This window comes from Roseovarius albus, assembly GCF_900172335.1.
Lineage (GTDB): Bacteria > Pseudomonadota > Alphaproteobacteria > Rhodobacterales > Rhodobacteraceae > Roseovarius > Roseovarius albus.
The window spans coordinates 1-115,343 of sequence record NZ_FWFX01000013.1 but is presented as its reverse complement, the minus strand read 5'-3'; the positions used below and the strand labels follow the sequence as shown (position 1 = coordinate 115,343).

At 54.9% G+C, this 115,343-nt stretch carries 99 protein-coding genes, 2 tRNA genes, 2 pseudogenes and 1 riboswitch (1 of these 104 running past the window's edge); of the genes and pseudogenes, 41 read left to right on the top strand and 62 right to left on the bottom strand.

What is annotated here, in order from left to right:
* Window positions 1-139, top strand: the 3' end of a protein-coding gene (locus tag ROA7450_RS17235; protein WP_085807190.1) for an NAD(P)/FAD-dependent oxidoreductase. Its footprint begins 1,175 nt before the window's first position; the window shows 139 of its 1,314 coding nt (coding positions 1,176-1,314); its start codon lies beyond the left edge, outside the window; its stop codon occupies window positions 137-139.
* Between the two features lie 146 nt (window positions 140-285).
* Here ROA7450_RS17235 and leuB read toward each other — a convergent pair whose 3' ends face one another.
* The 10 genes from leuB to pncB form a co-directional block, all read right to left on the bottom strand.
* Window positions 286-1,392 (bottom strand): 3-isopropylmalate dehydrogenase, encoded by a 1,107-nt coding sequence (gene leuB / locus ROA7450_RS17230; RefSeq protein ID WP_085807189.1) that lies wholly within the window; start codon window positions 1,390-1,392, stop codon window positions 286-288.
* An 82-nt stretch (window positions 1,393-1,474) separates the two neighbouring features.
* Complete coding sequence (locus ROA7450_RS17225) at window positions 1,475-2,497, bottom strand: endonuclease/exonuclease/phosphatase family protein (RefSeq protein ID WP_306372436.1); 1,023 nt, start codon at window positions 2,495-2,497, stop codon at window positions 1,475-1,477.
* A gap of 32 nt (window positions 2,498-2,529) precedes the next feature.
* Window positions 2,530-3,354, bottom strand: a complete 825-nt coding sequence (locus tag ROA7450_RS17220) for a hypothetical protein (protein WP_234999576.1) — start codon at window positions 3,352-3,354, stop codon at window positions 2,530-2,532.
* A 406-nt stretch (window positions 3,355-3,760) separates the two neighbouring features.
* Complete coding sequence (gene leuD, locus ROA7450_RS17215) at window positions 3,761-4,366, bottom strand: 3-isopropylmalate dehydratase small subunit (protein WP_085807187.1); 606 nt, start codon at window positions 4,364-4,366, stop codon at window positions 3,761-3,763.
* 346 nt (window positions 4,367-4,712) lie between these two features.
* On the bottom strand, window positions 4,713-6,116 hold the full coding sequence (gene leuC, locus ROA7450_RS17210; RefSeq protein WP_085807186.1) for a 3-isopropylmalate dehydratase large subunit: 1,404 nt from the start codon (window positions 6,114-6,116) through the stop codon (window positions 4,713-4,715).
* Window positions 6,117-6,369: 253 nt separating this feature from the next.
* Window positions 6,370-7,374 carry a FecCD family ABC transporter permease gene (locus ROA7450_RS17205; RefSeq protein WP_234999575.1) on the bottom strand — a complete coding sequence of 335 codons (1,005 nt, stop codon included), beginning with the start codon at window positions 7,372-7,374 and terminating at the stop codon, window positions 6,370-6,372.
* A 26-nt stretch (window positions 7,375-7,400) separates the two neighbouring features.
* Window positions 7,401-8,336 (bottom strand): ABC transporter substrate-binding protein, encoded by a 936-nt coding sequence (locus tag ROA7450_RS17200; protein WP_085807184.1) that lies wholly within the window; start codon window positions 8,334-8,336, stop codon window positions 7,401-7,403.
* Complete coding sequence (locus tag ROA7450_RS17195; RefSeq protein WP_085807183.1) at window positions 8,333-9,142, bottom strand: ABC transporter ATP-binding protein; 810 nt, start codon at window positions 9,140-9,142, stop codon at window positions 8,333-8,335. The genes ROA7450_RS17200 and ROA7450_RS17195 overlap by 4 nt, the downstream gene beginning before the upstream one ends.
* Window positions 9,139-9,546 (bottom strand): DUF1636 family protein, encoded by a 408-nt coding sequence (locus ROA7450_RS17190; RefSeq protein WP_085807182.1) that lies wholly within the window; start codon window positions 9,544-9,546, stop codon window positions 9,139-9,141. Before ROA7450_RS17190 ends, ROA7450_RS17195 begins: the two co-directional genes overlap by 4 nt.
* A gap of 102 nt (window positions 9,547-9,648) precedes the next feature.
* Window positions 9,649-9,861, bottom strand: a riboswitch (cobalamin riboswitch).
* Between the two features lie 73 nt (window positions 9,862-9,934).
* On the bottom strand, window positions 9,935-11,227 hold the full coding sequence (gene pncB, locus ROA7450_RS17185) for a nicotinate phosphoribosyltransferase (RefSeq protein ID WP_085807181.1): 1,293 nt from the start codon (window positions 11,225-11,227) through the stop codon (window positions 9,935-9,937).
* A 174-nt stretch (window positions 11,228-11,401) separates the two neighbouring features.
* Here pncB and ROA7450_RS21060 point away from each other — a divergent pair, with 174 nt between their 5' ends.
* The 3 genes from ROA7450_RS21060 to ROA7450_RS17175 are packed head-to-tail and all read left to right on the top strand — an operon-like array spanning window position 11,402 to window position 13,236.
* The gene (locus ROA7450_RS21060) at window positions 11,402-11,560 is read left to right on the top strand and encodes a hypothetical protein (RefSeq protein ID WP_159454093.1); all 159 of its coding nucleotides are present in this window, start codon (window positions 11,402-11,404) and stop codon (window positions 11,558-11,560) included.
* A gap of 54 nt (window positions 11,561-11,614) precedes the next feature.
* Window positions 11,615-12,298 (top strand): response regulator transcription factor, encoded by a 684-nt coding sequence (locus ROA7450_RS17180; RefSeq protein WP_085807180.1) that lies wholly within the window; start codon window positions 11,615-11,617, stop codon window positions 12,296-12,298.
* Window positions 12,283-13,236 carry a sensor histidine kinase gene (locus tag ROA7450_RS17175; RefSeq protein WP_085807179.1) on the top strand — a complete coding sequence of 318 codons (954 nt, stop codon included), beginning with the start codon at window positions 12,283-12,285 and terminating at the stop codon, window positions 13,234-13,236. The genes ROA7450_RS17180 and ROA7450_RS17175 overlap by 16 nt, the downstream gene beginning before the upstream one ends.
* A 27-nt stretch (window positions 13,237-13,263) precedes the next feature.
* Here ROA7450_RS17175 and ROA7450_RS17170 read toward each other — a convergent pair whose 3' ends face one another.
* The 4 genes from ROA7450_RS17170 to ROA7450_RS17155 all read right to left on the bottom strand — a co-directional run bounded on the left by ROA7450_RS17170 (window position 13,264) and on the right by ROA7450_RS17155 (window position 15,821).
* Complete coding sequence (locus tag ROA7450_RS17170; RefSeq protein WP_085807178.1) at window positions 13,264-13,512, bottom strand: DUF6525 family protein; 249 nt, start codon at window positions 13,510-13,512, stop codon at window positions 13,264-13,266.
* Window positions 13,509-14,585 (bottom strand): CobW family GTP-binding protein, encoded by a 1,077-nt coding sequence (locus ROA7450_RS17165; protein ID WP_085807177.1) that lies wholly within the window; start codon window positions 14,583-14,585, stop codon window positions 13,509-13,511. The genes ROA7450_RS17170 and ROA7450_RS17165 overlap by 4 nt, the downstream gene beginning before the upstream one ends.
* Before the next feature lie 91 nt (window positions 14,586-14,676).
* Window positions 14,677-15,408: a 2-dehydro-3-deoxygalactonokinase gene (locus tag ROA7450_RS17160; protein WP_085807176.1), complete on the bottom strand. Its 732-nt coding sequence runs from the start codon at window positions 15,406-15,408 to the stop codon at window positions 14,677-14,679.
* Window positions 15,408-15,821, bottom strand: a complete 414-nt coding sequence (locus ROA7450_RS17155; protein WP_085807175.1) for a protein tyrosine phosphatase family protein — start codon at window positions 15,819-15,821, stop codon at window positions 15,408-15,410. Before ROA7450_RS17155 ends, ROA7450_RS17160 begins: the two co-directional genes overlap by 1 nt.
* A 147-nt stretch (window positions 15,822-15,968) precedes the next feature.
* Between ROA7450_RS17155 and ROA7450_RS17150 the strand changes: the two genes are divergently transcribed.
* Window positions 15,969-19,544 carry a hydantoinase B/oxoprolinase family protein gene (locus ROA7450_RS17150; protein WP_085807208.1) on the top strand — a complete coding sequence of 1,192 codons (3,576 nt, stop codon included), beginning with the start codon at window positions 15,969-15,971 and terminating at the stop codon, window positions 19,542-19,544.
* Window positions 19,545-19,656: 112 nt separating this feature from the next.
* The gene (locus ROA7450_RS17145; RefSeq protein ID WP_085807174.1) at window positions 19,657-20,091 is read left to right on the top strand and encodes a universal stress protein; all 435 of its coding nucleotides are present in this window, start codon (window positions 19,657-19,659) and stop codon (window positions 20,089-20,091) included.
* A gap of 135 nt (window positions 20,092-20,226) precedes the next feature.
* On the opposite strand, the gene ROA7450_RS17140 is transcribed toward ROA7450_RS17145, so the two are convergent.
* The 7 genes from ROA7450_RS17140 to ROA7450_RS17115 form a co-directional block, all read right to left on the bottom strand.
* On the bottom strand, window positions 20,227-21,321 hold the full coding sequence (locus ROA7450_RS17140; protein ID WP_143534509.1) for a GlxA family transcriptional regulator: 1,095 nt from the start codon (window positions 21,319-21,321) through the stop codon (window positions 20,227-20,229).
* 183 nt (window positions 21,322-21,504) lie between these two features.
* Window positions 21,505-21,648 (bottom strand): hypothetical protein, encoded by a 144-nt coding sequence (locus tag ROA7450_RS21055; protein WP_159454092.1) that lies wholly within the window; start codon window positions 21,646-21,648, stop codon window positions 21,505-21,507.
* 489 nt (window positions 21,649-22,137) lie between these two features.
* Window positions 22,138-22,752 (bottom strand): hypothetical protein, encoded by a 615-nt coding sequence (locus ROA7450_RS17135; protein WP_085807172.1) that lies wholly within the window; start codon window positions 22,750-22,752, stop codon window positions 22,138-22,140.
* 31 nt (window positions 22,753-22,783) lie between these two features.
* Window positions 22,784-22,918: an aa3-type cytochrome c oxidase subunit IV gene (locus ROA7450_RS17130; protein WP_085807171.1), complete on the bottom strand. Its 135-nt coding sequence runs from the start codon at window positions 22,916-22,918 to the stop codon at window positions 22,784-22,786.
* 92 nt (window positions 22,919-23,010) lie between these two features.
* Window positions 23,011-23,460 carry a DUF6173 family protein gene (locus ROA7450_RS17125; RefSeq protein ID WP_085807170.1) on the bottom strand — a complete coding sequence of 150 codons (450 nt, stop codon included), beginning with the start codon at window positions 23,458-23,460 and terminating at the stop codon, window positions 23,011-23,013.
* Between the two features lie 2 nt (window positions 23,461-23,462).
* A complete protein-coding gene (locus ROA7450_RS17120; protein WP_085807169.1) occupies window positions 23,463-24,494 on the bottom strand; it encodes an MBL fold metallo-hydrolase in 1,032 nt (343 codons plus the stop codon).
* A 9-nt stretch (window positions 24,495-24,503) separates the two neighbouring features.
* Window positions 24,504-26,222 (bottom strand): acyl-CoA dehydrogenase family protein, encoded by a 1,719-nt coding sequence (locus ROA7450_RS17115; protein ID WP_085807168.1) that lies wholly within the window; start codon window positions 26,220-26,222, stop codon window positions 24,504-24,506.
* A gap of 133 nt (window positions 26,223-26,355) precedes the next feature.
* On the opposite strand from ROA7450_RS17115, the gene ROA7450_RS17110 reads away from it, so the two are divergent.
* Window positions 26,356-27,303, top strand: coding sequence for an L-threonylcarbamoyladenylate synthase (locus tag ROA7450_RS17110; protein ID WP_085807167.1), 948 nt, complete (start codon window positions 26,356-26,358; stop codon window positions 27,301-27,303).
* Window positions 27,304-27,335: 32 nt separating this feature from the next.
* Here ROA7450_RS17110 and ROA7450_RS17105 read toward each other — a convergent pair whose 3' ends face one another.
* Window positions 27,336-28,124 carry a hormone-sensitive lipase gene (locus ROA7450_RS17105; RefSeq protein WP_085807166.1) on the bottom strand — a complete coding sequence of 263 codons (789 nt, stop codon included), beginning with the start codon at window positions 28,122-28,124 and terminating at the stop codon, window positions 27,336-27,338.
* A gap of 91 nt (window positions 28,125-28,215) precedes the next feature.
* Between ROA7450_RS17105 and ROA7450_RS17100 the strand changes: the two genes are divergently transcribed.
* Window positions 28,216-29,688 carry an NAD-dependent succinate-semialdehyde dehydrogenase gene (locus ROA7450_RS17100; protein ID WP_085807165.1) on the top strand — a complete coding sequence of 491 codons (1,473 nt, stop codon included), beginning with the start codon at window positions 28,216-28,218 and terminating at the stop codon, window positions 29,686-29,688.
* Window positions 29,689-29,746: 58 nt separating this feature from the next.
* On the opposite strand, the gene ROA7450_RS17095 is transcribed toward ROA7450_RS17100, so the two are convergent.
* From ROA7450_RS17095 to ROA7450_RS17085, 3 genes are all read right to left on the bottom strand, one after another.
* Window positions 29,747-31,174 carry a cryptochrome/photolyase family protein gene (locus ROA7450_RS17095; protein ID WP_085807207.1) on the bottom strand — a complete coding sequence of 476 codons (1,428 nt, stop codon included), beginning with the start codon at window positions 31,172-31,174 and terminating at the stop codon, window positions 29,747-29,749.
* A gap of 124 nt (window positions 31,175-31,298) precedes the next feature.
* Window positions 31,299-32,063: a class II aldolase/adducin family protein gene (locus ROA7450_RS17090; RefSeq protein WP_085807164.1), complete on the bottom strand. Its 765-nt coding sequence runs from the start codon at window positions 32,061-32,063 to the stop codon at window positions 31,299-31,301.
* Window positions 32,060-33,250, bottom strand: coding sequence for a clavaminate synthase family protein (locus ROA7450_RS17085; RefSeq protein ID WP_085807163.1), 1,191 nt, complete (start codon window positions 33,248-33,250; stop codon window positions 32,060-32,062). The genes ROA7450_RS17090 and ROA7450_RS17085 overlap by 4 nt, the downstream gene beginning before the upstream one ends.
* A gap of 139 nt (window positions 33,251-33,389) precedes the next feature.
* Here ROA7450_RS17085 and ROA7450_RS17080 point away from each other — a divergent pair, with 139 nt between their 5' ends.
* Entirely contained in the window at window positions 33,390-34,247 is an 858-nt protein-coding gene (locus ROA7450_RS17080; protein ID WP_159454091.1) for a GlxA family transcriptional regulator, read from the top strand.
* Here the strand turns inward: ROA7450_RS17080 and ROA7450_RS17075 are convergent, their stop codons facing one another.
* Window positions 34,248-35,168: an alpha/beta hydrolase gene (locus tag ROA7450_RS17075; protein ID WP_085807161.1), complete on the bottom strand. Its 921-nt coding sequence runs from the start codon at window positions 35,166-35,168 to the stop codon at window positions 34,248-34,250.
* Between the two features lie 5 nt (window positions 35,169-35,173).
* Window positions 35,174-35,962, bottom strand: coding sequence for a helix-turn-helix domain-containing protein (locus ROA7450_RS17070; protein WP_085807160.1), 789 nt, complete (start codon window positions 35,960-35,962; stop codon window positions 35,174-35,176).
* 148 nt (window positions 35,963-36,110) lie between these two features.
* On the opposite strand from ROA7450_RS17070, the gene ROA7450_RS17065 reads away from it, so the two are divergent.
* From ROA7450_RS17065 to ROA7450_RS17045, 5 genes are all read left to right on the top strand, one after another.
* Entirely contained in the window at window positions 36,111-37,703 is a 1,593-nt protein-coding gene (locus ROA7450_RS17065) for an ABC transporter substrate-binding protein (RefSeq protein WP_085807159.1), read from the top strand.
* Between the two features lie 81 nt (window positions 37,704-37,784).
* Window positions 37,785-39,464: an amidohydrolase gene (locus tag ROA7450_RS17060; protein ID WP_085807158.1), complete on the top strand. Its 1,680-nt coding sequence runs from the start codon at window positions 37,785-37,787 to the stop codon at window positions 39,462-39,464.
* Between the two features lie 46 nt (window positions 39,465-39,510).
* Window positions 39,511-40,128, top strand: a complete 618-nt coding sequence (locus tag ROA7450_RS17055) for a glutathione S-transferase family protein (RefSeq protein WP_085807157.1) — start codon at window positions 39,511-39,513, stop codon at window positions 40,126-40,128.
* 390 nt (window positions 40,129-40,518) lie between these two features.
* Window positions 40,519-54,684 carry a beta strand repeat-containing protein gene (locus tag ROA7450_RS17050; RefSeq protein WP_143534508.1) on the top strand — a complete coding sequence of 4,722 codons (14,166 nt, stop codon included), beginning with the start codon at window positions 40,519-40,521 and terminating at the stop codon, window positions 54,682-54,684.
* 12 nt (window positions 54,685-54,696) lie between these two features.
* The gene (locus ROA7450_RS17045) at window positions 54,697-55,182 is read left to right on the top strand and encodes an invasion associated locus B family protein (RefSeq protein WP_085807155.1); all 486 of its coding nucleotides are present in this window, start codon (window positions 54,697-54,699) and stop codon (window positions 55,180-55,182) included.
* A 51-nt stretch (window positions 55,183-55,233) separates the two neighbouring features.
* Here ROA7450_RS17045 and ROA7450_RS17040 read toward each other — a convergent pair whose 3' ends face one another.
* From ROA7450_RS17040 to ROA7450_RS17020, 5 genes are all read right to left on the bottom strand, one after another.
* Window positions 55,234-56,649: an RtcB family protein gene (locus ROA7450_RS17040; protein ID WP_085807154.1), complete on the bottom strand. Its 1,416-nt coding sequence runs from the start codon at window positions 56,647-56,649 to the stop codon at window positions 55,234-55,236.
* Window positions 56,650-56,966: 317 nt separating this feature from the next.
* A tRNA-Asn gene (locus tag ROA7450_RS17035) sits at window positions 56,967-57,042 on the bottom strand.
* Between the two features lie 184 nt (window positions 57,043-57,226).
* The gene (locus tag ROA7450_RS17030; protein ID WP_085807153.1) at window positions 57,227-57,556 is read right to left on the bottom strand and encodes an RNA 2'-phosphotransferase; all 330 of its coding nucleotides are present in this window, start codon (window positions 57,554-57,556) and stop codon (window positions 57,227-57,229) included.
* 33 nt (window positions 57,557-57,589) lie between these two features.
* Window positions 57,590-57,664: transfer RNA gene (locus ROA7450_RS17025), tRNA-Lys, on the bottom strand.
* 436 nt (window positions 57,665-58,100) lie between these two features.
* Window positions 58,101-59,657, bottom strand: a complete 1,557-nt coding sequence (locus ROA7450_RS17020) for a vWA domain-containing protein (RefSeq protein ID WP_085807152.1) — start codon at window positions 59,655-59,657, stop codon at window positions 58,101-58,103.
* 175 nt (window positions 59,658-59,832) lie between these two features.
* Between ROA7450_RS17020 and rtcR the strand changes: the two genes are divergently transcribed.
* A complete protein-coding gene (gene rtcR / locus ROA7450_RS17015; protein ID WP_085807151.1) occupies window positions 59,833-61,422 on the top strand; it encodes an RNA repair transcriptional activator RtcR in 1,590 nt (529 codons plus the stop codon).
* Between the two features lie 79 nt (window positions 61,423-61,501).
* Here the strand turns inward: rtcR and speB are convergent, their stop codons facing one another.
* The 4 genes from speB to ROA7450_RS16995 form a co-directional block, all read right to left on the bottom strand.
* Entirely contained in the window at window positions 61,502-62,464 is a 963-nt protein-coding gene (gene speB / locus ROA7450_RS17010) for an agmatinase (protein WP_085807150.1), read from the bottom strand.
* Between the two features lie 22 nt (window positions 62,465-62,486).
* Window positions 62,487-63,767, bottom strand: coding sequence for a TRAP transporter large permease (locus ROA7450_RS17005; RefSeq protein ID WP_085807149.1), 1,281 nt, complete (start codon window positions 63,765-63,767; stop codon window positions 62,487-62,489).
* Window positions 63,764-64,375 carry a TRAP transporter small permease gene (locus ROA7450_RS17000; protein WP_085807148.1) on the bottom strand — a complete coding sequence of 204 codons (612 nt, stop codon included), beginning with the start codon at window positions 64,373-64,375 and terminating at the stop codon, window positions 63,764-63,766. The genes ROA7450_RS17005 and ROA7450_RS17000 overlap by 4 nt, the downstream gene beginning before the upstream one ends.
* Before the next feature lie 67 nt (window positions 64,376-64,442).
* Window positions 64,443-65,459: a TRAP transporter substrate-binding protein gene (locus ROA7450_RS16995; RefSeq protein ID WP_143534506.1), complete on the bottom strand. Its 1,017-nt coding sequence runs from the start codon at window positions 65,457-65,459 to the stop codon at window positions 64,443-64,445.
* A gap of 141 nt (window positions 65,460-65,600) precedes the next feature.
* Here ROA7450_RS16995 and ROA7450_RS16990 point away from each other — a divergent pair, with 141 nt between their 5' ends.
* Complete coding sequence (locus ROA7450_RS16990) at window positions 65,601-66,485, top strand: LysR family transcriptional regulator (protein ID WP_085807147.1); 885 nt, start codon at window positions 65,601-65,603, stop codon at window positions 66,483-66,485.
* Here ROA7450_RS16990 and ROA7450_RS16985 read toward each other — a convergent pair.
* The 6 genes from ROA7450_RS16985 to ROA7450_RS16965 all read right to left on the bottom strand — a co-directional run bounded on the left by ROA7450_RS16985 (window position 66,472) and on the right by ROA7450_RS16965 (window position 71,932).
* Window positions 66,472-66,987 (bottom strand): hypothetical protein, encoded by a 516-nt coding sequence (locus tag ROA7450_RS16985; protein ID WP_085807146.1) that lies wholly within the window; start codon window positions 66,985-66,987, stop codon window positions 66,472-66,474. The two genes, ROA7450_RS16990 and ROA7450_RS16985, sit on opposite strands and share 14 nt — an antisense overlap.
* A gap of 98 nt (window positions 66,988-67,085) precedes the next feature.
* Entirely contained in the window at window positions 67,086-68,018 is a 933-nt protein-coding gene (locus ROA7450_RS16980; protein WP_159454089.1) for a sulfatase-like hydrolase/transferase, read from the bottom strand.
* A 47-nt stretch (window positions 68,019-68,065) separates the two neighbouring features.
* A complete protein-coding gene (locus ROA7450_RS21050) occupies window positions 68,066-68,410 on the bottom strand; it encodes a hypothetical protein (protein WP_159454088.1) in 345 nt (114 codons plus the stop codon).
* A 444-nt stretch (window positions 68,411-68,854) separates the two neighbouring features.
* Entirely contained in the window at window positions 68,855-70,021 is a 1,167-nt protein-coding gene (locus ROA7450_RS16975; RefSeq protein ID WP_159454087.1) for an NAD(P)/FAD-dependent oxidoreductase, read from the bottom strand.
* A gap of 18 nt (window positions 70,022-70,039) precedes the next feature.
* Window positions 70,040-71,272 (bottom strand): NAD(P)-binding domain-containing protein, encoded by a 1,233-nt coding sequence (locus ROA7450_RS16970; protein WP_085807143.1) that lies wholly within the window; start codon window positions 71,270-71,272, stop codon window positions 70,040-70,042.
* Window positions 71,273-71,365: 93 nt separating this feature from the next.
* Window positions 71,366-71,932 carry an OsmC family protein gene (locus ROA7450_RS16965; RefSeq protein ID WP_200812979.1) on the bottom strand — a complete coding sequence of 189 codons (567 nt, stop codon included), beginning with the start codon at window positions 71,930-71,932 and terminating at the stop codon, window positions 71,366-71,368.
* Between the two features lie 706 nt (window positions 71,933-72,638).
* On the opposite strand from ROA7450_RS16965, the gene ROA7450_RS16960 reads away from it, so the two are divergent.
* Complete coding sequence (locus tag ROA7450_RS16960; protein ID WP_085807142.1) at window positions 72,639-72,914, top strand: integrase core domain-containing protein; 276 nt, start codon at window positions 72,639-72,641, stop codon at window positions 72,912-72,914.
* Between the two features lie 523 nt (window positions 72,915-73,437).
* Here ROA7450_RS16960 and ROA7450_RS16955 read toward each other — a convergent pair.
* Entirely contained in the window at window positions 73,438-74,118 is a 681-nt protein-coding gene (locus tag ROA7450_RS16955; protein ID WP_159454086.1) for a substrate-binding domain-containing protein, read from the bottom strand.
* Between the two features lie 42 nt (window positions 74,119-74,160).
* On the opposite strand from ROA7450_RS16955, the gene ROA7450_RS16950 reads away from it, so the two are divergent.
* The 4 genes and pseudogenes from ROA7450_RS16950 (at window position 74,161) to ROA7450_RS21045 (ending at window position 77,902) form a co-directional block, all read left to right on the top strand.
* On the top strand, window positions 74,161-75,297 hold the full coding sequence (locus ROA7450_RS16950) for a hypothetical protein (RefSeq protein WP_143534505.1): 1,137 nt from the start codon (window positions 74,161-74,163) through the stop codon (window positions 75,295-75,297).
* A 221-nt stretch (window positions 75,298-75,518) separates the two neighbouring features.
* Window positions 75,519-76,670 (top strand): aminotransferase class V-fold PLP-dependent enzyme, encoded by a 1,152-nt coding sequence (locus ROA7450_RS16945; protein ID WP_085807139.1) that lies wholly within the window; start codon window positions 75,519-75,521, stop codon window positions 76,668-76,670.
* A gap of 40 nt (window positions 76,671-76,710) precedes the next feature.
* Window positions 76,711-77,708, top strand: a pseudogene (locus ROA7450_RS16940) (proline racemase family protein).
* 50 nt (window positions 77,709-77,758) lie between these two features.
* Window positions 77,759-77,902, top strand: coding sequence for a hypothetical protein (locus ROA7450_RS21045; protein ID WP_159454084.1), 144 nt, complete (start codon window positions 77,759-77,761; stop codon window positions 77,900-77,902).
* Between the two features lie 118 nt (window positions 77,903-78,020).
* Here the strand turns inward: ROA7450_RS21045 and ROA7450_RS16930 are convergent, their stop codons facing one another.
* From ROA7450_RS16930 to ROA7450_RS16910, 5 genes are all read right to left on the bottom strand, one after another.
* Window positions 78,021-79,529, bottom strand: a complete 1,509-nt coding sequence (locus ROA7450_RS16930) for an AMP-binding protein (protein ID WP_085807136.1) — start codon at window positions 79,527-79,529, stop codon at window positions 78,021-78,023.
* Window positions 79,526-80,929, bottom strand: a complete 1,404-nt coding sequence (gene sauS / locus ROA7450_RS16925; RefSeq protein ID WP_085807135.1) for an acylating sulfoacetaldehyde dehydrogenase — start codon at window positions 80,927-80,929, stop codon at window positions 79,526-79,528. The genes ROA7450_RS16930 and sauS overlap by 4 nt, the downstream gene beginning before the upstream one ends.
* Window positions 80,930-80,992: 63 nt before the next feature.
* The gene (locus tag ROA7450_RS16920) at window positions 80,993-81,955 is read right to left on the bottom strand and encodes a Bug family tripartite tricarboxylate transporter substrate binding protein (RefSeq protein WP_085807134.1); all 963 of its coding nucleotides are present in this window, start codon (window positions 81,953-81,955) and stop codon (window positions 80,993-80,995) included.
* Window positions 81,956-82,002: 47 nt separating this feature from the next.
* Entirely contained in the window at window positions 82,003-82,473 is a 471-nt protein-coding gene (locus tag ROA7450_RS16915) for a tripartite tricarboxylate transporter TctB family protein (RefSeq protein WP_085807133.1), read from the bottom strand.
* The gene (locus ROA7450_RS16910) at window positions 82,470-83,981 is read right to left on the bottom strand and encodes a tripartite tricarboxylate transporter permease (RefSeq protein ID WP_085807132.1); all 1,512 of its coding nucleotides are present in this window, start codon (window positions 83,979-83,981) and stop codon (window positions 82,470-82,472) included. Before ROA7450_RS16910 ends, ROA7450_RS16915 begins: the two co-directional genes overlap by 4 nt.
* A gap of 98 nt (window positions 83,982-84,079) precedes the next feature.
* On the opposite strand from ROA7450_RS16910, the gene ROA7450_RS16905 reads away from it, so the two are divergent.
* The 3 genes from ROA7450_RS16905 to ROA7450_RS16895 all read left to right on the top strand — a co-directional run bounded on the left by ROA7450_RS16905 (window position 84,080) and on the right by ROA7450_RS16895 (window position 87,464).
* Complete coding sequence (locus ROA7450_RS16905; protein WP_085807131.1) at window positions 84,080-85,126, top strand: LacI family DNA-binding transcriptional regulator; 1,047 nt, start codon at window positions 84,080-84,082, stop codon at window positions 85,124-85,126.
* 292 nt (window positions 85,127-85,418) lie between these two features.
* Window positions 85,419-86,567, top strand: coding sequence for a copper-containing nitrite reductase (gene nirK, locus ROA7450_RS16900; RefSeq protein ID WP_085807130.1), 1,149 nt, complete (start codon window positions 85,419-85,421; stop codon window positions 86,565-86,567).
* Between the two features lie 78 nt (window positions 86,568-86,645).
* Window positions 86,646-87,464 (top strand): SUMF1/EgtB/PvdO family nonheme iron enzyme, encoded by an 819-nt coding sequence (locus ROA7450_RS16895; RefSeq protein ID WP_085807129.1) that lies wholly within the window; start codon window positions 86,646-86,648, stop codon window positions 87,462-87,464.
* Here ROA7450_RS16895 and ROA7450_RS16890 read toward each other — a convergent pair.
* Both ROA7450_RS16890 and ROA7450_RS16885 read right to left on the bottom strand, forming a co-directional pair.
* Complete coding sequence (locus ROA7450_RS16890) at window positions 87,461-88,624, bottom strand: NnrS family protein (protein WP_085807128.1); 1,164 nt, start codon at window positions 88,622-88,624, stop codon at window positions 87,461-87,463. The two genes, ROA7450_RS16895 and ROA7450_RS16890, sit on opposite strands and share 4 nt — an antisense overlap.
* Window positions 88,625-88,695: 71 nt before the next feature.
* Entirely contained in the window at window positions 88,696-89,124 is a 429-nt protein-coding gene (locus ROA7450_RS16885; RefSeq protein WP_085807127.1) for a pseudoazurin, read from the bottom strand.
* Window positions 89,125-89,223: 99 nt separating this feature from the next.
* Here ROA7450_RS16885 and ROA7450_RS16880 point away from each other — a divergent pair, with 99 nt between their 5' ends.
* Window positions 89,224-89,910 (top strand): Crp/Fnr family transcriptional regulator, encoded by a 687-nt coding sequence (locus ROA7450_RS16880; RefSeq protein WP_085807126.1) that lies wholly within the window; start codon window positions 89,224-89,226, stop codon window positions 89,908-89,910.
* Here the strand turns inward: ROA7450_RS16880 and ROA7450_RS16875 are convergent.
* A complete protein-coding gene (locus ROA7450_RS16875) occupies window positions 89,907-90,089 on the bottom strand; it encodes a DUF1858 domain-containing protein (RefSeq protein ID WP_085807204.1) in 183 nt (60 codons plus the stop codon). The genes ROA7450_RS16880 and ROA7450_RS16875 overlap by 4 nt on opposite strands.
* A 158-nt stretch (window positions 90,090-90,247) precedes the next feature.
* Between ROA7450_RS16875 and ROA7450_RS16870 the strand changes: the two genes are divergently transcribed.
* From ROA7450_RS16870 to ROA7450_RS16810, 14 genes are all read left to right on the top strand, one after another.
* Window positions 90,248-90,700 (top strand): c-type cytochrome, encoded by a 453-nt coding sequence (locus ROA7450_RS16870; RefSeq protein ID WP_085807125.1) that lies wholly within the window; start codon window positions 90,248-90,250, stop codon window positions 90,698-90,700.
* A 12-nt stretch (window positions 90,701-90,712) separates the two neighbouring features.
* On the top strand, window positions 90,713-92,062 hold the full coding sequence (locus ROA7450_RS16865) for a cbb3-type cytochrome c oxidase subunit I (RefSeq protein WP_085807124.1): 1,350 nt from the start codon (window positions 90,713-90,715) through the stop codon (window positions 92,060-92,062).
* The gene (locus ROA7450_RS16860; RefSeq protein WP_200812978.1) at window positions 92,059-92,862 is read left to right on the top strand and encodes a CbbQ/NirQ/NorQ/GpvN family protein; all 804 of its coding nucleotides are present in this window, start codon (window positions 92,059-92,061) and stop codon (window positions 92,860-92,862) included. Before ROA7450_RS16865 ends, ROA7450_RS16860 begins: the two co-directional genes overlap by 4 nt.
* Window positions 92,863-92,866: 4 nt before the next feature.
* Window positions 92,867-94,756: a nitric oxide reductase activation protein NorD gene (locus ROA7450_RS16855; RefSeq protein ID WP_085807122.1), complete on the top strand. Its 1,890-nt coding sequence runs from the start codon at window positions 92,867-92,869 to the stop codon at window positions 94,754-94,756.
* A 2-nt stretch (window positions 94,757-94,758) separates the two neighbouring features.
* Window positions 94,759-94,935, top strand: a complete 177-nt coding sequence (locus ROA7450_RS21205) for a hypothetical protein (RefSeq protein WP_200812977.1) — start codon at window positions 94,759-94,761, stop codon at window positions 94,933-94,935.
* A complete protein-coding gene (locus ROA7450_RS16850) occupies window positions 94,932-95,165 on the top strand; it encodes an NnrT protein (protein WP_085807121.1) in 234 nt (77 codons plus the stop codon). Before ROA7450_RS21205 ends, ROA7450_RS16850 begins: the two co-directional genes overlap by 4 nt.
* An 804-nt stretch (window positions 95,166-95,969) precedes the next feature.
* Entirely contained in the window at window positions 95,970-96,995 is a 1,026-nt protein-coding gene (locus ROA7450_RS16845; RefSeq protein WP_085807120.1) for a GlxA family transcriptional regulator, read from the top strand.
* Between the two features lie 93 nt (window positions 96,996-97,088).
* Entirely contained in the window at window positions 97,089-98,228 is a 1,140-nt protein-coding gene (locus tag ROA7450_RS16840) for an aromatic ring-hydroxylating oxygenase subunit alpha (protein WP_085807119.1), read from the top strand.
* Entirely contained in the window at window positions 98,225-99,766 is a 1,542-nt protein-coding gene (betC, locus tag ROA7450_RS16835) for a choline-sulfatase (RefSeq protein ID WP_085807118.1), read from the top strand. The genes ROA7450_RS16840 and betC overlap by 4 nt, the downstream gene beginning before the upstream one ends.
* The gene (locus tag ROA7450_RS16830; RefSeq protein WP_085807117.1) at window positions 99,750-100,550 is read left to right on the top strand and encodes an SDR family NAD(P)-dependent oxidoreductase; all 801 of its coding nucleotides are present in this window, start codon (window positions 99,750-99,752) and stop codon (window positions 100,548-100,550) included. Before betC ends, ROA7450_RS16830 begins: the two co-directional genes overlap by 17 nt.
* 10 nt (window positions 100,551-100,560) lie before the next feature.
* On the top strand, window positions 100,561-101,496 hold the full coding sequence (kce, locus tag ROA7450_RS16825) for a 3,5-dioxohexanoate:acetyl-CoA acetone transferase (RefSeq protein WP_085807116.1): 936 nt from the start codon (window positions 100,561-100,563) through the stop codon (window positions 101,494-101,496).
* An 11-nt stretch (window positions 101,497-101,507) separates the two neighbouring features.
* Window positions 101,508-102,926: an aminobutyraldehyde dehydrogenase gene (locus ROA7450_RS16820; protein ID WP_085807115.1), complete on the top strand. Its 1,419-nt coding sequence runs from the start codon at window positions 101,508-101,510 to the stop codon at window positions 102,924-102,926.
* Complete coding sequence (locus ROA7450_RS16815) at window positions 102,926-103,666, top strand: SDR family NAD(P)-dependent oxidoreductase (RefSeq protein ID WP_085807114.1); 741 nt, start codon at window positions 102,926-102,928, stop codon at window positions 103,664-103,666. Before ROA7450_RS16820 ends, ROA7450_RS16815 begins: the two co-directional genes overlap by 1 nt.
* A complete protein-coding gene (locus ROA7450_RS16810) occupies window positions 103,666-104,601 on the top strand; it encodes a 3-hydroxyacyl-CoA dehydrogenase NAD-binding domain-containing protein (protein ID WP_085807113.1) in 936 nt (311 codons plus the stop codon). The genes ROA7450_RS16815 and ROA7450_RS16810 overlap by 1 nt, the downstream gene beginning before the upstream one ends.
* A 260-nt stretch (window positions 104,602-104,861) precedes the next feature.
* On the opposite strand, the pseudogene ROA7450_RS16805 reads toward ROA7450_RS16810, so the two are convergent.
* The 8 genes and pseudogenes from ROA7450_RS16805 to dctP form a co-directional block, all read right to left on the bottom strand.
* Window positions 104,862-105,020: pseudogene (locus tag ROA7450_RS16805) on the bottom strand (IS481 family transposase); the annotation flags it as partial.
* 173 nt (window positions 105,021-105,193) lie between these two features.
* Window positions 105,194-105,811 (bottom strand): exonuclease domain-containing protein, encoded by a 618-nt coding sequence (locus ROA7450_RS16800; protein WP_085807112.1) that lies wholly within the window; start codon window positions 105,809-105,811, stop codon window positions 105,194-105,196.
* Window positions 105,812-106,229: 418 nt separating this feature from the next.
* Window positions 106,230-106,637, bottom strand: a complete 408-nt coding sequence (locus ROA7450_RS16795) for a universal stress protein (protein ID WP_085807111.1) — start codon at window positions 106,635-106,637, stop codon at window positions 106,230-106,232.
* A gap of 106 nt (window positions 106,638-106,743) precedes the next feature.
* Window positions 106,744-108,261, bottom strand: coding sequence for a malonate--CoA ligase (locus tag ROA7450_RS16790; RefSeq protein ID WP_085807110.1), 1,518 nt, complete (start codon window positions 108,259-108,261; stop codon window positions 106,744-106,746).
* A gap of 10 nt (window positions 108,262-108,271) precedes the next feature.
* Window positions 108,272-109,510, bottom strand: coding sequence for a malonyl-CoA decarboxylase (locus ROA7450_RS16785; protein WP_085807109.1), 1,239 nt, complete (start codon window positions 109,508-109,510; stop codon window positions 108,272-108,274).
* A complete protein-coding gene (locus ROA7450_RS16780; RefSeq protein ID WP_085807108.1) occupies window positions 109,507-110,823 on the bottom strand; it encodes a TRAP transporter large permease in 1,317 nt (438 codons plus the stop codon). Before ROA7450_RS16780 ends, ROA7450_RS16785 begins: the two co-directional genes overlap by 4 nt.
* The gene (locus ROA7450_RS16775; RefSeq protein ID WP_085807107.1) at window positions 110,823-111,371 is read right to left on the bottom strand and encodes a TRAP transporter small permease; all 549 of its coding nucleotides are present in this window, start codon (window positions 111,369-111,371) and stop codon (window positions 110,823-110,825) included. The genes ROA7450_RS16780 and ROA7450_RS16775 overlap by 1 nt, the downstream gene beginning before the upstream one ends.
* A gap of 75 nt (window positions 111,372-111,446) precedes the next feature.
* Complete coding sequence (dctP, locus tag ROA7450_RS16770) at window positions 111,447-112,436, bottom strand: TRAP transporter substrate-binding protein DctP (RefSeq protein ID WP_085807106.1); 990 nt, start codon at window positions 112,434-112,436, stop codon at window positions 111,447-111,449.
* Between the two features lie 138 nt (window positions 112,437-112,574).
* On the opposite strand from dctP, the gene ROA7450_RS16765 reads away from it, so the two are divergent.
* Entirely contained in the window at window positions 112,575-113,222 is a 648-nt protein-coding gene (locus tag ROA7450_RS16765; RefSeq protein ID WP_085807105.1) for a GntR family transcriptional regulator, read from the top strand.
* A 47-nt stretch (window positions 113,223-113,269) separates the two neighbouring features.
* Here ROA7450_RS16765 and ROA7450_RS21535 read toward each other — a convergent pair whose 3' ends face one another.
* The 3 genes from ROA7450_RS21535 to ROA7450_RS16750 are packed head-to-tail and all read right to left on the bottom strand — an operon-like array spanning window position 113,270 to window position 114,523.
* Complete coding sequence (locus tag ROA7450_RS21535) at window positions 113,270-113,479, bottom strand: type II toxin-antitoxin system Phd/YefM family antitoxin (protein WP_159454083.1); 210 nt, start codon at window positions 113,477-113,479, stop codon at window positions 113,270-113,272.
* A 19-nt stretch (window positions 113,480-113,498) separates the two neighbouring features.
* Window positions 113,499-114,068, bottom strand: a complete 570-nt coding sequence (locus tag ROA7450_RS16755; protein WP_085807103.1) for a metallophosphoesterase — start codon at window positions 114,066-114,068, stop codon at window positions 113,499-113,501.
* 20 nt (window positions 114,069-114,088) lie between these two features.
* Window positions 114,089-114,523, bottom strand: a complete 435-nt coding sequence (locus ROA7450_RS16750) for a hypothetical protein (protein WP_085807102.1) — start codon at window positions 114,521-114,523, stop codon at window positions 114,089-114,091.
* 183 nt (window positions 114,524-114,706) lie between these two features.
* On the opposite strand from ROA7450_RS16750, the gene ROA7450_RS16745 reads away from it, so the two are divergent.
* Window positions 114,707-114,964 (top strand): helix-turn-helix domain-containing protein, encoded by a 258-nt coding sequence (locus tag ROA7450_RS16745; protein ID WP_085807101.1) that lies wholly within the window; start codon window positions 114,707-114,709, stop codon window positions 114,962-114,964.
* The last annotated feature ends 379 nt before the right edge of the window (window positions 114,965-115,343 follow it).

Below are 115,343 nucleotides of genomic sequence, written 5' to 3'. Positions count from 1 at the left end.
GGGAGCGGCAATCCGAAAACTGGCTGAGGCGGATGCCGAAGTTCACCGCTTAAGTGTAAATGTTACTCACTTGTTGGAATCTCCGAGTGTGCTGCTACGAGAAGACATCGTTGAACGCGCCCAAAAACTCGTCAACTAGGAAGGTTCCTTAGGAGAGCAGACGTTTGTAGGGCATGCAGCATTGAACAATTTGGGCTCGGAGCAGATTTTCGTTGAATTTCATCACGTAATGAAGAAGGCGGCCCGATGATAGGGCCGCCTATACCAGCTGCTGTGCTTAGCGCCTTACTCCAAGCTCTCTTGAAGGGCGGTGACGATGGCGTCGCCCATTTCTGAGGTGGAAATGGGGGTGCCGCCTTCGGCGCCGAGCAGGTCACCAGTGCGCAGGCCTTTGGCCAGAACTGCTTCGATGGCTTGTTCAAGGCGGGTCGCCTCGTCGCCCTGGTCAAAGCTGTAGCGCAGGGCCATGGCGAAGCTGAGAACACAGGCGATTGGGTTGGCTTTGCCTTGGCCAGTGATGTCTGGGGCGGAGCCGTGGACGGGCTCATACAGCGCCTTGGGGCGGCCGTTGGCCATTGGCGCACCGAGAGAGGCCGAGGGCAGCATGCCGAGCGAGCCGGTCAGCATTGCGGCGCAGTCGGACAGGATGTCGCCAAACAGGTTGTCGGTGAAGATCACGTCGAACTGTTTGGGCGCGCGCACTAGCTGCATTGCACCGTTGTCGGCGTACATATGGCTGAGCTCCACCTCAGGGTAATCCTTGGCCACGCGGGTTGTGACCTCGCGCCACAGAATACCGGATTCCATGACGTTGGCCTTTTCCATCGAGCAGACTTTTTTACCGCGACGCATTGCCAGCTCGAACGCGGAGCGGGCGGCGCGCTCGATCTCGGATTCGGTATAGCGTTGGGTGTTGATGCCGACGCGCTCGTTGCCTTCCTCGAAAATACCACGAGGCTCGCCAAAGTAGACGCCCGAGGTCAGCTCGCGCAGGATCATGATGTCGAGGCCGGCGACGATGTCTTTTTTCAGGCTGCTGAAGTCGGCCAGCGCGTCAAAGCATTGCGCAGGGCGCAGGTTGGAATAAAGATCCATTTCCTTGCGCAGGCGCAGCAGGCCGCGTTCGGGTTTGACCGAGAAATCCAGATCGTCATATTTCGGGCCGCCAACGGCACCAAGCAGAACCGCGTCAACTTCTTGCGCGCGGGCCATGGTGTCGTCGTGCAAAGGCACGCCGTGGGCGTCATAAGCGGCACCACCAACCAGATCTTCGCTGACGTCAAACTTTAGTCCACGGTTTTCACCGAACCAGTTGATGACCTTGCGAACCTCGGCCATGACCTCGGGGCCGATGCCGTCACCGGGAAGAATGAGAAGGGTATTGGTGCTCATGGGGAATCCTTGTCGTCGCAATGGTTTTGCAGGGCCTAGCGCGAAGCCTTGGAAGGGTCAAGGAATGTGGGGTTTTATGCGGTCAATCGAGCGCAATATCGACCCAAACCAGCCGGTGACGGCTGGCGGTGAGGGCGGTTTGACCTTCAGGGGTGGTTTCATCGGGCCAGTAGACGCCTGATGCAGTGACGCGCAGATCGACAGAGGGCAGGATGTAGTCAACGCGCATGGTGTCCAGTTGAGGCCAATGAACCGTGTCCAGCATTGGGTCACCGTATTGTCCGGGTTGCGTAGAAATCGGGAAGCTGCGCTGCGGCGCCGGGTCTTGCAAACGAGGATCTTTCAGCAGGGATTGAATGGCGCGTTTGCGCCCCTCGCTGTCAACCGGGTCAAGATTTGCGTCGCCGATGATGATGAAGCTGCCTTTGGACACAGCGCCGAATGCGCCATCAAGGTAGTGCTGCCAGAACCGAATTTCGTCATGGTTGCGCCTGCCATTACGATCTTCGGGGCCATCGAACACAGGAGGACTGGCATGAAAAGCCATCAGGTTCAGAGTTTGCTTGCCAACAGTTATCGGGACTATCCAGTGCGAGACGTAGGACAGGCGTTGGTGGTTTCGAACCTTCGTTGGCATATCGGGCAGCAAAGCATCAGGAGTGTCTTTCCAGAGCATGGCCGAGAAATCCTGAATCGGCTCTCTCTGGATGGGAAAGCGTGACAGAATAGCCATACCGCTTTGACCGGAGAATTCCCCATAGCTTTGCGCATCTTTGGGTCCGCCGGTGTGCCCGTCCAAATTCATGTTAAAGGTGGTGTGCATCCCAGTATTGGGCTGGGAAGCAAAGATATGCGGATAGTGCACGCCTGCTGCCGTCAGGGTGGCGTTGAAGGCTTTGAGGGCGCACAGCTCAAGATCGTAGTCGACCGCTTGCAACAGCAGGATGTCTGGCTGGTTTCTTGTGATGACCGTTGCGACGGCGGCGACTTGCGGGTCGTTCCCCCGTAGAATATCACGCAGCAAAAGCCCGGGACCGTTACGGGAGAGGTCGGTGTTGTAGGTTGCTATGCGGACCGAGTCTGCCGATGCTGAAGTGCAGCACAACAGAAGTGTAAGGATTGTAAGGCAAAAGCCGATCAGGCGCTTTGCAAGGCCTTGGCTTCGGTTTGTTGGGCGTAGGCGCGGCGACGTTTTTCCTCGATCAGCTCGGCGATGCGGCTGATGGCGATGCCGCGCATCAGAAGGCTGGCGGGAAGGAAGGCCCATGCTGTCATTGTCCAAATCAGCGTCTGTGGATGGTTCAATGAAAGCGGATCGATCGTGCTTGAGGCTGCCTTCACCGCGACCGGAATCAAGAATGGCAGCAAAAACCCTAACACAAGGTTAAGGGTTGCATCGCGTTTCAGGCGTTCCAGCACATCGCCACGGGTCGGGTCGAACAGCGGCAGGTTGATCCAGACGTTGAAGGCTCCTCGGCGAACCGGCCAGTCAAACAAGCGGACCATCGACAAGAAGACGAACATCATAGTGAAAGACACCATGTAAGAGATGCCTGCAGCCGTACGGACCAGAGCAATTGTGTGGGCATCTGTGTCGCTAGGAAGCATTAAAACGACGAGGCGTACTGGCGAATAAGGGAAATCCATTGCCCGACCAAGGCCGTCACCAACTGTGGTGATCATAGTGGTCCAACCCGTCGGGTTGGTTTGCCCCCGCAGAATCAGCGAAAGCAAAATGACCGTGATAAACAGCGCGCTGAACTTCAGCCGGTTGACGGGAGCGGCAAAACGAAAGTCTATAAAGCTGGGGAAGCGCCCGTAATATTCGATGAATGTGAGCACAGATGCGAGGATGGCGAGAACCACGACAACCTGTGCTGTGTCAGTACGGGTATTCACTAAAAGCAGTGAGGGCGTTGCAATCAACAAGGCCACCAGCATGGAACGCAACAATGCACTCATTAAACGTGGAATCACTGCCCGTTTCCCTTCGAACTGGCTTGCCGCATAGCACGTTTGTGCCACTGTCCCATTTTGTGCGTGCCACAATTGGCGGCTACTATGTTTCTCGGTCAAGTTTGCTTACTTTCGCTTTTCGGCTCAAGACTTTGATAATAAAGACTTCAGGTTTTGGGCGAATCGATGAACAGCCTGGTGCGAGAATGCATCAATTTAGGTACAGAAATGGGGCAATCTTGTGTTGGCCTACCTCATGTGGTGGTTGAGTGTCATTGGAGCCCTAATATTGATGGTGGATTAGGGTGCTGGAGCGCAACATACTGTTTCCGAGAGAATGCCGTCAACAAAACACCGCCTGCGGGCGAGCAGGCGGCGATTTTTCGCGTATCGTGAAATTCAACCTAAGGAATCAGACCCAGGGGCGATGCGTGCCGTGGTGGTCTTCGAACGCATCAATGTGCGTTTCTTTTTCCATAGTCAAACCGATGTCATCCAACCCGTGCAGCAAGCAATGCTTTTTGAATGCATCAACTTCGAAGGCGATAACTTCGCCATCCGAGGTGGTGATTTCCTGAGTTTCCAGATGCACGGTAATCCGCGCGTTTTCACCTTTTCCTGCATCTTCCATGATTAAATCGACATGATGCTGTTCTAGGACGATAGGCAAAATGCCGTTCTTGAAGCAGTTATTGTAAAAGATGTCTGCAAATGAGGTCGAGATCACACATTTGATACCGAAATCCGCAATGGCCCAAGGAGCGTGTTCGCGCGATGAGCCACACCCGAAGTTGTCACCAGCAACCAGAATTTGCGTATTCCGGTACTGAGGTTTGTTCAAAACAAAGTCAGGCAATTCGTTGCCTTCGCGATCATAGCGCATTTCGTCGAACAGGTTCACGCCCAGACCTGAGCGTTTGATGGTTTTCAGGAATACCTTTGGGATGATCATATCCGTGTCGATGTTGACCAAAGGCATGGGCGCGGCGATGCCGTGCAGCTTTTCGAATTTGTCCATTCTATCGTCCTTTCCAGAGCGATGATTAAACAGAAACACCTGCTGGTCGGTCAGACCAGCAGATGTTCTGATGAGATTGGGTTTGAGAGCCTAAGGCGTTTATGCAATCACGTTTGCGGTTACGGCCCAAAGGCTCATCAGGCTTACGAAAGCAACGATTGTCGGCAGTAATACACGTACCATGGTTAGTCTCCTTTCCGGCGCTCCAAACAGGTTGAAGTGCGGTGCGTGCCGCAGCAGAATGCCGCGGCTGAGACTGACATGGTGACGCCAACAGCCCTGCAAAAGAGGGCTGTGCTACACGTGTCATCACTGTGGGATCAGCTTTCGTGAACATGACGTTGCGTTAGATCAGATCGCGAATATCGGTCAGATGCCCGGTCAAAGCAGCAGCGGCTGCCATGGCGGGGCTGACCAAATGGGTGCGGCCTTTGTAACCCTGACGTCCCTCGAAATTGCGGTTCGAAGTTGAGGCGCAGCGCTCGCCCTCGGACAGCTGATCAGGGTTCATCGCCAGACACATGGAGCAGCCGGCCAAACGCCATTCAAAGCCCGCGTCGCGGAAGACATCGGCAAGGCCTTCTTCCTCGGCTTGAGCACGAACTAGGCCCGAGCCGGGTACGACCATGGCACGCATGCCGTCTTTGACCTTTTTGCCTTTCAGCACTTCGGCGGCGGCACGCAGATCTTCGATCCGGCCGTTGGTGCAAGAGCCGATAAAGACAGTGTCGATCTCGATGTCAGTCAGTTTCTGACCGGGAGTCAGCCCCATGTATTCGATCGAGCGGCGGGCCGCGTCGATCTTGCCGCCTTCGAAATCTTCGGGGCTAGGGACCGATGCAGTGATCGGCAGGACGTCCTCGGGCGAGGTGCCCCAGGTCACAACCGGCTGGATGTCTTCGCCTTTGATGGTGACGACCTTGTCGAAGTGAGCACCATCTTCAGTGAAAAGGGTTTTCCACCAGTTCAGGGCCGCTTCCCATTGTGCACCCTTGGGGGCATGTGCCCGGCCTTTGACATAGTCATAGGTGGTTTGGTCTGGCGCGATCAAGCCAGCGCGTGCGCCGCCCTCAATCGCCATGTTGCAGACGGTCATCCGACCTTCCATGCTCAGCGCCTGAATGGCCTCACCACAGTATTCGATCACATAGCCAGTGCCACCAGCCGTGCCGGTTTCACCGATGACGGCAAGAGTGATGTCTTTGGCGGTCACACCGGGGTTCAGTTGCCCGGTGATTTCGACCTTCATGTTTTTCGATTTCTTCTGGATCAGCGTCTGCGTGGCCAGAACGTGTTCCACCTCGGACGTACCGATGCCGTGGGCCAGCGCACCAAAGGCACCGTGGGTTGCGGTGTGGCTGTCGCCGCAAACAACGGTCATGCCGGGCAGGGTCCAGCCTTGCTCGGGGCCGACGATGTGCACGATGCCCTGACGGACGTCAGACACCGGGTAGTAGTGAATGCCAAAATCCTTGGCGTTCTTGTCCAGCGCTTCGACCTGAATGCGGCTTTCTTCGTTGTCGATGCCTTTTTCACGGTCCAGCGTGGTGGGCACGTTGTGATCTGGCACGGCGATGGTTTTTTCCGGCGCGCGGACCGGGCGGCCTGCCATACGCAGCCCTTCAAAGGCCTGCGGGCTGGTGACTTCGTGAACCAGGTGCCGGTCAATATACAAAAGACAGGTGCCGTCATCAGCCTCGTGAACGACGTGGGCATCCCAGATTTTATCATAGAGTGTTTTGGGGGACATGGGTCCTCTCCGATTTATTCAGTGGAATTCAGGTGTGACAAAGATGGCCAGATTTTACTCTGAGCCTTATAGGCAAGCCAGAATGGTCAGAGTCGCGCCAAAAAAGCGCCAAGGCAGGCGCGCGCGGTCATCCATGTCAATAATCCGTGTCATAAAGATCAGATACAGATGGCAAGTGAGTCTATCAAGGGCTCAGATGCCAGTTTTTCTTGGTTTTGCTCCGTGCGGCATTGTCGAGCGAAGGGACTATCGTCTACTTGCAGCGTAGCAAAACGATAAAGAACAGCCCGCCGATCAGCCCTGTGACAATTCCGATGGGCATGTCTTCGGGGGCGATGACAGTGCGGGCGGCGATATCGGCCCAGAGCAGGAAGATCCCGCCAATCAGAGCAGAGACAGGCAGAACGCGGGTGTTACCGCCCCCCACCAGCAAGCGGACGATGTGCGGGACCATCAGGCCGACAAAGCCGATGAGACCAGAAAAGGCGACCATCACACCGGTGATCAACGCCCCGAACACAAAGACGGCAAGGCGAAAGCGGGCCACGGGGATGCCGAGCGTGGAGGCGGTTTCATCACCAACGGTCATGGCGTTGAGTTTGGGGGCTTGCAGCCAGAGCCAAGCGCCGCACAGCATCAGGATCACCAGCGGGTAGATCAGATGCGACCATTGCGCGAGGCCCAACCCTCCAAGCATCCAGAACACCACCGTATGGGTCGCCCGCGGATCGCCGAGAAAGATCAGGATATTCGCACCGGCCATGATGATGAACGACACGGCCACACCGGTGAGCACCAGTCGATCCGCGGTGGTGGACGCTGTGAAATGGGAAACGGTCAAAACCAAGATTGTTGCCGCAAGCGCGCCGAAAAAGGCCAGCAAGGGCACGGTTAAAAGGCCCAGAAACAGCCCGGTATGCAAGAGCGCCAGAATGGCACCAAACGCCCCACCTGATGAGATGCCTAGAAGGTGCGGATCGGCAAGTGGATTGCGGGTGACAGCCTGCAGCGAGGCCCCGACAATGGCCAGCCCGGCCCCGACCATCACTGCCAGTAGGGCTCGGGGGAACCGGATTTCCCAGACGATGGCAGCGCGGCCCTTGGACCACGTTGGTTCGCCCACATCAAAACCGATCTTATGGAAGAACACATCCCAGACGGTGGCAATGGGCACGGCAACCGCACCCACTGAAATGGCAAAGGAGAGGGACAACCCCAAGGCAATGAGACACCCAAAGGTGACCAACCACAAGGGCATAGGTTGGTGAGATTGTCCCCTTGGCATTATTCGCCCCAGAACCCTTGGGCGAGCTTCTGAACTGCCTTGATGTTGCGCGGGCCGGGGGTGGCCTCGACATATTCCAGAACGACGAAGCGGTCATTCTTTACTGCGTCGATATCAGCGAAAGCGGGGTTGTTCATCATGAAGGCGCGTTTTTCTTCGGCGGTGACATTGCCGTAGTTTACGATCACCACAACCTCGGGGTTGCGTTCGACCACCTCTTCCCATGTGGCGGTCGCCCAGCTCTTTTCAAAATCATCCATGATGTTCTTGCCGCCTGCCGTTTCGATCAGGGCGGTGGGCATGGCATAGCGCCCGGCAGTAAAAGGTGTGTCTTCGCCGCTGTCATAGACAAAAACCCGAAGAGGGTCGGCGCCGGTGTTCAGGGAGGCGGTGAAGTCTGCCAGTTCGGCCTTATAGCCATCGATCAGTTCGGCGGCCTTGTCTTCGACAGCAAAGATTTTGCCGAGATTCATCAGGTCGTTGTACATATCATCCATGCTGACCTTGGCTTTTTCGCCGATGTGGATGCAGCTTTCGGTCAGCTCATAGACCTTGATATCAAACGGGGCGAGGGTTTCGGGCGTAACTTCGCCCCCGACTTTCATGCCATAGTTCCAGCCGGCGAAGAAGAAGTCGGCATCGGCCCCGACCAGAACCTCTTTGGACGGGTATTTGGCGGACAGCTCTGGCAGGGCGTCGATGCCATGGCGCATTTCTTTGTCCAGCGTTTTCCAGCCTGAAATGCCGGTGTAGCCCACCATGTGGTCGGCAAGGTCCAGAACCAGCATCATTTCGGTCAGGTTCACATCGTTGGAAATGGCGGCCTTGGGTGGCGTGTCAAAACTGACCTCGCGGTCACAGCTTTGAACGGTGGTTTCAGCCAGAGCCGATCCGGCGATGATGAACAGGCCGAGCGCGAGTGCGGAAGTTTTCATTGGAGTTCCTCTAATGGAGAAGTTGTAGGTGGGAGTTGATAAGACAGGTAGGGTTTGCGGCTGATGCTCAGTTCTTCGCGTCGGGCGTGGACCTGAAAGGTGTCCGCGACGATGGCATCCTGAAGCACGTCATCAGGATGGCCAAAGCCCTGTGGGTGCCCGTTTTTGAGCACGAGGATCCGGTCGCAGATGTCGCTGGCAAGGTTCAGATCGTGCAGCGACGTGATGATGGTCAAGTCCAATTCGCTGATGAGCTGCAGCACCTCGAGCTGGTGGCGGATATCGAGGTGGTTGGTCGGTTCATCCAGCACCAGAATTTGCGGCTCTTGCGCCAGTGCACGCGCCACCATGACGCGTTGGCGTTCACCGCCTGAGAGGGTGGAGAGGCTACGCCCGGCCAGATTGTGCAGCCCCAAGCGATCTAGCGCTTTGTCGATCATTTGCGCATCATGTTGCCCGGGACGGGCAAAGCCGTGGCGATGGGGCACCCGTCCCAAGGCGACGATTTCGCGCACGGTCAGGGCAAAATCAGTGGGCTGTTCTTGCAGAACTGCAGCGACCTTGCGCGCCACTTGTCGGGGCGGCAAAGTGTTGAGTGCGTCACCGTCAATCAGGATCTGTCCGTTTAAGGGCCGATGGAAGCCGTAGATCAGGCGCAGCAGAGTGGTTTTGCCCGCGCCATTGGGGCCGACCACGCCCATGACCTGCCCGGCTTTCAGATCAAAACTGGTTTCATCCAGCAAGAGCGGGCCGCGTCGGTTGGGGCCGAAGGTGACTTGATCGACCCTGAGTGATGCGGCGGTCATGAGACTTTCTCCAAGCTGTCTTGCAACGCCTGAAAGGCCGCGGGTATCCGGGCGAGGGTGGTTTTGCGCAGCTTGCCTGGGCGATCCAGCGAGCTGCACCAACCGTCTTCAAGCGCCGCGTATTGTTGTGCGAAACTGATCAGGTCGGCGATGTCGTGATCGGGTTCTATATCGCCAAAAAGATATGTCGCTTTGTTTTTGCCGTGATAGGCCACGGTACAGGGACGGCTGCACCCGGCCATACAGGCCACGCCAGCGACATCGAAGTTTTCGGACATATCACCACCAGCCGTCGTAAATGCCGCACGCAAGTGTGCGATCAACTCATACCCGGGGCGGTCTGTTTCGCCCTTGTGGCGACAAGAGGTGCAAACCGTAATGCGGTGAGAACAGGGTTGGGTCATCATTTGCTCCACGATTAGTCGGGGAGGAATGGAAACCTGCTATGTTTGCGGCAAAAGCCGAATAAGCCATCTTGGCCTCCGTCCTGGGCGCCCCGCCCGGGTTGAAGTTGCGTTTCGATGGCAGGTCTCCTGACTCGCGGCTTGTGGTCCCACCCGACCTTCCCAGGTTTTCACCCAGTGGTCATTCGGGGGGCACACCGCTTACAGTTGCGGGGGCAGTCGTGGAATTGGCGCCTAGTAGGCTACACCGCACCACGTTCCCTTTTCATCCCGGTTTGCGCTGTACGCCCGGGAACCATCGGCGAAATCAATCGGCCGATCCGCTGTGAATGTCAATCGAATTGCGTCGAGTTGTCTTTTGCAATGGGTGATTTGTCGAGAAGGAGGCTTAAACCACGACCTCTTGTTTGTCCTGTGCACCGACGTTGAACACTTTCTTATAACGTTCGATTTGATCGGTGGGGCCCATAGCCTTGTTGGGGTTATCTGAGAGCTTGACGGTGGGGCGTCCGTTGGCCTTGACAGCTTTGCACACCAGACTGAAGGGCAAGAGGGCGTCATCCGGGGTCAGGCCGCGGAAGTCATTGGTCATCAGCGTGCCCCAACCAAAGGAGGTTTGAACCCGGCCTTTGAATTGATTGTGCAGCTCAATGATCTTGGCGGTGTCCAGTCCGTCAGAGAAGATCACTCGTTTCTGAGTTGGATCTTCGCCACGGGATTTCCACCAGTTGATGGCGACCTCGGCCCCGGTGGCAGGGTCACCGCTGTCGATGCGGATGCCAGTCCAACTGGCCAGCCAATCGGGCGCGTTATCAAGGAAACCCTTGCTGCCATAGGTGTCTGGCAGGATGATGCGCAGATTGCCGTCGTGCTCGTCATGCCAATCTGACAGAACGTCATAGGGGGCTTGAGCGAGCGCGGCGTCATCTTCGGCCAGTGCGGCATAGACCATCGGTAGTTCATGCGCATTGGTGCCGATCGCCTCAAGGTCGCGGTTTTTCGCAATTAGACAGTTGGAAGTGCCGGTGAAATTAGATCCCAACCCTTCGGTCATCGCCTGCACGCACCAGTCCTGCCACAAGAAGGAATGCCGCCGCCGGGTGCCAAAGTCAGCTAGTTTGAGCCCCTCAACTGGGCGCAGTTGGTCGACCTTTTCCCACAGCTTGGTCATAGCGCGGGCATAAAGCACCTGCAGCTCGAACCGTTTCATCTGGTGCAGCACGGCACGCGAGCGCAGCTCCATCAGCACAGCGAGAGCGGGGATTTCCCACAGCATGACCTCTGGCCAGGACCCTTCAAAGGTAAGTTCGTATTGTCCATCGCGTTTTTCGAGATTGTAGGGTGGCAGTTTCACCTGCTCGAACCATTCCATGAATTCAGGCGTGAACATCTGGCGTTTGCCGTAAAACGTGTTCCCGCGCAGCCATGTGCTTTCGCCGCGGCTGAGCGACAGCGAACGGATATGGTCGAGTTGTTCGCGCAACTCGCCCTCGTCCACCAGTTCGGCCAAACGGATGGATTTGCTGCGGTTGATCAGGGAAAACGTGACCTGCGTGTCTGGTTTGTTGCGAAACACCGACTGGCACATAAGCAGCTTGTAGAAATCTGTATCGATCAAAGACCGGACAATCGGGTCGATCTTCCATTTGTGGTTCCACACACGGGTGGCGATGTCGACCATTGGGGCCTCCGGGGATCTTGCGTTCAGATTGTTAAAGCAAAGCGGGCGACAAGAGACAAGGGGAGGGTTTTTCCGGCGATCTGCACAAAAACTGCTGATCTGCTGAGACGTTTCTGCGGTTTGGGGTGGGTATTCAGGAGGCAGAGCAGTTTTGAGCAGTGAAAGGAAAATCTCATGAAACTCTACCTTGTGCGCGGTGTACCCCGGAAATTGCAGCAGGACGGTTGGTGGATGGACGGTGATTTGGCACCGACTGACCGCCTGGCACCGAGTGAGAGCAAGTTGGAAGGGTCATTATTTTCCCGCCTGTGTCAGTTTGTGTCCGGGCATTGATTGGCGGCTGTGGTTCAGACAGAATGCCGAAAAGACTAAGAGCCGGGGACAGGTGTGGCCAAAATACTGATTGTTGATGATGACGCGCAGATTAGGGATGTGTTGCGCATTACCCTGAAACAGGCGGGGCATGAGGTGATCGAGGCGGGCGATGGGGCCGAAGGATTGGCCAAGGCCCGTAATGGCAAGGTTGATCTGATCGTGCTGGATATTGGCCTGCCGGAAATGGACGGGCTGCAGGTTTGCAGGCATTTGCGAGAGCAGAGCGAGACGCCGGTGTTGTTTCTGACAGCGCGGGATGATGAAATTGACCGGGTGCTGGCGTTTGAGCTGGGCGGAGATGACTATGTGTCGAAACCGTTTTCGCCGCGCGAGCTGGCGGCGCGGATCAAGGCGATTTTGAAACGGGTCGGGCCGGAGCCTGCGAAGGCCGGGTTGAGCCGCGGGGTGCTGAAGCTGGACCAGGAGCGGCATCTGTGCACGGTGTCCGAGGAACCCGTGGCCCTGACCGGGCGCGAGATGGATTTGCTGGCGCATCTGATGGCGCGGCCGGAGCATGTGGCGACCAAGGCGCAGTTGGTGGATTCCGTCTACGGTCCATCGTTTCACATCTCGGACCGGACGTTGGACAGCCACCTGCGCAACCTGCGGGCCAAACTGGCCAAGGCAGGCTGCCATGAGGCGATTGAAACCGTGCACGGCGTCGGGATCAGGATGGGCGCATGTCAAAGCAGATAAGGCAGAAGTGGCGACCGCCTCTGGCCCTCGTGATCGGGGGCACCTTGGCGGTAATCTTGTGCCTGCCGGTGATTGGCATCGGGTATCTGCGGCTGGCGGGTGGTGTTCTTGGTTGGTTGGAAACCGCACAACTGTTTGGTCTGATGGCCGCAATTGCGACCCTGATCCTGGGGTTTTTGCTGTGGCGGTTGGTTTTGCGACCGGTTTACAAAATGACAGCCCATGCCGATGCGTTAAAAGACGGGCGCGATGATGCGCCGATGCCCGAGCATTTCGGGACGCCCGAGTTTACCGCGCTGGGGCGGGCCATGCAGGATATGGCGACCACGTTGCAGGACCGAGAGGCCGGGCTGCGCGCCTACACGGATCATGTGACACATGAGTTGAAATCCCCCCTGACCAGCCTGATTGGCGCGGCAGAATTGCTTGAGGTCGAGGTCGATGCCGAAGACCGGGCGCAGCTTGTTGGGACGATCAAGCAATCGTCGCAGAAGATGGATGAGCTGCTGCAAGCGCTTAGGCAATTGGCTGCCGCACGTGAGCCGGTGGGCCGGGGCCCCGTACGGGTGGCCGAGGTCGTTGCTGCGCTGGCGAGGGATATCGATGTTGAGCTTTCAGGTGATGTCATGGTGCCAATTGATCATGAATCGTTAGAGGCGGTGCTGACGCATCTGGCGCAAAACGCAGCCGCCCATGGCGCGGGAAAGGTGACAATTACCTGTGAAGAGCGGGCCTTGCGCGTCTCGGATGACGGGCCGGGGATTGCGTCAGGGAACCGGGAGCGGATTTTTGACCCCTATTTCACCACTCGACGCGAGGCGGGTGGTACCGGCATGGGACTGGCGATTGTGCGCACAATGTTGCGGACAGTTGGCGGGGATATCGAATTGGTGCCCTGCCAAAAGGGTGCGGCCTTCAGACTTCGTTTTCCGGAGTGAAACGGGTTTGGCGAGATGACCCTGTGGTCAAAATTGAAGCGAGTCGCGGGTCAGGGCGCGCGTTTCGCTTTGCGCCAGCCGCTCCACGATCTGCACAGGTGTTAGGCCGTCGCGCTGTGCCTTGTCCCATATCTTGGCGCAGGACCGGGGTGACCAAGGGCGTGCTGCAGTGCTTAGCCATGAGCGGAGTTCAGGTGGAAGACGATCATAGGCTTGCATCGGATCACCCGCGCGCCGTCGACGCTTGAGCCGTGTTGCGCCCAAATTTCTGTTCATGCCGTTGCCTCGCTTGGAGCGTCCTGAATGATTTGAGTGGCTCGCAGCATGTCGAAACTGCGCTGCAACTCTGCCCGCGCCAGATCTTTGGCAATCACGACGATGCGCGAGGTGCGATCTCCTGCGGGCCAATCGCTCAGTTGTACTGGCGGATCAAAGATGTGTTGCACGCCGTGGAAAACAAACGGCCGGTCAATCCCTTCGAGAAAGACAATGCCTTTGACCCGTAGGATGTCGGGCCCTTTCAGGGCGATCAGCGTATCCAGCCAAAGATCAAAAGCGGCGTCCTTTAGTGGCTCGTTGAACACCATCGAGACGGATTGAATGCGCGGATCATGTGGCGAAAACGCCGGCTCTGTTGTGGTGGTCGCGAGGCCGGAGAGGTTTGCCAGCGGGTCTGCCTTTACAGGGGTCAACCAGTCCAACGCTTGCGTGGCAGCAACATCGCGCCGCAAACCACTCAATCCGAACAGGGTCTTAACAGGAACTTTACCTTGAGTAGCCTGCACAATGCGCGCGGTCTGGTTCAGTTTGCGTAATCGGTCCTGAAACGATTTGACCGCAGTTTTTGATACCAGATCGACCTTGCTGAGCACAATCAGGTCCGCCATTGCGACCTGCGAAACAGCTTCGAATTGCGCGTCTAATGTGGCTGGACCTGCCGCCGCGTCTGCGACCGTCACAATCCCATCCATCCGAAGGGTTGTCGCCAAAGTAGAATCAACCAACAGTGTCTGCAAAATCGGGGCTGGGTCGGCCAGGCCGGTGGTTTCAATTACAACCCGATCAAATGCCACATTTCCTGCGTCACGTCGCATCAGCAGATCGCCAATTGTCTGTGCCAGATCCCCCCGGATTGAACAGCACAGACAGCCTGATTGCATCAGCACGATGTCGTCTTGTGAGGTTTCAATCAGGTCATGATCAAGGCCCGCCTCGCCAAATTCATTAACGACGACGGCAACGCGGCCTGCCGCGCTGTCTTTGAGAATGGAATTGAGGAGGGTCGTCTTCCCGGCGCCAAGGAACCCGGTGAGCAAGGTTACGGGAAGACGGTTATCAGAGTTGGTCATGTGTCGCGCATAGTTATATGTAATGTTATAATATAACTATGATTGGGCAACTTCAAGACCCATAGCGGGTGATGAAGTTTTTAAAGTGGTGCTACTCGAACAGTTCCAGACTTTTGCCCAGTGCGGTCAGGCCAGCCGGGATCAGATCCTGCGCCTGGTAGGTGCTGTGGGGAACGCTTTGCATCTCAAGCGCGGTGGCATAGCCCTCTGCAATTTCTTCCTCATCCGAGATCAGCACGACGCTTTGACCCAGCCAGTATGGGCGGGCAGCCATCAGTTCAGCGCCGATCAGGTGGCCGGTTGCCGCGGCGGTCCTGGCTGAGACTTGCGCCTGGCGCAGGTGGGAGGCGAGACGCTCTGGGCGGCTGAGGCTATCGAATAATGCGCCAGCATCCGGTGGGAAAGCCCCTCCGAAAGCATCGATCAGTCCGGGGCTGAGGAAGCTTTGGCAACTGACAGCTTCGTTTGCACTGATGTGAATCCAATGGCTGATGCCACTTGAAATCGCGCAGATCACGCCGTCCCAGTTGGGTTTGTCGGCAGCAAAACCGGTGCACCACAAGCGAATCCAAGCACCGATGATGTCGGGCGGGGAGGCTTGCTCAAAGCCGGGCAAGCTTTGGCCATCTTCTGGCGTCAGCTTGGCGGGCAGTTTTGCAGGGGTGCCATCGCCGATGCGGATGGCCTGATTGGCTTCAAAGTCCAGCGCGGCTAGGGCGGATTTTTCATCCTCGGCCGTGGCGGAATTGATCAGTGTTCCACCGTCCATGGCATAGGCGGTGACAGTTTTTCCGGTGGGGCCAAGGGCGATCCAGCGGGTCATCAGCGCTGCATCTGATCCACGACGGCGCGGACATCATACCCGGCCTTGTCAGCGCAGCCGATAATTTCGTCGCTGTCCAGGCGGCCCACTTGCGTGATCGCCCAGATCATGGTGCAACGCGTTCCGGTGCGGCAATAGGCAAGGATTGGTTTGGGCAGATCGTGCAGAGCCTTGTCAAAAGCATTGAGGTCGTCTTGACCAACACCACCCGAAACGATGGGCACGCAGGTGAACGCAAGGCCCTCTTGCTGTGCGGCGGTTTCGATGTCGCACAGTTCAGGTTGACCTGGCTCCTCTCCATCCGGGCGGTTGCACATGATCGAGCGGAACCCAGCCCCGGCGATATGGGGCACATCGGCTGCAGTGATCTGGGGGGAAACCGAGACATCATCAGTGAGTTTGCGCAGGTCCATCAGAGCCTCCTTTGCTGTAGCCTTTGATATGTGCAGAAAGCCCCGCGAAATTCAATGGCGATTTGGGCGTCACTAGCGTTGACATTTCAGCGCATGCGCCCAAACGTGGGCCGGTCACATTTCAGGCAAATCACGGAGGAAATGGCAATGAGCGGCGCTTGGGAGTTTTGGGTCGACCGGGGTGGCACGTTCACCGATATCGTGGCGCTTGATCCCGAGGGGGGCGTTCATACGCATAAGCTGTTGTCAGAAAACCCTGAACGCTATCGAGATGCGGCGGTGCAGGGCATTCGCGAGTTGATGCAGGAGGACGATGACTTTGCTGATGGCTCCATTCGCGCCGTAAAGATGGGGACTACAGTGGCGACCAATGCGCTGTTGGAACGTAAGGGTGAAAGGGTACTGCTGCTGATCACCAAGGGGTTTCGCGACCTGTTGTTGATTGGGTATCAGACCCGTCCGCGCCTGTTTGATCTGGAGATTAAGCGGCCTGATTTGCTCTATGAAGACGTGGCGGAACTGGATGAACGTCTGGATGCGGATGGCGCGGTAGTGCGCCCGTTGGATGAAGAGGCTGCGCGGGCCGTGTTGCAGGCGGCCTATGACATGGGCATTCGGGCGGTGGCGATTGGTGGTTTGCACGCTTATCTGAACCCTGCGCATGAGGAACGGGTGGCTGAGATCGCCGCCGAGATTGGGTTCACCCAGATTACAGCAAGCCATCAGGTCTCGCGTTTGGCGAAATTGGTGGGGCGCGGGGATACCACTGTGGTAGATGCCTATCTTTCACCAATTTTGCGGCGGTACGTCGATCAGGTTGCCGGAGCGCTGGATGTGGGGCGGGCCTGCGAGGCGCTGTTGTTCATGCAATCCAATGGCGGGCTGACCGATGCGGGTCTGTTTCAAGGCAAAGACGCGATTCTGTCCGGTCCGGCGGGAGGGATCGTCGGCATGGTCAAAACCGGTGAGGTCGCGGGCCATGACCGGTTGATTGGCTTTGATATGGGGGGCACCTCAACCGACGTGAGCCACTATGCCGGCGAGTATGAGCGCAGTTTCGAGACCGAGGTGGCGGGTGTGCGGATGCGTGCGCCGATGATGGATATTCACACAGTGGCGGCTGGGGGTGGCTCGATCTGTACGTTCCGCGATGGGCGGTTTCAGGTGGGGCCGGAAAGTGCGGGTGCTGATCCGGGGCCTGCCTGCTATCGTCGCGGTGGGCCGTTGACCGTGACCGATTGCAACGTGATGCTGGGCAAATTGAACCCGGCGCATTTTCCGCATGTGTTCGGGCTTGAGGGCAATGAACCGCTGGACGCGGATGTGGTGCGCGAGAAGTTCGCGGCTTTGGCGGCACAGGTTGCTAAGGAAACCGGCGAGGCGACACGATCGCCCGAGGATATGGCCGAAGGGTTTTTGCGGATTGCCGTGGATAACATGGCCAATGCGATTAAGAAGATTAGCGTGCAGCGGGGCCATGATGTGACGGGTTACACGTTGCAATGCTTTGGCGGTGCAGGCGGGCAGCATGCTTGTCTGGTGGCCGATGCTTTGGCGATGCGTAAGGTATTGATCCACCCACATGCCGGGGTGCTGAGCGCTTATGGTATGGGGCTGGCCGAGATCCGGGCGCTGCGCGAGGTGCAGATGGATGCGCCGTTGGAGCATGTTGCACAGGCCGAGGCTGCCTTGGCCAAGATCGCAGAGGCTGCAAAAAAGGAAGTGGCTGATCAGGGTGTGGCTGATATCCGAATCGAACGGCGGGCGCATCTACGCTATGATGGCTCACATCAGGCGCTGGAGGTACCGTTTAGCACGGCAGGCCAAATGCAGACTGATTTCGAGGCGGTGCACCAACAGCGCTTTGGTTTCCACTCACCAGAGCGGGCGATCTTGTTCGAGATGCTGAGTGTTGAAGCCATCGGCCAGACCGGTCAAGCGCCGCAGCCAGCGTTGCCGAATGGTGATGGGGCGGCAAAGGCGCAGATTCAGATGCATGTCGAAGGTGGCGTGCAAGATGTGGCGCTTTATGAGCGGGATAACTTAGACCCACTGATGACGGTTCAAGGGCCTGCAGTGATCACGGAATCCACTGGGACCAATGTGATTGAACCAGGATGGGCGGCCTCGGTTGATCAAATGGGGAACCTGATTTTGGAGCGGGTCACGGCGAAGGCCCGTGAGCAGGCCGCAGGAACGCAGGCTGACCCGGTGTTGCTGGAGGTGTTCAACAATCTGTTTATGTCGGTCGCCGACCAGATGGGGGTGACGTTGGCCAATACTTCGTGGTCGGTGAACATCAAGGAGCGGTTTGATTTCTCTTGCGCGATCTTTGATGCGGCGGGCGATCTGGTGGCGAATGCGCCGCACGTGCCCGTGCATCTGGGTTCTATGTCCGACAGTGTGCGCACGGTGATGCGGCTGAACCCGGATGTGCAGCCGGGTGATGCGTTTATGCTCAATTCGCCCTATAACGGCGGCACCCACCTGCCGGATGTGACGGTGATCACGCCGGTGTTTGTCGAAGGCAAGCCGGAATTTTGGCTTGGGTCGCGCGGGCACCATGCCGATATTGGCGGGCGGACACCGGGTAGCGCGCCACCTGACAGCACGCATATCGACGAAGAGGGTGTGCTGATCGACAACGTCAAGCTGGTGGATCAGGGCACCTTGCTGGAAGCAGAGGCCGAGGCGGTGCTGGCGTCATGCAAATACCCCTGCCGCAACATCCCGCAGAACATGGCAGACCTGAAGGCACAGGTCGCCGCGAATGAGACCGGGAGGCAGGAATTGCTGAAGGTGGTTGATAACTTCAGCCTTGATGTGGTGCGCGCCTACATGGGACATGTGCAGGACAACGCCGAGGAATCGGTGCGCCGGGTGATCGACCGGATGAAAGAAGGCGAATACACCTATCATATGGACCACGGTGCGGTGATCGAAGTGAAGGTCACTGTGGACCGCGAGGCGCGCGAGGCAGTGATTGATTTCACTGGCACAAGTGCACAGCACACCGGGAATTATAACGCGCCGAAATCGATCTGTGGGGCGGTGGTGCTCTATGTCTTCCGGACGATGGTGGGGGCGGATATTCCGCTCAATGAGGGGTGCTTGAAGCCGCTCAAGATCATCATCCCGGAAGGGTCAATGCTTAACCCGGTCTATCCAGCGGCGGTGATTTCGGGCAATACCGAGGTGTCGCAGGCCACTTGTAACGCGCTTTACGGCGCGTTGGGGGTGATTGCCGGATCACAAGCGACGATGAACAACTTTGTCTGGGGCAATGACGAGTTCCAGAACTATGAAACCATCGCCGGGGGAACCGGTGCCGGACCGGGTTTCAATGGCTGTGACGCGGTGCAAAGCCACATGACCAACACCCGCATGACAGACCCGGAGGTGCTGGAAAAACGCTTCCCCGTGCGGCTGGAGGATTTTGGTGTGCGCGATGGATCAGGCGGTGCTGGTGAATGGCGCGGCGGCCATGGTGTAATCCGCCGAATGCGATTCCTGTCGCCGGTGACGGTGACGACGCTGAGTAATCACCGGATCATTCCGCCGTTTGGAGTTGATGGTGGTGCGCCTGGAAAGGTTGGCCGTAATTGGGCCGAACTGCCGGGTGGTGAAATGCGCGAAATGGCGGGCAATGATGAGATCGAGCTGCCAGAGGATAGCGTGTTCGGTATGGAAACCCCAGGCGGGGGTGGGTGGGGTGCGATGTGAGTTGCGCCTTTTTTCACGAAAACTGGACCAGGTATCTGATTGAACTCAAAGGGTTGGCGAAATTCTGGATGTAATGTGTTATCGTTGAATGTATTTGTAACCGGGGAGAGACATGTCAGTTAAATTTGTTGTTGGATATGACGGAAGTGTGTCGGCGAAACGTGCGCTTAATTTTGCGGTCAATCGCGCAGAAACTCTGGGCGGGTCAGTGGTGGTGGCTCATGTTCTGGAATGGGCACCGTATTCGTTTTTGACACCGAGCGAGTTAGATGAGCGACACAAGCGCCGCCAAAAAGAAATCAGCCGTGCCAAAAAGGCGGTGATCGATCCTGTGATGGAAGAGGTGTCAGGGAAGGGCATCAGCATTTCATCCGAGATCCGCTATGGCAAGATCGCCGATATCTTGAGCGAAATTGCCAAGGAGACTGAAGCTGATCAGTTGGTCATTGCCCGCAGCAGCCAAGACGGATTGAGTGCCCGGGTCTTTGGCTCGGTCGCCAACTCACTGGTCCAATCCGCGCCGGTTCCTTGTACCGTGGTGCCTTAGTCGCTCTTGGAGAGCAAGAACTCCAATTGCAGCCAGAAAAACACCAAACGAGATCACCGCTGCCGGTACATCGGATGTCTTTCATCTCGAAAGAATGAACGTTTGATATTCATGCAGCAAACTGCTTCGAAACAACTAATTCGAACCGCTTTCGCTGTTTCGCTTTTTTCCCCGGAGTTCATAGGGGGAACTGCCAAATTCGGCGCGGAAACATTTGGAGAAATGGCTTGTTGATGTGAAGCCCGTTGAGAGTGCGATTTCAATGACCGGAAGATGAGATTGCACCAAAAGCCGATAAGCTTCGCGTAGCCTCAAGCGCGTGTAATGTCGTTTTGGCGACGTGCCCAAATACTTGTTGAAAAGTCTTTCAAGTTGGCGTGTCGACATGTTGACGTTTTCAGCTAAACGGGCAGGGGAAACAGGCTCATCTATCGTGCGCTCCATTTCTGCGATGACCTTTGATACAATAGGGTGTGCGACAGTCAGGCTGTTCGGTATTGTTATGTCGACCGATTTCTGTACCTGACGCAAAGGTGTGTAGCACATCGATTCTGCGACGAGATCAGAAAATCGTTCTCCATGGTCTAGTGCGATGAAATCCAAAAACAGGTCGATACCGGACACCCCGCCGGCGCTGGAACAGCGCAAGCCCTCAGAAACATGCGTGCGGCGGCTGAGCTCAAGTGTTGGGAAAAGCTCTTCAAACCCACTATGGTACCAAGCATTCACAGCAGCAGGCACATCATTGAGCAGCCCGGCGCTGGCCATGACGATCGCTCCTGATCCCAACCCTGCGACACGCACGTCTCCGCGTGCCAAACGGCTTAGCCAGACCTTGAGGGGACCAAGCTCTAGATCAAACACGCCTTCGCCAGCCACAATCACGATGTCGGTTGCTGTGCTTATCTCCTTGATGCTGGTGTCGACATGAGTTTCGTGGCCGATGCTTGAAATGACCGGGGCCTCGGTCAGGCCGCAAAAGCACCAGTCGTAGATTTGTTTGCCTGCAACAAGGTTAGCGTTTTGAAGTGTGTCAAGTGCAGAATGCAGGGACAGCGACGCAAACCCTTTAAGCAAAACGATATGGAAAACACGTGAAGGTTCAGATCCAGGTGTTGTGGCAGACGGCGTGTAGCTGCGCTTGTGTTGTTCTTCTTGCGCCAATTCATCTCCATGTCGTTCAAGGGCCAAAGATGTATCGACAGTATTGATGGTGCTTTGGCCCCGCAAGATATGGAGTGCGGGAAAAAGTTAATAGATTGAGGAAACGAAACTTGAACTAAGGATGAGAGTGCTAGTTTTTTGGAAGGTTGAGTCCGTTAGGCATATTCTAGAGTAAAATTTTCGGTCAGGGCGAATTCACCTTAATTGTGCACATCAGGTCACCGGCGTCGATAACTTGACACTCAAAACCTATGCCTCACCAGATGTTTCTAATATTCGAATGCCGAGATCCAGCGCATCGGCTGTGGTTCCTGAAGCAAAGCAAAATTCTTCCCAAGCGGTTGCCGGGAAAATGAAACGAGTTTCGTTTGATTGAATGGATATGTTTTTCATAAAGTGTTTCCAGCCATCTAGACTTAGCAACGCGTTAACCACGGCATCAACTTCGCCCTATTCTAAAAGGTCTAAATCTGATGTTAGGTTTTCAGATAACAGCCTTCGTATCCTTCCAATGGAGTACTGTTCTTCATCAGGACGCGGAATTTTAAGATTGCTTCGTAAGGTGTCCGAATAAGTTCGGAACTCTGCGGCCAAAATCCGTCTTAGAGGCATTCGCTTTGTGTCAAGTTGCCGCTTATGCTCTGCTTGCGAATGTTTGGCATTGATATGTAGCGTACATATGATTCCAAAGAAGCCAACAACTCCAACAATTGTTGTTTGAAAGCACTCGAATAAATCGACAACTTTCGGGTTTATCAAGCGTACACCTAACTAAAATATGAAATTTTCCGAAAATCTAATATAGGCGCTTTGCAAACTAGTATTCGCCCCCAAAATTGGGACTCGTGCGGCTTACGTAATACTTGCAGCAGTCAAATTAATTTACTGCTGCGCTTTGTACCGCGCGGGATCCCAGGCTTCGAGAACTTTGCTGTTGTCGTCGCTGTCGTATTCGAACAGCTCCGCTTCTTTCACACCCGGAATGGTGCCAAACTCTTCGGCCAACTGTTTCGGGTACCATGTCGGCGAAATTTGACCGGGCAGCACTTGGGCCAGAACGCGCGATGTGCCGTGGGCGCATTGCGCCTTGGCGACGGCACCGTAGTTCATCACGATATTGAGCGCCTTTTCAGCCTGCTGTGGCGTGACGATCAGTTCCTGCACTTTGACGTGAAAGGTCTGGCGCGCGTGATAGCGGGTATAGACATTGGCCACCATAGGCGTAGCCCCAAAGATCACGTCGTTTCGTTCCGGAATGGTTTCATGTTTGAACGATCCCGCAGGATCAAAAATAACCCGCTGCGAACCGTTGACCATCAAAGATGTATGCGCACCTTTGCCGGTGCGGTTGTTGATCATGGTGTAGAGGGTCAGTTTGGGCGGGCCGTCGTGGCGATAGATAGATTTGGCCACCACATCATCGGGGGCCCAGATCGATTCGCCGACACAACCGGACAACATGACAAATGCGCAAAGCGCTAAAGCTACACCACGCATGATGCCCCCTGAAACAGATTAAATGACGTGATTAGCCGCCGACAATCGCTAGGAAGATTAGGAACAAGATGATCGCAACACAGGAATAGGTCGTGGCTTTTACAAAGCCGTTGAAAGTGTTTTCCTGAACGTCGGTGTTCATTTCACCATGTGTATGTTCGGACATGTTGGATCCATTTTCTGAGTGAAGGCAATTTCGAATTTTTGGCTGGATACTGCATTTTGGATGGCCTGTCACCACCCAAGCTGCGAGAGGCGTCAGGCTTTTTCCAGATCCTGCGCTAGGCGGAAGCCGATGCGGTTGGGTTCGGACTGTTCAACCTGCTTGGGAAGGGCGCGCAGCATGACGCTAAGCTGGCTGACGTGTTGAACAAGCTGGGTTTTTGCACCGGTAGGGTCACTGCCATAGAAAGTGATCACATCGGGATCGAAATAACCCATGCCTTCAATCCGCAAGACGCCGGCGTCGCCACCGGTAAAGCCCATGGCGACCTCATGTTCGTTGTCTAGTGTTTTCTCGAAATTCTGGATGTACATGATCAGCCGTTCATAAGCCCACTGCGCGGGGCTTTTTTGCTCGACTGGTTTTTTCGCGACGCTCTCGGGCTGTTCGGGGGGGCAGCGTTCCGGGTCGGCATGGACCTCGTGGCAGCGCGGCATAGCTGCAGCTTCGGCCAGTTCGGCGGAGGTGTTGATTTCGTCGTTCATGGTCACTCCTTCATCTGCCAGACCCAGGCCCCGTCGGCGCGGGCGGTACGGGTTACCTCCCCAGCCTGATGCAGATGATTAAGATGTGCAACCGCTTCGACCAAAGCGTGCCCATATGTGCCACCATCGATCTTGCGTTTGAACAGTGGAGGGAAACAGTCGGAGGCGATACGCGGCTCAATTAGATGTTTGCGCAGGCGTTTGAGCGCGCCGTGGTGATTTTCGCTGAGTTGATCCATGCGATGGGGCAGACCGGTGAAGGGTAGCTTGTGCCCGGAGAGCACCAGATGATCTTCGCGCGCCAGTTTGGCGAGCCGCGCGCAGCTTTCCAACCAGTCCGAGAGCGGGTCTGCCTCAGGTTCGGTCGGGTAGACGCCGATGTTGGGGCTGATCGATGAGATAATTTGATCGCCTGCAATGACCAGATTATCGTCCCGGCTCCAAAGCGTCAGGTGTTCAGGCGCGTGACCATTGCCGATATGAACTTCCCAGATGCGACCACCTGCGGTAAGCGTGTCGCTTTGTTTCAGGCGGGTATAGCCGACTGGAAGAGGCGCGCAGACATCGCTGAAGTTGAACGGACGGTCATTGATGCGTGCCCTGATGATGGCCGGGTCCATGCCTGCCCGGGTCCAGAAGGTGACCGCCTGTTCTGTGGGGCGTTCTTCGGTGTCGAGGATCAGCATGCGCGCCATCAGCCACGAGGTGCGGCTCATTGCCAGTTCTGCCCCGAACCGTTGCATCAACCAGCCCGCCATACCGATATGGTCAGGGTGGTGGTGGGTCAGGATCACGCGTTTGATTGGTTTGCCCTTGAGCGGGCCGCTCAGGATCTGCTCCCACAGCGCGATGGATTTGCGCGACTTCACGCCGGTGTCGACGATGGTCCAGCTGTCACCTTCATCCAGCGCGTAAACATTAACATGATCCAGCGCCATTGGCAGCGGTAGGCGAATCCACAGGACTCCTTCGGAGACTTGAAGGCTTTCTCCGTGTGCGGGGGGCGTATCCCATGGGGTTTTGAGCATATTCATCCGGGCCTGTTACATTGCCAATTCGTCGGTGGACAATGCGTAAAGATCATCGGCCCCGGCCAGCGCATGTATGAGCAAGGCGGCGTGTTCAGGCAAGAGGCGGGTGATAAAGAACTTCGCCAGCTTACTGCGGGGGCCTGTCCCACCCTCGGCGATTGCAGCCTGCAAATGTACATATCCACCGATGACGCGCGCAAAGGCCTGCAGAAATGGCACCGCACCGGCAAAGCGTTGGTTCAGCTCAGATTGGGCGACCATCTGGTCCACCGCTTCGCGCAGGGTTTCGCAGGCGTCCCAGACTGGCTCGGCCAGTTCTGGCAGTTTGGCGCGCGCCGCTTCAGCGAAATCTTCGATCTCATCCAGCAGGGCGTTGGCGGCATCGCCATCGTCCATCAGTTTACGGGCGACCAAATCCATCGCCTGAATACCATTGGTGCCCTCGTAGATCGCGGTCACACGAACGTCGCGATAATACTGCGCAGCACCGGTTTCTTCGATGAAACCCATGCCTCCGTGGACCTGCACACCCATCTCGGCCACGTTCATGCCAACGTTCGTTCCGTAAGCTTTGGCGATTGGGGTCAGGAAGGCAGCACGGGCGGCCCAGTCCTTGGATCCAGTGGCATTTTGCATGTCGATGGCAATTGCGCAGGATAATGCGATGGCACGGGCGGCGAATATCTCGGCTTTCATGGTGGTCAGCATGCGGCGCACATCGGCATGGTCTGCGATGGTGCCTGTGCCGCCTTCAACCGGGGTTTTCCCCTGTTTACGTTCCAATGCATAGCTTAATGCGTGTTGGTAGGCCCCTTCGGCTCCACCGATGCCCTGACCGCCTACGCCCAGACGAGCATTATTCATCATGGTGAACATGGCGCGCATGCCGCCGTGATGTTCGCCCACCAGCCAGCCGGTTGCACCGTCATATTGCATCACAGCCGTGGGTGAGCCGTGAAGACCCATCTTGTGCTCTAGGCTGACCACATGCAGGCTGTTTGCCGGACCAGGATTGCCATCGGCATCCGGGATATATTTGGGCACCATGAATAGGCTGATACCCTTGGTGCCGGGGGCGCCATCGTGCAGGCGCGCCAGCACCAGATGGCAGACGTTTTCGGTGAAATCATTGTCGGCCCAACTGATGAAGATCTTTTGCCCGTTAATTGCATAGGTGCCATCGCCGTTATCGGTGGCTTTGGTTTGCAGTGCGCCAACATCTGACCCGGCTTGTGCCTCGGTTAGATTCATCGTGCCGGACCATTCGCCGCTGATCAGCTTGGGCAGGTAGAGCGCCTTGATTTCGTCGCTGGCATGTTCATCAAGCGCTTCGATCTGGCCTTGCGACATCAGCGGGTTAAGCTGCAGGGAGAGGCAGGCCCCGCTCATCATCTCGTTCACGGCTGTGGTGATGGATAAGGGCAGACCCATACCACCAAACTCGGGGCTGGCACTGATCGAGATCCAGCCACCTTCGGCAATCGCCTTGTAGCCTTCATCAAAGCCGGGGCTGGCGCGAACCACACCGTTTTCCAGATGGGCAGGGTGCAGATCGCCGTTGCGCTGCAGCGGGGCCAGCACGTTTTCAGCCATCTTGCCCGCCTCGGACAAGATGGCGGAGATCAGGTCTGGGCTGGCCTCGGAAAACGTCTCGGTCCCGGTCACCTGTTTCAGGCCGACCACGTGATCAAACAGGAAGGTATAATCCTCGATCGGGGCGCGATATGGCATTTGGCTCTCCAGCGGTTCACGGTTGGCATAAGGCTTGGCAAGCTAAGTGGCGACCTATATGCACTCTTAAGTCTTGCCTTAGACTAATCCAGCCCTTGGCACCATCAACCAAAACGCCGCGTCAGAATTGAAAATGCATATTGAGACCGAACTCCTGAAGGCCGATTTCCAAGGTTATGTCCGCGCGACTGAGATACTCCGCTCTGGTGGCTTGGTGTCTCTTCCGACTGAAACGGTTTACGGATTGGGCGGTGATGCGCGCAATGATCACGCTGTTGCGCAAATCTTTGAGGCCAAGGGGCGCCCGCAATTTAATCCGTTGATCGTGCATGTGCCGTCAGCAGAGGTCGCAAAAAACTATGTGCAGTGGTCTCATGAGGCAGAAGTGCTGGCCTCGGCTTTTTGGCCTGGGGCGATGACTTTGGTCCTGCCAATCCTCCCCGAGGCCGGGATTTCGCCGCTGGTGTCGGCAGGTCTGCCAACGCTGGCGATCCGGGTGCCTGCGCATCCTGTGGCGCAGGCGTTGTTGGAGGAATTTGACGGGCCTGTTGCTGCGCCCTCGGCCAATCCGTCGGGGCGGATTAGTCCAACCACTGTTGAACATGTGGTGACCGGATTGAATGGCCGGATCGCGGCGGTGCTGGATGGCGGTGCCTGCGAAGTGGGATTGGAATCCACGATCATTGGGCTGGGGGATGAACCAACTCTGCTGCGCCCGGGCGGGGTGCCCGTTGAGGTGATTGAAGCGGCGTTGCAATGCACGCTGCGCCTTCACTCCGAGGGTGAACCGTTGACGGCCCCCGGTCAGATGACCTCGCATTACGCACCCGGCGCAGCAGTGCGGTTGAATGCCACTGAACGGATGCTGGGGGAATTGCTGCTGGGATTTGGTGATGTGGACTGCGATCTGAACCTATCCGCTGCCGGAGACCTGACCGAAGCTGCCGTCAATCTGTTCCATCATTTGCACGCGTTGGACGCTAAGCGTGCATCGGGGATTGCCGTGTCTCCGATCCCGGAGACTGGGTTGGGTCTGGCGATCAATGATCGTCTGCGCCGTGCGGCGGTCCCGAGGGATTGAGAATTGAGCCGAGGTGAAGCTTGGCCCACGGGTTAATTGAACAACGCCTTTGTGAGCGGGCAGCTCGCTTGCATCAGCCCCTCAATCACGTTGAAATGGTTGAGCCCCGGGTCGACAATGTGTTTGGCGTCCCACGCCTCAGCCAGCCACCGCGCTTGATCCAGAAATACAGGGCGTTCTTCTGCGCCGACCCAGACGGTTACGGGAATATTTGGCGCGGGCATCAGGGCGGGGCTTTCGGCCTCGGCGGCGGCCATGTCGAGTTTGAAGTCTTCGTTCATGGTAAGATTGAGGAGCGGGCGCAGATCCGAGACGGGTGAAATTGGCACAATGTGTCGGATGCGAGCAGTGACATTATCCGGGAGCATGCTCTCGGTGCCCATTCTGGCGACCAAGTGCCCCCCGGCGGAATGGCCAGTCAGGATGATCGGGCCATGGACAAGTGTCGCGGCCTTGTCTACTGCGCGGGCGATCTGCTGAGTGATCTCGGCGATCCGCACGTCTGGGCAAAGGTCATAGGAGGGCATGGCCACCACCCAGCCCCGGGCCAAGGGGCCGGCGGCGAGGTGGGACCAAAAGGTGCGGTGGAACTTCAGCCAATAGCCGCCATGCACAAAGATGACCAACCCCTTAGGTTCAGTATCTGGTAGAAACATATCAAGCGCCTGACGCTTGCTGTCGCCATATGAAATGCTGGTTTCTACCTTGCCCTTCTTCCGCATCTTGGCGCGGAAGGCACGGGCTAGCGTTGACCAGCGTTCAGGGTAGTCATCTGCCCCCGGAATGTAGGGTGCATTGGCGTAGGCATCATCCCAGTTCATTTTGTTCCCCAAAAGTGATACTGGACAAGCCTTACGCAAGATGCTTTGGCTTTGCGAGATTTAAAAACAAATGACATGCAAGGGGTGCGCCATGACTGCGACAAATTTGAAATCACTGTTGAAGGATCCCAGCCTGCTGGCTGAAAAGGCCTATGCCGGTGGCGAATGGGTTGAGGGCGACAATGGCACATATCCGGTGAGCAACCCGGCGCGCGGCGATGTGATTGCCAATGTTGCCGACATGTCACGAGCACAGGTGGCGGATACCATCGCCAGTGCAGAAGCGGCGCAAAAGGAATGGGCCAAATGGACCGGCAAGGAACGCGCAGGCGTTCTGCGCAAGTGGTTCGATCTAATGATGGAAAACGCTGATGATCTGGCGATTATCCTGACGGCTGAGCAGGGCAAGCCGCTGGCTGAAGCCAAAGGTGAGATCGGCTATGGTGCGTCGTTCATCGAGTTCTTTGCTGAAGAAGCCAAGCGCATCTATGGCGAGACCATTCCCGGCCACCAGCGCGACAAGCGCATCACAGTGATCAAGCAGCCAATCGGCGTTGCCGCCTCGATCACACCGTGGAACTTCCCGAACGCGATGATCACTCGCAAGGCGGCCCCTGCACTGGCTGCGGGCTGTGCCTTTGTAGGTCGCCCGGCAGCGGAAACGCCTTTGTCAGCAACCGTCATGGGCGTTCTGGCCGAGCGCGCGGGCATCCCGAAAGGTGTGTTCAACATCGTGACATCCTCGCGCTCGTCTGAAGTGGGCAAAGAGTTCTGCGAAAACCACGCGGTGCGCAAACTGACCTTTACCGGATCAACCGAAGTGGGTCGTATCCTTATGCGCCAGGCGGCAGATACGGTGATGAAATGCTCGATGGAGTTGGGTGGTAACGCACCGTTCATCGTGTTTGACGATGCCGATCTGGATGCGGCTGTGGACGGCGCGATCCTTTGTAAGTTCCGCAACAACGGCCAAACCTGCGTTTGTGCCAACCGGATCTATGTGCAGGCCGGCGTCTATGATGAGTTTGCCAAGAAACTGGCCGAAAAAGTCTCGCAGATGAAAATCGGCGATGGTCTGGAAGAGGGGACAATCCTGGGCCCGCTGATCAACAGCGATGCCATCGTAAAGGTGCAGGAACACGTCGCCGACGCCAAGGCCAAAGGCGCCGAAGTTCTGCTGGGCGGTGGTGAGCCGCTAGAGGGCAAAGGCTTCTTCCTGCCGCCAACCATCGTGACCGGCGTGACCCAAGACATGATGGTTGCGCAGGACGAAACCTTTGGTCCGATGGCGCCGCTGTTTAAGTTCGAAGACGAAGACGATGTGATCGCCATGGCGAATGACACGATCTTTGGCCTCGCAAGCTATTTCTACGCCAAGGACCTGAGCCGCGTTTACAAGGTGTCAGAAGCACTGGAATACGGCATCGTTGGCGTGAACACAGGCATCATCTCGACCGAGGTGGCCCCATTCGGTGGCGTCAAACAATCCGGTCTGGGCCGCGAAGGCAGCCACCATGGTATCGAAGATTATCTGGAGATGAAATACATCTGCATGTCGGTCTGATCGATCTGAAGAGCTTTAAAAACGCCCCATCCATTTGCTTGGGTGGGGCGTTTTCTTTTTAATCTTTTTGATCTCGCCGTGCCTGATAGGCGGCTAAAGCACGCAGGCGCCCTTCGCTCAGGTCCACGATAGGATCAGGATAAGGCAGGTTTGGTGTTAGGTGCCAAGAACGTGGACAAAACTCATAGAAAGAACTTGCTTCAGACCCGGGGTCTGGCGATAGCTCTGAGACGAAACGTGTGATGTATGCGCGATCCGGATCAAATTTTTTCGCCTGTGTTTCGGGGTTGAATATGCGAAAATAGGGCGCGGCGTCGGGGCCTGAACCTGCCATCCATTGCCAGCCCATAGCATTTGAGGCCGGATCCCAATCGATCAGGCAGTCCTCGAACCACTTTTGCCCGATCCGCCAGTGTTTCATCATATGTTTGGTTAGGAAGGACCCAACGATCATGCGGCTGCGGTTGTGCATGTAACCGGTCAAATACAGCTCTCGCATCGCTGCATCTACCAGTGGTATGCCGGTGCGGCCCTGTTTCCACCGCAGGACATCTTCATCGTCTTCCTCTGACCACGGAAAGGAATCCCATTCCTCGCGCCAGTTGCGGGTGGTGATCTGTGGGCTGTGATAGGCCAGATGGTAGGCAAACTCGCGCCAGACCAATTCTTTCAAGAAACATTCGGCCCCCGGCGCACCTTTGTGCCGCGCCCGCATTCCGGCGTGCCAGATGGTGCGAGGGCTGATCTCGCCCCATGCAAGGTTTTCAGACAGGCGAGATGTGGCGGGTTCCGCCAGAAAATCCCGGCGTTCTTTATAGGCCTTGATGGGGCCGTCAAGAAAGGTGTTCAGACGTTGCAACGCCGCTGCCTCTCCGACAACAGCGTGCTGGGCGATCACCTGTGCCCCCCGGTTCATGGCGCTGCCGAGCGCCCAATTTGCGATGTCTTCGCTTTGGGGCCAGTTTGTAGACGCAGCCAGCTTTTCAGGAGTAGGGCGCGGGAAGGGGATGTTCCGATCTTTTACCGCGCGCCAAAAGGGGCTGTAGACTTTGAAGAATCCTCCTTGTTTGGTCTCAACCACCCAGGGTTCAAAGAGCAAATGCCCACGAAAGCTGCGCGCATTATACCCGGCAGCTTTCAGTGCAGTTTTGACCTCGGTGTCGCGGGTGATGGAGTTGGGATCGTAGGTGCGGCCCCACCAGATGTCTTGGGCACCGGTTTCTTGGGTAAGCGTCAACAAGCATTCTTTGGCCTTGCCCCGTCGCAAGATGAGGCGCGATCCCAATCTTTCTAGCTGTCTACGAAATTCCTGCAGCGCTTCGCCCAAACGCCATTTCGGCGCGGCACCATAGGTCTCAACCACCTCATCCAAAATAAAAACTGGGATGATCGGTCGACCGCTACGCACGGCTGCGTCAAGCATCGGATGATCGGCCAGACGAAAATCTTTGCGAAACCACAATAGGATAGGTGAGTTCAAAGCGATTGATCCTTTGCTGCGGTTCAATTGTGAATACGTCACAGAGAAAGTGCCAGATCAAAATGGCTTCTGCGAGAAATGCAGAAACAGAAAAGGCCCCAGTGGGGCCAGTTCTTGCGATACGGTTTGCTCAGTTTTTGTAGCCGGGATCGCGCTGGTCGAGCATACGAATGAGGCCTGCCCATTCAGTTTTGCCGTCGTAGTTGTAGTGCTCTGACTTTGCCATCTGATCCTGATAGCGAGCGATCTTTTGCGGATCGATCAGGTGCAGGTCACGGCCCATCGAGAGGGTTTTGATTTGGCTTGAACAGGTTTGGCGCAGAAAATAGGCGCGAAAGAACGCTTCGGCCGCGGTGGTGCCAAGGGCGTAATAGCCGTGGTTGCGGCTGATCAGGATCTGATTTTGGCCGAGTTTCGCAACGAAGTGTTCGCCGAACTCATCGTCTTCTTCGAATTCATATTCGATATATCCGGTGATGTTGCCCAGATAGACCGCGGGTTGATTCAGCGGCATGATCCCGTCCTCAATCGAGCTGACCGCCATCACCTCTTCTTCGTGACCGTGGACAAAGAACATGGTCTCAGAGCGTGAGCCGAAGATCCATTGACACAGGTTTTGCACCCCGTCGTTGAGCCACGGGCCATCCGGGTCTACGGGTTGCCCGTCCGGGCCGATCTTGATCATGGCAGAGGCCGTAGCCTCCTCCCAGAACATGCCGTAAGGATGGACAAGATAGTGGTCTGGTTGGTCCGGCACGCGGGCTGCGACAGCGCCATTGGCCAAATCGGACATGCCGTAATGCGCCAGAATACGGAAGGTGGCAGCCAGATCGACGCGGGCCTGCCATTCGGCGGTGCTACATGAAGATCGGGTGTGTTGAGCGGCGAGTGTCATTGGGCAGTGTCCTTTGCAAGAGATCGTTCAAGTGTGCGAATGGCAGAGTGAAGATCGTCACGATCCGAATAGATGCCTTCGATGAAGCGTGTGCCGCCCTTGGCGTCATAGCCGTTGCGACCATGCAGGGCGCGGCGGTTGTCGAAGGTCAGAAGATCACCCGCGCGATAGGCGAATTCCATCTGGTATTCAGAAGCCTGCGCCCGTGCAGTGAAGGCGCGGTAGCTGCGGTAGGCACGATCCTGATCAGTGAGTGACGCCACAAGTGGAGCACGCAGCCAGGTGTTGTAACGAATACCGGTGACTGTGCCGTGTTGATCCTGCTCAATAACCGGCCCCTGCGCGTTGTAGCTGCTGGATTTGGAACGGTTGTTGTACGTCCAGTTTATCTCGCACAGGGCTTGGAAATGCTCGGGTTCTTCGCGGCGCAAGTCCTCGGCCACGCGATAAGCATCGACATAAATGCCCTCACCGCCGCTGGTGCTGTTGCCACGACAGAACAGGAATTGCAGCCCATGCGGGCACTCGCGTGTCGGCATGTCGATATGCTGCATCAGCGCACCTGAGGTAAAAGCATTGCTGTCCGGGTCATCCTTGATTTCCAGGGTATACATGCGGCCAAAGTTGGATTCCCGAATGGGGCCGACACGTTCAACGATCTGCATCAAAAGCCCATCTTGGTTTGGCAAACTTTCCAGCCGGGCGACGCCGTAGTCGCGCAAAGCAACCAGCCATTTTAGGAATGTTTGTGGATCTTCAAGCGCGATGGGGCCGTCAAACGTGGGCGGTTCGGGTTGCTCGACCCCTGCCCAGAGAACGGCGGTGCTCTGCGCAGGTTGATCTCCGAACCATGCAATGCCACGCAGCCAGCCGGGGTGGAAAACACTGTTGGAACGGGCGGGCGACCAGTGCACCTCGATTGCGCCGTTGGGGGCTATTGCTGCGTTCGCGACTTGCAGATCCTCTGGCAGATCCAGCGGCGTGAGAGTCGCCTCACGTGACATGGGATGGAGTGTCTCGGGGGCTGGGTCATTCTCTGCCAGCAGGAACGGGTGATACAGGCTTGTCTGTCCATCTGACCAAGTGATGGAAAGTGCGCCGTTTTCCACCACGACATCGGTTGGCGTGTGTTTGACCGGCCAGGTTTCGAAGTCTGGGGTTATGGGTGATCTGTGTTCGTGTTTCATCGCCGATGCCCTTTGTTAGTCGCTCAATGGTAGGTTAAACTTCGGGGATTGGATTGATATTATCATACGATAAGATGATGCTATGATACGGATATGCATTCATATCTCGGATGGTTTTCCGATTTTGTCCCTTACTTTGGTGACCGAACCGCTGCGTGTTGCAAACCGGGAACTGGGGCGGGATCGGTTCGGATGGGATGTGGTTTCGGACGAAGGCGGTGTGGTGTCATCGTCGAGCGGAATCCAGATTGAAACGAACCCTTTGCCTGAAGATGTGCCAGAGGCTGTGATCCTGCTCAGTTCCTACAAGCCGGATCGCGCAGCCACCGATCCGACATTGGCCTGGCTTAGACGCATGGACCGGCTGGGGTGTTTGATGGGCTGCGTCGATACGGGCGCGCTGTCATTTGCCAAGGCGGGGTTGCTCACCGTGCGCCCGGCGGCGACACATCCGGAGTCGATGGCGGGGTTTCAACGGCAGTTTCCGGGCAGTCTGTTTGTCGACAGAATGGCGGATTTTTCACCGCCGCGATTTTCCGGCGCTGGTGGCGTGTCGACGTTGGATATGACACTCGCCTTGATTGGTCATTTCACTGACGAACGGGTTGCGCGCCGGGTAGCGGAGATCTTGACCTATAAACCGCCCATTGAGGGATGGCGGCCGGATGCCATTCCCGAAAGTATTCCAAGAGCAGTGCGTGATGCGGTGTCGATCATGGACGCGCATCTATCGAAATGTCTGAGCGTCGCTGAGATTGCGCAGCGGGTTGAGTTGCCGATTTGGAAGCTCAATCGCTTGTTTCAACGCTACCTGCATACGTCACCAACCAGCTACTATGTGGATCGCCGTTTGGCACGGGCGCGGGATATGCTCAAAAACACCAGTCTACCTGTGGGGGAAGTGGCATCGGACTGCGGTTATGACAATGCCGAAGTGTTCAGCCGGGCGTATCGATTGCGGTTCGAGGTCGCGCCTTCCGCGGATCGGAGCCTTTAGTCAGCCGTTCATGTGGAAAGCGAGAAAGGCGGCGATATTGGTCAGGGATTGCCGAGCTTCCGGGATGTGATCGTCCCACTCAAACACATGCCAAAGTCCATCCCAAATCTGCAGATCAACCGGGACGTCGTGACTTTGCAGAACCTTCGTCAAATCTATCGCCTGACTAAGCAGCAGATCACGGGTGCCGCTGGTGATGATGCAAGGTGGAAAGTTGGCATCAAAAGCCCCGTTAATAGGCGAAATGTGTGGGTCTGATAGATCGTGTCCATGCGCGTAATGCGCAGCAGCGGCTTGGACGTCCTGTAGGCGCAGTGTTGGGTCAACTCCATCATTGGCCGTCAGGCTGTCGCCGGAATTCGTCAGATCGCACCATGGAGAAAGGAGGCCCGAAACACGCGGAAGCGGGAGGCCAACATCTTTTGCGTTCAGCATCAATGAGAGCGCAAGATTGCCGCCAGCAGATTCGCCAACAAGTGCGAAAGGCTGTTCGGCTACATGTTTGTAAACGGCAAAGCCATCTTCAACGGCGGCGGGCCAGGGGTGCTCGGGGGCGAGGCGGTAATTAGGCATGATTACCTTCGCGCCAGTTATTGCGCTGAGCGGTGCTGCGATACCCATGTCTTCAAATGGGCTGCCCTGAACGAAACCGCCACCAAAGCAATAGAGAATGGGCCAGTGGGCGGTTTTAAATGGGGGAGTCACGACTAGGCATTTGATGCCATTGATGCTGGCTTCCTCTGTGGTGACGCCAGTATCTTGGATGGCGCGTTCTACAGCGGGCGTAATTTGTGCGCGGGTATTGCTGCGGAGCTGCGGCAGGTTTTCTGCCGAGCGCTCAATGTACGCCACCGGGCCTTCGGCCAGTATGCGCTGCGCCTCTGTGCTGAATGTGCCGTGGGTTTTCATGTTGGTCGTCATTGGTTTCAATACAAGACATTAGCGGCATCACTGTCTGAAGGATCAGACAGGTATTTGCGTATGACCGGATCGATCTGTCGGCTTTGCGCCGGGAAAACACCACAGGCCTTGAGCGCCTCACGCAGAGTGACCTTGTTTTCGATCCGCTTCCAGATTGAACGGGAGGTGTAAGGGCTAATATGTGGGCGCCAGGCGACGCCGATGGTCATGCCGCGCAGGTATTTGACTTGCTGGCGGTGCGACGGGGTCAGGATGGTTTCGACAATGCTGCCGTCACGGACCATTTCATGCTCGACCACATAAACGCGATTGCCACGTTGCGAGACCATGCCATCGTACCGCGATTTCTGGTTCACACTGCCATCCTCGGCGACCACCCGCTCGACCGAGCGGGACATAACATAGCCATCCTTTTCGTAGATCCAGATCAAGCTGCGCAGGATCAGGCCATCCCACGTCGGGGTTTGGAAATGCGAATGGTAAAATCCAAGATAGCGGCGCAGGGTCTGGGTCTGATCACGAAACGGGCCGATCATCAGGTCGACCGGACCACTGGCGGTGCGCTTCTGGTTGAGAATGTGGCGGCGGGTGAATTCCGCATGATCGGCGAATAGATCAGCCTCGCTAAGGTCGAAGTGGCGTGCAATGCGTCGCAGATTATGGGCAGAGGGCATTCCGCCACCACTTAGATATCTGTTGAATTGTTGGCGATTGATTCCAATTTCACGGCAGACCTGAGCGATTGACCCGAACTCGGCGCAGATGCTGCGAAGATTTTCGGAAAAATTTTCCATGCTAAGCCCAATTCATTCATAGTTGGAAGCGAAATAGCTTCTAAATGCTTACCTATGTATAAACCTGAGAAGTTTATTGAATCAAGGAATAGACGGATTGTGCTCATAAACCACGGGAGTGACCGTGAGCGTTTTGGGAGGATTTCAGATGGACGCACAAGACAGACACGCAAAATGGCTGATTGGCCAGGTCGAAAAAGGGCGCATGTCGCGCCGCGAATTTTTGGGGCGCACGGCAGCGATTGGTGTTGCCGCTAATCTGGGTGCGGGTTTGTTCAGCAAAGCACAAGCTGCAACGCCTAAAAAGGGTGGTCACATGCGTTTGGCTATGGGCCACGGCGCAACTTCGGATACTTTGAATCCTGCCACGTTGACCAATGGTCTACAATGGGTCGTCGCTTACGGCGTCGCCAACACACTGACGGAATTGGACGCGCAGGGCAATCTGGTAGGGTCCTTGGCAACCGAATGGAGTTCGTCCCCAGATGCCAAGGTCTGGACCTTCAAACTGCGTGATGGTGTTGAGTTCCACAACGGCAAGACCATGACGGCTGAAGATGTGGTCGCCTCGCTCAACTATCACCGCGGTGAAGAGTCGACCTCGGTCGGCAAGCCGGTGATGGAAGCGGTTGAAGAGATCAAGATCGACGGCAACACCATCGCGATGACCTTGGTGTCTGGCAATGCCGATTTCCCGTTTAACTTCAACGAGGCAACCTTTGGCATCTACCCGGCCAAGGACAACACCATTGATTGGCAAGCGGGTGGCTCAGGTGGTTATATCCTGAAGAGCGAAAAGCCCGGTCAGCGCTATGAGTTTGAGCGCAATCCAAATTATTGGAAAGACGGGGCCGCGCACCCAGATTCGATTGAAGTGCATTCGATCACCGACCCTGCTGCGCGCCAGAACGCACTGATCACGGGCGAAGTTGACTGTATTGACCGGGTCGAGCTGAAGACGCTGGCACTGATGTCCCGCAAACCGGGCATCGTAATCGAGGAAGGCGCAGGTCCGCTGCACTATACTTTCCCGATGCTGACCAAGATTGCGCCATTCGACAGCGTCGAAATGCGCAAGGCAATGAAACACGCGATCAACCGTCAGGAAATTGTCGACAAGATTCTGTTTGGGCACGGCGTTGTTGGCAACGATCACCCAATCGGGCCGTCCTATCGCTATCATGCGGCTGATATTGAGCAAAACAGCTATGACCCCGACAAGGCACGCCATCATTGGGAAAAATCTGGCCTTGGCGACATCACGGTCGATCTGAGCGCATCGGACGCGGCCTATAGCGGTGCACTTGATGCAGCAGTACTGTTCCAAGCGTCGGCGCAAGAAGCGGGAATCAACATCAACGTTGTGCGTGAGCCCAACGATGGCTACTGGTCTGATGTTTGGATGAAGAAGCCATGGTGTGCCAGCTATTGGGGCGGCTACCCAACCGAAGATACGATGCTGTCGACCGGTTTCGCCCCGGGTGCGGCGTGGAATGACACGCAATGGGATCATCCAAAGTTCAACGAGTTGTTAGTGCAGGCCCGTGCGGAATTGGACGAAGGCCTGCGTGCAGAGATGTACCGCGACATTCAGGTCATCCTGCGCGACGAGGGTGGAAATATCGTGCCAATGTTTGCCAACGAAGTGCACGCCCGCAACGAAAAGATTGCGCATGGGGATCTGTCCTGGGTGCGTGGTTTTGATGGCCGCCGGATCATGGACCGGTGGTGGATGGTGTAACCACCTCCCAGGTTACATCCCTCTCCGCATCATTCCTGATGCGGAGAGCTTTTTCATGAAAGATCAAGGAGTGCGCGTGCAATGGCTGAGGCAGCGGTACTGTATTTCAATGGTGACATCCTGACGATGGATGATGCCCGACCCGAAGTTGAGGCAGTTTTGACCCGGGGGGAGCGGATTGAAGCCATTGGTGATCTTGCAGATCTGCGAGCTGGATTGAGCGGCGTCGTTGAAGAGGTGGACCTGCAGGGCCAATGCATGATCCCAGCCTTCATCGACCCTCATGGGCATTTTCCTGATCCGGGCTTTATCAAACTGTTCCGGGTTGATCTGTCTGCGCCGCCGCGTGGCGATTGTACCGATATGGCAACCGCGCTGGAGCGTCTGTCTGAGAAAGCGCAAAACACGCCTAAGGGCGATTGGGTCATGGGGGTATTGTTCGACAACACCGCTGTGGCCGAACGGCGGATGCCGACGCGCGATGAGCTGGACAGTGTTTCGTTGGAACACCCGGTCTGGGTGATCCATGCCTCTGGTCACAATGGCACAGCCAATTCCTATATTCTCGATATGCTGGGCCTTACCCGTGATACGCCTGATCCGGTGGGCGGACGGTTCGGGCGCGACCCGGATACTGGTGAGTTGACCGGTTTGATCGAAGGTATCTCCGCCATGGGCGAACTGGGGGATACTGATTTCCTGATTGACCGAAGGCGGTTCTGGGAAGGCTTCAATGCCTGCCGTGATGAATACCTCGAACATGGCGTGACCTTTGCCCAAAACGCCTGGGCCTCGCGCCAGATGTTGGACCATTTCGCGAGTCTGCCCGAGGGCGAAGATCCGGGGATGGATCTGGTAGTTTTACCTCAGGGCGAGTTGGAGCCGGAACTGACGCAGGGCCCAGATGTAATTGAATGGTCCAGGACGCCATATATAACGCTGGGGCCACGTAAGCTTTTTACCGATGGGGCGTTTCAATTGCAGACGGCCTATTTAAGTGAGCCTTATCACCGGCCCTCAGATCCAGACGCGCCTTGCGGCATGCCCTATTGCGATCCCGATGAATTCAAAGCGAAAGTGAAACAGTTGCACAGTATGGGGTTCCAGATCCATTGCCACTGCAATGGGGACCGGGGCGCAGATCTGTTACTGGATGCAATCGAAGCTGCGTTGGCGGAACACTCGCGCGAGGATCATAGGCATACTGTCATTCATGGTCAGGTGCTGCGTGATGATCAGTTGGAGCGCATGGCGCGGATTGGTGTGACGGTCAGCTTTTTTTCCGCACATATCCATTTCTGGGGGGACCGGCATTATGATACCTTCCTTGGGCCTGAGAGGGCGGCGAAGATCTCTCCCGCGGCTTCAGCGGAGCGGTATGGGGTGCGATATACATTGCACAATGATGCGTCGGTCACGCCGACACGTCCTTTGCATCTCACGCATTGTGCGGTGAACCGGAAAACTGCCTCTGGTCGCACATTGGGTGAGGGTGAAAAGATCTCAGTTCTGGAAGCATTCAAGGCGCAGACAGTGATAGCGGCCTGGCAGGTGTTCAAGGAAGATGAGCGTGGAACAATCAAACCCGGGAAGCTGGCTGATTTTACTGTGCTGACCCAAAACCCGGTGCGAGATGCAAATCTGCTGGCGCGAACAAGCGTGGTTCAGACGATCCGTCGAGGGCGTTGCGCATATCGAGATGGGCAACTGGCGCCAAAAGAAGCTGTGCCTCCAAAAACAGTGGTGACAGCTAGCCCTTAGTGGCGCAGAGTTGCGGCCAATAGTGCAATCCCAATTTGGAGCATTCATGGGTTATCAACTTTATTACGCGCTGGGCAGCGCTTCGATGGGTGTGCGGGTATTGCTCGAGGAGATTGGCGCGGAATACGAGTTGATCGACAGCACGATTGATCGCAGCAAACCCCGCCCGGAGGGGCAGCTGGCGGTAAATCCAAATGGGTGGGTGCCCGTGTTGGTTTGGGATGACGGCGCGATGTATGAATGCGCGGCGATCACGATCTTTCTATGTGACCGTCATCCTGAAGCGGTATTGTCGCCGGATTTTGCCACGCCGGAACGGGCATTATTTCTGCAGACGTTGGTTTATTTTTCGAATTCGATTCAGAACGCCTTTCAGCTCGATTATTATCCAGACCGCTTTGCCGATACCCGCGATCAGGAATCAAGCGCACAGCGAAGAGGTCTTCGCAGGTTGCGCGAGACGTGGCAGGTAATTGATGATCAGATTGGTGACAATGAATGGCTGCTTGGTGACCAGTTTAGTGCAGCAGATATCTATCTGTTTATGTTAACAACATGGTTAAAGCCAGAGCGCGGTCAGCCGAGGGTGGAAGAGTTTGCCAATGTGAAGCGCATTGCTAACAAAGTCCGTCAGCGTCCAAGTGTGCAAAAGGTGTATGCTTGAATCACATTTAAGCAACCTGGCGAAGCGAATGCTCGCGACGCACTGAAGCGAAGTGCCGGACATTCGCGATGCATAACAAAAAATTGACAATATTTTTCACTAGTGTGTTTCCGCGCACATTAAAAAAAACTGGCGCAACTTAAACGAGAGGTGCTGTTGTAATTTGGCCATGAGTCACGAGAATTTTACTGAAGTTCTGGCGATGATATTTCGTGCATCTCTTGGGAATTCTAGGCTGTACTAAACTGGTGCGTTTGTTTTTTGTATCTGCTTACGTGTTGAAAGCGCTGGTAAAAGGTATCCATAAGGGCTGCCTTAAACTCTGATTTGGGAAGGCTTTTAGTAGTCTTGGTGCTTGTGAATAAAAAGTTTTTCTGCTCGTTATCGGTTTTGGTTGTTATAGCTGCACCGTGCTTTGCAGCGCCCACCTCCTCGTCCAAAGTCGGAGATACAGTTACCAATCCTGTCACTGGTGGAAGCACCAAAGTAACCGCTCTTGTCGTTGACCCAACAGGAACGCCAACCGCTGGTGACACTGCTTTCGTGCAAACCGAAGATGGTTATACCTTTTTGGTCAAAACGGCGGGGCAGATTGTTTACAATAACGATAGCCCGGCGGATGGTTTTACGATTGGTTCAATTTCAGGAAGCCTAGTCAGGTTTACTGGCGCCACGCTGGACGGAAATTCATATCTATATTCTGGTATTACGACTTCTGAATACAACAGCAACTTTCTAGGCAATGATGAGCCGGGGTATTACGCCCCGTCTGACGATTCGTCCTTGAATGAGACGGTCTATAACCCCGTCACCAACAATTTCACGACCGTATCCTCACTTGTGGTCGACCCGGCCTCGACACCAACGGCAGGTGATACTGCCTTTGTTGAGACGTCGAATGGATATGTCTTTCTGGTCAAATCCGCCGGTGAAACGATCTACAATGAGGACAACCCGCCCGTCGCGTACACGATCTCGTCGATATCGGGGACAACTGCACAGCTCAGCACTTCAGGCGCGACGGGCACGGCCCCGCTTTCCACGCAACTGACGCTGTCGAATTACAATAGCAACTTTGTTGGGCAAGACACGCCCGGCGAATTGACCCCACCGGTGGATGTCGTTGGGGCAACAGGTGTCAGTCAGATCGTTTATGGCCGTGATGGGAGCAACGGACGCGATGGCGCCTTGTTTGTGCCGCCAAAATCGGGCGGCGATGGTGACAATGGACCAACGCAGATCAAAACACTCAGCAGTGATGTGAACGCTTCCAGCAATGCAGGCTGGATTGTCGGTAGTATTGGCGGCGATGGTGGTAACGGCGGCGATTCCTATGCCAGCTTCTTTAGCGGCAAAAGCGGTGGTGATGCTGGCAATGGCGGGACAGTTAACGCTACGCAATCGTCCAGCAGTTCGATCCAGACTTCCGGCAATGGCTCGGGCGGACAGGGCAACGACGGTATCTTTGCCTTTAGCCGGAGTGGTAAGGCCGGCAATGGTGGAAGCGGATATGCAGCCCCGAGTGGTGGTTCGGGTGGCGACGCGGGGCAAGGTGGTAGTGTCACCGTCAATCAATACGGTGAGATTTTCACAACCGGTGATGCCTCTGACGGAATCTACGCTTTGAGCATGTCAGACACCGCCGGTGGCGGAGGCTCTCAATGGGGTCTTTTCGGTGGTTCAGGCAGTGGCGGTGGTGGCGGCAATGGCGGTAATGTAACCGTCAATACCTACGCCGGAGCACAAATCATTACACAGGGTGATTTCGCTAACGGTATTTATGCGCAATCCATCGGGGGTTCGGGGGGCTCATCTGGGACCAGTGGCAACCTGATCGTTTCGGTCAGCGGCAGCTCTGACAACGGCGGTGATGGCGGCAAGGTGACCATCAGCCATGCGGGGGCGATTCAAACCGGCAGCGCGACGGATTCCACAAAGGGCATGTATGCACGCGGCATTCTGGCGCAATCGGTTGGCGGCGGCGGTGGCTCGGGCGGCGTTGTTGGTGGATTGATCTCCATCGCTGGTGGCGGCATGGGCGCAGATGGCGGTGACGGTGACGAGGTGAGCGTGACCGTTCAGGGCAGCGGCTCAATTGTGACCTTTGGTTATGGTGCGGATGGCATTATGGCACAGTCCATCGGGGGGAGTGGTGGCTTTGGCACCGATGCCTATGGCCTTGTCGCAGTGGGTGGTGATGGCGCAAATGGCGGCAACGGCAATGACGTCAGCGTGACCAACAAGGGCAGCATCGTCACGCATGGCACCGGGGCTCGGGGTATTATTGCTCAAAGCATCGGCGGCGGTGGCGGTGATGGTGGGTCTACCGGCGGTATGGTGTCGGTTGGTGGCAGCGGCGACGGTGGTGGCGACGGCGCAGACATTACAATCGTCAACGACGGTATTATTACCACCAGCGGCGATGAGGCCATGGGTATTCTGGCGCAATCGATTGGTGGTGGTGGCGGCAATGGTGGTTCGTCCGTTGCTGTTGGCGTGTTTGCTGGCGTTGCCATCGGTGGCGATGGTGGTGCAGGGGGCAAAGGCGGAACGGCCAGCGTGAGCCTGTCGAATACAGATGCAAGCCAACCTTCGGCGGTTCAGACGTCGGGCGACCGGTCAACAGGTGTTTTCGTTCAGTCCGTCGGCGGCGGGGGTGGCAATGGCGGTGGCGCGGTTGCTGTGTCAGCTGGATTTGGCGCCTCAGCCTCGGTTTCGGTTGGGGGCGAAGCGGGTTCTGGAGGGGATGGAGGCATTGCGACCTTAGCGGGTTCTGGCTCGGCCTCGGTTCAGACGGGTGGCGATGATGCCGCCGGTGTTATCCTGCAATCGATTGGCGGCGGTGGTGGTAATGGCGGTTATGCGGTTTCTGTGGCGGTGTCCGGTGGTCCGGTTTCAGGATCTCTGGCCGTAGGCGTCGGGGGCTCTGGCGGGTCCGGCGGTAAGGGCGGCACCGTGACTGTTGGTACGGTAAACGGCAGCGGTGTTTTGACCGCATCAGGATTTGACGGTCAGGTGGTAACCACCGGCGAGCGCTCTACCGGCATGTTGTTCCAATCCGTTGGCGGTGGTGGTGGTAACGGCGGACTTGCTGTTGCGGCCACAGGCGGGGCATCGGCGCTGATGTCTGGCAATGTTTCAATTGGCGTTGGTGGATCTGGTGGAAGCGGTGGCAACGGTGGCATTGTGCGTGTCTACAACAAGGCCAATGTCACAACGACGCAAAGCAGCTCAACCGCGATGATCGCACAATCTATCGGAGGCGGCGGCGGTAACGGGGGCGGAAGCGTGGCTGCGGGTATCAGTGCCAGCGGCGGGGCGGCGATCGGTGTGAATGTAGGTGCTGGTGGCACGGCAGGCAGTGCAGGGATCGGTGGTGCTGTGACCTTGATTGCGGGTGGCGACACGATCTTGACGCAGGGTGATTTCTCAAGCGGCATTCTGGCGCAATCCGTAGGCGGTGGCGGCGGTAACGGTGGATATGCGGTTGGCGCAAGTGCAGATATTGCGGGCGGCGGCGCGGCATCGATCAGCGTTGGCGTTGGCGGTGGCGCTGGCGGCGGTGGTGCCGGGGGCAACGTGACCGCGCAGATCGATGCAGATGTAACCACGCGCGGTAACGATGCCAGCGCGGTCGTAGTTCAATCCATCGGCGGCGGCGGCGGCAACGGTGGCTTTAGTGTCGCTGCTGGTCTGGCTGCTGGTGGCGGCGGGGCTGGAACCATCGGCGTTGGTCTAGGCGGATCTGGCGGCAGCGGTGGCTTTGGTGGCACAGTTTCGGGCGTCCGCATCAACGGTGATGTGAGCACCGAAGGAGAACGCTCCACAGCGGTTTTAGTGCAGTCCATTGGCGGCGGCGGCGGTAACGGCGGCTTCAATGTCACTGCAGGTGTTGCCGCTGGCGGCGCAGGCGCGGGTGCGATTGGCGTCGGTCTGGGCGGCAGCGGTTCAACTGGTGGCGATGGTGGCGTGGTTGAGGCGCAGGTCGCGGGCAATGTTTCCACGCTCAAAGAGTCCTCAAGCGGCGTAGTGTTTCAGTCCATCGGTGGTGGCGGTGGTAACGGCGGGTTCAACGTTACTGGCGGAGTCGCAGGTGCAGGTGCTGGTGGCGGAGCTGTAACGGTTGGCCTTGGCGGTGATGCAGGCGGTGGGGGTGTTGGTAAATCCGTCACCGGACAGGTGACAGGGACGGTTGCAACAGGTGGTTCAGATTCAACTGCAATTTTGGCACAATCTGTTGGCGGCGGGGGCGGCAACGGCGGATTCAACATCAGTGCCTCGATTGCCGGGGCCGGTGTTGGCAGTGGTGCAGTATCGGTTGGCCTAGGTGGCGACGGTGGCGTCGGGGCGATCGGTGGCACAGTCAACCTGACCAGCACGAATTCGGTTCAGACGACTGGCGACAGATCTTCTGGTGTCGTGGCGCAATCCATCGGCGGTGGTGGCGGCAACGGTGGCTTTAATGTCAGCGGCACGGGTGCTGGCGCTGGTGTCGGGTCCGGCGCGGTCAGTGTCGGTCTTGGCGGCACCGGCGAAGGTGGCGGCAATGGCGGCAATGTCACTCTGACTTCGAATGGGACGATCCTGACCACGGGCGAGTCTTCGACGGCTTTCCTTGCCCAATCTGTTGGCGGAGGCGGTGGTAACGGTGGTTTCAACGTCAGCGCAGCCGTGCAGGGTTCGGGTACCGCAGGCGCGGGCATTTCTGTTGGCCTTGGCGGCGATGGTGGCGGCGGCGGCAATGGCCTGACCGTGAACGGCACCTCGACCAAAGCGGTGGAAACACGCGGCAATAATTCTTCGGGTGTCGTTGCGCAATCCATCGGTGGGGGCGGCGGTAACGGTGGCTTTAACATCTCAGCTGCGCTGTCTGGCGCAGGCACAGCCAGCGGCGCAATTGGTGTGGGGCTTGGCGGGAATGGCGATGGCGGCGGCACAGGGGGTACAGTGACCCTGACCTCAAATGGTACCATTCTGACACAGGGTGATAACTCCACTGCGTTCCTTGCGCAGTCCGTTGGTGGCGGTGGCGGCAATGGTGGCTTTAACGTGTCCGGCACAATTTCGGGTGCGGGCACAGGAAGTGCCGGGATCAGCGTTGGCCTGGGTGGCGATGGTGGCACTGGCAGTGAAGGTGGGATCGTGACCGGCAATTCGACCGCTGCGGTCGAGACACGTGGCGATAGCTCCTCTGGTGTTGTTGCACAGTCTATTGGCGGCGGCGGGGGTAACGGTGGCTTTAATGTGGCCCCAGCGATTTCCGCAGCGGGCACTGGCAGTGGCGCGCTCAGCGTTGGTTTAGGCGGCTCAGGCGCGGGCGGGGGTGATGGCAAAGATGTCGAACTAACGTCAAACGGCACCATCTTGACCAATGGATTTGCGTCCAGTGGCTTTGTCGCACAATCGATTGGTGGCGGCGGGGGCAACGGCGGCTTCAATGTGGCCCCAACGATTTCAGGCGCGGGTACAGGGGCAGGTAGCCTGTCGGTCGGCCTTGGTGGCTCAGGCGAAGGCGGCGGAAATGGTGGCAAGATCACTGCGAAGACCACAGACACGGTGACGACGCAGGGCGATGCTTCTGTTGGCATTTTGGCACAGTCAGTTGGTGGCGGCGGTGGTAATGGTGGCTTCAACGTGTCGCCTGCATTGGCCGGGGCTGGTACAGGCGCGGGTGCCATCAGCGTGGGTCTTGGTGGATCAGGCGGTGGCGGTGGCGATGGTGGCATCGTCGGGTTGACCGTTGAAAATGATGTGCGCACGGAAGGCGACCAATCCAGCGCGATTGTGGCGCAATCCGTTGGTGGCGGTGGTGGCAACGGCGGCTTTAACGTCTCGGCCTCGGTCGGTGGCGCGGGTACGGGTGCGGGCGGCGCAGCCGTTGGTCTTGGCGGAAGCGGTGATGGCGGCGGGAATGCCGATGCGGTCACGGCCAATGTCACCGGTAACATTGTCACGCTGGGCGAAACTTCTTCTGGCCTGCTTGTACAATCGGTTGGTGGCGGTGGCGGCAACGGTGGCATGAACATTTCCGTGGCCGTTGCGGCAGCAGGCAAAGGGGCTGGCGGCGCCTCAGTTGGCTTGGGCGGTGCAGGTGGAACCGGCGGCTCAGCCAGCACAGCAACCGGAACGCTCACCGGCAATGTCGGCACGATGGGCGACAATTCCGGCGGTGTTGTTGTTCAGAGTCTCGGCGGTGGTGGCGGTAATGGCGGCATGAACATTTCGGCCACAGTCACCGTTTCGGGCAAAGCTTCGGGTGGTGCCTCGGTTGGCATCGGTGGATCGGGCGGCAACGGTGGTGGTGCAGATGCGGCCAATGGCACGGTTGTCGGCGATGTGGTAACCATGGGGGCTAATTCCGGTGGTGTTCTGGTGCAATCCGCAGGCGGCGGTGGCGGCAACGGCGGCATGAATATCTCAGCGGCCGTGAACCTGTCCGGCACGGGTGGCGGCGCGGTTGGCGTTGGTATTGGTGGGTCCGGCGGCGACGGTGGAAACGCCAAAGGCGCAACCGGTCATGTCACTGGCGATGTCACAACGTCTGGCAAGGATTCGACTGCAGTTATGGTGCAATCCGTTGGCGGCGGTGGCGGTAATGGTGGCCTGAATATCTCCGGCGCAATCAGTATCGCGCGCGAAGGTTCGGGTGCAGCAGGCATTGGCGTCGGTGGGTTTGGTGGATCTGGTGGCACAAGTGGCGTGGTTAGCAACACCTTTATCGGCACGGCCACAACACTCGAAGATCGTTCGGCAGGCGTTATTGCACAGAGCCTTGGCGGCGGCGGCGGTAACGGGGCCACGAATATTTCCGGGGCGATTTCGCTTAGCAACAAATTCTCGGGTGCCCTTGGCATCGGTGTCGGCGGCTTTGGTGGCGACGGCGGCAAGGCTGATAGCGTGACGCAGGTGGTGACGGGGAATGTCAGCACCATGGGCGACGATTCAACCGGAATTCTGACGCAGAGCCTTGGCGGCGGTGGTGGCAATGGCGGCACCAATATTTCTGCAGCTCTGTCCATCTCTCGTACAACAAGCGGAGCAATTGGTATCGGTGTTGGTGGCTTTGGTGGTGGCGGCGCGAACGCAGGAGATCTGGTACAATCCACGGTCACAGGCGGCGTAACCACCAGCGGTAATCGCAGCACTGGCGTTTTGACCCAAAGCATCGGTGGTGGCGGTGGTAATGGTGGTACCAACGTGTCAGCGACAATGGCGCTTTCCCAAGAAAACGGTGGCGCGGTCAGCCTTGGTGTTGGTGGCTTTGGCGGCGGAGCGGGAGACGGTAAAACTGTCACTAGCACCCTACGCGCAGGCACGGATACCTCGATTGTTACGCGCGGCAAGGACAGCATTGGTGTCATGGCGCAATCTGTTGGCGGCGGCGGCGGCACCGGCGGTCTGAATGTCTCGGGCGCGGTCAGCATCACCGGAAAATCCGGCGCGGCGGTTGGTCTGGGCCTTGGCGGCTTTGGCGGCGGTGGTGGCGATGCCGGAATGGTCACGCTGGATGTGGAAAGTGACATCTATACTGCAGGTGACGGTGGGCATGCCTTGTTTGCACAGAGCCTCGGTGGCGGTGGCGGCACGGGCGGTGCAAATATCTCAGGCACCTTGTCCCTGACCAAACCTTCGGGTTCGGACACGATCTTCTCGGTCGCAGGTGGTGTCGGCGGTTTTGGCGGCGATGGCGGGGGTGCTCAGGCGGTTGATCTGGATTACACAGGCAACATTCAGGCGTTGCCGATGGTCGAACAATCTGATGGCTCATTCGCCGTAGACCAGAACAAAGGGGCCAGCGGCATCATCGCGCAGTCCATCGGCGGCGGTGGCGGCACCGGTGGTCTGAATGTCTCGGGCGCGTTGGCGATCAGTGGCAAACCTGGTGCGGGGCTTGCCGATGACAGTAAATCCTATGCCGTGGCGATTGGGGTTGGCGGCTTTGGCGGTGGCGGCGGCAACGCGGGCAACGTTGACGTTGATGTTGGCGCGGGCAGCACCATTCGCGCCCATGGCACCGGCCAATCGGGCATTCTGGCGCAATCGGTTGGCGGCGGTGGCGGCAACGGCGGTATGAACGTTTCGGGCGGTATCGTCTCGGACAGTTCTCTGATCGTGGGTGTCGGCGGTTTTGCCGGTGATGGTGGTACGGCGGGCGATGTCACGGTCACTACACAGGCTGATATCACGGTATCAACCAACCCAGATGACATCTCGATCCCGGACACGACCACGTTTGAGGATAAGCTACGCGATTTCCTTGGGGATACGATTGTTGATGAAACAGAAGAACTGGCGTCGACCTATGGGTTGGAGCGTCTGTTCATCGATATGGGTGTGTTCAACGAAGAGAAGCCAGATACTGATGGCTCTGCCGGTCTGATGGCGCAATCCATTGGCGGTGGCGGCGGCAATGGTGGCCTGAACGTTTCGGGCGGTATCGCGCTCAGCAAGGACGGCAAGATCCCCTCGGTCACCTTTGGCGTTGGCGGCTTTGGCGGTAATGGTAACATTTCCGGTGATGTGACCGTTGATCATTCTGGAACGGTCACGGTTGCGGGCAACTGGAAGCACGGTGTTCTTGCTCAATCCATCGCGGGTGGCGGCGGCAATGGCGCGCTGAATGTGACCGGTCAGTTGAACTACGGCGATTCCAACAATTCCGACGGCAAGACTGATCTGAGCATCGTTGGTGGTCTGGGCGGTCACGGTGGCACAGGTGCTCATGCAGGTAATGTATCCGTCACGCAAACCGGCGACATTGCGACCAATGGCTACCACGCACGTGGCATCTTTGCCCAAAGCATTGGTGGCGGTGGCGGTACCGGAGGGATCAACGCAACTTTTGTCGGCACTAAAGATAGCTCTCCCATTGCGATGGGAATCGGCGGCTTTGGCGGTGGCGGCGGTGATGCGGGTGATGTGACCGTGGCGCGCGGCACCTCGGGCACTGCTGCGGGTACCATACAGACGGATGGTGTGGGTTCACACGGTATCGAAGCCTCAAGCATCGGCGGCGGTGGCGGCGACGCTGGGATCAACGCGGTTGTGGGGATCAGCAAAACAACCGGCAGCCAGAGCAACGGCGGCACAGGCGATTCAACGGATCGCAAGACCCCAACCAATTCGGGCGTCGATGATTCAGTGATTGCCAATTACAACAACGTGCTGGACGAGCTGGAAGGTAAAACCAACCCGGCGGATTCTTCAGGTAAGAAAACCGGCATGTCGGCGGTTATTGCTATTGGGGGTGATGCGGGCACCGCAGGCGATGGTGGCGAGATTGACGTTGATCACTACGGCGATATCGTCACGTTGCAAGACAGCAGCCATGGTATCTTTGGTCAGTCCATTGGTGGCGGTGGCGGCAATGCGGCCCTGAATATCGGTTTGGCGTACGAGCTATCATCTGATCAAGAGAACAAAGGCTTCGGCCTCGCCATTGGCGGCGGCACAGGTGAAGGCGGCATCGGCGGTTCGGTCGATGTGCGCCACACTGGCGATATCACCACCAGCGGCGCGGATTCATACGGTGTGTTCGCCCAATCCGTTGGTGGCGGTGGCGGTAACGCTGGCTACAATTCCTCGTCCACCTCCGTCGATGGCGGCAATATAAACATTCAGATCGGCCGCACTGGCGGCACTGGCGGTAAAGGCGGCGATGTCTATGCCAGCTCGGATGGGGAAATTCGCACCTCGGGCAAAGGCTCTTACGGCTTCTTTGCACAATCCATCGGCAACGGCGGTGGCAACTCATCCTCAACCTCGGTCAGCATTGGCACGCCTAAAACGGGTGATAGCAAGGGCAATAAAGCGTCCCTTTCGGTGGGTCTAGAGGGCGGCACCGGCGGAGAAGCTGGCGATGTGACGGCAAATGTTGCGGGATTGGTGGTTACGCAGGGCACAGATGCCCACGGCGTGTTTGCCCAGGCTATCGGCGGCGGTGGTGGCAATGGCGGCAAAGCCAGCAACTCGGCTGGTGGCGGTACATCTGTTGCGCTGTCGATCGGTGGGACCGGCGGCACCGGCGGTCTTGGAGGCAAGGTTGATGTGACCAATACGGCGCAGATCGCAACTTTTGGGGATCGTTCGATTGGTCTGGTCGCTCAGTCCATCGGCGGTGCAGGTGGCACCGGGGGCATGGTGCAGGCCGGGCAGGGCAATCTTGATACGATCAAGCAGGTTGTCAGCCCCTCGACAATCGGAACTGTCATGTCAGTCAACATCGGTGGCACCGGTGGCGATGGCATGACTTCAGATACCGTGACCGTGGACAGCGACGGGCCGATCAGCACGGCAGGCATGCTGTCACATGGTATTTTCGCCCAGTCTGTCGGTGGCGGTGGTGGTATGGGTGGCGTGGTGGAAAACCGCATCATCAGTCTGCGCAAGGAGATTGGTAACACCGCGACACTGTCTATTGGCGGCAACGGCGGCACCGGGGCAACCTCTGCGGCGGTTCTGGTGACCAACCGTGATCAAATTCAGACCACCGGCGAAAAATCGGCTGGCATCTATGCGCAGTCCGTTGGTGGCGGCGGCGGTGACGCACAGCAAGTGCGCAATATCATCCTTGGCCGCTCATCGGACGGCTCGACCACAAACGCAATCTTGATCGGTGGCACGGGCGGTACCGGTGGTGCGGGCAGCACAGTTGAGGTTGTGAATACTTCTGATGCGACCATCCAGACAACGGGCAAAGACAGCTACGGCATCTTTGCGCAATCCATCGGCGGCGGTGGCGGCAATGGCGGCTCGACCATCTCGGTTGATGGCCGCTATGGTGGGGCCGAGGCCTCGACCCGGCGCGCTATTCAGTTTGGCCTTGGCGGCTCGGGTGGCAGTGGCGGTACGGGCAACACAGCCAATGTGACGAACGACGGCACAATCATCACAACCGGCGAAAAAGCCCATGCGATCCTGGCGCAGTCCATTGGCGGCGGTGGCGGCAATGGTGGCATGTCGATCACGGGCACTGTGCGTCTGAAAACCGGCGACAATAGCTCACCCACCGCGCAGTTGAACATCGGCGGCTCGGGCGGCGATGGCAACGCGGCGGGCAATGTTGATGTGACCAACTCTGGCGATATTCAGGTTGATGGCGACGCGGCTTACGGCATCTACGCCCAATCGGTCGGCGGCGGTGGCGGCAACGGTGGTCTGGCCGTGTCGATCGATGTTAATGATCTCAAGAACACCATGACTGGAAAATCCTACTCCAAGATCGCCATCGGTGGTGCGGGAGGGGATGGGGCAAACGGCGGTGACGTTGATGTCACTCACAGCGGCACCATCGTGGTCAATGGTGACAACGCCTATGGCATCTACGCCCAATCGGTTGGCGGTGGCGGCGGCAATGCCGGATACTCGATCTCGTCTCCTTTGGTTTCTGCGGCGGATTTTGTGATCTCGCAGGTAATGGGTGCGCGCGAGGGCTCTACCGGAACCTCGGGCACCGTGACGGTTAACACCACGGGCGACATTTTTGTGAATGGCGCAGGTAGCGAAGCGGTCTTTGCTCAGTCGGTCAACGGCGGCGGCGGGAATGTTGATACTTTCGTTGACTTCAAAGCGCCGGTTTCAACGACCCCAGTTGTAGCAAGTCTTTCTACTACGGCTTCAGCCGTGACCAGCGCGGCAACGGGAACAGGCACTGTCATTTCCAGCGACGTTTCCTTGGGCGGTACCGATGTGTCTGGCATGGCAGGCAATGATGTTGACCAAAGCCACAGCGGCAATATCGTAACCGCTCAGGGCCAATCCACTGGCATGATGCTGCAAAGTGTTGGCGGCGGCGGCGGCATGGCGACCACCACTATCAGCGTGGACGAGGGCGAAGGCATTGATTTGACTGCACGCCTTGGGGCGATTGACACGGACAATGCAGGTGGAGGCAATGTCACCGGTGAACGTACCGGCGACGTCACTACGGCTGGAGCTTTCTCCTCGGCCGGTTCTGCACAATCCATTGGCGGCGGCGGCGGGAAGCTGGTCTTGCAAAATGCCAGCGAAGGCGCAGCAGATGAAACACAAAGCGCCAGCGTCATTTTGGGCGCTGACCCGAGCTTCACCAATAACGGAGGTGACGTGACTCTGACACTTGACGGTGATGTTTCCACAACCGGCGACAATGCCTTTGGACAAGTAGTTCAGAGCATCGGCGCAGGCGGCGGTGAGGCGGTGATCGCGGGACTAGGTGCCGCCAGCGTTACGCTCGGCGCGCAGGACAATTCAACGGGCGACGGCGGTGCAATCATCATGTCCAACGCGGGCGGCATGACCACAAATGGGGCTGGATCGCACGGCTTTGTCTTGCAAAGTATCGGTGGTGGGGGCGGTCTGGTGACCACCGACATGGCAGCAGAAAAACTGACCCTGACGCTGTCAGATGCGAATGGTGGCGACGGTGGTGCGATCGATTTCACTCAGACCGGGAATGTTGTGACCAATGGCGACAATGCCATTGGTGTTTTGGCGCAGTCGCTAGGCGGTGGCGGTGGCGCGGTGGACGCGATGTTCCGCGGTAGCGCAGGCGGCGCAGGTTCGGGCGGCCCCATTGATCTGGATCTGGAAGGCAACATGCTCTCGGTGGGGAATGGCGGTATCGCGGTTCTGGCACAATCCGAGGGCCGTGATGGGGCAGATGCGATCACCCTTGGCTTTGACGGTGTGGTCATGGGCGGCACCGGCGAGATGTCCGAAGTAGCTTCGGTCATCGTGGATGGCGGTACAGATAATGCGTTGACCTTCTCAAGCGATAGCCTGTTGATGGCCGCGAACACCCAACTGGTTCTGGGCAGCACCGGGAATGAAAACATTGCCCTTGCCGGTCAGGCGTTTGGCAATCTTAACCTTGGCGGTGGGATCAACGAGCTGGATGTCGAACAGGGCGGTACTTTCTATACGCAAGATATCATTGATCTGGGCGCGTCAGGTATGATGCAAGTCGATGGCAATCTGATCCTTGGTGCGACAGCAGGCATGACAGCCCCGCTTTCGGGAGATGTAAAGGCTAGCGACTTCACCTTTGCTGGCAATGTCAGCCAAACGACCGCGTTAAACGGCAGTATTGCCTTTGGCGAAACGGCACAATCGACCTTTGATGTCTACTTCCTGACTAGCGGCGCGGCGGGTGGCGACAGTGATCTGATCAATGCCACGGGCAATGCGACCATGGGCGGCACCATGACCCCGGTTTTGAACACATTGGAACGGGCGCTGCCCCTGGTGTTAATCAATGCTGAGGGAACCGTTGCAGACAACGGAACGGAAATTCAGGACACGGTTGTGTTGGATTATTCCATCGCGCTTGAAGGTGCTCAGACACCCGCAGCCAGTGCTCCTGCTCTAGCCGCATTTAGCTCCGCCAGCGCGCTGAGTGCTGCAGCTGCAAGCGGGGGCGCCGTGACGCTGGTCGTCAATCCGGACTTTTCAACCCAGAACATGAACCGAAATCAGGCGGCGGTGGGCGATTACATTAATCGGGTTTTGACCGGGCAGGGCTCGGCTGAGCAGGGACAGCTGTTTGCCCTGATTGGCAACATGACTTCCGAGGCGGACGTGATCGCTGCAATCGACAGTTTCACCATCGGCGATTACGCTGCCGATGTGATTGATAACTATTACGGTGCCCTGCGCTTTGCCGACGCGATGCATGGCTGTCAGGATCTGACACCACAATCAGAAGGTTGGGATCCGCGACGCTGTTTCTGGTTGGCGCTGTCAGGTTCGCGGTTTGATCGGTCAGAAACCGCGCTTGATAATGATCTGAGCATCAATGGAAGCAGCCTGTCGGGCGGCTTGAGCTATCCGATTGGCGAAGACCTCTATGCCGGGTTCGCGTTGGGATATGATCAGAGCAGCCTGACCAACGGGCCGTTGTTCAATTCCTCTGGAGAGCGTTTGAACTTTGGTGTTTCTGTCACAAAATATTCCGGCCCTTGGGAAATCGCCGGCAGCTGGTCAGGTGGCCGCACGCGATATGATACCGAGCGTGGTGGTGGTTTCGTTGGCGCGTTGCCGGGCGGTGCGGTTGTCGATACCACGGCCGTCAGCAACATTAGCCACAAAACGCGGCATCAGAATATCCGGCTGAGCTTTGCTTATGATCACCAGATCGAAGGTAGCCAAAGCTATGTCAAACCGACGCTGGCATTTGATACTACTATGCTCAAAACCCGCGCGAACGGGCAGGCGCTGTCGTCGGGCATTGTGTTGCAAGACCATGAGCAGATGATTTTCTCATTCACACCATCGGTTGAGGTGGGTACCCAGAGACGCATGAACGCGACCTATGATTTCCGCGCCAGCATGCGCGCCGGGGCAATGTTGTCATCCTCTGACACGATATCAGTCGCCGCCGGGTTCTCCGGAGCCAGTGCACTGGATGGCGGGTTCGAGAACGTCAGCTACATCGATGATACACTCGGACTGGTATCGCTTGATCTTGGCTTATATGAACCAGACGAGAGCGGCTTTATCGAGCTTGGTGTTGACGGTATGTTTGGCGAGTTGAGCGACAGCCTCCAGTTCCGTTTCGGCTTCGGTCTGCAATTCTAAAAACGAGGGACAATGAATATGAAACAATGGGCCTATATCGCGGCAGCGACTTTGAGCCTGGCGCAACCCGTAAATGCGCAAGAAGAGACACGTGCGCCGTGGCTGGTGAACTGCAACAATCAGGTCGATACTGCGGTGCTGATCTGCGAGATGTCGCAAAGCATTGTCTTGGCAGACAGCAACCAAAGGCTGGCAACCGCTGCCTTCGTCAAAACGGGAGGCTCGGATGAGGTTGAGGCACGCTTTACCCTGCCGTTCGGATTGAAGCTTGTCAGCGGTCTGACAGCGTCCGTTGACAAGAACGATGTTGCCACGCTGGAATTTCTGACCTGTGAAGCGCAGGGATGTTTCGTGGTGTCTCCGGTGTCAAGCGATTGGCTATCGGCAATGCGCGGCGGAGCAGAGCTAACACTGACCGGGGAAAACCAAAGCGATGACCCGATCTCATTTGGTTTTGACCTGAGCGGATTTTCCAAAGTATCGGACCTGATGCCCTGAGACATCCTTTCTCAGCGTTAAATATGCCCGAAGGCGCTCAGCGATCGCCGCTCAGCGCCTTCCTTTCTTTTTTGCCTTCCAGAATGGCGGTACATCCCCGGCCATGATGCAGCCGTATGGATCGATATAGTCTTCGATCTCAGCCAGGTCGTAAGACTTGATTTGCGCCACAACGCTCTCTGCGCTCTTGTAGCTCGAAGGCAGCTCTGAGGCATCAACGCCACCAGCATGGAACCGGATGTCCAGCCCTTCAGTCTCAATCTTCAGCATTTGTTCTGGCGTGACCGAGCCCATCCGGCGCTTATGTTCGGAGCGTGAATAGTTCCGACCAGCACCGTGCGGACTGAAGCCCAGACCTTGGGCGGCATCTTTGCCACGCACAATCAGAACCGGTTCGGACATGTTCAGCGGGATTAATGTCAGCCCCGTTGCATCAGCAGCGTAATCCCCCCAGGCGGGGGTCGCCCCCTTGCCGTGGAAATACAGATCACCCCGTTTGAAAACGAAGTTATGCTCGTTCCAGTACCGATCTCCCACATCGGACACTTTGGCAGCTTCAATCGTCGCCTGATGAATCGAATTGTGGTTGGCCTTGGTCCATTTCCGGATCAGCTGTAGCGCCGCCCAATAGTCGCGGCCTTCCGGCGAATCCGCCGGAATCCACGCGTTCTGCTTGGCGGTTTGCGGCGACAATTCCTTGCGGAACCGTTCGGCCACGGTCATGCCGTTTTTATACAGAACTGCCCCCGGGCCCCGCGATCCGTGATGAGTCACAATCGCTGTTCTCCCGGTCTTGCGCGAGCGGCCGACAAATAGGAAATGGTTGCCATCGCCTTGCGTGCCCATATGTTCTTGCGCCATGCGCAGGGACTTGGGGTTGTCCAGAAACGGGTTTTCCCGAAAGGCATCCAACAGTTTCAGTGATGTGGTGAAACGTTTGCCCTGCGGCCGACCACCCGGGCCGAAATGCGTCACCGACTGCGCGGCATCCAGTACCGTCTTTGGGTCAGCATGACCCAGATCGGTGATCATGACAGAGCAGCAGATATCAGCCGAGTGCATCCCCGGATGGATCGCATTGCGTGCCGCCGCCACACCACCGACCGGAATCGTACCAACCGGACCCGCAGGGCAGGCGTCTGGCATGATCGCGCCGGATTCAATGGTTGGAGTCCGCATCAATGCAGTCATCGTTTCGCGCACTTTGATGACGTTGTCTTCCTCATCTGGGTGTGCGACATCAATGTTTTCGTGAAACGCGACCTCTCCCGGCGTCCGCAGATCCATTGTAGGCGGGGCAGGGACAATCTCGCTGTCCAGCTCTTGTCGGATCCGCACCAGACCAAAACCCTCGGCCCGCATTTCATTGGCCCGTGCCAGCAGGTTCGGGAATTGCTTGCCGGGCCGGTGGCCCCAGTCTTTCAGATGCTCTCCGGTCACGGGGTCATATGTGTTTTCGTTACTCATCTTTTTATCTCACTCTAATAACGGGCACGGCGACAAGGGGGTGATGAAACATTTGCCAACGGCTCTATCCAACTGAGCTACATCGCTGAGTGCGATGGCGGGATTCGAACCCGCGACCTGTTGATTCCTGTAGTTCCATCGGCATTCGCCGTGAAATGTTGACCGGGGGACAAGGGGTTCGCAGGACGTTTATTCCGCCACCGGGTTGCCCCGGGCTGGACTTGAACCAGCACGGCATGGTGTCCCATGCCACCCGTATCCGGGTGCGTCTACCTGTAGTCCTGCGGGCATTCCCCGCGATGTGATCCTTTCATTTCTGGCTCGGCTGACAGGGTTCGAACCTGTGACATCCTGATTAACAATCAGGCGCTCTACCAACTGAGCTACAGCCGAAAATTTGGCCCCCGGCAACAAGGGAGAAGAAACAACCCGGGACCCGCCCCGCATCTGAATGGGCAGATGCGTTTGCCGTATGGGCGCATGCGAGGAGGGGAATTGAACCCCATCGGTCTGATCCGGACTTTGGTTGGTGCATGTAGTTCCTTCGGCATTCGCCGGGGGTGTCCTTTATTGTGGGTCAGGGGGACAAGGCGTTCGTGAGACGCCTTTCGGCGACCGTTTCAAGCGATGTAGTCCCACGGGCACTCCCCCTGATAATTAGGTTTAAAGATCCGCCAGATAGTCCGTCAGCGCGGATGCGGGTACCATCCGCCGAGAACGTGAACCGCATCTTGTCGTTTTGCGCGACAATGGCGTCCAGCTCTTCCCGCGTGATCGGCAGGCCATGCTTTGTGGCCTGCACCAGCAGGCGCTCCACATCGGTCCAGCCCTGTGCATCCAGTGTGATCCCGATTTCATCCGGGTTGTGGCGCAGTACGAAGCTGAGAAATTTATTTTGTCGTTTCATCGTTACGGTTTTCATTGCTTTACCAACTTATTCTGGAGTGCCCGGTGGGGGTCGAACCCACGGCCTACCGCTTAAAAGGCGGGTGCTCTGCCACTGAGCTACGGGCGCACTATCCTTTGCATCAAAGTCCCAGCGACAAGGGGAGGGTGAAATATGACCTGCTCTACCAGACTGAGCTACATCGCAAGCGATGGCGGGATTCGAACCCGCGACTCGGGGATTGGATTCCTGTAGTTCCACCAGCATTCGCCGAGATTATTCCTTTTTATTCGGATCAAGCAGACAAGAGAGGGTGAGACCTACGGCCCACTTCGGGCGCGTATCGGGGATAGCGATGTAGTCCCACCGGCATTCTGCCTGATGTTTATTTCGGGTTCGACGACAACGATTGATGAAACAATATTCTGAGCTACGTCGCTTGTGCGCGGCGGGGATTGAACCCGCGACCTCTGATCTTTTGATCAGCGCTCTCCCTGTAGTTTCACCGGCATTCGCCGAAAATTAATCTCTTGATGCCCCGGGCGATTGCCCGCCCGGGGCGGTTTCAGATATCGATTTTTTCGATCTCACCAACCCAGTGATCCGGGCCGATTTGACCTGCGGTGAACCGTGCGATCTGGTCAAAGACCGCGTCCGAGAAGCCGCCGACGTTCAACACGTCTTCACGTGTCTGGGCCTGTGTCGTCCCGTACGGTGCGATGTCGATACAGACCAGTTTGGCCTTTGGGTTGTGACGCTTGATCACCTCCCATTCTTTCAACATCGCCGTGCCCTGACCTCCACCCCGGGCATCGACCCACGATTGGTTATCAGACACGAAAACCACTAGATCCGGCGCACGACCGCGCTCGTTCAGCCAGGCCAGTGGCGCAGAACAGTTTGTCCCACCACCCGCCAATGCGGCCAGACGCTCGGCATTGGTCAGGATTGTGTCGCGCGGCTGCAGACGGACATCACGTACGTCAAAGTCGAACGGCAACACCTGACACCCGCGATTCACGCGTTGGAAGGACGCTGCTACCAGCGCAGCCACATCCACGTGACGTACGGCCGAGGTTGCCCCCGGGCGGTAACCGGTCACCGACCAAGTCATCGAACCCGATACGTCCGGGCAGACCACAACCTGACCCGCAACCTGCGGCACGTTCTGCACTGCGATCTCCATCGCATCATGCAAGGCGTCCACGATCTCGGCTGGCATATCGCAATTCACGTTTTGCGCCGCCACCATCAACTGGTACGGAAACGCACGCGCCTTGGCGATCGCCTCGGGGTCGCGCAGCAAGGCGGCCACATGATCCACGTTCTTGGCCACGCCGAAAACGCCGTGACGTTGGAACGTGTTCAGGTTCTGGCGCACCATCTGCCATGAGCCCTGACGCGCGATCCGCGCCCAATGTGCCGAAGACAATTCCAGCTGCGTCAGCATCTGGAACGGTACGTCAGGCACCGGACCTTTGCCGGTTTCCTTGAATGCGATCCAGTCCTGCAAAGCCTGTGGCAACCGTGCCAGATTGCACGGCCGCCCGACGATCCAGGCAAACAGCGCCTCCCGCTCGGCCGAGGCCGGTTTCGGGTGCACCATCTTGATCACATCCGCCAGCGACGGGTCGTTACCGATATTGGCATTGATCAGCGCCCGGTCCGAGGCAGTGTTCAGCCAATTCTGCACCATTGCCTTGGGTGCAGAGCCCAGCGATTTACGGCCGGTCTGGCCGGAGCGCACAACCTGCACAAAGGTGCGCAGCATCTTGCCGTGCGTAACCACACGACCAAAGGCCGCCCGGAACAGGACCGGATCGCGCCGTGCCAGAACCGCCAACAAGACCGCTGGCATATCCTTCATGTATCCCGACTGGCGGGCATATATCGCCGCCTGCGCCAGAAAACGCGGATCAACGGATTCCGCCACATCCAGAACGTATTCCAGTTCGTCCTGTGGCGATTGATAGAACATGCCGCCAAAGGTGCCAGTGACAGCGACCTGAGCCAGGGCATGGGCATCGGAATATGCGTAAGCCGGTGCGCCGTGGGCGTTCTTAGCAGATGCCTTTGGCAGCAACCGGCCTTTGATCGATGCAAACACGGATTTGTTCGCCATTGTTTCGTTCCTTATTCATTTGTGAGGATGTTTTGACATGGTTCTTGATGGCTGCAGAGGAGAAATGAAAATTAACTTAAGTATCTGATATATAATCAAAATATACGAAATTGCATGTGTTGTGATTCATATGTACGATACAAATGTATCGGAAATTATAAAAATAGATATCAATATGAGAAACGTGGCGATTGGATTCCTTGGTACTCAACTGGACATGGGCAAAAAACGACGCTGGAAACCCACGGTCAGTCTCGCCTCTCATGATCATTTCGAACTGGACCGGTTGGAAATCCTGCATGATCAGAAGTTCAACCGCCTTGCCCATCAGGTGAAGCAAGAGATCGAAACGGTCTCCCCTGATACCGAAGTGCTGTTGCATACTTTAGATCTCAACGATCCGTGGGATTTTCAGGAGGTCTACGGCAAGCTGTTCGATTTCGCGCGCAGCTATGGCTTTGACGAAGATCGCGAGCGCTATCATGTGCACCTGACCACCGGTACCCATGTGGCGCAGATCTGTTGGTTCTTGCTGACCGAAAGCCGCCACATCCCGGCACGCCTGATTCAGACCGGTCCACCGGGGGCCGAGGATGACACGCCCAAGTTCGACATCATTGATCTGGATCTGAGCCGTTACAATGCGCTACAGCAGCGTTTCGACCAGATGTCACGTGAATACAGTGACCAGCTCAAAGGAGGTATAGAAACCAAGAACGCCACCTATAATGCGCTGATAGATCGGGTTGAACTGGTGGCCAGCAATTCGGATGCGCCAATCCTATTGTTAGGAGAAACAGGCACCGGCAAGACTGAACTGGCCGAGCGGATTTATAACCTCAAACTGGATCGCCGCCGAGTCAAAGGCCGGTTGGTACATGTCAATTGCGCCACATTGAATGGCCCGGATGCGTTGGCGTCGCTCTTTGGGCAACGGCGTAGTTACACCGGGCAGGCAGGATCAGAACGTAGCGGCTTGCTGAGGGAGGCTGACGGCGGCGTGTTGTTTCTGGACGAAGTTGACGAGTTGGGCTGGAATGAGCAATCTGTTCTGCTTCACGCGATTGAGACGGGGCGATTCTACCCTTTGGGCTCTGATCACGAAATGAGCAGCCGGTTTCAGGTGATCGCCGGGGCCAATCGCGACCTGCGGGCGCTGACGGCTGCGGGGAAATTCCGCCCCGATCTATTGGCGCGCCTGAACATGTGGAGCTTTCGCCTGCCTGCGCTTCGCGAACGTCGTGAGGATATCGAAGCCAATCTGGTGTTTGAACTTGCCCGCGCGGAGCGGGAAATTGGAACGCAGGTGGGCTTCAATATAGAGGCACGCGATAAATACCTGCGCTTTGCAAAAGATCCCGCAACGCTCTGGCCCGGTAATTTCCGTGATTTCAGCGGCTCCATCCGCCGCCTGTGTACACTGGCCCCGCGTGGCCGGATCACCCGCGCCATGGTGGATGAGGAGGTTCAAAACCTGCATGCCGACTGGAATGCTGCCAGCGCGGACAGTGATTTTCAATTGATCGAAGAGGTGTTGGGCGCTCGTGCTGCGGATGTTGATCCGTTTGATATGGTCCAACTTGCCACAGTGATCCGGACTTGCCGAACTTCAGCAAACCTCAGCGCCGCAGGGCGTAGCTTGTTCGCAATCTCGCGCAGCAAGCGCAAAACCCAGAACGATGCAGATAGGTTACGGAAGTATTTGCAGAAGTTTGAGCTGGATTGGGAGGCGTTGGTGCCGGAAGGTTCATATCGGCCTCGCTAAATCGCGATTGCCCAATGACAAGATCTACGGAGCCAAAGAACCGGGTGCCCGTATTTACAGGCACCCGAAGGAGGGAATTTTATTTGTTGTGGAAGATAAAACCGATGAAGTTCAGAAGCAACTGCGCCGCCAGAACCTGTGTGCTCTCGGTGGGGTCATAGGCGGGGGCCACCTCAACCAGGTCGATTCCGACAACATCGCCGCGCTTGGTCAGCCCCTGAACGATTTCCAGCACGTCGTAGTATTGGAAACCGCCATGGCTTGGCGTGCCGGTGCCCGGCGCGATGGAGGGGCAGAAGGCGTCGATATCGATAGTCACGTAGTAACGCACACCCTCTGGAATGCGGTCCAAAACCCCTTGCGTGCCCAGCTTGCGCACCTGCCGGACAGATAGAATGTCCGAACCGCGTGCTCTTGCATCATCATAGCCTTCCTTTGCGGTCGAAGAGACATTGCGAATGCCCAGTTGCGTCATGCCCGAGACATAGTCTTTCTCAATCGCACGGCGCATCGGGTTGCCGTGTCCCTCGGTGATGCCCTTGCGGTTATCGACAAAATCCAGATGCGCATCAATTTGCACCACATGGATCGGCCCATTCTTGGCGCAGTCTTCCTCATAGGCACGAATGCAAGGGATATTGATCGAATGATCGCCACCGATGGTGACCGGGATGGCACCTGAATCAAGCGCCTTCTTTACACCGAATTCGATGTTGGCGTGGCTTTCCTCGGTCTTAGTGTGGATGATATCGGCATCCCCCATATCGACGATGCGCACATCTTCACCTAAGTAGGTAGCATCGTCCTCGTGATCATAGGCCCCGGCATGGCCAAAGCTGAAGAGGGTTGAGGCTTCGCGCACCGAACGCGGACCAAACCGCGCCCCGGGCCGGAACTGGCAGCCGCAATCAAAAGGCGCCCCCAAGATGGCAACATCGGCGTTAATCTCGTCCCAGTTTTCAACGTACGGCTTCTTGCCAAAGGTCGAAATGCCAACAAATGGCAGGTTCAGTCGACCAGTTTCGTATCCATGTCCTGACATGTTTTCTCCGTTTCTTTTCGTTTTAACGATAGGCCAGTTCCGGCAGGAACAGGGCGATTTGCGGGAAGGCCACCAAGAGGCCGGTGACGATTAAAAGAATGAACAGAAATGGCGGCACGCCGCGCACAACCTCAATGAACGGCCTGCGGAACACCGCAATGGCGGTGAAGAGGTTACAGCCAAACGGGGGGGTCGCAGCTCCGATGGCCACCTGAAGAGTGATCAGCACGCCGACTAGCACCGGGTCCAGACCGGCAGCTTTTATCATTGGCGCAAAGATCGGCACGAGGATCAGGATGACCACGATTGAATCCACGAACATACAGCCGACGAAAAAGGCGATGTTGATGGCCAGCAACGTCATCAATGGGCTGGCATCAGCCAAACCGAGCGAGGCGATGATTTGTTGCGGTACCTGCGCAAAGCTGAGTGTCCAACTGAACGCCGCACCTGCCGCGATCAGGATAAAGACCACGGATGTGATGGCCCCTGTTGAGAGGGCGATGTCCCACAGATCGCGCAGTTTGACGGAGCGAAAGATCACCAGTTCCAGCACTGCCGCGTAGAGCACGCAGATCGCCGCGGCCTCGGTTGGAGAGAACACCCCGCCATAGATTCCGCCCACGATGATCGCAGGAAAGCCCATTGGCCAAAGTGCCCGGCGCATCGCCGTGAACCGCTGTCCCCAGCCTTCGCGAGGCAGAACTGGGATATCATGGCGATAGGCGTAGAACATGCAATAGGCTGAGAACAGCGCAACGATTAGTAGCCCCGGCACAATGCCAGCAATGAAAAGCTGAGAGATCGATGTTCCTGAAACCACACCGTAGATAATCATCCCAATCGAAGGGGGGATCAAGTAGGCAAGATCCGCTGCGTTCACGATCAATCCGATGCTGAACGAATCCGAGTATCCGGATTTCAACATCCGGGGGCGCATCGCGCCGCCAATGGCCACCACGGTGGCCTGCGTGGAACCACATACGGCACCGAACAAAGCACAAGCCGAGGTGACCGAGATCGCCAAGCCTCCCTTGATATGCCCCATGAAGCTCATCACCACATCGATCAATCGATTGGCGGAATGCCCGCGTGTGATGATATCCGCCGCCAGAATAAACATTGGCACAGCAATCAAGGCCGAAGGTTTTACCCCACCAATCATCTGTTGAATCAAAATCTGCAGGCTCATGTCCGGAAAGTAGATGAAAAACCCAAGTACCGCCGCCGATATCAGCGGCATTTTCATTGGAAAACCTGCCAGTAGCAGCACGATCATAACGATCAGCATGAGTTCGGTCATGACTTGTTCTCCTCATTGGCGTTTTCTTCATAGCGTTGGATAGCTGCGGCTGTTTCGGGGTCTTCGTAGCTGTCAATCTCTAGGTACGAGACGTAGATTTCCTCTTCCGCGAAATTCAGATTTCGCAAGGCGGTCAGCGCGTATTGAAAAGATGTCAGCGCCAGCCCCACCACAACCCAGACATACGTCAGATAGAGCGGCAGCTGCAGCGCTGGTGTAATCCGGCCGCGGCTGGCGACCTTTTGCACATACTCCAGCGCGTACCACGCCAGAATCGCCATCATCACGGATGTTGTGGCCGCAATCACGATCATGAACGCTTTGCGTACCTTGGTAGGAAGCGCGTCATAGATCGCTGACATCCGGATATGGATGCCCTTGCGTGTGGCATAGCCCAGGCCCATGAATGTCACGATAACGATCAAAAACTCATTGAGTTCTTCTGAAAAGTAGATCGACTGATTGAACACGTAGCGGCCAAAGACGTTGGCAATTGTGTTGATAGCCATCAAGATAATCCCGCTGCCCAGAATCAAGACCTCAATGCGCCCGACGCCGGCATCAATCTTACCCAGAAAGCCGAAGGGGACAGTTTTGCCGTCCTGCATTGGTTCTCCTCCCTCACTCGATTAGCCCCGCGCGTCATTGCGCGAGGCCGGTTTTTAGAGGTATCGATCAGTTGGCTGATAGCTCGGCTTGCAATGCGTCCAGAAGCTCCTGACCACGGGCACCGGCGGTCTCAACATAGGCTCCTGCGGTGTCGCCACTACGCGCGCGGAAGGCGTCGCGCTCTTCCTCGGTCAGCACAACGATACCGATCTCGGGCTTGGCGTCCTTGATTATGTCCAGGCGCTTTTGGTTGAAATCGCTGACCACGCCGTCGATGAAACCTGTCATGTCTGCCATTGTGTCACGCACGAGTTGCTGACGCTCCGGGCTCAGGGTTGCAAACCAATCGGAACCGGCAACAACTGTGGTGACCAGCTCCTGTTCACCGGCCCAGATCAGGTGGCTGGTGACCTCGTAGAACTTCATCTCTTCGATGGTTGGGATCGGGTTGACCTGACCATCAACAGCACCCAGTTGCAGTGCTCCGAATACCTCGCCAAACGGCAGCGGTGTCGGGCTGGCACCCATGTTTTTGTAGGTTTCCAGTAGAATCGGGGAAACCATTACTCGCATCTTGAAGTTTTCAAAGTCTTCCGGGGTACGGATTTCGCGGTTGGTGGTCCAGACCTGTGGCCCCTCGGAATACATAGTCATGATTTCCAGACCGCGTTTTTGGAAATCTTCGTTCAATGGGCCATAGATGGTCTCAGATGCGCTCAGAATGTTTGAGATTTTTGCTGGGTCTGATGGAAGCAGGTAGGGCAGCAAGAAGGCTTGGCTTTCCGGAACGATCGTACCCAGGTTGCCAATTGACACGTTGGTCAGTTGGATGATTCCGTCAGCCGCCTGTTCCACGGTTTCGGTTGGCGTGCCCAGAGTGCCCATTGGATAGACCGTGACAGTGACCTCACCATCGGTCGCCGCTTCGATGCGGCTTTTGAATTCCTGTGCATAGGCATCCATGATTGAGCCCGGAATTTCTTCGATGGCGAATTTCCAGTCCTCGGCAAAGGCGCCAACTGGTGCCAGTCCGAGCAGGGCTATTGCCGCGGTGGTTTTCAGTGTTTTCAAATTAAAGACCATTCAAGTCTCCTCCCAATTTGATGTTGATGATGAATGTCGGAGACAGGACAGCACAAGAATTTATGTGAGAAAATATCATTCACAAAACGCTTACATTAAATTATTTAATGCAATAGACTCGATTCTTGAGGAGAGCCATCAATGAAACTGCTGCAAAACACTCTGTTAGAAACCTTTGTCACGGTGGCGGAATGCGGTGGGTTTTCAGATGCTCAGTTTGCGTTGGGCATCACACAATCCGCTATCAGCATCCGCATCAGAGACCTTGAAACCTCGCTGGGTTACAAAGTTTGCGAGCGAGGGCGCAGTGGATTTCGTCTGACAGAGCGCGGCGAGATTGCCTACAACAAGGCACGAGACATATTACGGAGTGCACGTGATTTTGACGCTGAACTTCTGGAGCTGCGCGATGCCATAACCGGGGACCTGCGCATCGGCATCGTCGATGCCGTCAGCACGCTGCCAGATTTTAGTCTCACCGAGACATTGTGCCGCTTCCTCGGGCGCCGACATGACATCCGTTTGGAAATGCAGATAGGCTCTCCGACCCAACTTACGCAATGGCTGATCACCGGCGAGTTGGATGTGGCCATTGCTCCGTTTCGGAATCAGTTGCCGGAGCTGAGTTACACGGAGCTATGCCACGAAGAACACAGGCTTTATTGTGGAAGGCAGCACCCGCTCTTTGATGAGAGAACAGACATCGACGAGAGCGTACTCACTACTTATCCACTGTGCCAGAGATCCTATGACATGATGGTGTCTCTTGATCTTGGCACCCCAGACCCCAAAGCCATTGTCGCCAACATGGAAGCCATGGCCATACTGATCGAGACTGGGCATTTTCTGGGCGCATTACCCGTGCACTTTGCCGAAAGTCTGGTGCGACAAGGAAAGATCAGTGAATTACAGAACGAGAATTTGCGTTGGAATTCCACCTTCTTTATTGCAACGCGCCGCACGCAAGTTCACCGAAGCGCTGTTGAACTCTTTGTACAGGACACGTTCGCTATCAGTTCTTGCTAGCCATCAATGTCAGTTTTTCGGTCAGCTCTGCAGACTTGATGTTTAAGGTTCCATTTCCGGTGCGTACAGCAACCGGCTCGTTATGTTCCCCCAACACGAACAGTTTTGGCGTGCCGGCACAGCTCGGGATAACCTGACAATCGAGATGGCCATCATTATAAACTACCCAGAATTCATTGGCATTTTTATTCACGGCTTCAACAAAGTCATCAATCTCGGAGATAATCTGGACCTGCGCCTCGCTTCCTCCACTCGCTCCGATGGCTAAGAATCGCCCCTGTCCGATGTCAGGGATGTGCTCTTTATTTTTTACTTTGCCTTTCCTGATCACGAATTGAGCATCGCCAACTGTGATATGATCCCCATCCGCCGAAATATCCTGAGGCAACGAGATTGATGGGAAAATCTTCGTCAACTCCAGCGCTTTCATCTCTTTGCGTGAGATCCCTTTGGCGAAAACGCCTCCTTCTTGATTGGACAGGAGTGAATGACCAAAGCCCATTTTGCGATCTGTAAAACCAATCGCGTCTAGAAGTGTCGGAGCGATATCAAAATGCGTGCCGCTTGCTTTGATTTCCTGTTTTGGCAGGTCAGAGTTCGCTATAAAAAAAGAAGCTTTCGATCGCCTTTTTTCAGGGTGTCAGTTGCCGAATTTCGCATTGCCAGATGATCCGACACAACCGCGATGACAGTATTTTCACCTTCGGGGCCCGCAAGGGTATCTTTGATGAACTTCGCTATCAGTTGATCTGAGCAAGAAACGGCACCTAGAATGTCTTTTTCCATGCCAGCGCTGGTTCGACATTCGGCCGATGGGTGGCCGTAAGGATGGTGTGTGTCGAGTGTTAAAAAAGTAAGAAGGTACGGCGCTTGGCTTTCAGCAAGGCTGTTACGAATATTACTGTCTTCTTCGAATAGCTTAGCATCGTAGATACCCCACCCACTTTGCGGGAAAAAATCCGGGTAGGCTTCATGTCCCATTGTCACGTCAAAGCCATTCTTTTGAAGAAATGTGCCTTTGCCTGCAAATTCCAACGAAGATCCGCCCATGTAGAATGTGGCGTAGCCTTGTTCCTTGAGGAATTCGGCAAAGCAGGTGATATCGCGAAAAGGGTCGTCGAAAGAGGCAAGAATTTGGTTGGCAGGTGTGCGCGAGATGAGTGGCAAGCCACACTGGGATGACACGATGCCTGCAACGGTCCAGCTCGTGCCGGGGTATTGTTGGATGTCGGTAAAACTCAGGGCATCTTCCCTCAAGGCCCGTAGTTCAGGCATGACGTCGCCAAAGAGTTCTTTGTCGAAGTAGGTCTGTTCGAGCGACTCGGCATAAATAACAATGAGATTCTTAGGTTCGAGCCCCTCTTTCAGACCAGATGTTTCCGGGTGTTGGAGTGAGTTTTGAAGCTCAGCTTGAATGCGAGCGTTGTAGTCGTTGTAGTGGCTCACCGAATAAATGGCATAACCGATGGCATGACCCGGTGTTAAGAACACAACTGCGGTAACGAGTGTCACCGGAGTGATCAATCTGCGCATCGGTGGACGGCTTGGTTGCCATAGGTGCAACGTCATCACAGACAGGATCAATGCAAAAAATACAAGACAGCCGCTAACGTTGGCCAAAAATACGCTTGGAGTGCGACAAACATTGTCGACAAGTCCAAGTGGGCGAAAAAACGTGCGTCGGGCATTGTGCCCTGCATGTAGACGCTGCTTGCACCGGACAGAGATGTCGCAAGATAAACGAGCGAAATCAATGCAAGCACGGTGTTTGTTCTCATTCCCCGGTATGCGGCAAGTAGAAATACTCCGAATAAAATGCCGGAAGTTGCCCAGATCAGCAGAAGCGGTGGAGATAACAACAGCCCAATGGCAAAGGAGGGTGCAGCCCATGCAAGAACCCAGCCCACACTAATTACAACGCGCACCAGCCTACTCCATTTCATCTTCTGTCGATTGTGTGGGCCAGCTAATATAATGAATTTTGGATAAATTTGGCCCAATAATGTGCCTAACTAAAGCGTGTTATTGCTTAGGGCAATTACGCCTAAAGATTGATAACTGATTTTTTAGTGCTGTTAAAAAAATGTCATGAAGTTCAGCCCAAAATTGTGCGATTCAGGGGATACGCCCTACTGGCCTTTTGCTAGGATCGAGAATGTGACGTCTGGTCGAATAAACCTCACCGAGTTGGCCGCTATTATGATCTTTCAAGGACTGTAGCTCGTGCAAATCGTCTGCCAAACTGCGCCAGAATCCGCTTTCACGCTTTGTACGGGGAATATCTTTAAATTGAAGTCGCTGAATCCAGATTGGGTCGCAACAACCTATTGCAACCGAACAGCTCCTCGCCTGCCCCGATCACAATATTCTTAAGCCGCAATTCCCATAGATATGGGAGGGTGTCCAAGAGAAAGTTGCTCTTCTTTCATGCAATCGTTCAACGCCATGTGTAGTCTCTTTAGGCGATCAAAATCCCAATCGTGCGAGGCAATTTTCTGGGTGATTGCAAAGAATTTAGGTGCAAAGAGATCTCGCGCAATCTGATAGGCTTTCACATTTCCCGGCGATTGGGTGAATGCCAGCGCCAAGCGATTCGCATCCAAAAATGCATCCGTGATGCCATGCGCTGTTGCGGGGTCCTTGAAATACCCCGCGTCTCCAACCAAGGCCCAGCCCGGCCCGGAACAGTCACGAATGTGACCGGGGGCACCAGGGAAACGGCGCAGACGTTCAGCTGGACCATCGGTTGACGCCATAGACGCCAGCTTAGGCTCCCATGTAGCGAACATCTTGGTGGCCCCTAAAAAGGCATCTTTTCCAAACCAATTGCCAAAGGTCTCGGGTCTGCAGGATGCAAAGAGACAATGTGCACCGCCTGCGACGGGGATGAGCCCAGCGGCCATACCCTTGCCAAAATACCAGCGATAGCCTTCGTTTTTAATGCCATTCACATAGGTATAGACAGTGGCGGAGCGTGCGTTTGAGTGCACCAAGGCTTTCGCGCCGGCCATCTTTGCCACCATTGAGTTGCGGCCATCAGCGCCGATCACTAGCCCTGCATTGATTTGACACGCAGTACCATCGCGCTGGCGTAGAACTGCGCCTGTCACCCGACCACTTTCAGATCGGGTCAGTGCGAGCAAGTGTGTACCGTGATGCACTTCGGCACCTGCATCGCACGCCGCATCAACAAGGGCGCGATCGAGTAACCAACGCCGCGGTGCATAAAGCCCTCGTATTTCCGCATTGCCTTTGATAGGGATGTTGAGCCGTTCACGACCATAGACAAATTGCGTCTGGTGCACGCATGGCGTGCCAGCAGCAACCAATTTGTTTAATAGCCCCCATCTGCTCAGCAATGTAACGGCTGGTCGCATCAGGGCGTGCGTGGAGAGGGTATCTGTCACTTCAGGATCGCGATCGATGATCAAAACCCGTGCGCCTTGGCGAGAGAGCAACATCCCGGTGGCCGCCCCGGCGCAGCGCGCGCCAATGATAAGCGCGTCATAGGTCTGATGTTCAAACTGGATGGTCATCATCTTCTCCTTTTCAACTCAGGCCGCCAGAGGCTGCCCGATTCGTGCGCCTAAATGCGCAGCAAGTGCAGCGGCATCGCTCTGGGCACCGTTTAAGAATGTGGATTGGCGTTGACGCATGTATGGCAGGCCCATTGCATATAGGCCGTCGCTGACAACGCCGCCGTCGTGAATTAGCCGTCCTTTGCGGTCGAAAACCGGAAGGTTGAGCCAGTGGAAATCGGGCTCATACCCTGTGGCCCATAGTACGGCTTTGAATCCTTCGCGCGCCAAATCGAGTTTCAATTTCGGGGCAGTCGGAACGCGCGTGGCCTCAAACCGTTCTGAGGCAGGAACCAAAGTGCCAAGTCCATTGTCTTCGATCCATTCATCAACTGACGTCAGTAGCCGGTTCATCTTCAGATCAGCAACTTCGCACAGGTTTGACAGCGATCCGGAAAAAAGAGCGGTACCATCCTGAACTGCGGCCAAACGGCCCGTGATTTCAACACCTTCGTTTTGCAGGGTGTTCAGATCGATTGTGTCGTCGGCAACCAAGGTCAAAGACGGCGTACGGCGCACGCGAGCAATATCATCAACCTCAGTGTGGGAGACCGATGTCGCGCCGATTACATCAAGCCACATCATGATGTCTTTGCCGCGATAGGTGCGGGGAAAGCGCAGATGTGTGCCAACAGCCAAGGTTGTTTGGCGACCGGAGGCCTGAATTTCACGTGCGAGCTGCTGGCCCGATGCCGAGGCCCCGATCACCAAAACTTTGCCATCGGGCAGGTCGTCGGGGCGTTTGTAATTTTGTGGTGTGAACTGGTGCATGGTCTGGGGCAAATTGGTTGCGAACCCCGGTACGTTGGATCGGGCGCAGGCCCCGTTTGCCATGACGACATTGGTGCAGGTCATCGCCCCCTGATCCGTCTGCACGACGTATCCCGTTGGCGATGTGTTGACGGAAAGGACGGTGGTTTCGGTCTGAATAGGTGCGGACATAGCGGCGGCGGTCTGGTCGAAGCGGAAGACCAGCTCAGACACATGCATGAAACCGTCACAGTTCGGGCCGTCATAAGCTTTTCCGGCCAGCCCGTTCATCCAGTTCGGCGATAGTAAGTATAAACTATCCCATCGCTCCGAACGCCAGCTGTTGGCAATTTGGCCACGTTCAAGGATCACATGATCAATGCCGCGAGTGATGAGTTGCGCGCTCATCGCCAGGCCAGATTGCCCGGCACCAATGATGATTGTGTTTACATGTTTCATGGGGTGGCTCCGGTGGATAGAGGGGAAAATACCCCGCTTTGGATCACGCAGATCACTTGCGATCTGCGTGATCACCTGAATTATGATTTGCCCTTAAGCTACCGTCACATGGACATTGCCCGGGTTGGTGATGATATCGAAGACAGCAGAACGCCTTTGCGATTGGGCGACGACAGCTTTGATGTCCTCAGGGCTGGCGTCAGCATCGATCTCAAACCTGATGCGGATTGCGTTAAAGCCGTTCCGCACGTCTGCATCAATCCCAAGAATACCGGCCAGATCCATGTCACCCTCGACATGGGCCTTCACCGAATGGATCTGAATACCACGGTTTTGTGCCACGGACGCCACACCTGCTGTCAGGCAGCTAGCAAGCGCCGACAGGATGATTTCGACTGGTGTTGCACCCTTGTCAGAGGCGGCAAATTGTGGCGGATGGTCCGCGTCAATGGTAAAGTCTGTCGTGTGGTTTTGCTCTTCGCCGAGGCCGAAAAAGCCATTCACGGTAGAGCGGCTGTGAACGCCACCCATCCATTCGCAGTCGGCGCGCCAGGTAAATTGTGCGGCGGCTGGAGCATCAGTCAGCGCTGCACGCGCGCCCATCAAGGCCTCTACGTTAACGCCATTGTCTGCGGTATTTATTTCTGTCTGAACATTCATAGTCGTAACCTTTTCCGTCTGTGATGCACTGATGTTCGGCTGTGCCGAACTTCCATTGATTTTGTGGTGCACCTGTTTGGTTGCATTGGAGTAGCCGGGTCTTCAACGATCCCGAATGCAAACTTTTTGGGGGATGAATGTTTCAACCTGATTTCGGCGTTTGTAACTTCGTGTTTCAGTTTTGATACAGCGTATCCACGAAGTTCAGGCCTGTTGTCTTTCCAGTAAATGGTGAAAAAACGTGGACGTATATGTACGTCGACCGCGCAGAACGAATGCGCTGGCGATGAAAAAACTTTGGAAGTTTCTAGAGCGCTGCGTAACGACACATATGGTGACACTAGAACGCGTTCTAGACCTCATGTTTAAAGGGTTTGGAGATTGTAACGACATCTAGCTTGCAGCTTTTCGGATAAAAAAGGCCTAAATTTCGACCTCACATATCGCGAAGAGACGCGGCAAGTGCACCGGCGGGGTGGCAGGATGCGGGCTCTGGGTGCACGTAGGCCGTTGGTCGTACCGGATGGCTTGAACCAGCGGTGATCGCTCGAATCTGTATCCAACGCTCTGACGAATGGCCGGCGGTTCCGTTTTTTTGGCTGTAACCGATGACCATACCTGTGAGAACATCGCGTTGAGGGCAGACACCTCATTATCGGGCCTGCGGGTTATTCATGAACTGGAGCATCTGATTGCCGAATAGGGCATGCCGAGCACCATGGTGCCCCATAACGACACTGAGTTCACTGGTATGGCAATGCTCAGATGGGTGCCGGAAACCGGCATCGGTTGGCACAACATCGCGCCAAGTAAGCCACAACAACACGCGTCGGTAGCAAACTTCAACGGTAAGCATCGTGGCGAATGCCTTAACCAAACGCTCTTCGGTTCCTTGAAGGAAGCCCGTGCCAAGCTGCAAGCATGGCTGGAGGACTTTAACACCCAAAGACCACATTCGGCGCTCGGAAACCTAACGTCCTGAGAATTTTCTGAGAAACAAACGATGGACAAATTGGCCGTGTGGCGCCATCAAATCACCCCCAAGAACTCTCCGCGCGAAGGAGGAAACTTGGAGCGCAGGTCAGGCGCCGAATTAGGCCACAAGTTTTAAAACGGACATTTGCGCTTATTGCAGCAATACGCAATTTGCGTTCGTTCCTGACCTTGGAAGTAGCGCAGCATAGCCGTGATCCCGGTTGGGCTAGGCTACGCGGATGGCCCATACCAGACACTCAACTCAGCACCTCAATGCTGCAGTTGCGGCCTGCATCGCCGACGTTCGCTGCACGCGCAATACTCGAAGTATACGGAACTCAAAGAATGCGCACAAAGTGGACTTATGCTGGCACGGCTAATGTTGACGCAGAAAACGGCCACGCTTTCAGCAACGCGGTTGCAGCTACACAGTGGAATTCATCAGACCAGTCATTCGAATGCGTTGAAACAAGCCTTACAATCGCTGCACACTAAAAAGGACTGCTATGCATTGCTTCGCCTCAAATCACTTAATCAGAAACAGAGCTGCTTTGACCTAGTGCGTCATTCACCTTCTTGGCTGTTCCCACAAAGGCAGACACAAGCGGAGTTTCCGATGCTCCTGCACCATAGAGAAGTCTGATTTTTGTTGTCTTCCGAACGTGTGCTGGCAGCAGTTGGCGCATTTGACCAGACTCCACCCAATTACGCGCATAGTGTTCCGGTAAAAAACCTATAAAGTTGCCTGACAGAATGAGTAGCGCAATCCCTTCGGTGAACTGACCGCTTGCGACTGGACTAAAGCCAACTAGTTGTTCATCACGAATTTCAGCTTCGGAATAGGCGTGTTGCGCAAATCGTTGCTGGTTCACTAACTCCAGCGTAATGTCGACGTCTTCAAGGCCGAACAACGGATGTGACGCTCCACAATAAAGGCACCCATACTCTTGGTACAACGGCAGAAATCGGACGGCCTTAATTTTACCCCTGTCTGTCGAAATGCCGATTTGCAAGCCACCGTCGGCAACACGCTGATCAATTTCCGCTCCAATCGTAACGTCATCCAAACCCAACCATTGTTCGTGTTGGAATTCAGATCGCTGGCTCTTTACAAACACACCACTTTCCAAATTGAGAAAGTATGGTTGCGAATAGATACCGATAAGTTCCGATGATCCCCCGGTAAGGTAGTGGAAATAAACACTACTCACCCAGTCCCAAGTGGGCAAGACTGCTATTGAAGGAGCACGAACGTGAACACGTTTTTAGATCAGTTAGACATTCGCAGAACAATAAACGGATGCGGTATTTATACAGATTTGGGTGGCTCCCGCCTGTCAGAGACAGTTGTCCACGCCATGCTGGATGTGAACAAAGATTTCGTGCAGCTCAAACCCTTGTTGGACGGCAGTGGTGCGTGGATTGCCAGCCAATTTGGCGCTGAAGCGGCTCGTGTGACCCCGGGTGCTGCCGCTGCAATTATGCTGGGAACCGCGGCCTGTCTGGCAGGTCAGGATGGCAATAAATCAGAGCAACTTCCGGATCTGACATGTATGAAGAGCCGTGTTCTGATCCAGTCCGTCCATCGCTACAAGTATGACCGTCAGGCCACGATGTCTGGTGCAAAGTTAACCGAATATGGGGGCGCGCAGGGCAATTCGACTGCCCAACTTGAAGAGGCGCTGGCAGCGAATGATGCGGCGATGATCCTGCATCCGATACATCTTGACGAAGTCGAAGGATCACTGCGGCTGGAAGACGTCGTTAAAATCGCACGACCCCACGGCGTGCCCGTGTTCGTGGATGCGGCCTATATGGTCTTTCCGACCAATTTGATGGCTACTTATATCGAACGCGGGGCTGATCTTGTGGCCATCAGTTCGAAATACTACGGTGGCCCGAATGCCGGTGGCTTTATCATGGGCCGCGCCGATCTGGTGAAAGCGGTATCGAACGTGCATTTCACCGCATACGAATCCGGCACAACCCTGAAATATGGCCGGCCACTGAAAATGGATCGTCACACCATCGTCGCCGTCTGTGTTGCACTGGAAGAATGGCTGAACCTCGATCATGATGCGCGCCATCGCCACTACGACCGGCAAGTTCAGGTGCTCAAACAGGACATCGCAGGCATTACCGGGCTTTCCAGCGAGCCAAAGTGCTTCACCATGGACGAGCGATTTATTGATGAGCCGGTAAACGCCCTGTTGATCACCGTTGACGCGGCGAAAACAGGCAAATCGGCGCAGGCGATGGCTGACGCCTTGTTCGATCAACAGCCTTGCATTGCCGTTATCCAAGAAGATGACAAGATCGGCGTTGTTGTGGAAGTCCTGACAGATTCCGAAGTCATTAAGATCGGTGAAGCTATCAGAAACGCCCTTTGATCCCGGTTTCAATCGGGCAACGGACAAAAGACGTGACACGCCGCATCAGTGGCGTGTCATCGTAATCTGCTTCGATCGCCGCAATAGTTAAGGATGCCGGATAAGTTTCCCAACGGTCATGTCAGGTTTCTCATTCTCGTATCGAAGACTCCGGAGAAATCTGAAAATCTCTCACTAATCTGCCAATCACCGTGCAGGAATTCAGCCAAAGGGGTCTAACTATGTCCGTCAGCAATTCATTCCGCCTTGGAAGCCCAGAAGTTTTCCCACCAGCAGAGCGGCATGTATATCTCGATGCGGCCTCGGTCGGACTCAGTCACAAGGGTGGAGCCGCAGCAATTTCTGCTTGGCAGAACGCACTGGCCGAGGAAGGCACGATTGCCTTTGACGAGCAGGCCGAAGTGGAATGCCTGGACAACCTCAATGAGGCCACGGCGCGGTTGTTTAATGCGACAACCGACGACATCGCGGTTGCCTCTAGCGAAACGGTCCTGATGCAATCACTGGCCTGGGCCGTGATGCCCGAAAAAGGAACCAAAATTGTAGCAACGGACATCACCCATCCGTCTACGGTCTATCCATGGATGCGACTGTGCGACCACACCGGCGCAGAGGTGCATTGGGTGCGCGCTGATGCAAGCCAAACTATTGATCCGGATGAGTTGGAAGCCAGCATTGACGACAACACGTCAGTCGTTTGTCTGAGCCAGTGTGAGTATGGCACTGGCCAGCAATATGATCTGAAACGCTATGCCGATAAGGCGCACGCTCATGGCGCGATCCTGGTGGTCGATGCCACCCAATCCGCCGGTCAGGTACCGATTGATGCAAGCTGTGGCGTCGATGCCGTTGCGACGTCCACCTATAAATGGCTGTGTGGCCCGTTTGGCACCGGCATGATGTATGTTTCACCTGCAATGCAGAAGTTAAACCCGGGGATTCTAGGTTGGCGCAGCCACAAGGATATGTGGGATTTCCAGGCTGATCGTCTGGAACTGGTGGACAATGCCAAACGGTATGAATTTGGCACAATGGCCTATGGGACGGCCTTTGGGGCAACAGAATCCGTGCGTCATTTGCTGGATACAGGCATGGACAAGATCGTTGAACACAATCGCCGGGTGTCAAAACATCTGATTGCCGGATTGAACGACCTTGGCGCCGAGGTACTAGGACCCAAAACCGACGCCGATCGCTCTGCCACGGTTGCTGCGCGTTTTCCCGGCAAAAACAGCCGTGACTTTGCCAAGACATTGAAAGAGGCCAATGTGATCGCCTCGCTGCGCCGAGATTTCATTCGCTTCTCTCCACACTACTACAACAACATCGACGATATTGATCAGGGACTGGCCGCAATCAAAGCAGCGCTCTGACACAGTAGATCGAGCGAAAAGAAAAAGAGGGAGCTGGCAGATGAAAATCACGAAGACACTTCAGGTTATCGACTACCACGCAACAGGAGAGCCGATGCGGATCTATCCCACGGTGGTCCGGGTGCCGGGTACAACGATGATGGACAAGTATGACTACGCCTGCCAGCACCTCGATGATTTGCGCTGCTTCATGGCCCATGAGCCGCGCGGTCACAGTGCAATTATGGGCTGCATCCTGACAGAACCTGTGAACGAAGGCAGCCTGTTTGGCGTCCTGTTTTTTGATACCACGATCTTTAACGCAGCTTGCGGGCATGGCTCTATCGTGTTGGCAACTGCGGCCGTGGAACAGGGTTGGGTCACACCGGTCGAGGGCGAAAACTCCATTCTTTTTGACATCCCGGTCGGGCAGATCGAGATGAAAACCTATGTTGAAAATGGCGAGGTTGTGAAAGCCGTCTATCGCGGGGTGCCCAGTTTTGTACACGAACGGGACGTGCCGGTCGAAACCAGCAGTGGCCCGGTCAAGCTGGACATTGCCTTTGGCGGGGTATTCTTTGCCATCATCGACACCGCTCAATTCGGGCTCGAACCCCCTGACCGCGCCACGTTTCTTCGGCTTTATGCGGAGATTAAGGCCAAACTGGATGCGACAGGCACTGTGGTATTGGCAGATCAACCCTCGATCCGCGATATTGATGGCGTGCATTTCATCACCATGATGGACAAGCCCGGGTTCAAACTGGCCTGGCGGGCGGACAGCATCTTTTCCGGTGGCACATTGGACCGAAGTCCTTGCGGACGGGCACTTGTGCAACATTGGCCAATTTCTACAACAAGGGCATTATCGGACCGGACGAGCCAATCTATGCAGAAAGCGCACCTGGCGAGCATTTTCAATCCAAAATTGTCGCGATAGACGAAGGCACCGAGCGCACAACTGTCACATCAGACATTTGGGCACGCGGATACCTGACCGGCTACAACAATCTGGTCGCAACCGACGGTGATCCACTGGCAGGTGGGTTTGTAGTTTAGCCGGAATTTATTGGCCGAAGAGGATTGCAACAAGGAGGTGAGTTCTGACTATGGCAATTCTCAACGGCATTGATCTTAACCGCAATGGCAAGCAATTCGGCCATCTGGAAATTTCACACTCAACCCATAGACCGGCCTACGGAAAAATTATGCTACCGGTGATCTATCTGCGCAATGGCGACGGCCCGCGATGATTTGCAATTTGATGTCTCTTGCCTTGGCTTTAATCAACGAACTGGGTGGGAACCAGCCATTCGCCGCAGGTGCAAATATAAACTATTTGGAAGTACGTTGTATCGTAAATCAGTTCGATCACGAGTCGTTTCTTGTTAAATCCACCAGCAGCTTTCGTTGAATTTTCCCAGAGGGTCCTTTGGGCAGGTCGTCTAGGACATGCACTATCTCAGGGGACTTAAATTTTCCTACTTTATCATGGCATATTTTGATTAGTCTGTCTGATCCTAATTTGGAGCCTTCTTTTAGTTTGACAGCAGCTTCAACCCTTTCGCCGTAAATTTTGCAAGGTCGCGCAAAAGCAGCGGCTTCGATTACATCGGGGTGCGAATACAGGGCTTCATCAATTTCCCGCGGAGCGATATTTTCTCCTCCTTTGATAATAAGTTCCTTCAGGCGGCCAGTGACAAAGAAATACCCATCCTCATCAACATGCCCCAGATCCCCGGTGCGCAACCAACCGTCGGGCGTAAAGGTCTCTTTTGTTGCTTGTGGGTTGTGAAGGTATTCGCGCATCACGTTTGGTCCGCGTACCGCAATTTCGCCCTGAATATTTGGTCCCAGCGGAGTGAAGTCAGACGACAAAATACAGGCTTCGTTCCCGAAGGCTTTACCAGGAGAGCCAATCTTGCGAATGCCGGGTGGCAAAGGGTTTGATAGAATTTGCGCGGCGGTCTCGGTCAATCCCATGGTTTCGACAATGGGAACTTCAAATCGATTTTCAAAGCTGTTTTGAACGTCGGGCGCGAGAGGTGAACTGGCAGATCGTCCGAAGCGCAATCTGTCACGCGTTGCTTGATCGGGCGTGACATCCGAGTGCAACAAGTGAGAAATGATTGTTGGAACGACTGAGAACCATGTCGCTTTCGATTCAGCACATTGTTTCCAGAAATTCCGGGAGGAAAACTTCTCGGCGACGGCAACAGAACCGCCTGAGAGAAGGGCACTGAGGATGGTGACGCAAAGACCGTTGATATGGTAAATCGGAAGCACGCATAGCCCGCAATCTTCGGATGTCAGTTTGTGCGACACCGTGGGGGTCCAGCCTCCTGCAAGTAAGCTGGAGTGACTGTGAACGACACCCTTAGGTCGTCCCGTGGTGCCAGAAGTGTACATGAGCAGTGCAACGTCTTCTGAGGAAATCTCGTGTAGCACACCTGATTGGAGTGGTGCCTTATCCACCCAAAGTTTCATTCCATCTGGTTGAACACGTTCAAAAAGGTCAATCTGTTGATCGCCTACAAGAGCAACACGAGCACCGCAGTGTTCAAGTGCGTAGCCAATCGCCTCGTCGCCGGCGACAAGGTTGATGATTGTCGCACAAAATCCACCGTATAAAACGCCATAAAGGCATTCCACCGCATTCCGACCATTGGGTTGAAGGATCGCGATGCATTCACCTTTCTCCAATCCTGCCGAGGTCAATTGCCCAGCGATATGGCGCGCCTTGCGTTGAAGGTCGGCCCATTTTAGCGAAGAGGATCCATCAAAAAAACGATATGCAACTGTGCTTTCGGACGCTCCAGCTCGATGATCGAGCCAATCGCGAACGGTTCCTTGGGGTGGTGTCTCAGGATCAAACATCATTGCCCCGACGCCGCCCAATATGTGCTGAAGATGTCTTCAAGCGAAGGCTGCCTCGGAGCAATCTCTCGAATGACCTTTGTCGTCTGGATAAAGTGTTTCCAATGCAGGTTATCGTCTATCGAATTGCCGCCCCAGCTCCCACATCCCATCGAGAGGGAGAACGGCATACCGTTCGTAAATGACCCACCCGTGGCAAAGGTATGGGCCTGATTTACGATGACCCGACAGGTTGGCATGTGTTGAGCCAGTTCAATTGCGCGCTGGTCTACGGCGGTGTGTATCCCAATCGAATGGCCCGCGCCTTGATACTCCAAAATGCGCACAGCGATGCTTCGGGCCTCTTCATAATCTCTAGCGCGGTACACCGCGGCAACTCGGCTTAATTTCTCACCAGACAGCGGATGATCTGCCCCAATGCCCGAAGTTTCAACGGCAAGGAACTTGGTGTTGGGTGGCACCTTTTTCGCCATGCCAAGCGCTGCGATCATCTTATCAGCGTCTTGGGCGATGACCTCTCGGTTAAGGTGTCCATCTGGCCAGAGCTTTTCAACAATCGCAGCCTCATCCGTGACAAGCGCACCACCTTCTGCAGCCAATGCTGTTACGAAGTCGCTGTAAATGGCATCGACAACAACAATTGAATTTTCAGATGAGCAAGACGTGGCATTATCAAAGGTTTTAGACGCCGTAATCTTTTGCGCTGCTGCTACCAGATCAGCGGTTTCATCTACAATGCTAGTGACATTTCCTGCACCAACAGCAACAGCCGGGGTGCCACAGGTCTGCGCGCGATGCACATTATTTTGGCTGCCGGTACATATCACCCGATCAGCCAACTCCATCATCGCCTGCGTCTTCGCCTTAGAACCAGGGGCCGGCAACATCTGAACCAAATCCTGATCCAGTCCGATCTTAGCAAATTCCGAATGGATAAATTCCAATAGCGCTTCACAGCACGCAACCCCCTTAGGCGAAGGGGCCACGACAATGGCATTACCGCATTTCAAAGCATTGATGATATTGTTAGCCGGCGTTGCCGCAGGGTTTGTGGATGGCACCACAGCCCCCACAACACCCAAAGGACGGGCGATTTCTGTAATTCCGGTGTCAGGATCATCGGACAAGATCCCACAGGTTTGAACCCCCTTGATATCACGCATCAGGCCGAGTGTTTTTCGGTGGTTTTTCGTAATCTTGTCTGGAACGTTCCCAAGACCTGTTGTCTTTACCGCAAGTTCAGCCAGTTCTTGGTTGCGGGTTGGTTCCATGATGGCCCATGCAGCGGCTTCAGCAGCGCGATCATATCGATCCTGAGCCGCCTCGAACTCGTAGCTTTTCTGAGCGGCACGAGCGCGCGCCATGATTAGCTCCACCTGAGCGATGTCATCATGTGCGTTCATCTTGGAAATCTCCCTTGGTTTAGACAGGGCAACAAACGGCCCTGTCCTTTGATGAGCTGTGGTTTAAAGTCCTGCCAGCAGTTCTTTGAGTGTTTCTTCCCGTGCGGCCCACATCTCGATGACTTCATCGCGGGTCATGATGTGCATCGGGGATCCGCCTGCATCCATTTTTTTAGAAACTTTGCCGTTTTTGAACATTTCTGGAACTGTTGCGGCCAAGGTATCGATCACTTCTGGTGGCGTCCCTTTGGGCACCATGATGCCGCGAAAATTCACGCTGGCATTGTCGATATCGTAGCCTTGCTCTTTCAGGGTTGGGACATCCGGCAAGAATGCGTTACGCTCAAGATCGAACACGCCAAGAATTTTAACATTCCCTGCCTCTTGTGCGCGAAAGGCATCAGACAGATTATTCACCCCGCCCATGACTTCACCGGCGATCACAGCCTTCATTGCTGCGGCACCACCACCTTTGGTGGGGATATAAGCCATTTTCACACCTGCTGCTTTTTCAAGCTGCAACGCTGCAATGTGGTGCCCCACGAACAGACCCGCACCAGAAAAAGTAAGCTTACCAGGGTTCTCATTGGCGAAGGCCACAACATCATCCATAGAATTCATCGGGCTGTCTGTCGCCACTACGAAAACGGCGGGGTCGGCACCCCAATTCGCAATGGGCTCAAAACTGTCGGTGGAGTATTCGACGCCGCCTTTTATTGATTGCGCAATGAAATGCGGAACGTTGTAAGCTCCAAGGGTGTAACCGTCAGCCTCAGCTTGTGTCGCAAACCAGTTCCAGCCGACACGGCCACCTGCACCAGGTTTGTTGATGATGGCTATGGGCATGCCAAGAGCATCCTCGTTCCCGGCTGTCATTGTCACAATTCGCGCTTGGAAGTCTGTCGCGCCACCAGCGCCATAACTGACCATCATCATGACAGGGCGTTCAGGATAATCGTCTGCGAAAACCGCACCGCCAGCCAATGTTGTGAGAGCTAAAGTTGCTCCTAAGATTAGTTTCTTCATTTTTTCCTCCCTAGGATTGTTGGCCAGTTGCGTTCTCCGCAACTTGTTTAGAAAAAGACCTCACGTGGTGTGTAGACTTTCAACAGTTTGGCAAAGAGGCCGTACATAACGACCAAATAGCAGGCTGTAATGATGATGCGTTTGATCCAGGTTTTGAGCTCGCGATGAGGTGCCGGATCGTAAATTGCAAGCAGGATGAAAAAGACGATCGCACCTGCCGTGTAAAACCCCAGTGCTTTGGCAAGCCAGAACACATAAATCAAAGCGATGATCAAACCCGGAAAAAGATTGATGACATCTATCCTGCCAAGCCCGTGTCCGACTTTGGTCCATCCCATAAGCGCCTTGGCAAATGTCCATAGCGCAAGAACGACGAAGACAGTAGATATCAGCCTTGGGAACAAGAAAGCTTCTGCGGGTTGTTGCGTATAGCTAACCCAAGCAACCCAGCATCCAACTGCCGCAATAACACCAGATGCGACAATGTGCTGTACGCGGGGCAAAGAAGGTACCGTCATCCCATGATCTCCTCTTTTGACGTGTAGCGGCGAGATTTGATTTCCATCCATGACGAATAAATAATCGATGCGACCACCGCTCCGATGAGCGCAATGTTCAAAGCGCCACTCAAGAAATACGCACCAAGCCCGTCAGTGGCCCCTGCAATCATGCTGCCTTGGATGAAATTCGCTTCGGCAATCGGGCCAAGGATCAAGCCCAATACAAGTGGGGCTGCGGAAAACCCAAATCGCTCCAGGAAATACATCATCACACCTAGTGCAGCCATGACATAGACATCGCCCATTGATGACTGGACTGAATAGCTGCCAAAGACTGCCAGGCCCAAAACCACGGCGGCCATCACACTCTGCGGAACCTGCGCAACCCGTGCCGCCAGCCCAGCAACATAAAGGCCAAAAATACACATCAAAATTTGCCCGATCAGCATTGAGTTGATGAAGGTCCAAGCGACGTCTGGATGATTGTCAAAAAGATCAGTACCCGGAAAAATTCCATGTATCAGTAAGCCGCCAAGTAAGACGGCGGCGGTTGGAGAGCCGGGAATTGACAACGTCAACAACGGCACAAGGCTGGGACCGACCATGGCGTTGTTTGCTGCTTCTGCGGCAATGACGCCTTCAGGGTGCCCCTTGCCAAATTGATCCCGGTTTGGGCTGAATTTTTTGGTTTGGTCATAGGCAACAAGACCCGCGATCTGTCCACCGACCCCGGGAATAAGTCCAATGACTGATCCTGTTATAGTTCCGATAGAAAGGGCGCGTGGTTGTCGAGCGACTTCGCGCACGGCGTCGATCACTGAATGTTTTTCAACGGCGATCACTTCGGCACCTTTGTCGCTGCGCCCTTTTGCAAACATGGTCAGAACTTGAGGGATCGCGAACAGGCCAATCAAAGCGGCGATAATGTTGATTCCACCTCCAAGCGCAGGATGAAAGATAAAGCGCTGGGCACCCATGATGTCGTCAAATCCAATCGTGGCAAGCCAAAGGCCGATACAACCGGATAAAAGCCCTTTTACCACAGATGAAGAATCCAAAGATCCAATCACCGTAACGCCGAGTATCGCCAACCAAAACAGATGACTTGGGCCAAAAGCGAGGGCCCACTTAGACAAAACTGGGGTCAAGAAAATCAACAAAAGAACCCCGATCACCCCGCCCACAGCTGACGCCAGAAAGCTTAGCTGAAGCGCCTTTGCCCCTTTGCCTTGTTTGGCCATCGTATGGCCATCCAAAGTTGTTGCGATATTCGCTGGCGCGCCCGGAATTTTAAGCAAAATGGCGCTGACAGCCCCCCCCGCAACCGTCGAGGTATAGGCAGCTCCCAGCAATATCAAACCTTGGACGGGTTGCAGATGAAACGTGAATGGGATCAGTAGGGCGACTGCCATTGTGGGAGAAAGCCCCGGTGTTGCCCCCAATATTAAACCACCAACCGTGCCCAAGATTAAGAGCCCAAAGGACACAGGGGCAAAGACATCTCCGAAGTAATAAAGAAATTCCAAGTTCTCATCCCGCCAAAAGCTTTTGATTGACAGAAAAGGTTACGTCATGAAAATAGTATTGCAAACGTTTTCATGAAATTTGGAAAAGCGCATCCTAAATGACTGTAATTAATAATAATAAACCAGATATTGTGGATGTAGCAAAGGCTGCAAGAGTTTCTATTTCAACCGTTTCGAGAAGCTTTAATCACCCGGACTTGGTGAACCCAACGACTCGAAGGAGGGTCGAACGTGCCGTCAAAAAACTGGGGTACATTCGTAACCGTGCCGCTCAAGTGATGCACGGCAAGAGAAGTGGAACAATTGGTCTGGTGGTACCAACAATTGATAACGCAATTTTTGCTGAACTTATTCAATCGTTCACGACCGAGCTCGACGCTCGTGGCTTCACAATGTTGATAGCGTCACACGGATTCGATCTTAACCGTGAGTACGCAATGCTACGCAAGCTGCTTGAGCATCGGGTCGACGGATTGGCCGTGATTGGCCTTGAGCATTCAGATGCAACACATCATCTGATCGAACAACAAGGTATACCGATTGTTGCGATTTGGAACTATAGCGAGACCACAAAAATGTCATGCGTAGGTGTGGAAAACGCCGAAGCCGGTCGCTTGGCAGCCCGTCACCTTCTATCGCTTGGACATCGAAAAATTAGCCTCGTGTTCCCAAGCACGGCAGGGAATGATCGCGCTTATGATAGATTTCATGGTGCGCGAAATGAATTGCGAAGCAAAGATGTTGATGTCCCCGAAAACTGGATATTAGAGGCTCCATATAGTATCGCTGAGGCGAAGCGCGCCTGCTTATCGTTGTTAAAAGCAGACAACATTCCCACAGGTATTTTGTGTGGCAATGACATCATCGCTCAAGGTGCACTGTATGCCGCCCAGAAACTATCTATAGATGTTCCCGCAGATCTTTCGGTTATGGGAATTGGCGATTTTAAAGGTTCTGGTGAAATTGAACCTTCTCTTTCGACCATTCGGATTCCTGCCAAAAACATTGGCTCGCTAGCCGCTAAACACATTACGGATAAAATAGCTGATAAGCACGCCGATCTGGTTAAAGAGAAGTGTGAATTGCGTATAATTGAAAGAAATTCGACGGCACTCCAACACAATAAATGTGTAAGAGGCCTATAATAATTGTTCGCTGTAGAATTAGTAGTTTTGCGAGAGTCCGGTTGATTTAGTTGGGGGGCATTCGTTGTGACGAATAGGAGACCTGCCAAAATTCTCACTAAACCTTCAAATGAAAACCTGTCTCCACATCTAGCGTAATTGCTATCTCTCGAATCCGGACACGTAAATCCAAAATTCCATACGAAACTGTTGAACCAAAACCAATTGAGTAAACATTGTTCTGACACAACGTTTAAAGGCAAACGCAAGATTACAATGTGGGCAACTGTCTGATTTACAAAGGACCACAGCCATGATCACAAGAAGAACAGCATTATTAGGAACCGCGTTTCTTGCATCGGCACCAGCGCTGATAAAAACAGCAAATGCAGAAGAAATCATGGACACCTCGGATGCAAAGCCGGTTGATCTGTCTGCCTTGAAACGGGTCAAACACAAGCTGGTGAAGCCTCCGTTTGTACATCCACATGAGCAGATCGCAACCGGAGACCCGGTTATCCATGAATTTGAAATGAAGATCATCGAAAAAGAAATCCAGGTTGACGATGATGCCTATCTGCAGGCGATGACTTTTAACGGATCAGTTCCCGGCCCGCTGATGGTGGTTCATGAGGGCGACTATGTTGAGCTTACACTCTACAATCCGCCGGAAAACCTGATGCAGCACAATATCGACTTTCACTCAGCAACAGGTGCACTTGGTGGTGGGTCCTTGACGCTGGTGAACCCGGGCGAAAAAACTGTACTCCGGTTCAAGGCCACCCGACCCGGTACTTTTGTCTATCACTGTGCCCCCGGCGGACCGATGATCCCATGGCACGTGGTGTCAGGCATGTCCGGTGCTATTATGATCCTGCCTCGAGATGGCCTGAGCGATCACAACGGTAACCCGGTTTCCTATGATCAAGTGTTCTATATCGGCGAAAATGACTTCTATATCCCAAAAGATGCCGATGGAAATTACAAGCGTTACGAAGATGTCGGTGAAAGTTATCCCGAAACGCTGGAGGTCATGAACGGGCTGATACCAACCCATGTGACATTCAACGGCAAGGTAGGCGCCTTGACCGGTGATAATGCCCTAACGGCCAAGCAAGGTGAAAATGTCTTGTTTGTCCACAGTCAGGCCAACCGTGATAGTCGTCCTCACCTGATTGGGGGGCATGGAGATCTGGTTTGGGAAGCGGGTAAATTTAACAACATTCCAGAACGCGATCTTGAGACATGGTTTATTCGTGGTGGCTCAGCTGGTGCGGCGCTTTATGAATTTTTGCAGCCCGGGGTCTATGCCTATGTAAACCACAACCTAATCGAAGCGGTGAATCTGGGCGCTACTGCGCACGTTATAGTCGAAGGTGAATGGAATAACGATCTTATGGCGCAGGTTGTTGCACCTACCGAATACGATGTGATGCACGAAGGTCGTACTGCTCTGCCTTAATGGCAAGTTTACGGTTCAACATTTAACTGGGGCGCGCAACTGCGGCCCCCCTTTTTGTTCAAAACAAGAGGGTTTCCCATGGCGCGACCGGTTCTTACAGTTGCTGACATTGGCGGGTTTTCCGTCCTCGCAGTATATCTTTTGGGTTTCTCAAATGGGGCAGAACCCCTAGCAGATGAGTTACTAGAGTTAAGAGCGTTGCCCGCAGGTGTGATTGAGTATCAGCTCGCCGGTGAGTTTCGCAACGGCAGGCGTGTTGTTTCAGCCCCTAAACGTACCATTAACATTCCCGGAAACCTAGAGATTATGCGATACCCTGTTACGCAAGCTGCTTACTCCAAATGTGTTTCTGAAGGTGGTTGTGTTGAGAGCGCTTCCTCAGGTTCAGAAACTCTGCCGCAAACGTTGGTAAACTATCGCGACGCATTGGATTTTGCTGCGTGGCAATCTGAGAGGACAGCACAAAACTGGCGTTTGCCAACAGGCCCTGAATGGGCTTATGCCGCCGCTGAGCGGTATGAGGACGAATTCGTGTCAGATGGGCCTGAATACGATGATCCGGCGCAACGGTGGATTGATGCTTACCGCGCAAATATTCAGAATCGAGACAGTGCGGACCCTACATTGAAGCCATTGGGCACCTACGGTGAAAACGCTTTTGGAATCGCGTATTTGGGGGGCAACACATGGGAATGGACCACGACCTGTTTCAAAAAAGGTGAGGTGAATGTGAATGGAGAGTTAGTCCAGCAAAGCGAAGATTACTGCGGTGTGCGCCTGGCACAAGGAGTGCATCGGGCATTTATTATCGACTTTGTTCGCGACGCCAGTGTTGGCGGCTGCGCCGTTGGTTTGCCTCCCGATCATCTGGTCATACGACTAATTCGTGAAAATTAATCGACCCTTGGCATAACCAACCAAGGCCATATACGAATGCAGATTATTCCAAAGCCTCCGACCCAAAGGATTGCTGAGATCTGTATACCGGACAGGCCAAAGATCCACATGCCCGGCAACATGGCCCGCAAGATGGCCGCCAGCAGGATTACTGCAAACGCCAAGCTAAGTGTTGCCCCTGCCGCCAAAGGTCGCGCCGTATGCCCCATACTGGCCCGAAGCATTACGGCAGTGGTCATGCCACCAATCGCACCCATTCCCAGCACATGAAGTCCGGCGGCGGCGCTCATGCCATTCCAGATCAATGCCAGAGCCAGAAATGCAAAACCAACAGGGATGCACAAATAGGACAAGTGCAACATCAACAATATGGCAGAGCGCCACGCACGGCCACCTTGCCACCGCTGCAACCTGATAACATGGATGATGGCAGCGACGGACAACGCAATGGCGGTGATTGTCGGCGGCGCTTTAGAAACCCACATAACCAAGGAGAGTACAGCAATCCCCAGCGATAAGGCATCATATCGATTAAATTGAGTTGGCAAGCATGTTACGCCCTGTTTTACTAGCCAATTCCTCGTGAAACTTGGGATGATGCGCCCACCGATCAGCATGATCAGAAGGATCAAAACTGCCATTCCTGCACGGCGGCTATAATCAGCGGCCCCCGATATCATTGCCTCCTGATGAAAAGCCACATTCGCGCACAGAAACAGGCAAACCAACGCCACGACGGTCAAGTTGCGCCAGTTATGAGAGACAAGCAATTGATGGGCGGCAACAAGACATAACACGGCGAGAAAACTGTTATCGATAACCAAGACCCAAGAAATGGGTAGTGGGATTGCACCAAGTACTGCAATTCGCCCTGCAATCCACAAAGCCACCAAAAATGCTAAAAATCTGTCCCTAATTTGAGCCCGGCCAGTCCAATTCGGAATTGCCGTCAACAAAAAGCCCGCGATGACAGCTGAGCTAAACCCAAACAACATTTCGTGGATGTGCCAATCAGTCGGTTTAAATGGGCTGTTCAGTGTCCATAATCCCGACCAGATCATCATCCATAAGACGACCGCAACAATAGAAAACCCCGTTGCAAGCAGAAAAAAGGGCCTGAAGCCCGAGTCGAAAAAGATAAAGTGACGTGTTTCTTTCATCAGAGGCAACCTGAACACAGTTGTTGGCGGCCCCGTGTTGAAACCGCCCAAGGTACGCGATTTTCGAGGGGCTACTGAACGCTACCAAACAAAGGTTCAAAACGTTTCTTCGCTTTCCCCTTTTGTTTTACAGCACTTGCCTCTTCCAAATTGACTGCGCCGCCAACCTGGATCAGGGCAACCATTCCCAAGGCATAGTGCGGTGTGCATTTGACGCCATACAAACCCTCGGCATCAACCTGCAGATCATAATCTGCACCCAGCTTGCTTTTGAATTTCTCAACCCCCTCCGGTAGCATGCCTTTGATGGATTCCACGTTGTGCCCTTTGTCTGTGGAAATGAAACGGATGACGTCGCCGGGTTGCGCCGCAATGTAAGCGGGTTCAAAAACCATCGAACCCTCGGCCCCTTTGTTGAGCATCTTCACTTCGATGGTTTCGGCAAACGCGTTGCCACCAATACAAATTGCCGCGGCAATCGCTAAAGATTTCGCAAACATCACAGTTTCCTTTCCGAGGTTGGATGTGTTTGAATTGGCAGCAATCTGAAGGATTTGAGTCTGGCACTCTTTGTGCCAAGACAAACTGCGAGGCGGAAAGTGAACAAACTCGACGAAAGTCTTTTGGACAGTCTTCCACTGTTCAATCAATTGGAACATGCGCAGATTCGAGACATTCTTAATCTTGCTACGACCTGCCGTTTCGAACCCGGTGTAACGGTTTTCGAAGAAGACCAGGTCGCCGAGTATTTTTACTTGCTGCTTGACGGGTACATCAGGGTCATCCGCCTGACGCCAGAGGGTGAGCAGATCATCACGCTGCATATTCCCAGCGGGCATTTGTTCGGCATTGCAGCGGCTCTTGGACACAGTAAGTATCCAGCAACATCTGTTGCGGCGGCAGAATGCCTCTGCTTGCGTTGGCCGATGCAACACTTGACCGGGTTCTTGGAAACCTATGCCGGATTTTCAGAAGGCGTTTATAAAACGGTTGGAAAGCGCGTGGCCGATATGAACAATCGTATTTTGGAACTGGCAACCCAACAGGTCGAACAGCGAGTTGCGAATGCTTTGCTACGGCTGATCAATCAGACCGGACGTCAAACTGACGAAGGCATTGAAATCGACTTCCCAATCACCCGGCAGGATATTTCGGAAATGACGGGCAGCACCTTGCACACCATCAGCCGATTGCTCAGCGCGTGGGAGCGCGAAGGCACAATCAAAAGCGCACGCAAAAAGATTGTTGTCACGGATCCACATAAATTGGTTTTGCACAGCAGCTAATGCGCTCTGATCGCTTGGAGAAGATCCTCGCGAAACTCCGGTTCCGGCACGTTATGCTCTGAACAAGCATCCTGAATAGTGTGATATGGCGAAATCGCACATCCCACACATAGCATGTTGTATTTTATGAAGACCGGAATGGTTTGTGGCCATATCTCCATGATGTCGCATAGCAACATAGTTGGATCATCAATTTCGGCGGCCTGTTCCACAATCAGATCCTTTCCGTGATCCAATCCTAGATCAATTTTCGCCGCCTTCTTTGTGCTGGCACAACTTCCCAGTGTCCCGGATGCGCTATTTCTGAAGACAATGAAATTTCAAGAGGGCGCGGGAAATGTCTGAATTCCTCACCAAATCGCGTGCGCGCAATATTTTCTACGGAGGATCGCTATTCTTCGTGGTGATATTCGTCGTGCTGACGATTCAAAGCCACCGATATGTCGTCACGACATCAACCGCTGGCATGCCGCTAACCGAAGAAGTTGCCTTGGGTAAACATGTCTGGGAGCGGCACAGCTGCATCAACTGCCACACATTACACGGAGAAGGCGCCTATTTCGCACCAGAGGTGGGCAATGTGATGACCCGTTGGGGCGTACTTGACGACCCGGAAGCAGCCTTTGAAGTGCTCAAAGGATGGATGGAAGCCCAGCCAAGTGGCGTCGAGGGTCGCCGCCAAATGCCGCGTTTTGAAATCACTGACAAAGAAATGCGGGCCCTGTCCGAATTCCTGCGTTGGGCCGATCAAACTGACACCCAGGGCTGGCCGCCCAATGATGCCGGATAAGGAGGGATTCCTATGAAATACGCTTCTCAAAAAGTGGCCTACGCCTATTTTCTTTGTGCGATGGCCTTATTTGGTATTCAGGTTGCCGGCGGTTTGCTGGCGGGCTGGATTTACGTCTCGCCAAATTTCCTGTCGGAATTACTGCCCTTCAACATCATACGCATGATCCACACCAACGCCTTGATTGTCTGGCTCTTGCTGGGTTTTTTTGGCGCCGCCTATTTCCTGATTCCCGAGGAAAGCGAGCGCGAGATCTATTCGGTCAAACTGGCTTATATTCAGTTAATCCTGCTGATGGTGGGAACGTTGGGCGCGGTTGGCAGCTACCTTGTCGGCATCCACGGCGGGCGCGAATTCCTTGAACAACCGCTTTGGGTGAAATTCGGCATCCTCGTTGCCGCCCTGATCTTTCTGTTCAACATTTCAATGACAGTTTTGGCTGGGCGAAAAACAGCGATCACCAATGTCTTGCTGATGGGGCTTTGGCTACTCAGCCTGCTGTGGGTCTTTGCCTTCATCAACCCGGATAACTTGTCGCTGGATAAAATGTACTGGTGGTTTGTCGTGCACCTTTGGGTCGAGGCCACATGGGAGTTGGTTATGGCATCGATCCTGGCCTTCTTGCTATTGAAGTTGACCGGTGTAGACCGTGAAGTGGTCGAAAAATGGCTCTATGTGATTGTCGCCACCGCATTATTTTCCGGCATTCTTGGCACTGGGCACCATTTCTACTGGATTGGCTTGCCGGGCTACTGGCAGTGGGTTGGTTCGATCTTCTCAACCTTCGAGGTGATCCCCTTCTTCCTGATGATGAGCTTTGCCTTTGTCATGGTCTGGAAGGGTCGCCGTAACCACCCAAACAAGGCCGCATTATTGTGGTCGCTTGGGTCATCCACCGTCGCATTCTTCGGCGCGGGTGTCTGGGGCTTCCTGCACACATTGCACGGGGTGAACTTCTATAGTCACGGCACCCAGATCACTGCCGCACACGGCCACTTGTCGTTCTACGGGGCTTATGTCGCGCTGAATCTTGCGATGTTCTCTTATGCGTTCCCAATGTTGCGGGGCCGCGCGCCGTACAATCAGGTGCTGAATATGGCGTCATTCTGGTTGATGACGGGCGGCATGGCGTTCATGACCTTTGTTCTGACCTTCGCGGGCACCATCCAGACTCACCTGCAACGCGTCGTTGGGGATTACTACATGGATGTGCAGGATGCCCTGACCTTGTTCTACGTCATGCGGTTTGGCGCAGGCTTTGCGGTGGTTCTTGGCGCGCTGGTATTCATTTACGCAATGCTGGTTGTCCGCAAGTCAGAGGTGATCACTCCCGGTGACGCCACACAGGTTGCAGGTGAATGACCATGAATATGCCTGCCAGAGACCTGCACGTGCCGTTCTATCAACCAACAGGTGACGAATGCACCTTGTTTGAAACGGCACAAAATAGCGGCTTGCCCCTCCTTTTGAAGGGGCCAACCGGTTGCGGAAAAACCCGCTATATCGAACACATGGCGGCTCGCACTGGACGCAAACTTTATACTGTGGCGTGCCATGATGATCTTTCTGCGGCTGATCTGATAGGGCGCTATCTGCTGCGCGGCGGAGAAACCGATTGGGTTGATGGCCCGCTGACCCGGGCAGTGCGCGAAGGGGCGATTTGCTACCTCGATGAGGTGGTCGAGGCCCGTAAAGATGTTACGGTTGTTTTGCACCCGCTGACTGATAACCGCCGAACACTGATGATTGACCGCACTGGCGAAGAACTGCAGGCCCCCTCCGGTTTCATGTTGGTGGCCAGCTACAACCCCGGCTACCAAAACGTCCTGAAACGCATGAAACCCTCGACCCGTCAGCGGTTTTTGTCGATCACATTCGGCTTTCCCGACCCGACAACGGAAATCGCTGTCATCGCGCAGGAAACCGGCCTTGATGATACGCGAGTCACTTCGCTGGTGCGGCTTGCAGGGCATATTCGCAATCTGTCAGGTATGGACTTAGAGGAAGGTGTTTCAACCCGCCTGCTGATCTATGCGGCGATGTTGATGAAAACCGGCATGAATGTTAACCGCGCGCTCGAGGCCGCTATTATTGAACCATTGACTGATGACGATGACATCAAAACGGCCCTGCGTGATCTGATCACCGTGGTCTACGGTTAAGACAATGGCACTGCGTCCCCTTGATCTGATGGAGCCCGAGGAAACGGTTGGGAATATCTGGCACGGCCTTGTGTCAGAGCCCGATTGTACGCTGGCTTATCCAGAAGCGATGTCTACCCTAAGCAGTATGAGCACCAGTTTGCTATTCCTGTTTCGCGCTTTGGGTGGATCGGGAGCAGTCGAAATTGCGCCAGCCCCAGCCACCCGATCACAACATCGGATCGGGGCGCGCCGAAAACTGGGCAACGCTGATCTCCGTCAGTATCAAGCTAGTTTTGACAGTGAGAAGCTTTTGTTACCCCCTGACATCGCCATTTTTCCTGACGCAGACTTGAACCGCGCGACCTATCTGTGGCTGGCGGCCTCAGCGGCATTGAGTGACCCGCGAGAAATCCCGGAAGATCCACTCTTAGCGGATTGGACGCAAGTGCAGATCAATTCAAAGGCGGCTGAATCGGTCTATGCTCGCTGTCCGGGGCTTCGACACAGCTATGAAAAAATGCGTATCGCAACGTTCAATGCGCGCCCGGATGTAAAGCGCCCCGCGCCTGAGGCGGATTTGGAAGCCGCAATCTGCGATGTATTGGCTGGACTACCCTTCACAGCAGCGGCACCCAATGTCGCATCAAACAAGTACCATTCGTTTGCACCGGTGCCGTTTTGGCTGTCATTCCAAAGCCCCGGCTCTGGCGGTCTGGCTGACGCAAACCCAGAAGAGATCACCAACCAACCTCCTGCGGCAAGCACCACAACCAGAAAACTTGGTTTACGCAAAGACGCATCCGAAGCAATGCGCAAAGACAGTTTCATCATTCACCGATTTGAAGCGATCCTCAGCTGGGTTGAAAGCATGAACCTCAATCGCAGTGTGGACGATGACGACGACGAGAACGCGAAAAAGGCAGCAGACGATCAGGATAACATCACCCTGTCGCGCCTTGATCGCCGGGCTGCGACGCGCCTTCGCTTGCACCTTGACCTTTCCCCTGCGGATGCCGACCACGAACGGTTGGCTGGCGAATATACCTATCCAGAATGGAACCATCGCAGCCGCAGCTATATGCCCAACCATTGTCGCGTGCTTGATGCTGAGGTCGTACCAGACCCCGACAATGCACTGGTGCCTAACGAGCGTCGTATGCGCGAGGTTCGGCGCCAATTTGCAACCCTGCACCCTAGACGCATCCTGCGCCCGCGCCAATTGGACGGGACAGAGCTTGATCTTGATGCGGTGATTGCCGCGCAGATCGACTTGCAAGCCACTGGGCAAAGTAGCGACCGGATCTACCAAAGCCTGCGCCAGATTGATCGTGATCTGTCGGTGGCCATCTTGCTGGACACTTCAAGATCTACCGAGGCGGCAGTTGGCGACACCAGTGTGATTGACGTGGCGCGGGATGCGCTTGCCGCCTTATCCGGGGGCATTGATGCGGCTGGCGACCGGTTGGGTATTTGGGGGTTTTCGTCGTTGCGCCGGGACCGGGTGTTTCTCAGTCGGTGCAAGGCGTTTGAGACGCCGCTTTCTCCAGAAGTACAGGGTCGGATCTGCAGCCTGCAGCCAGGGCACTATACGCGGCTGGGTGCTGCTATCCGATATGTCAGCGCGCAGCTTCAGGAGGAACCCTCCAGTCGTAAGCTTCTGTTGGTTCTGACCGACGGAAAACCTAACGACCTTGACCATTATGAGGGTCAGCACGGTATTGAAGACAGCCACATGGCCGTGCGTGAGGCCCGCAACATTGGCCAGATTGTGCACGGCATCATTGTGGATGAAGACGGGCAAGACTGGTTCGCCCGCATTTTTGGGCGTGGTGGTTTTACTCTGCTCCCCCAGCCCGAGCGCCTGCTTCGCGCACTTCCAGATATTTATCGATCTCTCACACAGGAGACCTAATCATGCGCTACACCGTACTAACCGCTTTTCTGCTCACACCACTCTTTGCAAATGCAGAAGCCTATGAACGCCCCGTCCCTCAATCCCAATCTGCAACAGCTGAGTTTTGGTTCATGATCGCATCGTTCGCACTGATTATCGCATTGTGGGGTGTGCAAAAACTGGTGTCTCGCAGATGAGCGACGCAGGTTGGAGCACACGAAAAATCACTGCGGTGCTCTATCCGTTTGGAGCAGGTGCAATGGCGCTCAACGTCTACTTCTCCTCGCTCATTTTATCTTGGCTTGGCCTCCCTGCCATCACGCCGGTGACGGCGATATTTATAGCCCTGCCACTTGGGTTGCCGGCAACATGGCTATTTGCGCTCCATATCAAGCGATTGATTAAATCATCGCAGACGGATTCATGATGTCAAAATTTATGTCCTCATTTGGTTAGATCAGAGCGGCCATTGGATCGGAGATGGTGAACGACATCAAAAATCCGCATTGCTGACCTTCGCGGTATCGTTTCTGAATGTCTGTTCTTCAGGTCTTTTTCGTCATTCAGGCCTATGCTGATAGTGACTGATATCGGCAACGAGCCCGAAGCAGACAAACCTCGATTCCATGAGTCTGATAGCTAAATCCAATTACCGCTGTGGGTAATTTCACCCCAATAAACAAGTTTACGAACAGCGAAAGGATTTTCTATGGACACAATCAGTGACATCTATCGCAACTACGCCTTGGCTTGGGAAACGGGCAATGCAGATTTGTAGCTTTCAATCTGGGAGGAGGGAGGCACTCAAATGCCTCCCGGGTTTTCTTCGCGGACAAAAGACGACTTGCGCAAAATCATGCCTCCACGGTTTGTGCCCAACATGGTGTCATCTTTCCATAAAAGACTAACGTGTTGCGGCGATCCGTTGAAACCACCGCCGATAACTGTGATTCAAAAGGGCCACTAGAAATGGCTGTTGTCAGCCACAAAGCGGATATAACCAATCGGCACTTCCGATTAGATCAAACTTTCTTGGCAACCTTTTTGAGACATGTCAATTGCGTGTTAAAGGAGCATAAGTGGAGTACTACAAAGCGTTTTACTCTAGCTCGCTGAGTTTGCTCATATCTCGCAAAAACCTTCTCTATGAGGTTCGATAGATGCCATACTGTCTTTGGATAGACACGTTTGTTTTAATCCTCGCCTCTTCTGGCAACTAGGAAGTAGAACCATGCGTAAAAAAGGCCCTACTGAGATATTGGCTCTAGTCACGCCACACTTCAATTTGGCGGCGACGATGGCGTTTCTGGATCCATTTCGAGCGGCGAATTACCTTGCGGGCCGACAGCTGTTTTGTTGGGCATTGGTAAGCGAACAGGGTGGGCTGTGCCGTGCGAGCAACGGTGTGGAAATCGGTGTCGAGGCGCTTAGGGCGCACCAGGAGGAGACTCCGGATATCGTTCTGGTGTCCAGCAGTTGGACGCCGGATGCCTTTGCGAGCGATACGCTGTTGTCAGCAATCCGTCGTTACTTCCGCACCGGCAGCTATGTCGGTGGCATTGATACAGGCGCCTTTGTGCTTGCCGCAGCGGGTATTTTGGACGGGCGGCGCGCCACAGCGCACTACGAACATATTGACGGGTTTGGTGAAAAGTATCCGCAGATTGAGGTCTGCGAGGATCTGTTTGTGAATGATGGCACTATTGGCACCTGCTGCGGGGGCATTGCCGCTAGTGACTATGCCTTAACACTTCTGCGTGAAATCGTCGGGGATGCACTGGCAAATGACTGCGCGAAATACATTTTCCATAGCCGCGTGCGCGGGCAGGGGGCGCATCAAACCGATGCACGGTTTGAACCTTTGGGAAACACCGCGCCATCAAAGGTGCGTCGCGCGATCGAGATGATGGAGCAAAATCTCGAAACGCCGCTTAGCATTCCTGAGCTTTGCAATTTCATCGGCGTGTCGCAACGCCATCTTGATCGGTTGTTCAAGGGCTATGTAAAAACCAGCCCGCGATTGTACTATCGTGACATCCGGTTGGACCGGGCGAGGGGTTTGGTCACGCAAACCGAACTGCCGATTTCTGAGGTTGCTTTGGCCTGCGGCTTTCCCAATCATGTTTACTTTAGCCGCGCCTATAAAAGGCGCTTTGGCGTACCCCCCAATCAGGACAGAATCGATGGGCGGGTTCCGTTTGAATTTCGTGCTTGGCCAATGTACCGACCGATGAAATCGAAGCAGGATGGCGAATAGGGTTCATATTTGGGCGAATAGAGTGCCTGAAATCATGTAGAAATTCGCTGATCATACCTTTGTGACCCACAGGCAGGCAAAGGAGAGTTCAGCGTGACTGACCTACCAACCCAAGCTCAGTTTTCTCGGATCAGTGATGGCTATTCAGCTGATGCAGGAAATTCGCAATCATTGAAGGCGGATGCCTATACGCAAGCTGAATGGTTCGGGGCCGATCAGCGCGAGATCCTCGCCAAATCCTGGCAATGGGTTTGCCATCTCGAAAAGTTGCGAGAATCTGGGTCCTTTGTCACCGTTGAGATCGCCGGGCAGCCGATCGCCGTTGTGCGCGATCGCGAGGGGGGGCTGCGCGCATTCTACAACGTCTGCAAGCACCGCGCGCATGAGTTGCTGAAGGGGGAAGGCAACACCACCCGCATTATGTGCCCCTATCACGCATGGGTGTACAAGCTGGACGGGCAATTGGTGCGTGCGCCGGAAACCGAGCATCTGGAAAACTTCAACACCAAGGAGATCTGTCTTGATCAGGTGCAGGTCGAGGAGTTTGCGGGATTCATCTACGTCAATCTTGATCCAACCGCACAGTCGCTGAAAGAGCAATCCGGCAATCTGGAAACCGAAATCCGCCACTGGGCGCCGGATATTGACCAGCTGACTTTCGGTCATCGTCTGACCTATGACATCAAGTCGAATTGGAAGAATGTCGTCGATAATTTTCTTGAATGCTACCACTGCCCGACCGCGCATAAGGACTTCTGCGATCTCGTCGATATGGACACTTATAAGGTTACCACGCATGGGATTTACTCCAGCCACATGGCGGATGCGGGCCAGTCGACCAACTCGGCCTATGACGTGTCAAACGCAACCGTGAAAACCCATGCCGTTTGGTGGTTGTGGCCGACCACTTGCCTCATGCGCTATCCGGGTCGGTCCAGCATGATCGTGCTGAACATCATCCCAATTGGACCGGACCGGTCGCTGGAGACCTATGATTTCTTCCTTGAAACACCTGAGCCAAATGAAGGCGAATTGGACGCGATCCGCTATCTGGACGAGGTTCTACAGGTCGAAGACATCGGCCTTGTCGAAAGCGTTCAGCGTGGGATGAGCACACCAGCGTTTACGCAAGGGCGGATTGTGAATGATCCATCCGGGTCAGGCAAATCCGAACACGCAGTGCACCATTTTCACGGGCTGGTGCTGGACGCCTATGCGCGAGGTGCCACATGACGCAGCCAAATATCGTTGTGATCATGGCCGACCAACTGGCACCCCATTGGACCGGGGCTTATGGTCATGAGATTGCAAAAACCCCCAACATTGATGCACTGGCCGCCCGCGGTATGCGGTTTGATGCGGCATACTGCAATTCGCCGCTTTGTGCGCCGTCACGTTTTGCCTTTATGTCGGGGCAATTGATCAGCCGGATCGCGGCCTACGATAATGCCAGCGAATTTCGCGCCTCTGTACCGACATTCGCGCATTATCTTAAGGCGCTTGGATATCGCACCTGTCTGTCCGGCAAAATGCATTTTGTCGGCCCCGATCAAAAGCATGGTTTTCAAGATCGTGTGACCACCGACATTTACCCTTCTGATTTTGCCTGGACACCCGATTGGGAAGCCCCGGACGAGCGGATCGATAAGTGGTACCACAATATGGAAACGGTCAAGGAAAGCGGTGTTGCCGTTGCCACCTTCCAGACCGATTATGATGACGAGGTCGGTTTTGCTGCGCGTCGATGGCTTATTGATCGCGGACGCGAACGCGCCGCTGGTGACAACACTCCGTTTTGCATGGTGGCCAGTTTCATCCATCCCCATGACCCTTATGTTGCCAAACCGGAATGGTGGGATCTTTACGCGGATGAAGATATCGACATGCCCACTTATGTCCCCGAGCTTGAGGATCACGATCCATTCTCGCGCCGTTTGATGGATGGAATCGAAGCCAGCGTTGTACCCTTGACCGAAGAAGAAGTGCGCCGTGCCCGCCGCGCCTATTTGGCCAATGTTAGTTATTTCGATAGCAAGGTCGGCGAAGTTGTTAAAGCCATCGAAGACATCGGTGAAAGCGACAACACTATCATTGTCGTGACCGCCGACCATGGCGACATGCTGGGTGAACGTGGCCTGTGGTACAAGATGAACTTCTTTGAACACTCTGCCCGCGTGCCGTTGATTATGACCGGTGCCGGGGTGGCAAAGGGTGTGGCCTCAAATGCTTGTTCCTTGCTCGATCTTTTGCCGACCTTTGTCGATATCGCGGGGGGCGACGATTCAATCATTGGCGAACCGCTTGACGGCCGCTCGCTCTTGCCGCTTGCGCGCGGAGAGACGGACCCGACAGATGAGGCCATCGGGGAGTATTGCGCAGAAATGACGCCATATCCGGTCTTCATGATCCGGCGTGGGCCACTGAAGTACATCCACTGTGATCCCGATCCACCGCAGCTCTATGACTTGGTCAAAGATCCGTTGGAAAAGCAAAACGTCGCCGCTGATCCGGCCTATCATAATGCGGCGGCAGCCTTTGCTGCCGAGGTGGCCGAGCGGTGGGACAGTGAGAAACTTCGCGACAACATTATCGGCACGCAAAAATCCCGCCGCGCCCTGCACGCCGCGATGGAGGCTGGAGCCGGAGAGCATTGGGACTACAACCCACCCGCTGATGCGTCGCAACAGTATGTGCGCAACCACATGGATTGGACTGTCGCTGCTGAACATTATCGTTTGAACCCAAGGAACACCAATGACACGAATTCTTGAAGGTAAAACCGCGCTGGTGACTGGCGGTCGCGGGGGTATTGGCCGTGCAATTGTCAGCCGATTTCTGCGCGAAGGAGCAACGGTATATGCCGCGGATCTGACCCCGCAAGGATCATTGGCTGCACATGACGATGATGGCAGTGTCTTTATAAAGCTGGATGTGACCCAAGAGGGAGACGCCATCGCTGCAATGGACCAGGTATTGGCCGATCAGGGCAAGCTGGACATTCTGGTGAATGCCGCTGGGATCGAGATCGAAAAAACCATCGAAGACACCACGTTGGAGGAGTGGAACAAGTCCTTTGCAGTGAACTGCACCGGCACGTTTTTGACATCAAAATATGCACTGCCCCTGATGCGTGCGTCGGCACAATCCGGCAACAGCGCGTCGATCATCAACTTTGGCTCATATGATGGCTTCATCGCGGATCCCGGTCTGGCTGCCTATTGCGCGACCAAGGGGGCGGTGCACGCACTGACGCGCGCAATGGCCTGTGATCATGGTCCCGAAGGTATTCGTGTGAACGCGATCTGTCCTGGCTACATCGACACACCGATGCTGCAAAGCTTCTTCAATGGAGATGGCTCCGGTGGGGGTGGCGGCGATATTGAATCGCTGCAGCAGGCCGTGCGTGATGTGCACCCGATGCGCACCTATGGCACGCCGGATGACATCGCCAACTTGGTCAATTGGCTGGCGTCAGACGAGGCGCGCTATGCCTCGGGCCAGCTCTGGGTGCTTGATGGGGGGCTTTCGGCCCAAGTGCAACAGATGAAGATCTGAGGGTGCGATCATGACCAAGCAAAAATCCGTTATCATCACCTGTGCACCGACAGGTGGCATTCATACGCCCACAATGTCGGAACACCTTCCGATCACTCCAAGCGAAATCGCCACAGCTTCAATCGAGGCTGCCGAGGCGGGGGCATCAATTATTCACCTGCACGCCCGTGACCCGGAAACCGGCAAGCCCGATGCGAATCCTGACTTGTTCATGGAATTTCTGCCGCGAATTAAACAAGCCACCGACGCAGTGATGAATGTCTCAACCGGTGGGGGGCTGGGCATGTCGCGCGAGGAACGCCTGCGTGCGGCGGTCAAAGCCTCGCCCGAGATGGCGAGCATGAACATCGGGTCGATGAATTTCGGCATTTTCCCGATGAAGGACAAGTATTCAAATTGGAAACACGCGTGGGAGCCGGAATTTCTGGACATGACCCGCGATTTCATCTTCCGCAATACCTTTGCGGATATTGAATATTGCTTGAAAGAGCTGGGCGAAGGGCATGGTACAAGATTTGAGTTTGAATGCTATGACCTTGGCCATCTTTATAACCTGGCCTGGATCCGCGATCAGGGCTGGATCAAGGGACCGATCTTTGTGCAGATGGTGTTTGGAATTTTAGGCGGCGTTGGCGCCGATCTGGATAATTTGATGCATATGCACACCATCGCCAACAAGCTGTTTGGGGATGACTATGAGTGGTCGGTTCTGGCCGCCGGTCGCCACCAAATGCCGTTCACGACACAAAGCGCGTTGTTGGGTGGCAATGTACGGGTCGGGATGGAGGACAGCCTTTACATTGGCCCGGGTGAAAAGGCCGTGTCCAGCGCCCAGCAGGTCAGTAAAATCCGCGGCATCATCGAAAATCTCGGCCTTTCGGTTGCCACCCCGGCTGAGGCGCGCGCGCGTCTTGGTTTGAAGGGTGGCGATCAGGTCGCGTTCTGAGGGAGGATCTCATGCAAACCAAAATGTTGATCAACGGCGAAATGGTTGAGGGCGACGGCGATCCAATCGCCGTATTGAACCCTGCCACTGGTGAAGAGATCTGCGCGATCAAGTCCGCCACTTCTGAGCAAGCCAATGCCGCCGCCGCCGCCGCGCATGAGGCGTTTGAAACTTATGGGCTAACCTGCCCGGCTGAGCGTTCGGAACTATTGACGGACATCGCCAACGTTCTGGAAGATAACGTCAAAGAACTGGCAGAGCTGGAAAGTCTGGATGCAGGCAAGCCTTGGCCATCGGCCCTGAATGATGAAACGCCACTAACTCTGGACACCTTCCGGTTTTTTGCCGGCGCAGCCCGGACAATGACTGGCATCGCAGCCGGCGAATATGTCGCTGGTCACACATCGATGATCCGTAAAGATCCGGTTGGTCCGGTGGCAGCGATTGCACCTTGGAATTATCCACTGATGATGGCCGCTTGGAAATTAGCGGCCCCGCTGGCGGCCGGTTGTCCCGTGACGGTGAAGCCGTCGCAACTGACACCATTATCAACACTTAAGGCGGCAGAACTGATCGCCGATATAGCTCCCAAAGGCGCAGTCAACGTGCTGCACGGCTCCGGCCGTGAGATCGGCAATCAAATGATCAACGACCCCCGTACCGAAGCGATTTCGATCACCGGATCAAACGCGACGGGTGCAGAAGCGATGAAGGCTGCCGCCCGTCAGATCCGTCATGTGCATCTGGAGCTGGGCGGCAAGGCCCCCGTGATTGTATTTGAGGATGCCGATATCGGTGCAGTAGCGGAAACCGTGCGCTATGGTTCGTTCTTCAACGCCGGGCAGGATTGTGCCCAGCCTTGTCGGGTCATGGTTGCCGATGCAATCTATGACAAGATTGTCGCCGCCGTGACTGATCAGGTCAACCAGATCAAAGTTGGCGCGCCAAAGGCGGAAGGCACCGAAATGGGGCCGATCATTTCCGCTGCTCAGCGCAACACGGTTGCCGGATTTGTCGATCGCGCGCGCGAGACCTGTGAGGTCGTTGCAGGCGGCAAGATGATCGATGGGCCGGGCTTCTTCTATGAACCCACAGTTCTGGCCAATGTCTCTCATGATGCGGAAGTTTTCTGTAATGAGATTTTTGGGCCAGTGGTGACCATTTCTCGGTTCTCTGATGAAGAAGAGGCGCTAAAGGTCGCCAATACGGGCCGGTTTGGGCTGGCCTCCTCGGTCTGGACCAGCAACACAGGACGCGCGATGAGGATGTCATCAAGAATGAGATATGGATTTACTTGGGTGAACACACACGGCATTGCCACGCCGGAAATGCCTTGGGCGGCAATGAAATCTTCGGGCACAGGCTGCGACATGTCGGTTTACGCGCTAGACGCCTATACCGCTGTTCGCCATGTGATGGTGGCCCACTGATGCGGCTCGCGGTGAAAAAAGCACTGGTCACTGGTGGTCGTCAGGGAATTGGGCGCGGCATTGTCGAGGCATTTTTGAAGGAGGGCGCGACCGTCGCGACTTGCGGCCGTGGCCCGCAACCTGATGGATTGCCAGAGGGTGTGAGCTGGTACAGCGTCGATGTCGCTGACGCGGCGCAAGTGAACGAGTTAGCGCAGTCTTTGGGGGCTATCGATATACTGGTCAATAATGCCGGTGTGCAGGTGGAAAAAACCGTTGTGGATAGCACCGATGCCGATTGGGATCTGGTGATCGGTGCGAACTGTCGCGGCGTGTTCAACATGTGTCGGGCCTTTATTCCGAAGATGACCAAAGGCGCATCCATCATCAACATCGGGTCCATTTCGGGTAAAGTCTCTGACCCGTCCATGGCGCTTTATAACGCGTCCAAATCCTTTGTGCACGGACTTACAAGGTCCATAGCCGTGGATCACGGCCCAGACATACGATGCAACGCGATATGCCCGGGTTGGATTGAAACCGGCATGCTGGAGGCGGGATTTGAGCTCTCGAATGATCCCGCCGCTGCCCGTAAGGATGCATTGGCGCGTCATGCCACCGGGCGTTTTGGGCAACCCGCAGACATTGCCGCCATGGCCGTCTGGCTTGCTTCAGACGAGGCTGGTTTTGCCACTGGTCAGCTTTTCACAATCGACGGTGGCATGACCGCCGCCTCACCGATCAACACGGGGCTTTTCTAATGACTGATACCTCTCACACCGCCGTTTTGGGCGCAGGCACCATCGGGGCCAGTTGGACGGCCTTGTTTCTGGCCTCGGGCCGGTCGGTCGCCGTTTATGATCCGTCACTCGAGGCCGAAATACTTGTGCGGAGTTACATCGAACAAGCCTGGGAGACCATGTCCGAACTGGGATTGACCAAACGCGGCAATCCTGACCGTGTGAGTTTTCATCCCTCTGCTGCTTCGGCTGTTGAGGGTGCTGGCTTTGTACAGGAAAACGTGCCCGAACGCCTGCCGATCAAGCAAGCGACCTTTGCCGAGATTGAACCAGTTCTTGGCGACAGCTCAATTGTTGCCAGCTCCGCCTCCGGCCTGACTCTGGGGCAGATGCAAGATGGTTGGCAAAACCCGAGCAACTTTGTTCTGGGACATCCTTTTAACCCACCACATCTGATTCCTCTGGTCGAGGTGATGGGCAACGACAAAACCCGCGTTGGCGTCGTCGAGGCGACTGAAACATTTTACGAAGATATCGGTAAGGTCACCATCAGGGTGAACAAAGAAGTGCCCGGTCACGTTGCTAATCGCTTACAAGCTGCCGTCTGGCGGGAGGCGATCCATTTGGTGCAATCCGGTGTCGCCAGTGTCGGGGATGTCGACAAGGCAATGTCCGCTGGGCCAGGACTTCGCTGGGCGGTGATGGGACCAACTACTCTTTTCAGCTTGGGTGCAGGCGCAGGAGGGTTGGCGGCATTTTGCGATCACTTTAGCGACACATTCAATGGCTGGTGGAATGATTTGGGCACGCCAACGCTCACCCCGGAGGTTTCTGAAATGCTTACGCAAGGTCTTATGGAAGAGATTGGAGATAACTCTATCAATAATTTGGCTGCTCAGCGCGATACAGCAATTGTTAAATTGCGAAAAGCACTGGCTGAATCAGAGATCAGATAACGTCTTGTCCGAAAATAACGTTCGCGTAAAGTGCGGATCTACGATTTTCAAAATGCCTTTAGACGTGTCTCGTTAGGGCTGCTCACCAAGCTTTGCAAAGACCGTAATCAGCGCATTCCCAACGCTGATGAGTAATGCCGCGAAGGTTGGCTTCCCCCTCACCATGGATTTTTTGACTCCTCACTTGAGTTGGCGGAGCTTAGCGCGCATTGCATTGCTTCTGTGAGGCGCGGTTTTTCTCGAGACATCTGATTTGTGGATTATAGTTTTTCCCGGAGCGCCTCGTAAGGCGTTTTTCCGCTGTGTGCGCCGTGTGGTCTGTGGAAGTTGTAGAAGCGTTCCCATTCGCTCAGTTTGGCTTCGAGGTCGACGTCACCTGTGTAGCTGAGCAACTGATAAAATTCTTGCTCATTTGATCTCATAACAACCATTGTTTTTTTATGACCCATATTTTAATGTTACTCTTTGGCGTCCATAAAATACACATAGCATGTACATTAGGTCTAAGTACTATTTCTCATGAAATTTGAACCCTCAGTTTGCGCTGATGGTTGTTTTGATGCCTTAGGGTCCACGAAGTCGTCCTCTCGCATCAGTGGAAATCAAAGACCAGCTGTTGTGAGGTATTCAGCATCCTGATTTTTCGCCCCATGGAAACTTCCGCTTTCAAAACAACTTCAGCTGCCGCACGTGCATCCTCTCCTGCGTCATGATGTCGAAAGCAAAGCCCTAGCACTTTTTTGAGATTGGCCAGGCCATGCCCTCCATTACCCCGCAACTCCGGCCACGCTTGACGGGCGACCGCAACGCTATCTGACCATACGGACTTCAGCATTGGTAGTCCGGCAAGCCGACATGCAGCGCCAAATGCCTTTTCGTCGTAGCGACTATGTTGAACAAGCGGATATGCTTCAAGAAGCTGACGCAGATCTGGTAGTATCACTTCGAAGTACGGGGCATTTTTAACTGTAGTGGCATCGATCCCATGCAATCGCGTATTGCCAGCGGCGAATGGCGTACGAGGGTCGATATAAGCGCTATAAGTCGCAATTGAGCCGTCAAATCCAACGAAAGCGAGGCCGATCTGACAGATGCTGGCGATATCATATCCTGCAGTCTCGACATCTACAGCTATGAATCTGAGATTGTCGCTCAGCGGTTCGAGCTGATTGAAACAGGTTGGTAAAGACAAAGGTGCAGCATTGGCCATGACAACGACTTTCACACTTTTATCGATTAACGCAAAGCATCTTCGTTGCTTGTAGCCAAAGTCGGTTTTTGGCACCAGGCGTGGTTAGAGCTGAGAAAGGTTTCAACTCGTCTGTTGGGTTTGATTATGTGGCGCTTTGACTGTGATGCAAGTGGCGCGTTTTTAGATTCTTTCGTTTGATCCTTTCTCATTGCTCACGAATGGTTCTGTCACGTCCGAAATGGGCTGCCCTCGCCTGATAAAACGCTGCAGGTCAATCTGAGGATGCGCTGCCTCCGAGGTTGGCCTCGTGCCCTTTTGATATATGTTGCCATCAGCACGGGCTTCCACTTTGCTTTGGGCTTAGTTAGCGAGTGCTAGCAACCCCGGAGAATATGCCTTGATGATGATTTTACCTTCAAGACCGGCTCTACAAGCTTCATCTAACCACGTGAACAGCACATGCGGCGTGCCGGACCACGCGGGCCGCTGTAGAGCCGAGCAGATAGTCTTGCAAACCTGGCCGGTGGCTAGCGATAACGATACAATCCACTTCATGTGATACTGCATAATCGACTATGGTACGTCCGGAATGCCCCTCGACGATCTCAAGCGTTGCTGCCTCAGCCTTATCGACTATTGGCTGGAGTTTCATTGAGATGGCAGATTTTGCACTCTCCAGGTGATCTTCTGGGAGCAGCTTTTCAGAATATTGAGGCATATGCTCGACCACGTGTAAAAGCGTAATCTTGCCATCTTTACCGCTGAGCACCTTAGCGACGCGTAAGGCAGAAATCACGTCTCGATCATCGTCTAGAGAGACTGGAACTAGAATATTGGAATACATATTTTCCTCCAAGAAGGGTATCAGAGCGGGTGCGTTGATTGATCACAATCGTGTAAAAAGGAACCCGTAGCGTTGGTACTGAACGCTGCGGGGCCAGGCGGGGAGGTTAAGCAGGCGTGAACATGTCTTTGTATTGTTCACGCAGTTCTTTCTTTTGCACTTTACCCATGGTGTTGCGGGGCAATTCCGGCAGAATGACAAGCTTCTGCGGATGCTTGAAGCGGGCCAGAGGTCCGCCAATGCTCTGCTTGATTGCGTCAAGGTCCAGTTCAGCTTTCCCATCGGAGACCAAAATGCCCACAACTGTTTCGCCAAAGTCTGGATGGGGGACACCTATGACTGCGCTTTCAAGAACACCCACCTCTTCATCAAGGAGCAATTCAATCTCTTTTGGATAAATGTTGTATCCGCCCGAGATGATCAGGTCCTTATTGCGCCCTACGATGTGCAGGTAACCGTCCTCGTCAATTTGCCCCAGATCTCCGGTGATAAAGAACCCATTCTCGCGGAGTTCTTCAGCAGTTTTTTCGGGCATCTGCCAATACCCTTTAAATACATTGGGTCCGCGCACCTCGATCTCACCAATCTCTCCTTGTGGCAGGGTTTCGCCCGTATTGCTGTCGGTGATCTTGATCTCGACACCCGGTAGTGGAAAACCAACAGTTCCAGCCCGACGCTCTCCGTCATACGGGTTAGAGGTGTTCATGTTGGTTTCTGTCATGCCATATCGTTCCAGAATGCGATGGCCAGTACGCTCTTCGAATTGAAGGTGTGTTTCGGCAAGAAGAGGTGCGCTGCCTGAAACGAACAGACGCATATGCCTGACCAAATCGCGCGTGAACCGCTCATCTTCAAGAAGGCGTGTGTAGAAGGTTGGGACGCCCATCAACGTAGTTGCTTGCGGCATCAGTTCTATCATCTCGTCCAAGTTAAATCTGGGCAGGAATAGAAGCCGACCGCTAGCCAAAAGTGTGACATTGGTGGCAACGAACAGACCATGCGTGTGAAAAATTGGAAGTGCATGGAGCAGCGCATCCTTTGCGGAGAAGTCCCATTCTTTGGCAAGCGCCTGACAATTTGAAAGCAGGTTGCCCTGTGTCAGCATTGCCCCTTTTGAACGTCCCGTCGTGCCCGAAGTATACAAGAATGCCGCAAGATCATCTTCGGTACGGTCCACGGCCTGAAATCCAACAGGCATAGTTTCGGCCTGAAGTGTAAAGCTGCCGCTTCCATCTGCATTCATGGTTTCAAGTATGGCGCCACACGCTTTGGCGATGGGCTCCAACTCATTGTGCCTTTTATCATCGCACAGGATCAGACGCGCGCCACTGTTCTCCGCAAAATATGAAACTTCATCCGCAGTATATGCTGTGTTTAGGGGAAGAAACACGATACCTGCCTGAACGCAGGCCGCATAGATGGCGAGTGCTTGAGGGGATTTAGCTATCTGAACTGCCACCCGATCACCGGGCTGCACACCCAATTGCGTGAAAAGGTTAGCGTATTGGGACGCCAACTGCAGGAAATCATCATGCGTGACGGTCGATCCATTTGCCATCTGCAAGAACACGGTATTCTTGCCTTTATGTTGTCCGAAGAGGGTATCATAAAGGGGGTTGGTCATCGTCTTGCTCCTAAGCTTGTAGGGTTACCGACGCGCTCAAGGTCTTCACGGCGTCTGAGGCAACTACTGTTTTTTCACCGACGAATTGTTCGTGGTTTTGGGAGATTTGGCTGAGGTCATACAAATAGTTGACCATGGTTCCGTTGGATTGGCGGCGGCCATTTTCTGAAATGTCAGCATCCGCATGGACCGCGTGCACCAAGGCACCGTTGCCCAAATGAAAACGCGCGACCGGGTCAAGCGGCATACCATCTGGCCGCTTCGCCTCGAGGAGATATCGCGCCGCGAGGGCCTGATCATCTGTTGCTTTTTGCAATTCGGGATAATGGCCAGCAAGCCAGCGATTCATGCCGGGGATTGGCGATAAGGTGACGAAGGTTTTAAGCACGGGCAGCTCTTTGGATAGATCGGTAACAACCTGTTTGATAAGTGAGTTGCCGAACGAAATGCCTGCGAGCCCTGCCTGACAATTGGAAATTGAGTAGAACACTGCCGTATCGGCATCTTCTGCATCAATCGCCGTACGATCATCTGCTAAAAGATCTTGCACTGAGTCCGGGATGCCTTTCGTTAGAGCGACTTCTACAAATATCAAAGGTTCATCGGCCATGGCGGGGTGGAAGAACCCAAAGCAACGTCGATCAGATGGCTTGAGCCTTCGCCGCAGATCATCCCAACTATCGATTGCATGCACCGCTTCGTATGCGATGATTTTATCTAAGATGTCAGCCGGGCTTTCCCAATTGATCGGGCGTAGGACCAAAAAGCCTCGATTGAACCAAGATGAAAACAGGTGTTTGAAGTCAACATCCAGCGGTTCCAGATCAGGTCGCTCTTTGAGCATGCCCAGCAGATCTTTGCGCATGCCAACAAGTTGCCCTGTGGCTCCGGGAACCTGGTTTAGACGACGCGCTAATTCCTGTCTCTTGGGTTCGCAGGCGGCGGCAAATGCACGATAAGTGCTTTTGCCGGGTTTGTTCTGGTACGCTTGCAGCGTCCCAATGACATCATCCGAGTTGATTTCAAGCTTGTGGGTCATGAAGTCAAAATATGTCGCCTTCTCTTCGCCTGTCATGCTGGCGTAACGGTCCAGGAGATTGCGTGCCAGAGTAACCCCTGACACCTCTCCATGACTGCTCAAGAGTGCTTCACACAGGTCCGATGTCGTTCTTCCATCGACTTCATCGGATAAGGCCTTGCGGTATCGCCTTTCAAAGACCGTCGAGATCAGATCACCGAAATAACTCATACCGCTTCTCCCATCACCACATCTGGAAGCCAGGTCGCAAGACCGGGGAAGAAACAGAGCAGGATGATGGCGATCACCATGCAAGCCACGAAAGGCAGCGATCCTTTGAGGATGGTCTTGAGGGAGATATCAGGCGCAATGCCGTTAATAACATAGAGATTGAGACCCACCGGGGGTGAAATCAGGCCAATCTCCATGTTGATGGTCAAGACAACAGCAAACCAGATCGGATCGAAGCCCGCCGTCGTTATGATCGGTAACAAGATTGGGGCCGCCATCAGGATCACCGCGACCGGCGGCAAGAAGAAACCCGCAACCAAAAGAAACAGCATGACAAAGGTCATGAGCACCCAACGGTTTACATCCAGCGTGCCGATCCATTCGGCGATGGCTTGTGTAATGAAGAGGCTCGACAGCATGTACGAAAACACGCCGGCAGCAGCGATGATGAACATGATCATCACGCTTTCCTTGGTACTGTCTCGCAGTACCACCCACAGGTCAGCTGGGTTCCATAGCTTGTAGATAATCATTGCAATCAACAGGCAGAGCAATGCGCCTACGGCAGCGGTTTCCGATGGCGTGGCGATGCCACCATACATTGCATAAAGGACGCCCAAAATAATTGCGAGAAACGGCAATACGCGTGGCAAGATTTCAAACTTCTCTTTCCACGTGTAGTTTCCTGCGGTTAGCAAAGCTTTGTCTCCTGACTTCCACGTCGAATAGAGCGACCAAAGCATGAAGAGCATCACCAACATTAGACCTGGGATGACACCAGCGAGGAACAAGCGACCAATCGAAGTTTCCGTTGCAATCCCATAGACGATCATCGTCACCGAAGGCGGGATCAGAATGCCGAGCGTTCCACCCGCAGCAATGGACCCAGCTGCAACGCCGTCGGGATAGCCACGTTTGCGCATTTCAGGAATGCCCATTTTTCCGATGGCCGCACAGGTTGCCGGACTGGATCCGGACATAGCGGCGAAGAGCGCACAGGCCCCGAGGTTGGAGACAACCAATCCGCCAGGCACTCGGGTCAACCAGCGTTCAAGCGCCTCATAGAGATCGGCACCGGCCCGGGTTGATGCGATAGCCGAGCCCATGATGATAAACATCGGGATCGACAAAAGCGCGAAGTTATCAAGTTTGCCAAAGAGAATTTCGGGAATAAGTTCAAGTGAGCGCATGCCATCAAAAATCAACAGGAATGCTGATGAGACGATGAGCAATCCAAGCGCAACAGAGACGCCGGAAAATAGTACAAGAATGGTAGCAATGGCGACAATTGCGCCGAGCAGGATCGGGTCCATTACACGTCCTCCAGTCCAAATGGGGCGTCTACTTTCATCAGAACTGCAATCAGATCTGCAATGAGCTGAAGTAGGAAAAGCCCAAATCCGATGGGGATAGACAGGTAAGGAATCCACAAGCGAACACCCCAAATGGTGTCCGACTTCCAATTCCGCTCATAGGCGAGGTGCCAATGTTCGTATCCATAGAAAAGTACGATCGCGACGATGACGATCGACAGCGACATTGTCAGTAAATACATATAGAAGCGCGCGGTTTTAGAGAGTGAAAGCGGAATGAGGTCAACATTCACATGTCCGCGCAGGCGTTGGACATAAGGCAGCCCGATCAATGTCGAGCCAATCGCGAGGTAAACCACCGCCTCAGTCTGCCAGACTGTAGATTGGTTCAGGACGAAACGGACGAAAATCATTTGGCAGGTGATCGCCACGGCGGCAACGATCATGGCCGCAGAACACCATCCAGCGAGGGTAGAAATTGCCGCAACAGCGCGCAGAAAGGGATTGTTGCCCGTGCGCGAGGTGACAGCTGAACTTTGGCTAGCCATATCAGCTTTCCTCTCAGCATAACTTGAATTGGGTGTAAGGCGACCACCGTTCTTCAGCGGTCGCCCGGCAAAGAACTATTCGACAGAGAGCGCCATATCCAACAACGCCTGACCATCCGGAACATCCGTGACAAATTGCTTATAGGACGTCTCCTGAGCGAGTGCGCGCCACGCTGCGAAATCCTCCGGCGACATCTCAGCGATTTCCACACCGGCTTTTTCAAAGACTTCGACCGAAGCAGCATCTTGCTTTTTGGCTTCTTCAAGATAGAAAGCTTCAGCATTCGCAGCAGCCCCTAACAGAGCTTCCTGCTGTTCTGCAGTAAGATCATCAAAGGTAGATTTGTTCATCAGGAGTGGCTGATACATAAACCACAACGCCACATCTTCGGTGGCTGGCGTGTAGCACGCCGCCTGTTCGTAGATACGGTACGATACAAATGAAGACGACGACGTGTTCGCCGCATTTAGAATGCCAGTTTGCATCGCATTATAGATTTCTGAAGAGGCCATAGATGTGATAGACGCGTCTGCACCGGCCAACATCTGTTCAAACGCTTTGCCAGCTGCGCGTGTTTGCAGCCCCGCGACGTCTTCGGGTTTAGTGATGCAATTGTCTTTGCCAACAAACCCCCCGGCCAGATACCCGTGGACCAACACCATGACATCATCTTCGGCCATTTTTTCTTCGAGAGCTTGCATATACGGAGAATTGCTCAGACGTGCGGCATGGTCGTGGTTCTTCACAAGACCCGGCATTAACGTCAGATTGAAGGCGGGTTGTTGGCCACCCGCATAGCTGAGCGGCAGAACTGTCATATCCAACTGCCCGCGGCTCAGCGGACGATATTGTTCTCGTGGTTTAAAAAGCGACTTTGAACCAAAGATTTTGATGTTTAGATCAACGTCTGCAGCGGCAACCTCATCGGCAACCATCTGTGCTACTTGATGGCGGATGTCTTTGTTTGACCACTGGTGTGATAGGCGCAATTCGGTCGCATTGACCATAGATGCTAAACCCATTGACGCGACCGTTGCGACGGTTGTCAGAAGTTTCGTTTTCATTATTTCCTCCCTTAGATCACGAGCCATAGATGACGTGGTGATGAATCAGCATTGCTCATTCTGCATTCTAAGTCAACAATCTTGTATACAAGATAATTGTTATTGCGCATTAGTGCCCTTCCATAGTATTCTTTTTCTATGGAATTGAAACGTGCAGATCAGATTGCGGAACAGCTGGAGCAGCTTGTATTCAAAGGAGAATATGCTGACGGTGAACGTCTGGATGAAATAAAGCTTGCCGAGCACTTCAGGGTGTCACGCACACCGGTTCGAGAGGCGCTCCAGAAGCTGGTTATGTCTGGAATGGCGGAACAAATTCCGCGGCGTGGTGTCTTTGTCCGGCAGCCTGGCCCTGTCGAGCTTATTGAAATGTTCGAGACAATGGCCGAATTGGAGGCTGCTTGTGGGCGTTTCGCAGCGGTGCGAATGTCAGAAGGTGGCTTGGATCGGCTGGCCAAAGCAAATGATAAATGCCGCGACGCGGTTGAGCGGGGCGATGCCGAAAGATATTATGTCGAGAACGAAGCATTCCATCAGGAAATCTATCGCGGCGCGGCAAATTCCTTCCTTCAAAATGAGGCCCTACGACTGCAAAACAGGTTAAAACCTTACAGACGCATGCAGCTGCGTTTCAGAGGCCGAATGGCACAATCGCTTTCTGAGCATGAGGCGATTGTTGAGGCATTACGAGCAGGAGACACGGAAAAGGCCGCAAATATTTTGCGTAGCCACGTGGCTGTCCAAGGCGAGAAGTTCCAGCAGCTTATGGCTGGATTGAAGGGGTAGGTTTGGAGTAAACTCTTTAAGTAACCAGCGTGAATCGAGTGCAAATGTTATTCAGACTCAGAGATGAGATGTCCAGCGTGGATGAAATTCATCCACAACGAATGCATGAGTGTGGTTGCGATGGCATCGAAGTGTTCGCGTGATATCATCGCAAAGAGAGATTTCCCGTACCTGGTGATCAAAACGGGTTCACATTGAACCGCCTCCAGAATTTCAGATGTGTTGCGCCTCAATTGGGTCGTTGAAAAGACCTTCATATCTTGCCCTCGTAGCGGTCTAAGTGTTGAGTTTCGCCCTATGCTCAACATCGCCCCAATGCTTGTTCGGTGGCAACTTCTTCGCTCGACGTGTAATATCGGAAAAGGTGACCGGCATGAAATCCCACACATCAACGCCGACATTCACCGAATTCCGCGACCCGTACCAATTGTCATGAACATGGCCGAAGAATTGTAGCGCGCCTTTGCGAGCGTGGTTCCAAGTAATCATTGGGTAGTGGCACAACGTATTTAGCTGGTTCTGAAGTCCATCCTGCAATTCAACGAAGTGGGAGACGGAATCCCAAGGTAACTCCAGTGTTGGCTTGTGATCATGGTTGCCAACGACCAGATGACGCTCAGCGCCCGGCAACTGATTGAATATCTGCTCAACATAAGCGCTGTCCTTGGCTTTGGAGCCAAAAGCAAAGTCTCCTAGAATCCAAAGTTGGTCTTCCGGGCCGACCACCTTCCACATGCTTTCCAACAGCGCCGCGTCCATCTGTGATGCCGACTTGAAGGGGCGATTGCAAAATTGCATGATGTTCTCATGGCCAAAATGCGTGTCAGCTGTATACCAGATTGTCATTGAGTGTTCTCTCGGTTCAGTTAACCCGCCAGAGCGCGAAATTCCTCCGGTGTGTAATCCAGCGCCAATAATTTCAGAAAAAGCAGATCCAGAGGCAATTGCGTTTCCATCCACTGCACTTTTTCAGCGTTGATGCTTAGATCGAAGCCGCCAGATTTGTTTAGGGAAATGCAAATTTCACGCCCGTTTAGAAAATCCCAAAGTAGCTCGGAAAACGGACCTTCTCCACTCTTTGGATGCGTTGAAAGGCCAGAACACTGAGCAAGGATTGTCGGCAATACGTCCGTAAAGACAGCCCATGCCTGATGTAGCTCCTGTATTTTCAATGTTTGAAAATTAGAAGTGGGCTGCAGTGCTGCCGACTTTAGCGCCAGTACCGGTGCAAACTTCGATAGGATAGCTTCCTTGATGTTTGAGACATCGCCTGCTTTCACGCCTGTCATCTCAACACCCATCCTGTATGTCGTTGATGGCGGCTGAATCCAGAGCGCTTTGCGAAACACCCAAAGCGCAAAACAGGTCCGCAGGGGTTATATGTATATTTGGCATCACTACCCACCTTATGTGTATAATCTGATTTTTAGATAATCTGAAAATGAGATTACTGGAAGTGTCCGAAGCATCTTACGGACACTCACTTGACCAAAACACTTCACACCAGCGGACATTTGGCGCTCATTGAAGCGCTCATTTCTGCCCGTAAATCCCAAAATCTCTCACAAGCAGCCTTGGCGGAGCGGTTAAGATGTCATCAATCGTTCGTCGCGCGGATCGAGTCGGGTCAGCGGCGTATTGATGTGCCAGAATTGGTGATCATTGCGCGGGCGCTCGATGTTCCTGAGGAACACTTTTTCGATGTAGTCGTTAAGGCCGTGCCACCGGGTGAACGGCTTTAATACCCAGATTTAAATCATTTATATTGAAAATTACAAATGGTTATTGCTGCTTCGGGGGTGACCAAAGCATGACATTCGCGACCAAATATCCCCCTAAACACCATACTCAAAATAGAGACGGCTTCACCCCGAAAGCATCGTTGTGAAGCCGCTCAATGTACAACCTATGTGTAGATAATGGACACGAGTTAGAACGAAATGGGCAAACTATGGGTCATTTCACAACAACAAGTTGTCCGTCACCAGAGTTTTTGGAACCAATGTGGGCCTAAACTAAGTGAGAGTTTGGCTCATCTTGTTGGTTTGATTATGCGGCGTGTTTGCGGTGATGCAAGCGCCGCGCTTCGAGCGTCTTCAGTTTGATCCTTTCGCGTTGTTT

Coding starts and splice junctions, on each gene's coding strand:
- ROA7450_RS17065 (WP_085807159.1), top strand. CDS start 36,111: ATGGACGCACAAGACAGACACGCAAAATGGCTGATTGGCCAGGTCGAA.
- ROA7450_RS16960 (WP_085807142.1), top strand. CDS start 72,639: ATGCCGAGCACCATGGTGCCCCATAACGACACTGAGTTCACTGGTATG.
- ROA7450_RS16985 (WP_085807146.1), bottom strand. CDS start 66,987: ATGGGCTTTGGTCATTCACTCCTGTCCAATCAAGAAGGAGGCGTTTTC.
- ROA7450_RS16810 (WP_085807113.1), top strand. CDS start 103,666: ATGACTGATACCTCTCACACCGCCGTTTTGGGCGCAGGCACCATCGGG.
- ROA7450_RS17040 (WP_085807154.1), bottom strand. CDS start 56,649: ATGAGTAACGAAAACACATATGACCCCGTGACCGGAGAGCATCTGAAA.
- ROA7450_RS16980 (WP_159454089.1), bottom strand. CDS start 68,018: ATGCGCAGATTGATCACTCCGGTGACACTCGTTACCGCAGTTGTGTTC.
- nirK (WP_085807130.1), top strand. CDS start 85,419: ATGATCACAAGAAGAACAGCATTATTAGGAACCGCGTTTCTTGCATCG.
- ROA7450_RS16920 (WP_085807134.1), bottom strand. CDS start 81,955: ATGAAGAAACTAATCTTAGGAGCAACTTTAGCTCTCACAACATTGGCT.
- ROA7450_RS17150 (WP_085807208.1), top strand. CDS start 15,969: ATGAGCGGCGCTTGGGAGTTTTGGGTCGACCGGGGTGGCACGTTCACC.
- rtcR (WP_085807151.1), top strand. CDS start 59,833: ATGAGAAACGTGGCGATTGGATTCCTTGGTACTCAACTGGACATGGGC.
- kce (WP_085807116.1), top strand. CDS start 100,561: ATGACCAAGCAAAAATCCGTTATCATCACCTGTGCACCGACAGGTGGC.
- ROA7450_RS16820 (WP_085807115.1), top strand. CDS start 101,508: ATGCAAACCAAAATGTTGATCAACGGCGAAATGGTTGAGGGCGACGGC.
- ROA7450_RS16915 (WP_085807133.1), bottom strand. CDS start 82,473: ATGACGGTACCTTCTTTGCCCCGCGTACAGCACATTGTCGCATCTGGT.
- ROA7450_RS17130 (WP_085807171.1), bottom strand. CDS start 22,918: ATGTCCGAACATACACATGGTGAAATGAACACCGACGTTCAGGAAAAC.
- ROA7450_RS17115 (WP_085807168.1), bottom strand. CDS start 26,222: ATGCCATATCGCGCCCCGATCGAGGATTATACCTTCCTGTTTGATCAC.
- ROA7450_RS16995 (WP_143534506.1), bottom strand. CDS start 65,459: ATGGTCTTTAATTTGAAAACACTGAAAACCACCGCGGCAATAGCCCTG.
- ROA7450_RS17120 (WP_085807169.1), bottom strand. CDS start 24,494: ATGAATATGCTCAAAACCCCATGGGATACGCCCCCCGCACACGGAGAA.
- ROA7450_RS21205 (WP_200812977.1), top strand. CDS start 94,759: ATGCGCTACACCGTACTAACCGCTTTTCTGCTCACACCACTCTTTGCA.
- ROA7450_RS21535 (WP_159454083.1), bottom strand. CDS start 113,479: ATGAAGGTCTTTTCAACGACCCAATTGAGGCGCAACACATCTGAAATT.
- ROA7450_RS16790 (WP_085807110.1), bottom strand. CDS start 108,261: ATGACCAACCCCCTTTATGATACCCTCTTCGGACAACATAAAGGCAAG.
- ROA7450_RS16815 (WP_085807114.1), top strand. CDS start 102,926: ATGCGGCTCGCGGTGAAAAAAGCACTGGTCACTGGTGGTCGTCAGGGA.
- ROA7450_RS16885 (WP_085807127.1), bottom strand. CDS start 89,124: ATGTTTGCGAAATCTTTAGCGATTGCCGCGGCAATTTGTATTGGTGGC.
- ROA7450_RS16945 (WP_085807139.1), top strand. CDS start 75,519: ATGTCCGTCAGCAATTCATTCCGCCTTGGAAGCCCAGAAGTTTTCCCA.
- ROA7450_RS16765 (WP_085807105.1), top strand. CDS start 112,575: ATGGAATTGAAACGTGCAGATCAGATTGCGGAACAGCTGGAGCAGCTT.
- ROA7450_RS17000 (WP_085807148.1), bottom strand. CDS start 64,375: ATGCAGGACGGCAAAACTGTCCCCTTCGGCTTTCTGGGTAAGATTGAT.
- ROA7450_RS17170 (WP_085807178.1), bottom strand. CDS start 13,512: ATGAACAGAAATTTGGGCGCAACACGGCTCAAGCGTCGACGGCGCGCG.
- ROA7450_RS17090 (WP_085807164.1), bottom strand. CDS start 32,063: ATGACACTCGCCGCTCAACACACCCGATCTTCATGTAGCACCGCCGAA.
- leuC (WP_085807186.1), bottom strand. CDS start 6,116: ATGTCCCCCAAAACACTCTATGATAAAATCTGGGATGCCCACGTCGTT.
- ROA7450_RS16775 (WP_085807107.1), bottom strand. CDS start 111,371: ATGGCTAGCCAAAGTTCAGCTGTCACCTCGCGCACGGGCAACAATCCC.
- speB (WP_085807150.1), bottom strand. CDS start 62,464: ATGTCAGGACATGGATACGAAACTGGTCGACTGAACCTGCCATTTGTT.
- ROA7450_RS16830 (WP_085807117.1), top strand. CDS start 99,750: ATGACACGAATTCTTGAAGGTAAAACCGCGCTGGTGACTGGCGGTCGC.
- ROA7450_RS16750 (WP_085807102.1), bottom strand. CDS start 114,523: ATGGGTGTTGAGATGACAGGCGTGAAAGCAGGCGATGTCTCAAACATC.
- ROA7450_RS16895 (WP_085807129.1), top strand. CDS start 86,646: ATGGCGCGACCGGTTCTTACAGTTGCTGACATTGGCGGGTTTTCCGTC.
- leuB (WP_085807189.1), bottom strand. CDS start 1,392: ATGAGCACCAATACCCTTCTCATTCTTCCCGGTGACGGCATCGGCCCC.
- ROA7450_RS17060 (WP_085807158.1), top strand. CDS start 37,785: ATGGCTGAGGCAGCGGTACTGTATTTCAATGGTGACATCCTGACGATG.
- ROA7450_RS17145 (WP_085807174.1), top strand. CDS start 19,657: ATGTCAGTTAAATTTGTTGTTGGATATGACGGAAGTGTGTCGGCGAAA.
- ROA7450_RS17045 (WP_085807155.1), top strand. CDS start 54,697: ATGAATATGAAACAATGGGCCTATATCGCGGCAGCGACTTTGAGCCTG.
- ROA7450_RS16975 (WP_159454087.1), bottom strand. CDS start 70,021: ATGACCATCCAGTTTGAACATCAGACCTATGACGCGCTTATCATTGGC.
- ROA7450_RS17200 (WP_085807184.1), bottom strand. CDS start 8,336: ATGAAAACTTCCGCACTCGCGCTCGGCCTGTTCATCATCGCCGGATCG.
- ROA7450_RS16905 (WP_085807131.1), top strand. CDS start 84,080: ATGACTGTAATTAATAATAATAAACCAGATATTGTGGATGTAGCAAAG.
- ROA7450_RS16990 (WP_085807147.1), top strand. CDS start 65,601: ATGAAACTGCTGCAAAACACTCTGTTAGAAACCTTTGTCACGGTGGCG.
- ROA7450_RS16855 (WP_085807122.1), top strand. CDS start 92,867: ATGGCACTGCGTCCCCTTGATCTGATGGAGCCCGAGGAAACGGTTGGG.
- betC (WP_085807118.1), top strand. CDS start 98,225: ATGACGCAGCCAAATATCGTTGTGATCATGGCCGACCAACTGGCACCC.
- dctP (WP_085807106.1), bottom strand. CDS start 112,436: ATGAAAACGAAACTTCTGACAACCGTCGCAACGGTCGCGTCAATGGGT.
- ROA7450_RS16865 (WP_085807124.1), top strand. CDS start 90,713: ATGAAATACGCTTCTCAAAAAGTGGCCTACGCCTATTTTCTTTGTGCG.
- leuD (WP_085807187.1), bottom strand. CDS start 4,366: ATGGACAAATTCGAAAAGCTGCACGGCATCGCCGCGCCCATGCCTTTG.
- ROA7450_RS17165 (WP_085807177.1), bottom strand. CDS start 14,585: ATGACCAACTCTGATAACCGTCTTCCCGTAACCTTGCTCACCGGGTTC.
- ROA7450_RS16850 (WP_085807121.1), top strand. CDS start 94,932: ATGAGCGACGCAGGTTGGAGCACACGAAAAATCACTGCGGTGCTCTAT.
- ROA7450_RS17005 (WP_085807149.1), bottom strand. CDS start 63,767: ATGACCGAACTCATGCTGATCGTTATGATCGTGCTGCTACTGGCAGGT.
- ROA7450_RS16800 (WP_085807112.1), bottom strand. CDS start 105,811: ATGGCCAATGCTGCACCTTTGTCTTTACCAACCTGTTTCAATCAGCTC.
- ROA7450_RS16875 (WP_085807204.1), bottom strand. CDS start 90,089: ATGTTGCTATGCGACATCATGGAGATATGGCCACAAACCATTCCGGTC.
- ROA7450_RS17125 (WP_085807170.1), bottom strand. CDS start 23,460: ATGAACGACGAAATCAACACCTCCGCCGAACTGGCCGAAGCTGCAGCT.
- ROA7450_RS16965 (WP_200812979.1), bottom strand. CDS start 71,932: ATGAATGTTCAGACAGAAATAAATACCGCAGACAATGGCGTTAACGTA.
- ROA7450_RS17160 (WP_085807176.1), bottom strand. CDS start 15,408: ATGACCCGCTGGATCGCCCTTGGCCCCACCGGAAAAACTGTCACCGCC.
- ROA7450_RS17030 (WP_085807153.1), bottom strand. CDS start 57,556: ATGAAACGACAAAATAAATTTCTCAGCTTCGTACTGCGCCACAACCCG.
- ROA7450_RS17075 (WP_085807161.1), bottom strand. CDS start 35,168: ATGACGACCAACATGAAAACCCACGGCACATTCAGCACAGAGGCGCAG.
- ROA7450_RS16780 (WP_085807108.1), bottom strand. CDS start 110,823: ATGGACCCGATCCTGCTCGGCGCAATTGTCGCCATTGCTACCATTCTT.
- ROA7450_RS16845 (WP_085807120.1), top strand. CDS start 95,970: ATGCGTAAAAAAGGCCCTACTGAGATATTGGCTCTAGTCACGCCACAC.
- pncB (WP_085807181.1), bottom strand. CDS start 11,227: ATGGTCGACATCGCCACCCGTGTGTGGAACCACAAATGGAAGATCGAC.
- ROA7450_RS17175 (WP_085807179.1), top strand. CDS start 12,283: ATGTCAAAGCAGATAAGGCAGAAGTGGCGACCGCCTCTGGCCCTCGTG.
- ROA7450_RS16795 (WP_085807111.1), bottom strand. CDS start 106,637: ATGTATTCCAATATTCTAGTTCCAGTCTCTCTAGACGATGATCGAGAC.
- ROA7450_RS17085 (WP_085807163.1), bottom strand. CDS start 33,250: ATGAAACACGAACACAGATCACCCATAACCCCAGACTTCGAAACCTGG.
- ROA7450_RS16890 (WP_085807128.1), bottom strand. CDS start 88,624: ATGAAAGAAACACGTCACTTTATCTTTTTCGACTCGGGCTTCAGGCCC.
- ROA7450_RS17105 (WP_085807166.1), bottom strand. CDS start 28,124: ATGAACTGGGATGATGCCTACGCCAATGCACCCTACATTCCGGGGGCA.
- sauS (WP_085807135.1), bottom strand. CDS start 80,929: ATGAACGCACATGATGACATCGCTCAGGTGGAGCTAATCATGGCGCGC.
- ROA7450_RS16755 (WP_085807103.1), bottom strand. CDS start 114,068: ATGACAATCTGGTATACAGCTGACACGCATTTTGGCCATGAGAACATC.
- ROA7450_RS16970 (WP_085807143.1), bottom strand. CDS start 71,272: ATGAAACATGTAAACACAATCATCATTGGTGCCGGGCAATCTGGCCTG.
- ROA7450_RS17110 (WP_085807167.1), top strand. CDS start 26,356: ATGCATATTGAGACCGAACTCCTGAAGGCCGATTTCCAAGGTTATGTC.
- ROA7450_RS21045 (WP_159454084.1), top strand. CDS start 77,759: ATGGCAATTCTCAACGGCATTGATCTTAACCGCAATGGCAAGCAATTC.
- ROA7450_RS16860 (WP_200812978.1), top strand. CDS start 92,059: ATGACCATGAATATGCCTGCCAGAGACCTGCACGTGCCGTTCTATCAA.
- ROA7450_RS17100 (WP_085807165.1), top strand. CDS start 28,216: ATGACTGCGACAAATTTGAAATCACTGTTGAAGGATCCCAGCCTGCTG.
- ROA7450_RS16785 (WP_085807109.1), bottom strand. CDS start 109,510: ATGAGTTATTTCGGTGATCTGATCTCGACGGTCTTTGAAAGGCGATAC.
- ROA7450_RS17055 (WP_085807157.1), top strand. CDS start 39,511: ATGGGTTATCAACTTTATTACGCGCTGGGCAGCGCTTCGATGGGTGTG.
- ROA7450_RS17155 (WP_085807175.1), bottom strand. CDS start 15,821: ATGGACCTGCGCAAACTCACTGATGATGTCTCGGTTTCCCCCCAGATC.
- ROA7450_RS17195 (WP_085807183.1), bottom strand. CDS start 9,142: ATGACCGCCGCATCACTCAGGGTCGATCAAGTCACCTTCGGCCCCAAC.
- ROA7450_RS17220 (WP_234999576.1), bottom strand. CDS start 3,354: ATGAGTGCATTGTTGCGTTCCATGCTGGTGGCCTTGTTGATTGCAACG.
- ROA7450_RS16870 (WP_085807125.1), top strand. CDS start 90,248: ATGTCTGAATTCCTCACCAAATCGCGTGCGCGCAATATTTTCTACGGA.
- ROA7450_RS17205 (WP_234999575.1), bottom strand. CDS start 7,374: ATGCCCTTGTGGTTGGTCACCTTTGGGTGTCTCATTGCCTTGGGGTTG.
- ROA7450_RS21060 (WP_159454093.1), top strand. CDS start 11,402: ATGAAACTCTACCTTGTGCGCGGTGTACCCCGGAAATTGCAGCAGGAC.
- ROA7450_RS17190 (WP_085807182.1), bottom strand. CDS start 9,546: ATGACCCAACCCTGTTCTCACCGCATTACGGTTTGCACCTCTTGTCGC.
- ROA7450_RS17135 (WP_085807172.1), bottom strand. CDS start 22,752: ATGCGTGGTGTAGCTTTAGCGCTTTGCGCATTTGTCATGTTGTCCGGT.
- ROA7450_RS17070 (WP_085807160.1), bottom strand. CDS start 35,962: ATGGAAAATTTTTCCGAAAATCTTCGCAGCATCTGCGCCGAGTTCGGG.
- ROA7450_RS16930 (WP_085807136.1), bottom strand. CDS start 79,529: ATGATGTTTGATCCTGAGACACCACCCCAAGGAACCGTTCGCGATTGG.
- ROA7450_RS21055 (WP_159454092.1), bottom strand. CDS start 21,648: ATGAAAAACATATCCATTCAATCAAACGAAACTCGTTTCATTTTCCCG.
- ROA7450_RS17020 (WP_085807152.1), bottom strand. CDS start 59,657: ATGGCGAACAAATCCGTGTTTGCATCGATCAAAGGCCGGTTGCTGCCA.